The 115343-nt window shown below is 54.1% G+C and carries 96 protein-coding genes, 2 tRNA genes and 1 pseudogene (2 of these 99 cut by a window edge); 62 read left to right on the forward strand and 37 right to left on the reverse strand.

What is annotated here, in order from left to right; all coding sequences use genetic code 11:
- A protein-coding gene (gene mltD, locus AAIE02_RS00280) for a murein transglycosylase D (RefSeq protein ID WP_498531770.1) crosses the window boundary here: on the reverse strand, nt 1-1229 show its 5' portion. It extends 142 nt beyond the left edge of the window; 1229 of the gene's 1371 nt are visible here — the first part of the coding sequence; the start codon lies at nt 1227-1229; its stop codon lies beyond the left edge, outside the window.
- Between the two features lie 70 nt (nt 1230-1299).
- Complete coding sequence (gloB, locus tag AAIE02_RS00285; protein ID WP_498531771.1) at nt 1300-2055, reverse strand: hydroxyacylglutathione hydrolase; 756 nt, start codon at nt 2053-2055, stop codon at nt 1300-1302.
- 35 nt (nt 2056-2090) lie between these two features.
- Between gloB and AAIE02_RS00290 the strand changes: the two genes are divergently transcribed.
- Nucleotides 2091-2855 (forward strand): class I SAM-dependent methyltransferase, encoded by a 765-nt coding sequence (locus AAIE02_RS00290; RefSeq protein ID WP_336818457.1) that lies wholly within the window; start codon nt 2091-2093, stop codon nt 2853-2855.
- Here the strand turns inward: AAIE02_RS00290 and rnhA are convergent.
- Nucleotides 2809-3285, reverse strand: coding sequence for a ribonuclease HI (rnhA, locus tag AAIE02_RS00295; protein WP_039290486.1), 477 nt, complete (start codon nt 3283-3285; stop codon nt 2809-2811). The genes AAIE02_RS00290 and rnhA overlap by 47 nt on opposite strands.
- 66 nt (nt 3286-3351) lie before the next feature.
- Here rnhA and dnaQ point away from each other — a divergent pair, with 66 nt between their 5' ends.
- Together dnaQ and AAIE02_RS00305 are read left to right on the forward strand one after the other, a co-directional pair.
- Nucleotides 3352-4083, forward strand: a complete 732-nt coding sequence (dnaQ, locus tag AAIE02_RS00300; RefSeq protein ID WP_008457272.1) for a DNA polymerase III subunit epsilon — start codon at nt 3352-3354, stop codon at nt 4081-4083.
- Nucleotides 4084-4217: 134 nt separating this feature from the next.
- Nucleotides 4218-4294: transfer RNA gene (locus tag AAIE02_RS00305), tRNA-Asp, on the forward strand.
- Between the two features lie 112 nt (nt 4295-4406).
- On the opposite strand, the gene AAIE02_RS00310 is transcribed toward AAIE02_RS00305, so the two are convergent.
- Both AAIE02_RS00310 and AAIE02_RS00315 read right to left on the reverse strand, forming a co-directional pair.
- Entirely contained in the window at nt 4407-5330 is a 924-nt protein-coding gene (locus tag AAIE02_RS00310; protein WP_008457273.1) for a DMT family transporter, read from the reverse strand.
- 146 nt (nt 5331-5476) lie between these two features.
- Complete coding sequence (locus tag AAIE02_RS00315; protein ID WP_336983794.1) at nt 5477-6970, reverse strand: NCS1 family nucleobase:cation symporter-1; 1494 nt, start codon at nt 6968-6970, stop codon at nt 5477-5479.
- Nucleotides 6971-7113: 143 nt separating this feature from the next.
- Here AAIE02_RS00315 and AAIE02_RS00320 point away from each other — a divergent pair, with 143 nt between their 5' ends.
- Genes AAIE02_RS00320 through puuE form a run of 3 tightly spaced genes read left to right on the forward strand, consistent with a single transcriptional unit; the run spans nt 7114 to nt 9542 of the window.
- On the forward strand, nt 7114-7827 hold the full coding sequence (locus AAIE02_RS00320; RefSeq protein WP_008457275.1) for a GntR family transcriptional regulator: 714 nt from the start codon (nt 7114-7116) through the stop codon (nt 7825-7827).
- A gap of 2 nt (nt 7828-7829) precedes the next feature.
- Nucleotides 7830-8567, forward strand: a complete 738-nt coding sequence (hpxA, locus tag AAIE02_RS00325) for an allantoin racemase (RefSeq protein WP_498531772.1) — start codon at nt 7830-7832, stop codon at nt 8565-8567.
- 18 nt (nt 8568-8585) lie between these two features.
- On the forward strand, nt 8586-9542 hold the full coding sequence (gene puuE, locus AAIE02_RS00330; protein ID WP_498531773.1) for an allantoinase PuuE: 957 nt from the start codon (nt 8586-8588) through the stop codon (nt 9540-9542).
- Nucleotides 9543-10002: 460 nt separating this feature from the next.
- On the opposite strand, the gene hpxZ is transcribed toward puuE, so the two are convergent.
- The 4 genes from hpxZ to AAIE02_RS00350 are packed head-to-tail and all read right to left on the reverse strand — an operon-like array spanning nt 10003 to nt 13543.
- Nucleotides 10003-10386, reverse strand: coding sequence for an oxalurate catabolism protein HpxZ (gene hpxZ, locus AAIE02_RS00335; RefSeq protein WP_498531774.1), 384 nt, complete (start codon nt 10384-10386; stop codon nt 10003-10005).
- Nucleotides 10387-11763, reverse strand: a complete 1377-nt coding sequence (locus tag AAIE02_RS00340; RefSeq protein ID WP_498531775.1) for an AtzE family amidohydrolase — start codon at nt 11761-11763, stop codon at nt 10387-10389.
- Complete coding sequence (gene hpxX, locus AAIE02_RS00345; RefSeq protein WP_008457287.1) at nt 11760-11948, reverse strand: oxalurate catabolism protein HpxX; 189 nt, start codon at nt 11946-11948, stop codon at nt 11760-11762. Before hpxX ends, AAIE02_RS00340 begins: the two co-directional genes overlap by 4 nt.
- An 11-nt stretch (nt 11949-11959) precedes the next feature.
- On the reverse strand, nt 11960-13543 hold the full coding sequence (locus AAIE02_RS00350) for a gamma-glutamyltransferase (RefSeq protein WP_166994255.1): 1584 nt from the start codon (nt 13541-13543) through the stop codon (nt 11960-11962).
- A 122-nt stretch (nt 13544-13665) separates the two neighbouring features.
- On the opposite strand from AAIE02_RS00350, the gene AAIE02_RS00355 reads away from it, so the two are divergent.
- From AAIE02_RS00355 to hpxK, 3 genes are all read left to right on the forward strand, one after another.
- Nucleotides 13666-14505 (forward strand): MurR/RpiR family transcriptional regulator, encoded by an 840-nt coding sequence (locus AAIE02_RS00355; protein ID WP_008457289.1) that lies wholly within the window; start codon nt 13666-13668, stop codon nt 14503-14505.
- 186 nt (nt 14506-14691) lie between these two features.
- Nucleotides 14692-15933, forward strand: a complete 1242-nt coding sequence (locus AAIE02_RS00360) for an aminotransferase class V-fold PLP-dependent enzyme (RefSeq protein WP_166994259.1) — start codon at nt 14692-14694, stop codon at nt 15931-15933.
- Nucleotides 15933-17192 carry an allantoate amidohydrolase gene (gene hpxK, locus AAIE02_RS00365; protein WP_336983801.1) on the forward strand — a complete coding sequence of 420 codons (1260 nt, stop codon included), beginning with the start codon at nt 15933-15935 and terminating at the stop codon, nt 17190-17192. Before AAIE02_RS00360 ends, hpxK begins: the two co-directional genes overlap by 1 nt.
- A 42-nt stretch (nt 17193-17234) precedes the next feature.
- On the opposite strand, the gene AAIE02_RS00370 is transcribed toward hpxK, so the two are convergent.
- Nucleotides 17235-18002 (reverse strand): amidohydrolase, encoded by a 768-nt coding sequence (locus AAIE02_RS00370; protein WP_008457303.1) that lies wholly within the window; start codon nt 18000-18002, stop codon nt 17235-17237.
- Nucleotides 18003-18098: 96 nt separating this feature from the next.
- A complete protein-coding gene (gene fadE / locus AAIE02_RS00375) occupies nt 18099-20543 on the reverse strand; it encodes an acyl-CoA dehydrogenase FadE (protein WP_008457305.1) in 2445 nt (814 codons plus the stop codon).
- 229 nt (nt 20544-20772) lie between these two features.
- Here fadE and lpcA point away from each other — a divergent pair, with 229 nt between their 5' ends.
- Nucleotides 20773-21354 carry a D-sedoheptulose 7-phosphate isomerase gene (gene lpcA / locus AAIE02_RS00380; RefSeq protein ID WP_008457307.1) on the forward strand — a complete coding sequence of 194 codons (582 nt, stop codon included), beginning with the start codon at nt 20773-20775 and terminating at the stop codon, nt 21352-21354.
- Between the two features lie 55 nt (nt 21355-21409).
- Nucleotides 21410-22177, forward strand: coding sequence for a class II glutamine amidotransferase (locus tag AAIE02_RS00385; protein ID WP_498531776.1), 768 nt, complete (start codon nt 21410-21412; stop codon nt 22175-22177).
- Here the strand turns inward: AAIE02_RS00385 and dpaA are convergent.
- Nucleotides 22148-22888, reverse strand: coding sequence for a peptidoglycan meso-diaminopimelic acid protein amidase (gene dpaA, locus AAIE02_RS00390; RefSeq protein WP_039300629.1), 741 nt, complete (start codon nt 22886-22888; stop codon nt 22148-22150). The two genes, AAIE02_RS00385 and dpaA, sit on opposite strands and share 30 nt — an antisense overlap.
- A 292-nt stretch (nt 22889-23180) precedes the next feature.
- Here dpaA and dinB point away from each other — a divergent pair, with 292 nt between their 5' ends.
- Nucleotides 23181-24236 carry a DNA polymerase IV gene (gene dinB / locus AAIE02_RS00395; RefSeq protein WP_498531777.1) on the forward strand — a complete coding sequence of 352 codons (1056 nt, stop codon included), beginning with the start codon at nt 23181-23183 and terminating at the stop codon, nt 24234-24236.
- A 126-nt stretch (nt 24237-24362) separates the two neighbouring features.
- Here dinB and pepD read toward each other — a convergent pair whose 3' ends face one another.
- Nucleotides 24363-25820 (reverse strand): beta-Ala-His dipeptidase, encoded by a 1458-nt coding sequence (pepD, locus tag AAIE02_RS00400; RefSeq protein WP_498531778.1) that lies wholly within the window; start codon nt 25818-25820, stop codon nt 24363-24365.
- Between the two features lie 255 nt (nt 25821-26075).
- On the opposite strand from pepD, the gene gpt reads away from it, so the two are divergent.
- The 3 genes and pseudogenes from gpt (at nt 26076) to crl (ending at nt 28369) form a co-directional block, all read left to right on the forward strand.
- Nucleotides 26076-26534, forward strand: coding sequence for a xanthine phosphoribosyltransferase (gpt, locus tag AAIE02_RS00405; protein WP_008457349.1), 459 nt, complete (start codon nt 26076-26078; stop codon nt 26532-26534).
- A gap of 121 nt (nt 26535-26655) precedes the next feature.
- Nucleotides 26656-27903: an esterase FrsA gene (gene frsA, locus AAIE02_RS00410; RefSeq protein WP_166994267.1), complete on the forward strand. Its 1248-nt coding sequence runs from the start codon at nt 26656-26658 to the stop codon at nt 27901-27903.
- A gap of 57 nt (nt 27904-27960) precedes the next feature.
- Nucleotides 27961-28369, forward strand: a pseudogene (crl, locus tag AAIE02_RS00415) (sigma factor-binding protein Crl).
- A gap of 55 nt (nt 28370-28424) precedes the next feature.
- Here the strand turns inward: crl and ompC are convergent.
- Entirely contained in the window at nt 28425-29534 is a 1110-nt protein-coding gene (ompC, locus tag AAIE02_RS00420) for a porin OmpC (protein ID WP_008457352.1), read from the reverse strand.
- 298 nt (nt 29535-29832) lie between these two features.
- Here ompC and proB point away from each other — a divergent pair, with 298 nt between their 5' ends.
- From proB to AAIE02_RS00435, 3 genes are all read left to right on the forward strand, one after another.
- Nucleotides 29833-30936, forward strand: coding sequence for a glutamate 5-kinase (proB, locus tag AAIE02_RS00425; RefSeq protein WP_008457354.1), 1104 nt, complete (start codon nt 29833-29835; stop codon nt 30934-30936).
- Nucleotides 30937-30947: 11 nt separating this feature from the next.
- Entirely contained in the window at nt 30948-32201 is a 1254-nt protein-coding gene (proA, locus tag AAIE02_RS00430) for a glutamate-5-semialdehyde dehydrogenase (RefSeq protein WP_008457356.1), read from the forward strand.
- 111 nt (nt 32202-32312) lie between these two features.
- Nucleotides 32313-32388, forward strand: a tRNA-Thr gene (locus AAIE02_RS00435).
- A 433-nt stretch (nt 32389-32821) separates the two neighbouring features.
- Here AAIE02_RS00435 and AAIE02_RS00440 read toward each other — a convergent pair.
- Nucleotides 32822-33151 carry a winged helix-turn-helix transcriptional regulator gene (locus AAIE02_RS00440; protein ID WP_498531779.1) on the reverse strand — a complete coding sequence of 110 codons (330 nt, stop codon included), beginning with the start codon at nt 33149-33151 and terminating at the stop codon, nt 32822-32824.
- A 115-nt stretch (nt 33152-33266) separates the two neighbouring features.
- Here AAIE02_RS00440 and AAIE02_RS00445 point away from each other — a divergent pair, with 115 nt between their 5' ends.
- The 4 genes from AAIE02_RS00445 (at nt 33267) to AAIE02_RS00460 (ending at nt 37754) form a co-directional block, all read left to right on the forward strand.
- Nucleotides 33267-34214: an NADP-dependent oxidoreductase gene (locus AAIE02_RS00445; RefSeq protein ID WP_008457361.1), complete on the forward strand. Its 948-nt coding sequence runs from the start codon at nt 33267-33269 to the stop codon at nt 34212-34214.
- 335 nt (nt 34215-34549) lie between these two features.
- Nucleotides 34550-35026, forward strand: a complete 477-nt coding sequence (locus tag AAIE02_RS00450) for a WbuC family cupin fold metalloprotein (protein ID WP_008454311.1) — start codon at nt 34550-34552, stop codon at nt 35024-35026.
- A gap of 232 nt (nt 35027-35258) precedes the next feature.
- Nucleotides 35259-36029, forward strand: a complete 771-nt coding sequence (locus AAIE02_RS00455; RefSeq protein WP_498531780.1) for an AraC family transcriptional regulator — start codon at nt 35259-35261, stop codon at nt 36027-36029.
- Nucleotides 36030-36143: 114 nt separating this feature from the next.
- Complete coding sequence (locus AAIE02_RS00460) at nt 36144-37754, forward strand: MOSC domain-containing protein (protein WP_336983060.1); 1611 nt, start codon at nt 36144-36146, stop codon at nt 37752-37754.
- Between the two features lie 231 nt (nt 37755-37985).
- On the opposite strand, the gene AAIE02_RS00465 is transcribed toward AAIE02_RS00460, so the two are convergent.
- From AAIE02_RS00465 to AAIE02_RS00475, 3 genes are all read right to left on the reverse strand, one after another.
- Nucleotides 37986-38513 (reverse strand): hypothetical protein, encoded by a 528-nt coding sequence (locus AAIE02_RS00465; protein WP_336983059.1) that lies wholly within the window; start codon nt 38511-38513, stop codon nt 37986-37988.
- A gap of 173 nt (nt 38514-38686) precedes the next feature.
- Complete coding sequence (locus tag AAIE02_RS00470; RefSeq protein ID WP_498531781.1) at nt 38687-39241, reverse strand: fimbrial protein; 555 nt, start codon at nt 39239-39241, stop codon at nt 38687-38689.
- 694 nt (nt 39242-39935) lie between these two features.
- Complete coding sequence (locus AAIE02_RS00475) at nt 39936-40829, reverse strand: AraC family transcriptional regulator (RefSeq protein WP_498531782.1); 894 nt, start codon at nt 40827-40829, stop codon at nt 39936-39938.
- Nucleotides 40830-41414: 585 nt separating this feature from the next.
- On the opposite strand from AAIE02_RS00475, the gene AAIE02_RS00480 reads away from it, so the two are divergent.
- From AAIE02_RS00480 to AAIE02_RS00505, 6 genes are all read left to right on the forward strand, one after another.
- Nucleotides 41415-41966: a fimbrial protein gene (locus tag AAIE02_RS00480; RefSeq protein ID WP_336983056.1), complete on the forward strand. Its 552-nt coding sequence runs from the start codon at nt 41415-41417 to the stop codon at nt 41964-41966.
- Nucleotides 41967-42062: 96 nt separating this feature from the next.
- Nucleotides 42063-42773, forward strand: coding sequence for a fimbrial biogenesis chaperone (locus tag AAIE02_RS00485; RefSeq protein WP_336983055.1), 711 nt, complete (start codon nt 42063-42065; stop codon nt 42771-42773).
- Nucleotides 42774-42789: 16 nt separating this feature from the next.
- Nucleotides 42790-45312 carry a fimbria/pilus outer membrane usher protein gene (locus AAIE02_RS00490; RefSeq protein WP_498531783.1) on the forward strand — a complete coding sequence of 841 codons (2523 nt, stop codon included), beginning with the start codon at nt 42790-42792 and terminating at the stop codon, nt 45310-45312.
- 23 nt (nt 45313-45335) lie between these two features.
- Nucleotides 45336-46421, forward strand: coding sequence for a fimbrial protein (locus AAIE02_RS00495; RefSeq protein WP_336983053.1), 1086 nt, complete (start codon nt 45336-45338; stop codon nt 46419-46421).
- 96 nt (nt 46422-46517) lie between these two features.
- On the forward strand, nt 46518-47285 hold the full coding sequence (locus AAIE02_RS00500) for an EAL domain-containing protein (protein ID WP_336983052.1): 768 nt from the start codon (nt 46518-46520) through the stop codon (nt 47283-47285).
- 95 nt (nt 47286-47380) lie between these two features.
- Nucleotides 47381-47926 carry a helix-turn-helix transcriptional regulator gene (locus tag AAIE02_RS00505; protein WP_498531784.1) on the forward strand — a complete coding sequence of 182 codons (546 nt, stop codon included), beginning with the start codon at nt 47381-47383 and terminating at the stop codon, nt 47924-47926.
- Between the two features lie 284 nt (nt 47927-48210).
- Here the strand turns inward: AAIE02_RS00505 and AAIE02_RS00510 are convergent, their stop codons facing one another.
- Nucleotides 48211-49716 (reverse strand): EAL domain-containing protein, encoded by a 1506-nt coding sequence (locus AAIE02_RS00510; protein ID WP_498531785.1) that lies wholly within the window; start codon nt 49714-49716, stop codon nt 48211-48213.
- Nucleotides 49717-50409: 693 nt separating this feature from the next.
- On the opposite strand from AAIE02_RS00510, the gene fimA reads away from it, so the two are divergent.
- The 8 genes from fimA (at nt 50410) to AAIE02_RS00550 (ending at nt 58463) form a co-directional block, all read left to right on the forward strand.
- The gene (gene fimA, locus AAIE02_RS00515) at nt 50410-50949 is read left to right on the forward strand and encodes a type 1 fimbrial major subunit FimA (protein WP_008454320.1); all 540 of its coding nucleotides are present in this window, start codon (nt 50410-50412) and stop codon (nt 50947-50949) included.
- Between the two features lie 71 nt (nt 50950-51020).
- Nucleotides 51021-51560, forward strand: coding sequence for a type 1 fimbrial minor subunit FimI (gene fimI, locus AAIE02_RS00520; protein WP_166994572.1), 540 nt, complete (start codon nt 51021-51023; stop codon nt 51558-51560).
- Between the two features lie 55 nt (nt 51561-51615).
- Nucleotides 51616-52320 carry a fimbria/pilus periplasmic chaperone gene (locus tag AAIE02_RS00525; RefSeq protein ID WP_498531786.1) on the forward strand — a complete coding sequence of 235 codons (705 nt, stop codon included), beginning with the start codon at nt 51616-51618 and terminating at the stop codon, nt 52318-52320.
- 72 nt (nt 52321-52392) lie between these two features.
- Nucleotides 52393-55026, forward strand: a complete 2634-nt coding sequence (locus AAIE02_RS00530; protein WP_498531787.1) for a fimbrial biogenesis usher protein — start codon at nt 52393-52395, stop codon at nt 55024-55026.
- A gap of 9 nt (nt 55027-55035) precedes the next feature.
- On the forward strand, nt 55036-55563 hold the full coding sequence (gene fimF / locus AAIE02_RS00535; protein WP_166866583.1) for a type 1 fimbrial adaptor subunit FimF: 528 nt from the start codon (nt 55036-55038) through the stop codon (nt 55561-55563).
- A 12-nt stretch (nt 55564-55575) separates the two neighbouring features.
- Complete coding sequence (gene fimG / locus AAIE02_RS00540; protein WP_498531788.1) at nt 55576-56079, forward strand: type 1 fimbrial minor subunit FimG; 504 nt, start codon at nt 55576-55578, stop codon at nt 56077-56079.
- A 16-nt stretch (nt 56080-56095) separates the two neighbouring features.
- Complete coding sequence (locus AAIE02_RS00545; protein ID WP_008454332.1) at nt 56096-57001, forward strand: fimbrial protein; 906 nt, start codon at nt 56096-56098, stop codon at nt 56999-57001.
- 28 nt (nt 57002-57029) lie between these two features.
- The gene (locus AAIE02_RS00550; RefSeq protein ID WP_498531789.1) at nt 57030-58463 is read left to right on the forward strand and encodes an EAL domain-containing protein; all 1434 of its coding nucleotides are present in this window, start codon (nt 57030-57032) and stop codon (nt 58461-58463) included.
- 153 nt (nt 58464-58616) lie between these two features.
- Here AAIE02_RS00550 and AAIE02_RS00555 read toward each other — a convergent pair whose 3' ends face one another.
- The 4 genes from AAIE02_RS00555 to AAIE02_RS00570 all read right to left on the reverse strand — a co-directional run bounded on the left by AAIE02_RS00555 (nt 58617) and on the right by AAIE02_RS00570 (nt 62667).
- Nucleotides 58617-58835 carry an acyl carrier protein gene (locus AAIE02_RS00555; protein ID WP_008454337.1) on the reverse strand — a complete coding sequence of 73 codons (219 nt, stop codon included), beginning with the start codon at nt 58833-58835 and terminating at the stop codon, nt 58617-58619.
- Nucleotides 58836-58852: 17 nt separating this feature from the next.
- A complete protein-coding gene (locus AAIE02_RS00560) occupies nt 58853-60286 on the reverse strand; it encodes an AMP-binding protein (RefSeq protein WP_166994295.1) in 1434 nt (477 codons plus the stop codon).
- Nucleotides 60283-61401 carry a membrane-bound O-acyltransferase family protein gene (locus AAIE02_RS00565; RefSeq protein WP_166876646.1) on the reverse strand — a complete coding sequence of 373 codons (1119 nt, stop codon included), beginning with the start codon at nt 61399-61401 and terminating at the stop codon, nt 60283-60285. The genes AAIE02_RS00560 and AAIE02_RS00565 overlap by 4 nt, the downstream gene beginning before the upstream one ends.
- A 126-nt stretch (nt 61402-61527) precedes the next feature.
- Complete coding sequence (locus AAIE02_RS00570; RefSeq protein WP_498531790.1) at nt 61528-62667, reverse strand: D-alanyl-lipoteichoic acid biosynthesis protein DltD; 1140 nt, start codon at nt 62665-62667, stop codon at nt 61528-61530.
- Nucleotides 62668-63168: 501 nt separating this feature from the next.
- Here AAIE02_RS00570 and AAIE02_RS00575 point away from each other — a divergent pair.
- Complete coding sequence (locus AAIE02_RS00575; protein WP_498531791.1) at nt 63169-63855, forward strand: glycosyltransferase family 25 protein; 687 nt, start codon at nt 63169-63171, stop codon at nt 63853-63855.
- A gap of 66 nt (nt 63856-63921) precedes the next feature.
- On the opposite strand, the gene AAIE02_RS00580 is transcribed toward AAIE02_RS00575, so the two are convergent.
- The 7 genes from AAIE02_RS00580 to tssF are packed head-to-tail and all read right to left on the reverse strand — an operon-like array spanning nt 63922 to nt 72643.
- A complete protein-coding gene (locus tag AAIE02_RS00580; RefSeq protein WP_008454347.1) occupies nt 63922-64413 on the reverse strand; it encodes a DcrB-related protein in 492 nt (163 codons plus the stop codon).
- A gap of 11 nt (nt 64414-64424) precedes the next feature.
- The gene (locus AAIE02_RS00585) at nt 64425-66251 is read right to left on the reverse strand and encodes an OmpA family protein (RefSeq protein ID WP_498531792.1); all 1827 of its coding nucleotides are present in this window, start codon (nt 66249-66251) and stop codon (nt 64425-64427) included.
- Complete coding sequence (locus AAIE02_RS00590; protein ID WP_498531793.1) at nt 66245-67591, reverse strand: GlcNAc-transferase family protein; 1347 nt, start codon at nt 67589-67591, stop codon at nt 66245-66247. Before AAIE02_RS00590 ends, AAIE02_RS00585 begins: the two co-directional genes overlap by 7 nt.
- Before the next feature lie 18 nt (nt 67592-67609).
- Nucleotides 67610-68605, reverse strand: coding sequence for a fimbrial protein (locus AAIE02_RS00595; RefSeq protein WP_498531794.1), 996 nt, complete (start codon nt 68603-68605; stop codon nt 67610-67612).
- A gap of 3 nt (nt 68606-68608) precedes the next feature.
- On the reverse strand, nt 68609-69691 hold the full coding sequence (locus tag AAIE02_RS00600) for a type VI secretion system protein TssA (protein WP_498531795.1): 1083 nt from the start codon (nt 69689-69691) through the stop codon (nt 68609-68611).
- Between the two features lie 46 nt (nt 69692-69737).
- Nucleotides 69738-70766 carry a type VI secretion system baseplate subunit TssG gene (tssG, locus tag AAIE02_RS00605; RefSeq protein WP_008454357.1) on the reverse strand — a complete coding sequence of 343 codons (1029 nt, stop codon included), beginning with the start codon at nt 70764-70766 and terminating at the stop codon, nt 69738-69740.
- Nucleotides 70763-72643 carry a type VI secretion system baseplate subunit TssF gene (gene tssF, locus AAIE02_RS00610; RefSeq protein ID WP_498531796.1) on the reverse strand — a complete coding sequence of 627 codons (1881 nt, stop codon included), beginning with the start codon at nt 72641-72643 and terminating at the stop codon, nt 70763-70765. Before tssF ends, tssG begins: the two co-directional genes overlap by 4 nt.
- Nucleotides 72644-73011: 368 nt before the next feature.
- Here tssF and tssH point away from each other — a divergent pair, with 368 nt between their 5' ends.
- The 22 genes from tssH to AAIE02_RS00720 all read left to right on the forward strand — a co-directional run bounded on the left by tssH (nt 73012) and on the right by AAIE02_RS00720 (nt 101617).
- Nucleotides 73012-75708 (forward strand): type VI secretion system ATPase TssH, encoded by a 2697-nt coding sequence (gene tssH / locus AAIE02_RS00615; protein ID WP_498531797.1) that lies wholly within the window; start codon nt 73012-73014, stop codon nt 75706-75708.
- 77 nt (nt 75709-75785) lie between these two features.
- The gene (locus AAIE02_RS00620; RefSeq protein WP_008454360.1) at nt 75786-76319 is read left to right on the forward strand and encodes a fimbrial protein; all 534 of its coding nucleotides are present in this window, start codon (nt 75786-75788) and stop codon (nt 76317-76319) included.
- Nucleotides 76320-76434: 115 nt separating this feature from the next.
- Nucleotides 76435-77190 carry a fimbria/pilus periplasmic chaperone gene (locus AAIE02_RS00625; protein ID WP_498532638.1) on the forward strand — a complete coding sequence of 252 codons (756 nt, stop codon included), beginning with the start codon at nt 76435-76437 and terminating at the stop codon, nt 77188-77190.
- Between the two features lie 83 nt (nt 77191-77273).
- Complete coding sequence (locus AAIE02_RS00630; protein ID WP_008454364.1) at nt 77274-79910, forward strand: fimbria/pilus outer membrane usher protein; 2637 nt, start codon at nt 77274-77276, stop codon at nt 79908-79910.
- Entirely contained in the window at nt 79901-80488 is a 588-nt protein-coding gene (locus tag AAIE02_RS00635) for a fimbrial protein (RefSeq protein ID WP_498531798.1), read from the forward strand. Before AAIE02_RS00630 ends, AAIE02_RS00635 begins: the two co-directional genes overlap by 10 nt.
- 86 nt (nt 80489-80574) lie before the next feature.
- Nucleotides 80575-81099, forward strand: a complete 525-nt coding sequence (tssB, locus tag AAIE02_RS00640; protein ID WP_008454368.1) for a type VI secretion system contractile sheath small subunit — start codon at nt 80575-80577, stop codon at nt 81097-81099.
- 15 nt (nt 81100-81114) lie between these two features.
- Nucleotides 81115-82614, forward strand: coding sequence for a type VI secretion system contractile sheath large subunit (gene tssC, locus AAIE02_RS00645; RefSeq protein WP_336983038.1), 1500 nt, complete (start codon nt 81115-81117; stop codon nt 82612-82614).
- Nucleotides 82615-82823: 209 nt separating this feature from the next.
- Nucleotides 82824-83309: an Hcp family type VI secretion system effector gene (locus AAIE02_RS00650; protein ID WP_008454370.1), complete on the forward strand. Its 486-nt coding sequence runs from the start codon at nt 82824-82826 to the stop codon at nt 83307-83309.
- A gap of 140 nt (nt 83310-83449) precedes the next feature.
- On the forward strand, nt 83450-83986 hold the full coding sequence (gene tssJ, locus AAIE02_RS00655; RefSeq protein ID WP_166994309.1) for a type VI secretion system lipoprotein TssJ: 537 nt from the start codon (nt 83450-83452) through the stop codon (nt 83984-83986).
- Nucleotides 83987-83989: 3 nt separating this feature from the next.
- Nucleotides 83990-85336, forward strand: coding sequence for a type VI secretion system baseplate subunit TssK (tssK, locus tag AAIE02_RS00660; protein ID WP_166866556.1), 1347 nt, complete (start codon nt 83990-83992; stop codon nt 85334-85336).
- The gene (gene tssL / locus AAIE02_RS00665) at nt 85336-86703 is read left to right on the forward strand and encodes a type VI secretion system protein TssL, long form (protein ID WP_166994311.1); all 1368 of its coding nucleotides are present in this window, start codon (nt 85336-85338) and stop codon (nt 86701-86703) included. Before tssK ends, tssL begins: the two co-directional genes overlap by 1 nt.
- 11 nt (nt 86704-86714) lie before the next feature.
- A complete protein-coding gene (gene tssM, locus AAIE02_RS00670; RefSeq protein ID WP_498531799.1) occupies nt 86715-90548 on the forward strand; it encodes a type VI secretion system membrane subunit TssM in 3834 nt (1277 codons plus the stop codon).
- A gap of 28 nt (nt 90549-90576) precedes the next feature.
- A complete protein-coding gene (locus tag AAIE02_RS00675) occupies nt 90577-91269 on the forward strand; it encodes a hypothetical protein (RefSeq protein WP_008454376.1) in 693 nt (230 codons plus the stop codon).
- A 60-nt stretch (nt 91270-91329) separates the two neighbouring features.
- Nucleotides 91330-93795 carry a type VI secretion system Vgr family protein gene (locus tag AAIE02_RS00680; RefSeq protein WP_498532639.1) on the forward strand — a complete coding sequence of 822 codons (2466 nt, stop codon included), beginning with the start codon at nt 91330-91332 and terminating at the stop codon, nt 93793-93795.
- 67 nt (nt 93796-93862) lie between these two features.
- Complete coding sequence (locus AAIE02_RS00685; protein WP_008454379.1) at nt 93863-94126, forward strand: PAAR domain-containing protein; 264 nt, start codon at nt 93863-93865, stop codon at nt 94124-94126.
- Between the two features lie 3 nt (nt 94127-94129).
- On the forward strand, nt 94130-94972 hold the full coding sequence (locus AAIE02_RS00690) for a TagK domain-containing protein (RefSeq protein WP_498531800.1): 843 nt from the start codon (nt 94130-94132) through the stop codon (nt 94970-94972).
- A 14-nt stretch (nt 94973-94986) separates the two neighbouring features.
- Entirely contained in the window at nt 94987-95787 is an 801-nt protein-coding gene (locus AAIE02_RS00695) for a type VI secretion system accessory protein TagJ (RefSeq protein ID WP_498531801.1), read from the forward strand.
- A complete protein-coding gene (locus AAIE02_RS00700; RefSeq protein WP_498531802.1) occupies nt 95774-96277 on the forward strand; it encodes a type VI secretion system baseplate subunit TssE in 504 nt (167 codons plus the stop codon). Before AAIE02_RS00695 ends, AAIE02_RS00700 begins: the two co-directional genes overlap by 14 nt.
- A 627-nt stretch (nt 96278-96904) precedes the next feature.
- Complete coding sequence (locus tag AAIE02_RS00705) at nt 96905-97513, forward strand: helix-turn-helix transcriptional regulator (RefSeq protein WP_008454387.1); 609 nt, start codon at nt 96905-96907, stop codon at nt 97511-97513.
- Between the two features lie 29 nt (nt 97514-97542).
- On the forward strand, nt 97543-100434 hold the full coding sequence (locus AAIE02_RS00710) for an autotransporter outer membrane beta-barrel domain-containing protein (protein WP_498531803.1): 2892 nt from the start codon (nt 97543-97545) through the stop codon (nt 100432-100434).
- 65 nt (nt 100435-100499) lie between these two features.
- Nucleotides 100500-101060: a helix-turn-helix domain-containing protein gene (locus tag AAIE02_RS00715; RefSeq protein ID WP_008454391.1), complete on the forward strand. Its 561-nt coding sequence runs from the start codon at nt 100500-100502 to the stop codon at nt 101058-101060.
- Nucleotides 101061-101110: 50 nt separating this feature from the next.
- Nucleotides 101111-101617 (forward strand): GNAT family N-acetyltransferase, encoded by a 507-nt coding sequence (locus AAIE02_RS00720; protein WP_286180278.1) that lies wholly within the window; start codon nt 101111-101113, stop codon nt 101615-101617.
- Between the two features lie 166 nt (nt 101618-101783).
- Here the strand turns inward: AAIE02_RS00720 and AAIE02_RS00725 are convergent, their stop codons facing one another.
- Nucleotides 101784-103445 carry an SgrR family transcriptional regulator gene (locus AAIE02_RS00725; protein WP_498531804.1) on the reverse strand — a complete coding sequence of 554 codons (1662 nt, stop codon included), beginning with the start codon at nt 103443-103445 and terminating at the stop codon, nt 101784-101786.
- Nucleotides 103446-103553: 108 nt separating this feature from the next.
- On the opposite strand from AAIE02_RS00725, the gene AAIE02_RS00730 reads away from it, so the two are divergent.
- Nucleotides 103554-104747 carry an MFS transporter gene (locus AAIE02_RS00730; RefSeq protein ID WP_498531805.1) on the forward strand — a complete coding sequence of 398 codons (1194 nt, stop codon included), beginning with the start codon at nt 103554-103556 and terminating at the stop codon, nt 104745-104747.
- Nucleotides 104748-104809: 62 nt separating this feature from the next.
- The gene (gene zinT, locus AAIE02_RS00735; protein ID WP_166994334.1) at nt 104810-105454 is read left to right on the forward strand and encodes a metal-binding protein ZinT; all 645 of its coding nucleotides are present in this window, start codon (nt 104810-104812) and stop codon (nt 105452-105454) included.
- A gap of 35 nt (nt 105455-105489) precedes the next feature.
- Here the strand turns inward: zinT and AAIE02_RS00740 are convergent, their stop codons facing one another.
- From AAIE02_RS00740 to AAIE02_RS00765, 6 genes are all read right to left on the reverse strand, one after another.
- The gene (locus AAIE02_RS00740; protein WP_336708916.1) at nt 105490-106173 is read right to left on the reverse strand and encodes an outer membrane protein; all 684 of its coding nucleotides are present in this window, start codon (nt 106171-106173) and stop codon (nt 105490-105492) included.
- A gap of 18 nt (nt 106174-106191) precedes the next feature.
- Nucleotides 106192-106689 (reverse strand): GlcG/HbpS family heme-binding protein, encoded by a 498-nt coding sequence (locus tag AAIE02_RS00745; protein ID WP_498531806.1) that lies wholly within the window; start codon nt 106687-106689, stop codon nt 106192-106194.
- A 92-nt stretch (nt 106690-106781) separates the two neighbouring features.
- Nucleotides 106782-107399: a response regulator transcription factor gene (locus AAIE02_RS00750; protein ID WP_498531807.1), complete on the reverse strand. Its 618-nt coding sequence runs from the start codon at nt 107397-107399 to the stop codon at nt 106782-106784.
- On the reverse strand, nt 107399-108706 hold the full coding sequence (locus AAIE02_RS00755) for a sensor histidine kinase (protein WP_498531808.1): 1308 nt from the start codon (nt 108704-108706) through the stop codon (nt 107399-107401). Before AAIE02_RS00755 ends, AAIE02_RS00750 begins: the two co-directional genes overlap by 1 nt.
- A gap of 111 nt (nt 108707-108817) precedes the next feature.
- Entirely contained in the window at nt 108818-110467 is a 1650-nt protein-coding gene (gene fumA, locus AAIE02_RS00760; RefSeq protein ID WP_008454408.1) for a class I fumarate hydratase FumA, read from the reverse strand.
- Between the two features lie 55 nt (nt 110468-110522).
- Nucleotides 110523-112034 (reverse strand): anion permease, encoded by a 1512-nt coding sequence (locus AAIE02_RS00765; RefSeq protein WP_008454410.1) that lies wholly within the window; start codon nt 112032-112034, stop codon nt 110523-110525.
- A 619-nt stretch (nt 112035-112653) separates the two neighbouring features.
- Here AAIE02_RS00765 and AAIE02_RS00770 point away from each other — a divergent pair.
- Nucleotides 112654-115343, forward strand: the 5' portion of a protein-coding gene (locus tag AAIE02_RS00770; protein WP_498531809.1) for a flavocytochrome c. Its footprint extends 91 nt past the window's final position; 2690 of the gene's 2781 nt are visible here — the first part of the coding sequence; its start codon is at nt 112654-112656; the stop codon falls past the right edge of the window.

Raw genomic sequence — 115343 nt, forward strand, 5'->3', positions numbered from 1 at the left:
TTGCGCACCTGATAAGTGATGCTGCTGTTATCAGCCAGCTGCGTGGCGCCACCTTTCACGCTGAGCGTCTGCCCAACTTTGAGGTGCGAACCGCGCAGGTTATTCCAGCTCTGCAAATCCTTAGTATTCACACCCAAGCGTGAAGCAATGCTGGACAGAGTATCCCCTGAACGCACTTTATAGGATTTGTTGCCACCCGCGTTGAGACGGTTATCCGCCACCAACGTTGGCTGTAAAGCATCGATTTCCCCTGAAGCCAGAGAGGCTTTCAACTGCTCGGCATGCTTTTTCGGCACCATCACATAGCGCTGATTTTTTCCAACGGTGGTGCTTTTCACGCCGGCGTTGAAGGTCTTCAGGTTGGTGAGCGACATGCCTGCCATTTCGGCGACCTGCGTTAACTCAACCGGACTGCTTACTTCAACACGCGCCAGCGCGCGGCTTTCATCCGTTGTCGGCAGACGTACGCCGTACTTCTGACTGTTTTTGAGTATGTCACTCAACGCCAGCATTTTCGGTACGTAGCTCTTTGTTTCACGTGGCAAAGCCAGCGACCAGAAATCGGTAGGTTTACCCCGCGATTTGTTCGCTTTAATAGCATTCAGCACGCGGCCTTCACCGCTGTTGTACGCCGCCACGGTCAACAACCAGTCGCCGTCAAACATCTTGTTCAAACGCTGCATCATATCCAGTGCGGCAGTGGTGGAAGCCACTACATCACGGCGTGCATCGTACGCTTTGGTCTGCTTCAGACCGTAATTGCGCCCCGTACTTGGGATAATCTGCCAAATGCCTGCGGCATTTGCACCAGACGTCGCGTGGGGGTCAAAAGCGCTCTCCACTATGGGTAGTAGTACTAGTTCCATTGGCATGTTGCGTTTCTTAACTTGCCCGGCAATCCAGTACATATACGGCTCTGCCCGTAATGTTACATCGTGGAGATAGCTCTTATTACTCAGGTACTTCTGTTTCTGTTCGCGGATACGGATGTTTTCCGGTATCCCCATCTTTAGCTCGTTGCCGATGAAGTTCCACAGGTTTTGATCTTGCGCGAGGAAGGTTCCATCATCCATCCATCGCGCGGAGGTCGCTCGACCCGTGTACTTTCCTGCTTCACCTTGACCAGCTGCAGACAGACTCTGTGCGTGCTGTTGAATGTTGGCATCATGCTTTGACGCCTGGCACCCGACAAGCAAGACAGAGGCGAGTAGTATCGCTTTTGCCTTCATGTGTGTGTCAATGGTTGCTTAAAAGACGAGCGATGATACCGTCGCCTTTTCGACAACACAACCAGAATATTCAGAAGCTGTCCTTCTTTGTCCTTAACCAGGCGAATATCTCATGGGGTTGTTGCAAGTTTGTTTCTTTTTTTATTTCTTCTTTTAAAACAACATCTTCAGTGCGTAAAAAAATATTTATTTCACGTTCAGTTTGCAGGGAAGACGGCAATGTTGAATGATTTTTTGCGCGTAACTCCTTAACTTTTCGATAGTATCCCGTTAAATGCTCATCATGGGGTAGAATACTTAAGGCAAACTTTATGTTCGATTCCGTGTACTCATGTGCGCAACAAATCAGTGTATCGGCGGGGAGTTCATTAAGCTTTTGAAATGAATTAAACATCTGATATGCCGTGCCTTCAAAAAGCCTTCCACAGCCGCCTGAAAACATTGTGTCGCCGCAAAATAGATAAGGAAAACTAAAAAAGGAGATATGTCCTAAAGTGTGACCAGGTGTTGCTATCACGCGAAATTCACGCCCAAGCAGACTAAACTTATCCCCTTCGCCCACGATCTGAGTGGCGCCTTTCTGTCGGGTTTCCTCCGGGCCGTAGACCTTAATCTTCGGAAACTTGTCCTTTAATTGCTGAACGCCACCCACATGATCGGCATGATGATGGGTCAGCAGAATGGCCTCTGGCTGCCAGCCGTTTTCCTCTATTCCCCTCAATACCGGTGCGGCGTCGCCAGGGTCAACGATCACACATTTTCCCTGCTCGTTATTAAGCACCCAGATGTAGTTATCCTGGAAGGCACGAATACTGTTAAGATTCATAGTTCAACCTCTCTATGGCCATTAAGAAGGTAGTGATGAAACCGGCAAGGATACCTGAGATTATCACTTCCCCCCATCATTGGGCGCAGCTGCGGTGGGGAGAACACTATCGGGATGCGCTCGAAGAGCAGCTCCGCCCGTGGCTGGCGAAAATGTTCGGCTTTCACTTATTGAAAATTGGCAACCTGAGTGCGGAAGTGAACACCGAAGCGTGTGCGATTTCGCATCAGGTTAATGTGGCCCTGCAGGGTGAACACCTACAGGTTAATGCCGATCCTCTGCACTTGCCTTTTGCGGCGAAGTCGGTGGATGCTTGCCTGTTGGCCCACACGTTACCCTGGTGCCCTGATCCCCACCGCCTGCTGCGGGAAGTGGATCGTGTCCTGATCGACGACGGTTGGATCGTGCTCAGCAGTTTTAATCCCATTAGCTTGCTGGGGCTGGGGAAAATGGTCCCGTTCCTGCGTAAGCGTGTGCCTTATAATAGCCGAATGTTTACCCCCATGAGGCAACAAGACTGGCTGTCGTTACTGAATTTTGAAGTGATGTACCGGCGCAGTTTTCAGGTCCTGCCCTGGCATAAGCAAGGTGGGCGTTTGCTGAGTACGCATCTGCCGGCGCTGGGCTGTATGCACGTTATCGTGGCGCGAAAACGCACGCTGCCGCTGACGCTGAACCCAATGAAAAGCCGCAAAGCGAAAAATCAGATTCGCTCGGCGGTAGGGGCCACGCGGCAGTACCGCGAAGCCGTTGCTAAGGTGCCGCCGCGTCCGGCTGATAACCCACATCCTCATGAGTAGGGCGGGAGGCTGCGTTGCGCGCCAGTTCGTCGCAGCGTTCGTTCTCCGGGTGTCCCGCATGCCCTTTGACCCATTCCCACTTAATCTGGTGATGGCTCAGGGCGGCGTCCAGGCGCTTCCATAAATCGACGTTTTTCACCGGCTTTTTATCTGCCGTCTTCCAGCCGCGTTTTTTCCAGTTGTGGATCCACTGGGTAATGCCCTGGCGGACGTACTGGCTGTCGGTGCTGAGGACCACATCGCAGGGTTCGATCAGCGCCTCAAGCGCGACGATAGCGGCCATCATTTCCATGCGGTTATTGGTGGTGAGACGAAACCCTTCGCTGAAGATTTTCTCGTGCTGCTTGTACCGCAAAATTGCCCCGAAGCCGCCCGGCCCTGGATTCCCCAGGCAGGAGCCATCGGTGAAAACTTCTACCTGTTTACGCATCTCTGGTAGACTTCCTGTGATGAAAACGTCAAGTCTGACACAAACGAGCGCGATGAGCACAGCTATATGATTTCTACCCCCACCAGACAAATAGTCCTCGATACCGAAACCACCGGTATGAACCAGATCGGTGCTCATTACGAAGGGCATCGCATTATCGAGATCGGTGCGGTTGAAGTGATCAACCGTCGCCTGACGGGCAACAACTTCCACGTCTACCTCAAGCCCGACCGGCTGGTGGATCCGGAAGCCTTTGGCGTTCACGGTATTGCGGACGAGTTCCTGGCGGATAAGCCGACCTTCGATCAGGTTGCAGACTCGTTCCTCGACTACATTCGCGGCGCCGAGCTGGTCATTCATAACGCCTCGTTTGATATCGGCTTTATGGACTACGAGTTCAGCAAGCTGCGGCGCGACATTCCTAAAACGGATACCTTCTGTAAGGTAACCGACAGCCTGGCAATGGCCCGTAAGATGTTCCCGGGCAAGCGGAACAGCCTCGATGCGCTCTGCTCTCGCTATGAAATAGACAACAGCAAACGTACGCTGCACGGCGCATTGCTCGATGCCCAAATCCTGGCCGACGTTTATCTGATGATGACCGGCGGGCAAACGTCACTCAAATTTTCTATGGAAGGTGATGTGCAGCAGCAGCAGGGCAGCGGCGGCATTCAGCGCGTGGTACGTCGTGCAACAGGTATGCGGGTGATCCACGCCAGTGATGAAGAGCTGGTGGCCCATGAATCGCGCCTTGATTTGGTGCAGAAGAAGGGCGGCAGCTGCCTCTGGCGCAGCTAAAAATAGCCAAAACGAGTTAAAAATCACCACTCAGGTGATTTTTGCGGCAAACGGTTAATTTTATGATAAAAAGCGTTGACGGTTATCGGGGCAATCCGTAATATCCGCTTCGTTCCCGACGGGGAACAAAACGCGGAGCGGTAGTTCAGTCGGTTAGAATACCTGCCTGTCACGCAGGGGGTCGCGGGTTCGAGTCCCGTCCGTTCCGCCACAATTCAGAAGGCCTGAGTCAGCAATGACTCAGGCCTTCGTCGTTTCTGTCTTTCTTAAAAATTCACCTAACCCCCGCACCGCAATCGCGCGAGGGCTGGCTGAAACCACCTCTAGTGCCTGCTGGCCAACGCCACACCTACCAAAATAGTCGCAATCCCGATGATATGGAAAAGATGCAGCGTTTCGCCGAGAAACACCAGCGACAGCACTACGCCAAAGACTGGGATCAGGTGAATGCTAAGCCCGGCACGCGCGGCACCGACGGCTTCCACGCAGCGTCCGTACAGCAGATAGGAAACAAAAGAGGGGAATGCACCGAGGAACACGACCGCTGAAATCGTCATGGTATTCCAGTGTGGCACAGCCCCGGTGCTCATTTCATGCAGCCACAGCGGCAGCGTCACCACCAGCGCGATAGCCACCTGAACGCCCAGCAGCCCCATGCGGCTAATATCGGAAGGGATTTTTCGGATCCACAGCGTATACAGCGCAAAACAAGCCATGGCCGCCAGCAGCATCAGGTCACCCGATGAAAACGCCATTTGCAGCAGCCCGTGGATATCGCCCTTAAAGATAATAAACAGCACGCCGCAGCAGGAAATTGCCAGGCCGACCACCTGCTTAACGCTGAGCTTGTGCCCAAAGAATAGCGCACCAAACAGCATAATCAGCACCGGTATACAGGAGTTAAGCAACAGCGCGTTGGTGCTCGAAGTGTGGTGCAGGCCGATATAGACCAGCAGGCTAAAGCAGACGATCCCCGTCACCGACACGGCGACAATCCAGCCCAGATACTCCCGGTAGCGACGAAAGTCTCTTTTTATATAAGGCAGCGCAAACGGCAGAATCACTATGAGCGCCACCAGCCAGCGCATAAAGGTGAGCCCCACCGGGGGAATATCATTGCGAACGGCTTTGCCGACGATGTAATTGCACGCCCAAAGCAGCGGCGGAATGGTGAACAGGAGCAAAACATACCAGGCCGACGGCTTATGGGGGGCAGCCTCAGTGGCCGACTTCTTACTGCTGAGCAAGGGACTCTCCTTTGAAACGAGATTTTGCTGGAAAGGGCGAAGGGAGAATATATCACTCGTGCTGGGCCAGCCGTCGTCTCAGAGAAGAAAAAGAGTATGTCTGGAAATGAAAAAGCCTGAACCCCTTCGGGCCCAGGCCTCAATGTTTACTCTTTGGAGGTGGCGACGCGGCCAGCAAAACCGGCAGCAACGCTGACTTTTTCGCTACGGGCCAGCCAGCGGTAGCAGCTCAGGCCGAGGAACACGCCGATAAACCAGCTGAAGTTGGCGACTTCATGCAGCGAAGGAATAAAGCTGATGGTCAGGCAAACGGCAACCGAAGGCACCAGGGCGATAATCGCTTTCGGGTTAAAGCCTCGGCTGTACCAGTAGCGGCCTTTCGGCGTGTCGTTAAACAGATCGTCGACGTGAATTTTACCGCCTTTCACCAGGTAGAAGTCCGCCAGCAGGATGCCGAACAGCGGCCCAATGAACGAGCCCAGCACATCCAGCGTGTAGTGGATAAGTTCCGGGGACTGGAACAGGTTCCACGGCGTCAGCAGCACAGAACCCACCGCGGCGATCATCCCACCCGCACGGAAGCTGATCTTCTGCGGAGAGCAGTTAGAGAAGTCGAACGCCGGAGAAACAAAGTTCGCCACGATATTGATCCCGATAGTCGCGGTGATCATCGTCAGCAGGCCTATCGCCATTGCGAGGCTGTTGCCGATATGGCTCACGGTTTCGATCGGGTCGGTGATCATTTTGCCGAACAGCGACTGAGTACCGGACACAATCACCACGGTGACAATAGAGAACAGCAGGAAGTTAAACGGCAGGCCCCAGCGGTTGCCGCGGCGGATCTCATTCATGCTTTTACCGTAGCGAGAGAAGTCGCCGAAGTTCAGCAGCGGGCCGGAGAAGTACGACACCACCAGCGCGGTGGCGGTGATCATCTGCCACACCTGCTCGCCGGAGCTAAGCTGTTTGCTGGCTAAGGTAAAGGAGATGCCATCGAAGCCAGTCTGATACAGGATCCAGCCTGCCAGCGCCATCATCACGATGTATACCGCAGGGCCCGCGATATCAATAAAGCGCTTAATCGCATTCATCCCGTGCCAGAACACCATCGCCTGCAGCACCCACATAATGCCGAAGCAGATCCAGCCGAGCTGAGACAGGCCGAGGAAGCTCACGCCCGTCATCGGCGCAAGCGTTGGCCAGAACTTCAAGAGCACCAGCATTAAGGCGTTAGCGGCCAGGTAAGTTTGTATCCCGTACCAGGCGAAGGCGATAAGCCCGCGGATCACCGCCGGAATATTCGCGCCGAAGACGCCGAAAGCCTGGCGGCAAATCACCGCGTAAGGCACGCCCGCCATCTGGCTGGGTTTGGCGACCAGGTTGGCACAAAACTGCACGATGCAAATCCCTGCCAGCAGGCAAATCAGTACCTGCCAGCTGGCCAGCCCGAGCGTAAAGAAGCTGGCTGCCACCACGTAGCCGCCCATGCTGTGTACATCCGACATCCAAAACGAAAAAATATTATACCAGGACCAAGTCTGGTGGCGGGTTGGGGCCAGGTCATCGTTGCACAGGCGCGGGCTGTAGCCGGCGTTGGCACTCTCTTTCATGGCTGTTGCGTTGTTCTCTATACCTGGCATGGGATCTGCTCCTATAAAAACAGAAGATGGATTACGTCTGCCATAGGTATTGCAGGAACCAGGCCAGGTTTGCATTTCTTGTATTCAATTATCAGTGATATTGTATACAAATAAAAAGTGCCTGGTGCTAACAGGAGAGGTGAATGAAGCGTGATTTCGGGGTGACAGCCCCAGCAGAACTGCATGATAAAGAAGCCGTTATCTGGCAATCGCTGATGACGGCGATGGTCGAACACCAGCTACCGCCAGGCAGCAAACTGCCGGAAGAAGCGCTGGCGGACGTTTTTGGCATTAGCCGAACCGGGATCCGTAAAGTCTTAACGCGCCTCGCAACGGTGCAAATGATCACCCTGCTGCCCGGGCGTGGTGCATTTGTGGCGATGCCGGACGTCGAAGAATCAAAAGCGATCTTCCAGACACGCTCCGTCCTCGAATGCGCCAACCTGCCTCATGTCCTCGAGCATCTTCAGGCGCCGCACCTGGCCGCGCTGCGTAAAATCATCCAGCAGGAAGAAAAAGCGCACCGCGACGGAGACGGGCCGGCGGCCATCCGCCTTTCAGCGGCGTTTCATATTCAGCTGCAGGCTATCTCCGGCAATGCCGTGCTGACGGAAATGGTCACCAGTTTGACGCACCGCTCCTCGCTGGTGATCGCTGCCTGGGGCGCGCCGTGGCAGCGGGGCTGCCGCTGTGACGATCATGAACACCTTATCGATCTGCTGCGTAAAAAAGACATTGAGCCGCTGACCCTGGCGATGAAGCACCACTTCGATCACATTGTTTCCAGCCTGCATTTTGAGCGCAGCGGTGAAACCACCCCAGACTTCGCCCGCCTCTTTGGCACCCGACAGGAATAACCATGCCACAGCCTATTATTCAAGTGATCAACCCCAACACCAGCCTGGCGATGACGCACACCATTGCAGAAGCCGCGCGTAGCGTTGCCGCCCCCGGTACGCAAATCCTCGCGACCTGTCCGGAGCAGGGCGTGGAGTCAATAGAAGGGCACTTTGACGAAGCCATTGCGGCCATCGGTGTGCTGGAACAAATTCAGCAGGGCAAAGCGCAGGGCGCGAGCGGGCACGTCATCGCCTGCTTTGGCGACCCAGGGCTGCTGGCTGCGCGTGAGATAGCCAGCGGGCCGGTGATTGGCATTGCCGAAGCGGCCATGCATATGGCCACGATGGTCGCCACCCGCTTCTCTATTGTCACCACGCTGCCACGTACGGTGATCATCGCCCGCCATTTGCTGCAGCAATACGGCTTCGAGCATCACTGCGCGGCGCTGCATGCCATCGATCTGCCCGTGCTGGCGCTGGAAGACGGCACCGGGCTGGCCCAGCGCATGGTGCGTGAGCGCTGTATTCAGGCCAAAAAAGAAGACAACAGTGGGGCGATCGTGCTGGGCTGTGGCGGCATGGCAAACCTGGCGAAAGAGCTGACCGAAGAGATCGGTATCCCGGTTATCGACGGCGTCACCGCGGCGGTGAAGCTGGTGGAGTCGCTGGCTGCGCTGGGGATCGGCACCAGCAAATTTGGCGATCTCGCTTATCCGAATAAAAAGCCGCTTTCCGGCTCTTTTGCTCGTCTGGGTTAAGGTTAAAAGAGGCCAACTATGACGGAAGAACAAAAGCGTAATCGCTACCCTTTTACCGAAAACTACCCGCGCGATCTCGCTGGTTATGCCGGCAACCCTCCCCATGCGCAGTGGCCGAACGGCGCGCGTATTGCGGTTCAGTTTGTCCTGAACTTTGAAGAAGGGGCGGAAAACAACGTGCTGCACGGCGACAGCGGCTCGGAACAATTTCTCTCCGACATCATCGGGGCGGCCAGTTTCCCGGACCGCCATATGTCGATGGACTCCCTGTACGAATACGGCTCCCGGGCAGGGTTCTGGCGTATCCATAATGAATTCCAGAAGCGCGGTCTGCCTCTGACGGTGTTTGGCGTCGCCATGGCGCTGGCCCGCAACCCGGAGATCGTGGCCGCGATCAAAGCCGCTGACTACGACGTGGTCAGCCACGGCTGGCGCTGGATCCATTATCAGAGTATGGACGTTGCCACCGAGCGCCAGCACCTGCATCAGGCGATGGAAGTCCTGGAAGATCTGTTTGGCTCCCGCCCGCTCGGTTGGTACACCGGGCGCGACAGCCCTAATACCCGCAGGCTGGTGGTTGAGCAAGGCGGTATCCTGTACGACAGCGATTACTACGGCGACGATCTGCCTTTCTGGAGCAAAGTGGCCTGCGAAGACGGCAGCACCAAACCTCACCTGATCGTGCCGTACACGCTGGATACCAATGACATGCGCTTCGCCACCGCGCAGGGGTTCAATACCGCCGAGCAGTTTTACACCTACCTGAAAGACAGTTTTGACGTGCTGTATGAAGAAGGCGACACGGCACCGAAGATGATGTCTATCGGCATGCATTGCCGCCTGTTAGGGCGACCGGGCCGTTTCCGGGCCTTGCAGCGTTTTCTGGATTACGTGCAGCAACATGAAGGGGTGTGGATTTGCAGAAGGCAGGACATTGCCGAGCATTGGGTGAAGACGCACCCGTTTGTTGAATGATGTTATTGGCCTTCCCATTCTTTTGTGGATGCCATTTTTATACAGATATGTCTTTGAGGCTCGTTTCTGAGATATTTGTTACTTTGTTGCTGTTCCGTTCACCCGTATCTCTGCTTCCCCTGCACGTTCAGAGCACGGTGAACCTGTCAGGGAGATAACGCCATCTCCCTGACAACCCTGGCCGCCCGGCTAGCTCAACCCCGCCTGAGTTGGGTCATAGCCGGAGGCTGAGAGCGTCGGGAACGCATCTCAGCCGACCGAGGACTGGGAGATAAAACGGAGGTCTGCCGATTCAGCGGTCGATTTATTTCGCCGGGAGTCCGGGTTCTTAGGGGAGTGACGGTGACTCCCCTAAGACGTTCACCTGTATGGTGGCAACATATGAAGCGGTATTTAAGGTGAACGGAACACGACATGGGCTTTCATAAACAGAAGATTTTTATGGTGAAGAAACAGACTATCACCCCATTAAACTCACATGCGCCGCCACAATCTTCCAGCCTGAGGCAAACCGGACCCAGGTCTGCATCTGGCGGCCAATCTTATCGCTGCCTTCTCGGGTAAACTCAGTGCTCGCCACCGCGAGGTCGTCGCTGAAGGTGGTGATAACGGTATTTCTCAACTGGCGATCCAGCCCCTTCGGCGAACGCCCGTTGCGGAAAGCGCGGATCTGCTCAATGCCATAAAGGTTTTCCGTTGCGCCAAAACGCACGGTGCGAGCATCCTCCCAAAACAGCTCATCCAGAACGGCGACATCATTGCTAATCAGCGCCTGCTCGTAGCGATAAAATGCCGCAGTGACTTCATTTAAAACGGCCGGGCGGTCGATATTATCTCGCATCATTTAACTTACCTTCGTCTGTAAAATACCCTGAGATTCCAGGCGGCGAGCGGCCTGCAAACACACGTCTTCCCGCCACGGTGCGGCAATTAATTGCACGCCAATCGGTAAACCGCTGGCCGCGACCAGCGGGGCGCTGACAACCGGTAATCCCAGGAAAGAGATTGGCTGCGTCAGGATGCCCATGCTGGCTTTGACCGGGATATCTTGCCCGTTGATATGCATGGTTTGCTGCCCGATAAGCGTGGCGCAGCATGGCGTGGCGGGGGCAACAAGCAGATCAAAATGGTCAAACAGCGGCTGCGTGCGATCGCGGAACCAGGCCCGGAAACGCTGAGCCTGGGTGTACCAGGCTGACGGCGTCATGGCCCCCGCCAGCAGGCGTTCGCGCGAGTTAGGTTCGAAGCGCTCAGGGCTGGTTCGCAGTGCGGGCAGGTACTGATTTCCCCCTTCGGCGGCGGTCAGCAAAAAAGCCGCCGAACGGGCGAGTTCGGCTTCCGGCATAGAAACTTTTTCCGTAGCCTGGAGCGCTTTGGCTACCCGGCTAACGGCTTCTTTGGCATCTGCGTCACACCAGCTTTCAAAGAAACCCTCCAGCACCGCCACGCGAAGCGGCGTATCACGCTCAAGCGCTGCGCAAACCGGCTCAATGGCGCGCGAAGTCTGAAAAGGATCGCTACTGTCGTACCCTTGCAGCACATCGTAAACCGCCGCGACATCCTCCACGCTCCGAGCCAGCGGGCCGATATGGTCGAGGCTGGCGACAAAAGGATGGCTGCCGCCGCGCGACAGGCGACCAAAAGTCGGCTTCAGGCCCACGAGCCCGCAAAGTGAAGACGGGACGCGAATGGAGCCGTTGGTGTCGGTGCCAAGGGTGAAGTTCACCATGCCCGCAGCTACAGCTGCCGCTGAGCCGCCGGACGAGCCGCCCGCAATACGTGACAGATCGTGCGGGTTTTTGGTGGCTCCGTAATAACTGTTTTCCGTGGTGAAGCCGTAGGCATAGGCATCCATATTCAACGCCCCGCTTAGCATTCCCCCCGCTTTTTGCAGCCGTGTAATAGCGAAGGCATCTTCAGAGGCCGCGGGTTGCCCGGCAAACAACTCCGCACCTGCAAGGGTTGTTACCCCTTTAATGTCGAAAAGATTTTTTATCGCGTAAGGCACGCCCGCGAGCGCTGGCAAAGGGCTGCCGCGACCGATCAGTTGGTCTACCGAGGCCGCCTCCTCCAGAAGACGATCCTGGGTGATTTCCGTAAAGGCATTAAGCTGCGGGTTTCGCTGCTCAATCTTTGCCAGCGTTTGCCGGGCCAGTTCGGTAGCTGAAAAATCTTTGTCCCGCAGTCCCTGCTGGATCTGTCGGATAGAAAGGGCGGTCATAGCGTATAAACTCCGGCAGTTTCCTGGCGATCGGCAAGCGGGAAGGCCATCAGCGGTCCAGCCATGGCCGCAATACGTGTCAGCTGCAACTCCAGCTCTTTGCGGCGCTCGTCGGTCAGCGGCACGGCGAGCAGTTGCTCCATCAGGACAATGTAGTGCTGCCAGTCAAAAGAAGATTGGTTCATTGGTATTTTCCTCAAAAGCCTGCGGCGCTGCCGTTGCTGCGCGGATCCCACGCACCTTCGAGCATGCCATTGGTATGTCTGACGATGGCGCCGGCGTGGCCGACGATCTCGCTGAAGGCGGGGACTGTTTCTACCTCGTGTCCGAGGGCTTCAAGCGCGTTGACGGTGTCCTGGCTAAAGCGGCTCTCAAGCTTGAGGCTGTCGGAAACTTGCCCCCAGGTGCGGCCCAGCAGCCAGCGCGGCGCGCAAATGGCCTCCTGTAAACCGATGCCCTGAAGTACATAGCGGGTAAAGATTGTCGCCTGCGTCTGCGGCTGGCCGTCGCCGCCCATCGAGCCGTAAACCAGCGTTCTGCCGTCGGCGAGCCTGGCTGCTGCCGGGTTCAGGGTGTGGAACGGTTTTTTGCCCGGCGCCAGCGCCAGCAGATGCTCTGCATCGAGGCTGAAAGATGCCCCGCGGTTTTGCCACAGCACGCCGCTTTGGGGTAGCACAACCCCGCTGCCGAATTCGTGATAAATACTTTGAATAAACGACACGGCCAGGCCATTCCCGTCAATGACGCCCATCCAGACCGTGTCGCCGGGGCCTTTACCTTTGCCCCACGGGGCGGCGCTTTGGTCATCAATTTTTGCGGCCAGCAGATCCAGCGCCTCGGGATCTAACAGGTTTTGTATTGAGGTCGCGATCAGGCGCGGGTCGGTGATGTGCTTGTCGCGCAGCGCAAAGGCTTTTTTAGTGGCTTCCACGATGCGGTGTACGGTTTGAACTTCACTGGCGTTTGCCATCGACAGGCGGTCGGTAATGCCGAGGATCGCCAGCGAGACCAGCCCTTGCGTAGGCGGGGCGAGGTTAAAAACTTCCCCGGCCTGGTGCTCAAGGCGAAGCGGTTTGCTGCGGGTTGCCCGATGTGCGGCGAGGTCAGCCGCGGTGATTGGCAGTCCCAGTTCAGCCAGCTCTTCGGCAATGATTGAAGCCAGCGGGCCGCGATAGAAACTGTCCAGGCCTTCTACGGTCATTCGCGTCAGGGTCCTGGCCAGCCGGGGCTGCGTGAAACGACTCCCGGTCGCGGGCACTTCACCGCGCTGCAGGAACGTGTCGGCAAAACCTGGAATATCAACCAGCTCTGCGTATTTGCTTTGTGTCGCGTTCGCCTGAGAGGCGGTGACCGGGATCCCGTCCGCCGCATAGCGAATAGCATCGGCCATCAGACGGGAAAGCGGCATCTGCCCGCCGCCAAGCTCCGATGACACTTTCAGTGCTTCTGCCCAGCCGCTCAGCGTGCCGGGCACGGTCAACGCAGCACGGGTGCCGCGGTGGGGAATAGCGCGTTCTCCCCGGTAGAAATCCAGTGACGCCAGCGATCCGGCGGCCCCGCTGGCGTCGATGGCCACAGGTTCCCCCTCAGGCGGAACAATCAGCCAGAATCCATCCCCGCCTATACCGTTCATATGGGGATAAACCACCGCGATAGTGGCGGCTGCGGCGACCATCGCTTCAACGGCATCACCGCCCTGACGCAGCACAGACAGCGCACTTTCAGAAGCCAGATGATGGGGCGTCACCGCCATGCCTCCGGGGGCCATATTGCTTTGCATATTTTTCTTCTCTTGCAGGAAATCCGCTCGGGTAGGGGAGTCAGAAGCAAGAGATGTTCCAGGTTGACGAGGATCGTTTCACTGTGTCAGGCTTTGATGAAACAAAAGTTGCAGGAGTCGGCATGAAACAGTTAGACGAGCGGTTGCGGGCGTCATGGGCGCTCTTTTCCCCGCAGGAGCAGCGCGTGGCCTCGTTCATCGTTGACCACTTTGATGACTTGATCAGCTACAACAGCGCCGAGTTGGCGCGGCTTTCAGGCGTGTCCAAGGCCACCGTGAGCCGCCTGTTTAAGCGCTTAGGTTACGAGCGCTACAAAGATATGCGCGAAGAGCTGCGGACCCTGCGCCAGAGCGGGATGCCGCTGACGGAAAACCGCGATGCCGTGCAGGGCAACACGCTGCTGGCGCGTCATTACAAGCAGGAAATGGCGAACCTTACTCAACTGGTGAATCAGCTGGAAGCGGGCCCGTTTGCCGAAGTGGTCAAGGCCCTTGTGACCGGAAAACGGCTGTTTATCATTGGGATGCGAAACTCCTGGCCGGTGGCGATGCACTTGCGCCAGCAGCTTTTGCAGGTGCGCAGCGGCGTACATCTGCTCCCGCAGCCGGGGCAGACGCTGGCGGAAGAGCTGGTGGATATCGGCCCGGAAGATTGCGTCGTCACCGTGGCGTTTCGCCGCAGGCCGCGCATTATTAAGCCACTGCTCACCAGTTTACAGCAGCGCGGTATACCGCTGGTGATGCTGAGCGAACCGGGTTCGGCGGTGCTGGCAAGTTATCCTGGCTGGCATTTGAGCGCGCCGCTCGACAGCGTTTCGGCGTTTGACAGCTACAGCAGCGCCATGAGCCTGGTGAATTTACTGGCTAACGCGGTGCTGCATGAATCATTGACCAGTGGGCGTCAGCGTATCCATAATATCGCTGAATTGTATACAGAGCTGGACGAACTCGAACAGCGTTGATGCTCCTCGACGGTGCAACTGCACAGTTCGGGTGAGCCAAAAGAGTTCATCGTTTTTACCCAAACCTGTTTTTCCGCGCTGGCTTAAGTCTGTCAGCCGGAAAAAATTTTGCCTGCGGCTGGCACATTAGTTGCAAAAGATGATTATAAGAATCTTTTGTTTCAATCTCAGACTCAAGGAATCGCCATGTTTGATATTCAGCAGTTTTCCCAGATCAACCCGCCGCACCGTTTGCTGATGGGGCCAGGCCCGATCAATGCCGATCCGCGCGTGCTGCGTGCCATGGCGAGCCAGCTTATCGGCCAGTATGACCCGGTGATGACGGGATATATGAATGAGGTGATGGTGCTGTACCGCGAGCTCTTCCGCACCGAAAACAAATGGACGATGCTGGTGGACGGCACTTCCCGCGCCGGGATCGAGGCCATTTTGCTGTCGGCTATTCGCCCTGGCGATAAAGTGCTTGTGCCAGTGTTTGGCCGTTTTGGTCACCTGCTGTGTGAGATTGCCCGCCGCTGCCGCGCCGAAGTGCACACCATTGAAGTGCCGTGGGGCGAAGTATTCAGCCCGCAGCAAATCGAAGACGCCATCAAAGCGGTAAAACCTCGCCTGCTACTGACCGTGCAGGGCGATACTTCCACCACGATGCTGCAGCCGCTGGCAGAACTGGGGGAGATCTGCCGCCGCCACGGCGTGCTGTTCTACACCGATGCTACAGCATCGTTTGGCGGGAACGAACTGCTCACCGATGCCTGGGGACTGGATGCCGTTTCCGCCGGATTGCAGAAGTGCCTGGGCGGCCCGTCAGGCAGCTCACCGGTCACCCTTAGTCCGAAAATGGAAGAGGCCATTCGCCGCCGTAAATGCGTGGAAGAAGGCATTCGCACTGCCGCCCATCAGGACGGGGACGAAGAGATGATCTACTCCAACTACTTCGATCTGGGCATGATCATGGACTACTGGGGGCCGGAACGTCTTAATCACCACACCGAAGCGACGAGCATGCTGTTTGCTGCCCGTGAGTGCGCCCGCGTGATCCTGGAAGAAGGTCTGGACGTCGGTATTGCCCGTCATGAGCTGCACGGCAGGGCGATGGTGGCGGGGATCCAGGGCATGGGGCTGGAAACTTTCGGCGATCTTGACCACAAGATGAACAACGTCCTCGGCGTGGCTATCCCGGCGCAGGTTCACGGCGAAGAGGTTCGTAAGCTGCTGCTGGAAGATTTCCATATCGAGATCGGCACCTCCTTCGGCCCGCTACAGGGCAAAATCTGGCGCATCGGCACCATGGGCTACAACGCACGCAAAGACTGCGTGCTGCAAACGCTCACCGCGCTGGAAGCGGTGCTTAACCGTCTCGGCTTTAAAAGCGTGCAGGGTGAAGCGATGCAGGCAGCGTGGAACGTTTACGCGCAGGGTGCCCGCTAATGGGCGCGCCGCTTATGGATGCTAACTATGCCGCGGTTGCCGCCCAGCGCGTCATGGACAGGGCTGACCAGCTAGCTGCTATCAGCGAAAGCGCGGGCCAGCTGACACGGGTTTACCTTTCGGTGCAACATTTGCGGGCGAATCAGCTGGTCGCTGGCTGGATGGAGCAGCTCGGCATGACGACCTGGCAGGACGCTGTCGGCAATATTTGTGGGCGTTACGAAGGCAGGCAAGAAGGCGCGCAGGCGATTTTGCTGGGATCCCATCTTGATACGGTGCGCAATGCGGGCCGCTACGATGGGATGCTCGGCGTGCTGTGTGCCCTGGAAGTGGTCGCGTACCTTTATCAAAACAATATCCAGCTCGAGCAGGCCATCGAAATTGTCGGTTTTGGCGATGAAGAAGGCACCCGCTTTGGGGTTACCCTGCTGGGGAGCCGAGGCATCACCGGCAGTTGGCCGGCGCATTGGCTGAGCTGTGAAGATGCCAGCGGCGTCAGCGTGGCGCAGGCCATGACGATTGCCGGTCTGGATCCGACGCGTATTGCCAGCGCGGAGCGGCCAAAAAGCGATTTCAGCGCTTACCTTGAGCTGCATATCGAGCAGGGACCGGTGCTGGAAGAGCAGGGCCTTGCGCTGGGCGTGGTCACGGCCATTAACGGCGCCCGTCGCCTGAACTGCAGCTTTACCGGCCATGCGGGCCATGCGGGGACGGTGCCAATGGCGCTGCGCAAAGATGCGCTGGCCGCCGCTGCCGAATGGATGACATTTATTGAATCCGCCACGCGCCGCCACGGCCCCGACGAAGTTGCCACGGTGGGAACGTTAAGCTGCGCGCCAGGCGCGGTGAACGTCATCCCTGGCGACGTTCAGCTTACGCTGGACATTCGCAGCCCGCGTGACGAAAGCCTGGCGAGTTTGTTAGGCCAGCTTCTTGCCGAAGGGGAAGCGATTGCCGCCCGTCGCGGTATGCAGTTTACCGCAGAAGCCTACTACGCTATTCCAGCCACGCCGTGTGATGCGGCATTGCAGGCAACGCTAACGCAGGCGGTGAGCGAAGTTCAGGGGCGGAGCCTGTCGTTGCCAAGCGGCGCAGGGCACGACGCCATTGCCATCGCCGAGCGTTGGCCGAGCGCTATGCTGTTTGTTCGCTGCGAGAAGGGTATCAGCCATCATCCGGCAGAATCCGTTATTGAAAGCGACGTGGCCCTTGCCGTCCAGGCTTTCACTCGCGCCGTGACTGTGCTGGCGGAACAATAAAAAAACCGGCCTGAATAGGCCGGTTTCTGCATACTTTCATTCTTAAAGGCTGAAAGGATCGGCATCCTGCCAGGCCGGGAATTTCTCCCGGTACTCCCGCAGCGCAATCAGCGAAAGATCGGCATCAAGTCGTGCCGCCTGGTGAGGTTCAACGCTCGCCAGGATCTCGCCCTGCGGGCTGATGATCCGGCTGTCGCCCCGGTAATGGTGGCCGTTGCCGTCGGTGCCCACGCGATTGCAGCCTGCCACATAAGCCTGGTTCTCAATGGCGCGCGCCTGCAGCAGGCTTTGCCAGTGCAGAGAGCGCGGCGCGGGCCAGTTGGCGACGTACAGCGCCAGATCGTAGTCGTTGCGATTGCGGGACCACACCGGGAAGCGCAGGTCGTAGCAAACCAGCGGTAAAATACGCCAGCCCTTCCACTCAATAATCACGCGTTCTTCCCCGGCCTGATAATGATGATGCTCATCGGCCATGCGGAACAGGTGGCGCTTATCGTAGAAATGCACTTTGCCGTCCGGCTGAACCAGCAGGAAGCGGTTCACCGGCCCGCGTTCGGTTTGCAGAGCGGCGCTGCCGGCGATCATCGCCTGCGTTTGCTGGGCTTTGAACTGCATCCAGTCAATCACTTCCTGTTCCGGCATTGACTGCACGGCGGCTTCCATCGCGAAGCCGGTGGTGAACATTTCCGGCAGAATAATCAGGTCACGTCCGCGCACGCCCTCCAGCAGCACATCAAAATGACGCAGGTTCGCGGCACCGTCCATCCAGACGAGCGGTTGTTGCAGAACGGAAACTTTCAGACCAGACACCATCGGCAGCCTCTTAGCAGAATATTTCATCCACTGTAGCACGAGAAAAAGTGCTTTTGTTGGCAATAAAAAACCCCTCATAAGAGGGGTTAATGGTCAGGCGGCTTCAACCTTTCTGTGCTTTTCCGGCACCTTCACCGGCTGTGTCGCCAGCGCCTCCGGATCAAACTCATCCACGTTGATGCTGCGCAGGCGGCTGGCTTCCGCTTTGGTCAGAATCGCCGCTTCATCGGCGGTGATCTTGCCTTCACCCAGCAGCTGCTTCGCCAGTTCATCCAGGCGAGTGAACGGCAGATTGCGCTTCAGCTCTTTGCATACGCGCTGGTGGATTGGCTCGGCGGCCATAATATCCAGCAGAGCGGCTTCCAGCAGGCCAGCAGGGTTATGCTCGCTTGGCGTCAGGTACTGACCGCGGCCAATACGCGACCGGGTTGCGGACGGCACCTGCAGGATTTTCGCCAGCTTGTGGTCCAGCACATCGGACGGCGCATCGTAGCGGCGACCCAGCGGGAAGATAACCAGCCGCAGCGTACCGGCCACAAAGCGGTTCGGGAAGTTGCGCAGCAGGTCATCAATCGCCTGTTCGGCCTGGAACAGCGCATCCTGCACGCCCCAGTGAACCAGCGGCAGATCGGCTTCGTTACGCCCTTCATCTTCGTAGCGTTTCAGCACCGCCGTCGCCAGATAAAGCTGGCTCAGCACATCACCCAGGCGGGCAGAGATACGCTCTCTGCGCTTCAGGCTACCGCCCAGCACGGCCATGGAGACATCCGACAGCAGCGCCAGGTTGGCGCTCAGGCGGTTGATGTACTGGTAGTAGCGTTTAGTTGCATCGCGGGTCGGCGTGCTGCTGCCGAGGCCGTTGGTCAGGCCCAGCCACAGGCTGCGCATTTTGTTGCTGCCCACGTGGCCGATGTGCTTGAACAGCAGCTTATCGAAGGCATTCACGTCGTTATTCTGCGCCGCGGCCATCTCTTCCAGCACGTACGGATGGCAGCGAATTGCGCCCTGGCCGAAGATGATCATGCTGCGGGTCAGAATGTTAGCGCCTTCAACGGTGATGGCGATCGGCGCGCCCTGGTAAGCACGGGCCACGAAGTTAGCGTCGCCGAGCATGATGCCTTTCCCGCCGACGATATCCATCGCATCAAGAATGGCGCGCTGACCACGGTGGGTACAGTGGTACTTAACAATCGCAGACAGTACGGCGGGTTTCTCACCGAGCACGATGCCGTAGGTAATTAAAGAAGCTGCGGCATCCATGACATACGCGTTACCGGCGATGCGTGCCAGCGGCTCTTCAATCCCTTCCATTTTACCGATAGAGATTTTGAACTGACGGCGAATATGCGCGTAAGCACCCGTTGCCATCGCCACGGATTTCAGGCCGCCGGTAGCGTTCGACGGCAGGGTAATGCCGCGACCTACGGACAGGCACTCAACCAGCATACGCCAGCCCTGACCGGCCATTTTTGGACCACCGATAATAAAGTCGATAGGCACAAAGATGTCGTTCCCACGGGTTGGGCCGTTCTGGAACGGCACGTTCAGCGGGAAGTGACGTTTGCCGATTTCCACGCCAGGCGTGTGGGTTGGGATCAGCGCACAGGTAATGCCGAGGTCTTCTTCGCCGCCGAGCAGGCGTTTCGGGTCAGACAGTTTGAACGCCAGGCCCAGTACGGTGGCGATAGGGGCGAGCGTGATATAGCGTTTGTTCCAGGTCAGGCGCATACCGAGCACCTGTTCACCCTGCCATTCCCCCATGCAAACCACGCCGCTGTCCGGGATTGCGCCGGCATCGGAACCGGCTTCCGGGCTGGTCAGCGCGAAGCAAGGGATTTCCAGGCCGCGTGCCAGGCGAGGCAGGTAGTGATCTTTTTGCTCTTCGGTGCCGTAGTGCTGCAGCAGTTCGCCCGGGCCTAAGGAGTTAGGCACGCCGACGGTAATCGCCAGGATCCCGGAAACGCCGGACAGTTTTTGCAGCACGCGAGCCTGAGCATAGGCTGAGAACTCGAGGCCGCCGTACTCTTTCTTGATGATCATCGCGAAGAAGCGATGCTCTTTCAGGTAAGCCCACAGCTCAGGGGGCAGGTCGGCCAGCTCATGGGTGATCTGGAAATCGTTCGCCATGCGGCAGGCTTCTTCCACCGGGCCATCAAGGAACGCCTGTTCCTCTTCGGTCAGCTTTGGCTGAGGGTAGTTATGCAGTTTTTGCCAGTCCGGCTTGCCGCGGAACAGATCGCCTTCCCACCAGGTCGTCCCGGCGTCGATGGCTTCTTTTTCGGTGCGGGACATCGGCGGCATGACTTTGCGGAAGCCACGGAAAATCGGTGCGGAGATCAGCGATTTACGCAGCGGCGTGACCAGCAGCGGCACCAGAATTACCGCCAGCGGAACCAGCACCCAGAAAGACCAGATGCCAGCGAAGCCCAGCGCGGCGGTCCACGCGAGCAGAAGCACGCTGCTAAGCAGCAGATTTGCCTGGTGATAGAACAACACACCCAGCAGAACAACGGTAAGGACAATGCTTAAAATCAACATAAAGAAAGCTCCCTTGCTTGTAGGAGGTCTGACCACTTGTGATGTATTGGTTGTAGTGGATGTTGCTTTCTTTAGCAATGTGTTTACAAAATAATTACAACCTCGCTCACATTGTTGCCGCACTTCCAGGGAAAACCCCGGCTTTACACGCGGGGTTACGCTTCTCGCTTTCGGCGCTATCCGGTACACTGCGGGATGTGAAATTCACTCAAACCTCAAGGACCTCCTCATGTACCAGGATCTTATTCGTAGTGAGCTAAATGAAGCGGCGGAAACGCTGACTAACTTCCTTAAGGATGAAGCCAACATTCATGCCATCCAGCGCGCAGCGGTGCTGCTGGCAGACAGTTTCAAAGCGGGCGGCAAAGTACTGTCCTGCGGGAACGGTGGCTCACACTGCGATGCTATGCACTTTGCGGAAGAGTTAACGGGCCGCTATCGTGAGAACCGCCCGGGCTATCCGGCGATCGCGATTTCTGACGTGAGCCACATCTCCTGCGTCAGCAACGATTTTGGCTACGACTATGTCTTCTCTCGCTACGTTGAAGCCGTTGGCCGCGAAGGCGACGTGCTGCTGGGGATCTCCACGTCCGGCAACTCCGGCAACGTCATCAAAGCGATTGAAGCTGCCCGCGCGAAAGGCATGAAAGTCATTACCCTGACCGGCAAAGACGGCGGCAAAATGGCCGGTACGGCTGACATCGAAATCCGCGTGCCGCACTTCGGCTATGCGGACCGCATTCAGGAAATTCACATCAAAGTGATCCACATCCTGATTCAGTTAATCGAAAAAGAAATGGTTAAAGCTTAGCCCGTAATGTCCCTGCTCCTCCCGGAGCAGGGGTATTCGTTGTGGGAGAGAAGAGATGTGCGAATTGCTCGGGATGAGTGCCAACGTACCGACGGATATCTGTTTTAGTTTTACCGGACTGGTGCAGCGCGGAGGCGGAACAGGCCCTCATAAAGACGGCTGGGGTATAACCTTCTACGAAGGAAAAGGCTGCCGCACGTTTAAAGATCCGCAGCCGAGCTTTAACTCGCCCATCGCCCGCCTCGTCCAGGATTACCCAATTAAATCCTGCTCGGTTATTGCGCATATTCGCCAGGCAAACCGCGGCAAGGTTGCGCTGGAAAACACCCATCCGTTCACCCGCGAACTGTGGGGCCGCAACTGGACCTATGCCCATAACGGGCAACTCAAGGGCTATCGCACGCTGGAGACGGGGACGTTCCGCCCGATTGGCGAAACGGACAGCGAGCAGGCGTTCTGCTGGCTGCTGCACAAACTCACGCAGCGTTACCCGCGCACGCCGGGCAATATGGAAGCGGTATTCCGCTACATCACTGAACTGGGCGCAGAGCTTAGAGAAAAGGGCGTGTTTAACATGCTGCTGTCGGACGGGCGCTACGTGATGGCGTTTTGCTCGACGAACCTGTTCTGGATCACCCGCAGAGCGCCATTCGGTGTCGCTAAGCTGCTGGATCAGGACGTGGAAATTGATTTTCAGGAAGAGACCACACCGAACGATGTGGTCACGGTCATCGCAACTCAGCCGCTGACCGCCAACGAAATCTGGCACAAAATTGAGCCAGGCAAGTCGGCGTTATTTTGCCTCGGTGAGCTTATAGTTTGAAGCCAGCTGCGGTTGAACTGGCGTCATCACGGCAGGTTTGCTGATGACGTAGTTCCCGCTGACCACGGCCACGCCCGGTGGTTGATGGTTAGCCGCGAAGTAGTCATAGCCCGGTTTCAGCTCTTTCCAGAAGTTGATGTAGGTGGAGTACTTGTGGCGTTCCATATTGGCGTCGGTCATGCGGAACGGGAAGATACTCACCTGTACGCGCGGCTGGCCAAACACCAAAGCCCCGGTCACAAACTGGAAGATTTCGTCGATGCCGGAGTCGGTCATGGCATAGCAGCCAATCGACACGCAGGCGCCGTGAATCATCAGGTATTTCCCTTCATAGCCGTGAGCGCGGTCAAATTCATTCGGGAAGCCAATATTAATGGCTTTATAGAAGCGGCTGTCCGGTTTTAACTGACTGCGATCAACGCTATAAAACCCTTCCGGGCTTTTAAAATCGCCCTGACGCTGTTTTGGCCCCAGGCCGCCGGAATAGTTACAGATGCGGTAACTGTTGAGGAGCTGGTACTGCTCGCCCATCTTCACCCACAGTTCCAGGGTGCGCTCTTCTTTAAAGATTTGAATATAAACCGGGGAGCCCATTAACTGCTGTCTGCTATCTTTGCCGACAGGGGCGGCGACACCGCTGCTGTTAAGCAGGCTGGCGAAAGAGAAAAACGGCATAGAGAGCATCGCAATAATCAGTGCGATCTTACGCATACTGCTTGATTCCTTGATAAACCTGAAACTAACAGCCAGGACGGCTAAAGGGACCCGAAATCAGAAAATTCTGTACAGGATTGCGCTCACATTAGCATCGTGGCTAATTTTCGCAAGCGCCAGACGCGGGCGTTTACACATTTTATTGGAATCAATTGGAGTTTTTGCGGTGTGTCACTTTATGCCCGAGGTGATGCCACTTGCAGGAAAAGATTTGGTGGCCTGCGACAATTTCCTCATTTTGAAAATTAGCTGTATACTTATCCAGTGTTATTTTTCTGGTTGAGTGGATATGCGCAAAATCATTCATGTCGATATGGACTGCTTTTTTGCCGCCGTTGAGATGCGTGATAACCCGGCCCTGCGCGATATTCCCCTCGCTATTGGCGGCAGCGCCCAACGGCGAGGCGTGATCAGCACGGCGAACTATCCCGCCAGAAAATACGGCGTGCGCAGCGCGATGTCGACCGCGATGGCGCTAAAACTCTGTCCGCATCTCACGCTATTGCCGGGCCGGTTCGACGCCTATAAAGAAGCCTCCAGCCATATTCGTGAAATCTTCTCCCGCTATACCCCGCTGATCGAACCCTTGTCGCTGGATGAAGCTTATCTGGATGTTACGGACAGCGAACACTGCCAGGGCTCGGCCACGTTGATAGCCCGCGAAATTCGTCAGGCCATTGCCGACGAACTGAACCTGACCGCCTCAGCTGGCATTGCGCCGATAAAGTTTCTGGCAAAGATTGCCTCCGACCTCAATAAACCCAACGGCCAGTATGTCATTACGCCCGAACAGGTACCGGACTTTTTAGCGACGCTACCGCTCGGGAAAATTCCCGGCGTGGGCAAAGTCACGGTGGCAAAGCTGGAAACGCTCGGTCTGCGAACCTGCGCTGACGTGCAAAATGCTGACCTGGCCATGTTGTTAAAACGCTTTGGGAAATTTGGCCGGGTGCTGTGGGAGCGCAGCCAGGGCATTGATGAGCGTGAGATCAGTAACGATCGTCAGAGAAAGTCGGTGGGGGTAGAGCGGACGCTCGCGGAAGACATTCATGAATGGCCAGAATGCGAAGAGATTATTGAACGCCTGTACCCGGAGCTTGAGAGGCGACTTGCCAAAGAGCGGGCCGACCTGCGTATCGCCCGGCAAGGCATCAAGCTGAAGTTTAATGACTTTCAGCTGACGACCCAGGAGCACGTCTGGCCGAAGCTGAACAAAGAAGACCTGATTGCCACCGCCCGTAAAACATGGGAAGAACGACGGGGAGGGCGCGGCGTCCGGCTGGTGGGGCTGCATGTGACGCTGCTCGACCCGCAACTGGAGAGGCAACTGCTGCTGGGGTTGTGAATTAGACCCTCATCCCGGCCTTCTCTCTGGAAGGGAGAAGGGGAAAAACACGTTTTCGCTGAAAATGAGGCAGACAAAGAAAATCCCCTCTCCCTTATAGGGAGAGGGTTAGGGTGAGGGTAAAACTTATTTCGCCGGAATCGCCTTCAGCAGCTCGGTCAGCAGCGTCCAGTACTGGCCAACGCTCTCAATATGTACCTGCTCGTCCGGGGAATGTGGGCCGGTAATGGTTGGCCCGATGGAAACCATATCCATCTCCGGATACGGCTTTTTGAACAGACCACATTCCAGGCCCGCGTGGATAACCATGATGTTCGGCGTCTGGTTGAACAGCTTCTGGTAAGTCTCGCGTACCAGGGCCATCACCGGAGACTTAGCGTCCGGCTGCCAGCCAGGATAGCTGCCTTTCGCCACGGTTTTCGCCCCGGCCAGTTCACCCAGGGACTCCAGCACGCTAACCACGTAGTCTTTACCGGAATCGATCAGGGAACGAATCAGGCAGATAATTTCTGCACTGTCGTCGCTCATGGTCACAACGCCCGCGTTCAGGGAAGTCTCAACCACGCCCTTCACTTCGTCTGAGTTACGAATCACGCCGTTTGGCGTTGCGTTCAGCAGATGCAGGAAGGTATCGCGAGTTTTAGCGGTCAGCGCCTGTTTGTCAGACGTTGTGGCTTCCACCAGCACGGTAATGTTCTTCTCGACCGCAGACAGTTCATTTTTCAGAACGGCCAGGTAAGCGTTAGCCGCAGACTTCAGCTCGGCCGCTTTCGCCGCAGGCACGGCCAGCATGGCGAAGGCTTCGCGCGGAATGGCGTTACGCAGGGTGCCGCCGTTCAGGTCGAGCAGACGTGCGTCCAGTTCCGCGGCATGAGCCAGCAGGAAGCGAGCCAGCAGCTTGTTGGCGTTCCCCAGGCCCAGATGGATATCTGCGCCGGAGTGGCCGCCTTTCAGCCCTTTGATGGTCAGCTTGAAGGTGTCAAACCCAGCCGGAACGGCTTCACGCTGCAGCGGCAGCGTAGTGATAAAGTCGATCCCGCCCGCGCAGCCCATGTAGATCTCACCTTCCGTTTCGGAGTCGGTGTTGATCAGGATATCTGCCTGCATCCAGCCCGCCTGCAGGCCAAATGCGCCGTCCATCCCGGCTTCTTCGGTCATGGTCAGCAGCACTTCCAGCGGGCCGTGCGCCACGCTGTCGTCAGCCAGCACCGCCAGCGCGGACGCCATACCGATGCCGTTGTCTGCGCCCAGCGTGGTGCCGCGCGCTTTTACCCACTCGCCGTCGATGTACGGCTGGATAGGATCTTTAGCGAAGTCGTGAACGGTGTCGTTGTTTTTTTGCGGCACCATGTCGAGGTGCGCCTGAAGCGCCACAGGTTTGCGGTTTTCCATGCCCGGCGTAGCAGGCTTGCGAATCAGGATATTCCCCACCTGGTCACGTTCGACGTGCAGGCCTTTTTCTTTTGCCCAGGACAGGATGTGTTCCGCCAGCGCTTCTTCATGATAGGACGGATGCGGAATAGAACAGATTTTGGCAAAAATATCCCACAGCGGCTGTGGCGATAATTGAGACAATTCAGACACGTTGAGTCTCCCTGGAGTCGTTTTTTTGGCTGACCGGTTACGTTTTTAGCCGGGTTCAGATACACCACAAGCACGGCTTGCGCGATGTTCTGAGAATACCACTTTCTTTTGTTGCGTGAAGGCTGAATACGAGCAAAATCCGCTGCCAGTGGCCTGCGGCACTGGTTTTTAGTGCGCCAGATCTCTATAATCTCGCGCAACCAAAACTCCTTCGAATACTTTTTAAGCCGTTATTTACAGGCCGGGACACTTCACATGAGCGAAAAATACGTCGTCACCTGGGACATGTTGCAGATTCACGCCCGCAAACTGGCTCAGCGTCTGCTGCCAGCCGAACAGTGGAAAGGCATTATTGCCGTTAGCCGTGGTGGCCTGGTGCCGGGCGCGCTGCTGGCTCGTGAACTGGGTATTCGCCATGTTGATACCGTTTGTATCTCCAGCTACGACCACGACAACCAGCGTGAGCTGACCGTGCTGAAGCGTGCGGAAGGCGACGGCGAAGGTTTTATCGTGATCGATGACCTGGTCGACACCGGCGGTACCGCGGTAGCCATTCGCGAAATGTATCCGAAAGCTCACTTCGTCACTATCTTCGCTAAACCAGCCGGTCAGCCGCTGGTGGACGATTACGTGATTGATATCCCGCAGGACACCTGGATTGAGCAGCCGTGGGATATGGGCGTGGTGTTTGTGCCGCCGTTGGCTGGCCGTTAATCCCTCCATGATTTGAGCTTTGTCATTTATTTGGCGCCCGGCATAGCCGGGCGTTTGTGTTATTTGGACCGTATCAGGCTACAATAGCGACGTTTCTCGTATTCATGGAGGCAGTGAAACGATGTCGCAGGCCAACCTCAGCGAAACCCTCTTTAAGCCAAGATTCAAACACCCGGAAACGTCCACGCTTGTTCGTCGCGCACGGCATACCGCCACGCCCGCGATCCAGTCCGCGCTGGACGGCAAAAACGTGCCCCACTGGTACCGCATGATCAACCGCCTGATGTGGATCTGGCGCGGGGTCGATCCACGTGAAATCCTCGAAGTCCAGGCCCGGATTGCCTGCACCGAGGCTGAACGTACCAACGACGACCTGTTTGATACCGTGATGGGCTATCGCGGGGGGAACTGGATCTACGAATGGTCGAAGCAGGCGATGCTCTGGCAGCAGCGTGCCGGCCAGGAAACGGACGAAGAGAAAATCGGCAAATGCTGGCTGCAGGCGGCTAATCTCTACAGCATTGCGGCGTACCCGCACCTGAAAGGGGACGCGTTGGCGGAGCAGGCCCAGGTGTTGGCTAATCGGGCTTACGAAGAGGCGGCTCCCCGGTTGTCCGGCGGGCTGCGCGAGCTTGAATTCCCGATGACCGGTGGCGGCACCATCAGCGGCTTCCTGCACATGCCTAAAGGGGTAGAAGGGCCATTCCCGACCGTGCTGATGTGCGGCGGCCTCGATGCCCTACAGAGCGATTATTACAGCCTGTTTGAGAAATATTTTGCCCCACAGGGCATCGCGATGTTGACCATCGACATGCCGTCAGTCGGTTTTTCCTCTAAGTGGAAACTGACCCAGGATTCCAGCGTGCTGCACCAGCACGTGCTCAAAGCATTGCCCAACATTCCTTGGGTTGACCACACGCGCGTCGCAGCATTTGGCTTCCGCTTTGGCGCCAACGTTGCCGTGCGCCTGGCCTACCTCGAAGCGCCGCGCCTGAAAGCCGTTGCCTGCCTTGGGCCGGTGGTTCACGCCCTGCTGAGCGACCCGCAGCGCCAGGCCAACGTGCCGGAAATGTACATTGACGTGCTTGCGAGCCGCCTGGGCATGACCAGCATCTCCGACAGCGCGCTGAGCGTGGAGCTGAACCGCTACTCCCTGAAAACGCAGGGGCTGCTGGGCCGCCGCTGCCCAACGCCGATGCTATCCGGCTTTTGGGAGAACGATCCTTTCAGCCCGGAAGAAGAATCCCGTTTAATCACTTCGTCATCTGCCGACGGCAAATTACTCCAGATCCCGTTTAAGCCGGTGTATCAAAATTTTGACAAAGCGCTGCAGGAAGTTACCGGCTGGATGAAACAAAGATTACGTTAAATATTTGCTAAATTATGGCGGTTTGCTAAAACAGTTGCTTCACAACAGGAGATCGTAATGACGTTACCGAGTGGACACCCGAAAAGTAGACTGATCAGAAAGTTCGCCTCGCTTGGCCCGTATATCCGGGAAGAGCAGTGTGAAGACAACCGTTTCTTCTTCGATTGCCTGGCGGTGTGCGTTAACGTAAAGCCCGCGCCGGAGAAACGCGAATTTTGGGGATGGTGGATGGTGGATGGTGCTGGAAGCCCAGGAAAAGCAGTTTACCTACACCTGGCAGTTCGGCCTGTTTGATAAAGACGGCAAATGGACGGCGACCCCGGCAAAAGATAAAGAAGTGGATGAAAAGCTGGAGCAGACGCTGCGCGGTTTCCACGGACGCCTGAAAGATTTACTCGCCACCCTTGAGCTTGGGCTGGTGCCTGCCGAGAACTTTGCGGAAAAGTCGCTTAAACTCTCTGCCTGAAAATAAAAAATCCCCGTCAAGCTGACGGGGATTTTTTTATCCGCAGTATCGCGAATTAGAACTGGTACACCATACCTACCGCAACAACGTCGTCGTTGTTCAGCTTCAGCTTGTTGTTGTCGCTCAGCTGGTTGATTTTGTAATCAACAAACGCAGACATGTTTTTGTTGAAGTAATAGGTGGCGGCCACGTCGATGTATTTCACCAGATCCGCATCACCAATGCCTTCGATGTCTTTCGCTTTAGACTGCACGTAGCCCAGGGATGGACGCAGACCGAAGTCGAACTGGTACTGAGCGATGGCTTCGAACGCCTGGTTTTTGTTAGCAAAACCAGACACGCTGCTGCTGGTGCCCGCCAGGGAGCCCGGAACGCTGATTGGGTTCATGTTACGGGTTTCAGCGTAGATGGTTGCCAGGTACACGTTGTTTTTGTCGTACTTGATGCCGGTGGTCCAGGCTTCAGCTTTATCGCCTTTACCGTAAACGGACGCTTTCTGCGCGTTGGTACGGTTAGAGTTGGCGTATGCTGCGCCCACGCTCAGGCCGGTGTCAGCGATGTCGTAGGACAGGCTGGTACCGAAGCCGTCGCCGTTCTGGCGAGAAGTATCGGAACGGGTGTTCGCGCTGTCAGCCCCGTTCTTGCCCTGGTATTGCAGAGCCAGCTTCAGGCCGTCAACCAGACCGAAGAAATTGTTGTTGCGGTAAGTCGCCACGCCGGTCGCACGGCCGGTCATGAAGGTGTCGGTTCTGACGAAAGAGTCATCGCCGAACTCTGGCATCATATCGGTGTAAGAGGCGATGTTGTACAGCACGCCGTAGTTACGACCGTAATCAAATGAGCCGTAGTCACCGGCTTTCAGGCCCGCAAACGCCAGGCGAGTTTTGGTGCCGGTAGAGTCGTTCTCTGCTTTGTTACCCGCAATCTGGTATTCCCACTGGCCGTAACCGGTCAGCTGGCTGTTAATCTGAGTTTCACCTTTAAAGCCCAGGCGAGCGTAAGTCTGGTCGCCATCGGAACCGGTGTTGTCGCTGAAGTAGTGTTCAGCTTTAACGCGGCCATAGATGTCAACCTTGTTGCCGTTTTTGTTATAAACTTCGGCTGCCTGAGAAGCAGAAGCAGCCACGATACCCATTACCACTAATGCCAGTGTGCTCTTTTTCATTTGTTATCCCAAGAATGATGAACGCTTGCAAAATTGATCCAGGAGTCGGGCTCCTGCTAAAAACAGGAAGGGTTTTATCGTTCTCAGATTAAAGATTTATGACAATTTAGGAGAAAGATTAAATAAACGTAATAAAGTTTATATGTCATAAAAATGTAAAATATATCCGCTATCCTCAGCGATCCTTTCTGGCTTATTAGCCCTTTTCCCACGCCGCCTGTTGGCAAGCCGCGCGACTCCTGTTACAACGTCATCTGGCTTTTTAATTTCCCCTTATTTGTAGAAACGGCAGAGAATCATGAGTGACAGCCAGACGCTGGTCGTAAAACTAGGCACCAGCGTATTAACCGGTGGCTCCCGCCGCCTGAACCGCGCCCATATTGTTGAACTGGTTCGCCAGTGTGCCCAGCTGCACGCGGCGGGGCATCGTATTGTGATTGTGACTTCTGGGGCGATTGCCGCCGGGCGTGAACACCTCGGCTACCCCGAACTCCCCGCCACCATCGCGTCCAAGCAGCTGCTGGCCGCGGTAGGGCAAAGTCGCCTGATTCAGCTCTGGGAACAGCTGTTCTCTATTTACGGCATTCACGTCGGGCAGATGCTGCTGACCCGCGCCGATATGGAAGATCGCGAACGCTTCCTTAATGCCCGCGACACGCTCAGAGCGCTGTTAGATAACAACATTGTGCCGGTCATTAATGAAAACGACGCCGTGGCGACGGCTGAGATCAAAGTCGGCGACAACGACAACCTTTCCGCGCTGGCCGCGATTCTGGCCGGGGCCGACAAGCTGCTGCTGCTCACCGACCAGCAGGGCCTTTACACCGCCGACCCGCGTAACAACCCGGCAGCGGAACTGATTAAAGAAGTGCACGGCATCGACGATGCGCTGCGCGCCATTGCGGGCGACAGCGTTTCCGGCCTCGGCACGGGCGGCATGGGCACCAAGCTCCAGGCGGCCGACGTCGCCTGCCGCGCGGGTATCGACGTCATCATCGCCGCAGGCAGCAAGCCGGGCGTTATCGGCGACGTCATGGCCGGCAACCCTGTAGGAACGCGCTTCCACGCGCAGCAGTCGCCGCTGGAGAACCGCAAACGCTGGATCTTTGGCGCTCCGCCTGCCGGCGAAATCACCGTGGATGACGGCGCGCTGTCCGCTATTCTGGAGCGTGGCAGCTCGCTACTGCCTAAAGGCATCAAAAGCGTGAGCGGCAACTTCTCCCGCGGCGAGGTGATCCGCATTCGCAGCCTGGAAGGGCGCGACATCGCCCACGGTGTTTGCCGCTACAACAGCGACGCGCTGCGCCGCATTGCCGGGCATCACTCCCAGCAAATCGACGACATCCTCGGCTATGAATACGGCCCGGTGGCCGTGCATCGCGACGACATGATTGTTAATTAAGGAGCAGACTAATGCTTGAACAAATGGGCAAAGCGGCAAAAGAGGCCTCTTACCAGCTGGCACTGCTCTCCGGCCGCGAAAAGAACCGCGTGCTGGAAAAAATTGCCGACTACCTTGAAGCGCGTTCGGAGCAGATCCTGACCGCCAACCAGCAGGACGTGGACGAAGCGCGTAAAAACGGCCTCAGCGAAGCCATGCTCGATCGCCTGCAGCTCACCCCGGCTCGCCTGAAAGGCATCGCCGACGATGTGCGCCAGGTATGCAGCCTCGCTGACCCGGTAGGGCAGGTGATCGACGGCGGGCTGCTGGACAGCGGGCTGCGCATCGAGCGCCGCCGCGTACCGCTCGGCGTGGTGGGCGTAATCTATGAAGCTCGCCCGAACGTGACCGTGGACGTCGCCTCCCTGTGCCTGAAAACCGGCAACGCCGCTATTCTGCGCGGCGGGAAAGAAACCTGGCGCACCAACAACGCCACGGTGGCGGTGATCCAGCAGGCGCTGGAAGAGTGCGGCCTGCCGAAAGCGGCGGTTCAGGCGATTGAAAACCCGGACCGCGCGTTGGTCACCGAAATGCTACGCCTCGATCGCTACATCGACATGCTGATCCCTCGCGGTGGCGCGGGCCTGCATAAACTCTGCCGTGAGCAGTCGACGATCCCAGTGATCACCGGCGGCATCGGCGTGTGCCACATCGTGGTGGACGACACCGCCGAGATTGAACCGGCGCTGAAAATCATCGTGAACGCCAAAACCCAGCGCCCGAGCACCTGCAACACGGTGGAAACGCTGCTGGTGCACCAGGCGATTGCCGACCGCTTCCTGCCTGCGCTGAGCAAGCAGATGGCGGAGTCCGGCGTGACGCTGCATGCTGACGAGAAATCGCTGCCTGTACTGCAAACCGGCCCGGCGGCGGTGGAAGCGGTGAAAGAGGCGGATTACAACGACGAATGGCTGTCGCTGCACCTGAATGTGAAAGTGGTGGCGGATCTCGATGATGCCATCGCCCATATTCGCGAGCACGGTACCCAGCATTCGGACGCTATCCTGACCCGCACGCTGCGCAACGCGAATCGCTTTATTAACGAAGTGGATTCCTCTGCCGTGTACGTCAATGCCTCAACCCGCTTCACCGACGGCGGCCAGTTCGGCCTGGGCGCGGAAGTGGCGGTCAGTACCCAGAAGCTGCACGCCCGCGGCCCGATGGGGCTTGAAGCCTTAACCACCTATAAGTGGATCGGTTTCGGCGACGACACTATTCGTGCGTAATTGAAGACAGGGTGATGCAAAAACCAGCGGTCAGTTTGATAAGTGGTTGACGCATCACCCAATCTTCCTTAACCTTTTACACCGCAGCCACGCTCGTGGCGCGTCCGGAAAGCCGATATAGCTCAGTTGGTAGAGCAGCGCATTCGTAATGCGAAGGTCGTAGGTTCGACTCCTATTATCGGCACCATTTCAAATTCTTCTCAAGCCTATATGTAAGTACTCCCCCTTTTTGCACCACACATTTTTGAAACTTTCGGGTTTTGAGCTATCAGACGGTACTCTTCCTGTGTAAGGGGCAGCAAACCATTTTCACTGACCGCTATACAAGCGTTTTAAATATCATTGATGAAATAAAAGCGATAATCTGAGCGTATTACGATTTATCATGTAAAAATGATGCGGCTCAGCTATTTTTCGAAAAGTCATTGCATTGATATAATAAGTGAAAATAGTTCGGGACTAAATATAATTTCTGGGGATGTAAGATAGATATTCTGCTGCGATGTCAATTTAAATGGCCAGGCAGTAATTTTTATAATATCAAAAATCACTGCGAAGATTGATGCTGTAATTAAACACATTCTTATGAATGTGTTTTCATTTTAAAGACCAGATGAATGCTAATTATTAAGTATTTCAGCATGTTGTGCACCCCAGTCACGCATTTCTTTTAAAATATTCTCCAAAGTACTGCCATATTTTGTTAATGAATACTCAACGTGAGGTGGTGAACTTTCTATAACAACTCTGATAATAATTCCATCTTCGACAAGTTCCTTCAACTGTGAAGTTAACATTCTCTGTGTGATACCATCAATCATTCTTCTCAGTTCATTAAAACGACATACCCCGTTTTCCATTAAATGGAACAGGATCACGGGCTTCCAACGGCCGCCGATAACTTTCAAAGTCGTTGTCACTGAACATCCATACGGTGCATTGTAGTCCACTATTTATTCCTCAAGGTATACTTTATAATACTTGGTATCATAAAACTGCGTTCTTACAAACTTAAAATCTGTTATGTATGATGCACCTTTTCGCGTTAATAAAAAAGGGGAAAAGATGCAAGCAATTATCATTAGAGAATTTGGCCCGGCAAAAAATATGGAGTATGTAACACTACCGACACCAGAAGTTAGTGCTGACGAACTTCTGATAAAAGTAGTCGCTACGTCCGTTAATCCTGTAGATATTCAAACAAGGCGCGGTGATTATTCTGCTGATATTAACCTTCCAGCTTGTTTAGGTGTGGATATATCTGGTGTCGTAGAGAAGGTCGGTTCAGATGTGACCAATTTTAAAATTGGTGATGAAGTTTATTATGTACCAAGGCTTCTTGCCAACGAGGGAAGCTACGCTACACACCATGTTGAAAAATCATCTATTGTTGCACTTAAACCTAAAAACTTATCTCACCAGGATGCCGCTGCACTGCCGTTAGCCGCAGGAACTGCCTGGGAATGTTTGGTGGAACGAGGACGATTAGTAAAAGGAAATAAGGTGTTGATTCATGGAGGTTCTGGAGGTGTTGGCGTCTATGCCCTTCAAATCGCAAAACTTTTTGGAGCTCATGTCGTGACAACTTGTTCTCCTGGTAATTTCGAGTTTGTCCGTTCCCTGGGAGCACAGAGTTGCTACAATTACAAAGATTGTGACTTGTATTGTAAAATAGCTGAAGATCATCTTGATGGATTCGATATTATACTCGACACGGTAGGCGGGAATACAATTCAAAATAGCTTAGGGTTGCTTTCGAATAAAGGAAGAATCGTCTCTATTGTTGATCAATCTATTCCTCAGAATTTATTAGGAGGTTGGGCTGTAAATGGAGAGGTTCACTTTGTCTTCAATACTCAGTCGGCAGAAAGATTAAAAGAAATTGCAAGTGCAGTTGAAAAAAAATTAATTGTTCCTGTTGTTGAGAAAGTCATGCATATTGATGAAATTATTAAGGCCCATACTATTATGGAGTCCGGTGGTAGAAAAGGGAAAATCGTAATATTAACCTGATTTATTGGGTGGCAATAATTAACAATTTAATAATTAAATGGTTTCGTTGATAAAAGGTATAAGGCAGGAAGTGTTAAGGTCCCGCCTCATTATCATGGCCCATGAAAAGCGTTTTACTGACAGCCAGCGCCATGCGGAAGCAAACCTCGGCCGGAACGCCGGCGGCATTGTAAATAGACCCGTTCCGGGGCTATGGGACTTTAGCCCCAGCGTCTATAATCCGGGCAGAGATTTGTGCCGCGAATGCCGTGGCTAATCGTCCGTTGAGATAGCATACAACCTTGCGGCATCCGGGCTCCCGGTGCCGCGAGCGACCTACATTCACAAAGGTTAATATGAAACAAATTACGTTCAGCGATCTACAAAAACAAAGCGAGCAGGCTGCAAACTCCCCTCGCTTACGTGCCAATCGTAATCTCCATCCTGAATTGAGCGATCCTGTTCAGCGCCTGGCTATTGCTATGGAACCGGGGACCTATGTTCGCCCTCACCGCCATCCGCACACGTTTGAGCTGCTGACACCCCTTAGCGGGCGCTTTTTGGTATTGCATTTTGATGAGAATGGCAACGTGACCCAGCGCGCAGTGTTAGGTGAAGACTGCAAGGTGCTGGAGACGGATGCCGGGACCTGGCATGCGGTGTTATCGCTGGATAAAGGTGGGGTTATTTTTGAGGTAAAACAGGGGGCGTACCAGCCCGTAGCTGAACAAGATATGGCCCCATGGGCACCCGCTGAAAACGAGCCGGGAGCGGCTGAGCTGATGAAATGGTATGCCGTAGCGCAAGTGGGTGACGGCGGTTTTTCCCTGTAATATTCCCGCACTCTCTCGACCTCTTTCCTGACCTCACGAAATAAACGTAAAGCCGTCTACCACGGCTTTAGCCCGTTACTTTGGTGTTTGCGGTGCGTGTGGCCCTGTTGCTCAAGGTGGGGACAGGGCACGTCATCGAGTTTATTGATAAAAAAATGATAACCAGAGTACCAGGTGGGCCGGTAACAACGGGTAAGATCTCTGCGAACTGGATTTAATGGGCGCCTGAAATATGAATGATATGGATTATTTTGACCCTGACTCGTCCGGGGCGCCGATCGATGTCCTGTTTCTCACCGCACCAGATTTAGCATTCGACGTGCCGCTGCACTCTCATCGGCGCGGCCAGCTGGTTATGCCGGTGACAGGGTCAATGACCTGCGAAGTGGAGGATGAAATATGGATGGTGCCCAGCGAGTCTGCCATGTGGATCCCCGCCGGTCTGCCGCACAGGAATACCCCGGCTGCTTCAGCCACGTTCTGCTTTGTGTTTATTGAAACGTCGCGGGCCGCCATGCCGGAAAAAAGCTGCACGCTCGCGGTCAGTCCCCTGATACGGGAAATGATCCTTCATTTAGCCAGGATATCACCGGCAGAGGCGGGGCAGGAGCAGACGCTTCAACTGATTAATCTGCTGTTTTCCATGATGGCGCAAATGCCAGCCGAGCGGCTGAACTTTCCGCTGTCCAAAGACGCCAGGCTCAGGCAAGTGGCGAGCATGCTGCTGGTCGACCCCGCGGACAGAAGAACCGCCAGGGAATGGGCCGCTTTTCTTGCCCTGAGTGAAAGAACGTTCACCCGGCTGGTGGTGAAAGAAACCGGGTTGACATTTGGCCTGTGGCGGCGGCAGCTGCATATCGTTGTGTCGCTTCAGCGTTTGCTGGCGGGGGGCAGCGTGCAGTCCGTCTCAGAGCAGCTGGGCTATGAATCCGTGAGCGCGTTTATCACCATGTTCAAAAAGGCGCTGGGGAAGTCTCCGAAGCGCTATATCGGCCAGGCTTGACGACCGCCCTCTGATTTCATTTGACCGTTTTTAGCAATTATTAGTCAGTTGTTCTAAATTTTTACGGCGCCTGAGTCAGTACACTGGGGGAATTAATTCGGCAACATTAAAGGCATGTCCGTGTACCCTGGCACAATCATTGATGAATTACGGCAAGGTGAAGTCAAAGAGTTATTCTCGGTCAAGACCGGGATTGATAAGCACCCGACGAACAGTGTTCAGGTCACCCTGACCGGTTTTAGCGGCGACCAACAGGCCGAAACCTTCCATGGCGGGGAAGAGCGGGCAATTCTGCACTATGACTCTGCGCATTATGCTTCTCTGGCCAGCCGATTCCCGGGTTCCGGTTCGTTGTTTGTTCCGGGCGGATTTGGTGAAAATCTGGTCACCAGCGGAATGAATGAAAGCAATATGTGCGTCGGGGATATTGTTCGGGCCGGGACGGCAATCCTCCAGGTCACTCAGCCAAGGCAGCCCTGCTTTAAACTTAATCACCGCTTTAAACAACCTACGCTCTCCCGATTTGTGCAGGATAACGGCAAAACAGGCTGGTTTTACCGCGTCCTGAAAGAAGGGACGATTCATGCCGGCGATCCCATCGAGGTGATCGTGCGTGCCTGGCCGCAGTGGAGCATCGCGCAAATACTGCACTACCTCTATACCGAAACTGACAACCTGGCGGTAACCGGGCAGCTGGCGAAGCTGGAGCCGCTGGGAAACGAAGTCAAAAGCGTCTTTCAGCGCCGCATTGAAAATAATGACGTTGAGGATTGGGGAGGAAGGCTGTCGGGCCGCAGCGGCGGGTTTGAAATGCGCATCATCAACATTGTGGATGAGTTTAAAGGGATTAAGCGTTTTATTCTGAGCCGCGTTGACGATGGGGCTTTACCTGAATATTCGGCGGGGGCGCATATTATTCTCCAGCTCCCCAACGGCCTGTCGAGAGCCTATTCCCTGTGTGAATCATGGGCTGAAAACGAATACCATATTGCGGTCAATCACGCCCCGAATAGCCGCGGCGGCTCTCAGTATTTACATCAAACCGCCAGGCCAGGGGATATTTTAACGGTCTCTGAGCCCGCGAACTATTTCAGCATGGCCCGGGATAAACATCATATTTTTATTGCCGCCGGGATTGGTATCACGCCATTTATTCCGATGATAGAGGAAGCCCTGGCCCGGGAAGAAACCTTTGAGCTTCACTATTGCGTGAGTGATGTGGGCAGCTTTGCCTTCAGGCCGCAGCTGGAAAAATATGTAGAACATGTTCTGATTTACTCGCTCGATAACCCGCTGGACATCAACCAGCTGCTGGACACTCACGCGAGAGGGACGCACGTTTATACCTGCGGAAGCCCCGATTTTGTGCAGCGAGTGAGAGAGAGTGCCAGCCACTGGCATGCTGACTATGTCCATTTTGAAAACTTCGCCGCCGAAGAGCAAAGCGGGGAGAGCGCTTTTGTCGTCACCGTCAGAGAAACGGGGCAAAAAATTCAGGTGGAGCCGCAGGAAACTATGCTCCATGCGCTCAGAAATCACGGCATTCAGCTGGAATCGGCCTGTGAAACCGGCGTCTGCGGCAAGTGCAGGGTAGATTATGACGGCGAAGTCGATCACCGGGATTCGGTGTTAAGCCAAAGCGAGCGAAAAAGCTGTATGACACCCTGTGTTTCCAGGGCGAAGCAGGCTGAGCTGACTATCTCGTTGCCTAAGGTGAATCCATAGCATCTTACCCTGAATACACGCTGTCTTACGGCTGTAAGACAGTGTTGGAAAATGCATAAATATCAGCCAGCGCTTGTTTAAAGCTTTGTATGCGCTGTGTCTGACTGTGGGATTAGAAGTATACAGACAGGCAAGGGGTTAGACATGGCCGGGTCTGGGAAGATAGAGACAAAGGGGAATACCCTGGATCACGTTGTACTCATCCTGGTTGACCGCATGCGTAAGCGCGAATCATGATTTCCTGTTAATGAAAAAAATAGCGAAAAGTAAAACTAAAGCTGTGGCAGCGGTAATCCCGATGAAGACAGTATCTGAAATCACGTTCTCATTAGTCACATTGCCGATAACAGTTATGATTAGCGTGCAGGCATAGCCACATAAACACCATTTGGCTATCTCATATGCCTTTTCAGCACATTTCAATTTAAGGTCTTTCTGCGTCTGTAAGTTATCTGTAAGACAGGGCTGTCTTACAGTGGGCGTTGTATCAGCTTTGTTATTCAGCCCATCTGTTAATTCAATCGTGCTGAGTAGTAGGGGGCCGTTTAGATGATTATATGCCGGCGTTGAAATGTCTACGATATGCTTAACCGCGGGCTGCGTTTCAACCAAGACTGCCTGAGCTGGGTTATCCAGTTTGTGTCGTACCGCGCTTATGAGCCAGGCTGTTTTCTCTTCGCCGGATTGATTAATTGCTTCCGTAAAAGGCTCAACCAGTTCTGCAGGGACACGAAAAGTAACCGATAATGATTTTGTCATGATAATCACCGGGCGCTGTGTTAGTTTTTAGTGTGTAAGTCGCTGTAATACAGCGTAAGACAAAGGTGTTATGCATTGTTTTTGTAGAAAAATGATGCACGAACCCTCAGGTTAAAACGAAAAAAATAGAGCCCGAAAAACGGGCTCTTAAGTATTACAATGACATCTTATTATTATTTGTAAATGATGGAGTAGGTTACTGAGGATGTTACCGTCCCCGCACCTGCTGTGCCCGTAGAATAATATCGAACCGCATACGGGAGTGTTATGGATGCCCCCGCGATGTTGGCAAAACCAGCGTTATTCTGGTTGATATTACCGATATAAATCGGGGTATAGTTTTGCAAGCCATCCAATAGCTCAAGCTGAACGTCCGAGGCGGCTGAAGTTGTGGCGGTATTATTTAGTCTGCCACTGCCTGAATCCACCGCGGCACCTTGTTCAAAATATGCCCGCACTGTACCCTGCGCGGCACATCCACTAATACTGAGCGTGAAAGTGGTTTCCCCGGTATTAGAGCCGGGTGAACTCAGGCTGGAGGCCTGCACTACCGGTAGCGTAATAGTGGCATTACTGCTCCCGCTATTGGTGCCCCCGTAGTTTATCGTGGCATTACAGGTTGAAGAGCTTATTTTACCCGAGAAGTTAACGCTCCCTGAGCCGGCTGCGTTTAGCGTAAAAGGGACAATCAATATCGTTGAAAGTAATATTGTTTTATTATTCACCATTAACTCCTGATGACAAAGCGTTGTGTTGTGGCATTTATTAATTAAAAATCAGAGATTAAGTGTTGCTGACGACGACTGGCCAGCGGGGCTGATATTCTGAATACATAATCAGTCTCACCTTTTTAAATATAGAATTTTTGCCGGTCTCGTTTTAGCCGTACATGTTGAGAGTAACGGCTTTCATTTTTATTCCCGAATAGTAACCCTGGTGTTGTGCGCCTTCGCGGTGGATATGCTCCTCCCGCAGAAGATAGGGTTATTATCGCTAAGAATAAAAAAAGGTCAATACACAGGTTAGCCAGCCAAGATAGAGCCAAGAGCCAGGTTATGCATTAACAAGTGTTTTTTTTATTTATAAATCTCCTGAAATTTCATTGTTTATTTAATATTGATAATTTGGTGCTAAAAAAAAAGAGGTGATTTTTAATGGGCGGAACGAAATGAATAATTTTTGCATAAAAATTCACTGTGGCAGAGTGAAATATTTTTTTTGCTCATGGTTTATAAAAGAGCGGCACTATAGATCAATACGTGGCTCTTAAATAGAGGGAGTTATTCTGAGGGGGATTTAATTCAGAGGGGGATCATAAGTGAGCAAAGCATTTATAAGCGTATACTGCGATTTTGATCAGTGTTGCAGGAAGCTAAACGCTTCCTGCTTTTTATATGTTTGCTTCTACCTGGTGACTGGCTTTCAATGCGTTAAATTTTTAAGGAGCTGGGTGGGCGTTTGCATAGTGACTTTTCTGAACGCCTTATAAAAACCGGTGAGGGAGTCATACCCAACTTGCTGACTCGCCTCGGTCATACTTATCCCTCTTCTAAGCAGGTTCACGGCAATGTTAATTCTTAAACGCATCACCAGCTCGTTAGGGTTGTAGCTGCAGGTCTCCTGAATTCTCCTGATAAAGGTGGAACGGCTCATATGCATACTTGCGGCCATGCACTCAATAGACCATTTTTCGGATGGGTGATGGGTTATCTTCAACATCAGGGATGTCAGCCTCTCGCACTGAGAGGCTTTGAGTATGTTGATATCGACCAGGTGCTCATCAAGAATCTCCTCCACTACATAGGCTAACAGCAGGTCTGTGAGTCTGGAGATGGTCAACTCGCACTCATTTTCCGCCTGCCAGCACTCGATTTTTAACAGCTCAAAAAGCGTATGCAGCCGCTGGCTGATCTTTCCATCCCGTTTGATGAGTAAAAACTCGGGCATTAACGCGAACAGCAGCTTACTTTCATGCCTTACCGGCTGAATGAAGCCGCAAAGCAGGGCCGTGTCCTCTGGTTGTGCCTGATTTAAAGGCTTCATTGTGCTCAGCGGCAGCTCATTTATGGGCGCGTCCGCGGAAGAGACTAAATAAAAAGGGCGGTTAGTGAAAAAGAACGCAATGTCACCCTCGTGCAGTTTTGTTCTCTCTCTACCTTCTTCCAGCGCCAGCCAGCACTCACCTTCTAACACCACGTGAAAGCTTGAGTTTCCCGTTGCATGGGTCGATGCTTTCCACGGCCCACAGTAACGCCCCATATGAAAAACAGAGGTTGCAGCATTTGACTGCTGCGATAGCCAGGCCTTGATATCCATACATATTCCTTAATGGTGCATCTGTATTACATGCTTTAAGCGTATACCCATTTATGTCAACGCACAGGGAGTTTTACATCTAGCAACCAATGATCCGTTTGGCAATTTAGTTTTAGCGCAGCGGCGTTGAAATGGTGATAGGGATCAATGTTTACTTTTTAATTTTCTACTTTATAGGATTTATAGAGGTAAAATTCTTAATTATTTTAACCGTGTTGCGCAAATTATTTTTAAGATAATAATACCAGGCTAAATTATTATTTCAAATCCTGGCGAGGTGGTTATATTTTTTTTGCTCCCGATTGAGGTGTTTCTAAATGTAAAAGTTATAACTAAAAATGGTTAGGGGTCTAACTGTGCCCTTGAGTTTCTTTTGGCGTTATAGATTGGAATTTTGGCGTATTGATGTGGCTGGTGTGTATGGTATTTATGCGTGAGGCTATTTTTTAAATAAGTGAAAGTATTATCCTGCGGAAAATGAGATTGTTTTTTTATTAACCCCAAGCATAATAAGCCCAGCTTCTTATCAGAGAATTCCAATTCCAAAGAAGCCAGGCAAACATTAAATCTCTCAGGAATAAAAATATGAAAAAGATCGCAATCATCGCCGCGATTACATCCGCTTTTACAGTGGCAGGTGCTCAGGCTGCGGGTAACGGGACAATTAATTTTACCGGCACGGTAAACTCCCAAACTTGTAATGCAACCATTGGCTCCACCGCGAGCGGGACCGCCGCGACGGTAACCCTGCCTGCAGCTCAGGCTAACGTTTTGGCCACATCAGGTAATACCGCGGGGCAAACATCTTTTAATATCTCAGTCACCGGGTGTGCAACCACATCCCCACAGGGTGCAGGTAACGTTAAAGCGCTCTTTGAAAAAAATGCGAACGTTGACAGCCAAGGCCGCTTAACCAACACCGCAACCGGCGGGGCGACAAACGTTGCTCTGCAGTTAATCGATGGTGTCACAAATACCCCAATTATTGTTGGTGACGCGAGTCAGAGTTCGAATGGTTACACCAATATTACTTCTGGTTCGGCGACGTTACCTTATGCTGTTCGTTACTTTGCGACCGGCACAGCAACTGCCGGGAGTGTAACCGCTTCAGTGACTTACACTCTTATTTATAATTGATCGCGTAGGTGGGGAGGGACCCTCACCTATACAGTAATTATTCGTATTCATCTTTAGTCACGGAACTCTCTAATAAACTCATTTCTGGTTTTCATCATGTCTATTACTCGTCTTACTACCCTGCTGTGTACAGCTCTTTTCTCTATTAACTTTGCCATTGCCAGCGTGCAAATATCCAGTACGCGTATTATTTACGACGGTAAAGAGAAAGATGTCAGTATTCAGGTTAATAATTCAGGTTCATACCCGGTGTTATTACAAAGCTGGGTGGATGATGGCAATCCTGACGCTAAACCAGAGAATGTTCGCGTGCCTTTCTTTCTCACTCCGCCTTTGACGCGGGTGAATTCCCACGCCGGGCAAACCTTGCGCCTGACGTTTGTGGGTCCGAATCTCCCTCAAGACCGGGAGAGCGTTTATTGGTTGAATATTCTGGAGATCCCTCCGGTCACCAACAAGCAAGAAAACCAGATTCAGGTGGCGTTTCGCTCGCGTATTAAAATATTTTACCGCCCGGAAGCGCTAAATGCGCAGGCGGCGAATGAGGCTGGGGCTGAAGTTCGCTGGAGCCAGCAGGGGAGCAATATTATATTGTCCAACCCTACCCCTTATTATATTTCCGCGGTCTCAATTGGCGTTGAGCAGAACGGGAAGAAATTCATGATTCCTGCCGATATGCTGGCGCCTAAAGGCAGTGCTAAATTCACCCTCCCACAGTCCGTTAAGCTTGATGCCTCTTCGGCGGTGAGCATTGAGTTTATTAATGACTATGGGGCCGTAGTAAAAAAGCGTTTGCAAAATAATTAGACCGTGGGCTTTCATCATGATGAGTAAAAAATTATGTAAAGCGGCGCCAGATGCTTTGGGGTCTATAGGGCTCTGTTTCTTTTTTGCCGCCGCGGTGGTAACCGCGCCCTGGCATGCCTATGCTGCGGAAAAAACGCTTACCGATAATGTGGAATTCAATACCTCTTTTTTGGATACCGGCTACACCGGGAAGGTTGACCTGAGCCAGTTTGGCACAGGCAACGGTATGCTGCCGGGTAAGTACCTGGTGGAGGTTTATCTCAACGATGATCTAAAGGCCACCGAAAAGGTGACTTTCGCGAAGCAAGCCACTGGCAAAGTAACCCCCTGTCTCTCTCCGGGGTTATTGGCGCGGTTGCACATCATGTCAACCGCGGTGCAGAACACCGATAAGTTATCCCAAAGCGGCTGTACCGCCGTGGAAGAGATCATTCCCTCTGCGCGGGTCACGTTTGATTCGGGTCTCCAGGCGCTGACCATTCATGTTCCGCAGCAGGATATCCAGAAAACGGCGCGGGGCACCGTGGCCCCGGCTTTGTGGCAAAGCGGCAGCACGGCCGCCTTTGCGTCTTACAACGCCAACGCCTATCAGTCGGAAACCAACGGCAAAGCCTATCGCTCGCAGTATCTGAGCCTGAATACGGGGCTGAACCTGGGGGGATGGTATTTCCGGCATAACGGGTCATTAAGCCAGCAAACCGGCAGCGCCGATCGCTATCAGAGCGTGAACAGCTATGTCCAGCATGATATCTCGGCCATCAGCGGGCGGGTGCAGGTTGGCCAGGCCAACACCTCCGGGCGCCTGTTTGACACCCTGTCTTACACCGGGGTTTCTCTTTTTAGCGACGACCAAATGCTGCCTGAGTCTCAGCGCGGCTACGCCCCGGAGATTAGGGGGATAGCGCACAGCACTTCCCGCGTTACCGTCCGCCAGGCCGGGAATGTCATCTATGAAACAACGGTGCCGGCAGGGGCTTTTGTGATTAACGACCTCTACCCGACGGGCTACGGCGGCGATCTTAACGTAACCGTGCGGGAGTCAAACGGCGCGGAGAGTACATTCCTTGTTCCTTATGCTTCGGTGGCAGATTTGCTCCGCCCAGGCGCTTCTCGCTATGAAGCGGTAGCGGGGAAATACCGTTCAGCCTTTGGTAAAGATGGCCAGGCCTTTTACCAGGCAACCTGGCAGCAGGGGGTGACTAACAGTCTGTCCGTCTATGGCGGGAGCCAGCTCAGCAACGACTATCAGGCCTGGCAGGCCGGCAGCGCCCTCTCATTGCCGGTGGGCGCCCTCTCGATGGATGTGACTCACGCCAGGACCAAAACGACCCGCCGCAAGCTGGAAGGGCAAAGTTATAAAATTACCTATAACAAGCTGATCTCGGACACGAAGAGCAATATCTCGCTGGCGGCCTATCGTTTCTCCACGCGAAACTACCTCGATTTTAGCCAGGCTATTCAGTACCAAAATTATGAGCAGGGCGATGCGGTCTTCTCAGGCTTGCTCTACCGGACCAAGAACCGCTTTAGCCTGACCTACAGCCAGGGGCTGGCGGACGGCTGGGGCTCGCTTTACGGCAGCGGAATTTCTCAGGACTACTGGAACCGCAGCGGCAGCGATATGCAGTACCAGCTGGGCTACTCTAACAGTTTCGGGAGCCTTGCCTATACCATCACGGCGAGCCGTAGCCGGGTGATGGATGGGGCGATGGAAACCAGCTGGCTGCTGTCGTTCAGCCTGCCGCTGGGTGAAACCCGGCCCGTTTCGTTCTCGGCGGCATTGAGCCGAGATGCTAACGGGCGGTTCGGGGAGCAGGCTTCAGTGACTGGCACTGCCGGTGAAAAGCAGCAGGTTACCTGGGGCCTGGCCGGCACCAACGATAAAATCTCCGGCAGCGCAGGCAGCGTCAGCGGGCAATATCTTTCCCCGTGGACCTCCGTCAGCGCTTCCGCCTCGGCCGGCCGGGACACGCGTACAATTTCTGCCGGAATGGTCGGGTCAGTCATCGCTCATCCCCACGGCGTAACGCTGAGCCCTTACACCGGGAACACATGGGTGGTGATTCACGCCCCGGGTGCCGCCAATGCTGAGGTAGTCAATAGTCCAGGGGTAACGCTTGACGCCTGGGGCAATGCGGCCGTGCCGGCCTCGATGCCGTATCAGACCAATACCATTGGCATTGACCCCAAGCATCTCTCCAGTGATGTGGAGCTGGAAAGCACGACGCAAAGCGTGATCCCGCGTTCAGGGGCGGTTGTGCTGGCCGAGTTTGGCGTCAGGGAGGGCAAGGCCTTGCTGTTCACGCCTGCGGATGGAAAATCAGGTTTGCCGTTTGGCACCAACGTGACGGATAGCCAGGGCAACAGCGTCGGCACGACCGGGCAGGGGGGCATGGTTTATGCCCGCGTGAATGCGCTCTCAGGCAAGCTATTTGCGACCTTTAACAAAAAGGATAAAGCCGAAACCTGCATTATTGCCTATCAAGCGGCTGAGCAGGGCGGCGCTATGCAGAAAATGACCTATGTCTGCGGCCAGTAAAGATTGAATCAGGATATATAGCAATGACAAAGACAATGATTAGACTGGCAGCATTGGCGGCTTTTATTTTTGTGAATATATTTATTCCGCGTATGGCGTGGGCAACATGCACGGTTAGTAATCCATACTCGGGCACAACCGTTTTGCGAGGGAGCTATATAAGCGCCGGAGACGATATGCCCGTCGGAACCGCCATATTCCGGCAGCTAGTGCCCGGCTATGCTAATGTGAACTATACCTGTACCGGGAGTAACCCTGTGTTAACGGTGTCAGTTCCAGGGGGAACGCTGGCCCCTGGTTCGGCGGATACTTTTTTATCGGGGATAGCCGGGGTCGGGATTAAATTCTATGCGGGTACTAATGAAAGCGCCGCTGTATTAACTCCGACATCAAGCTATACGATGGCCTTGCCTGCCGCATCGGGAACGCTGTCTACCGCCACTCTGTCATTTTTCCTGACTGCATATAAAATAGGCCCTATTACGCCAGGCCAGGCTGGGGCGGTTTATTTTCCTCCGATTAAAATGGATTTAACTGATTCTGATTCATCTACGCCGGTGAGAGCAGCTTATACCAATTTTATTTCGGGGGGATTTGTAGTAAATAAGCCCAGTTGCACCACGCCTGATTTCACTTTTAATTTGGGTAACTCATTCCCGCCGGCGACCAATAACAACAGCGGCTGGGTGAGCACTCCTGTGACATTGACCAGTTGCTCGGCATTCAATGGCAACTCGTCAGACTTTCAAAGTTATCAAATTGTGAAACAAGGCAGTAGTTATTATGGATCGATATCACAGTCAGGAACATTCGCCAAAAATACAGTGACTATGACCCTAAACCCGCAGATTCCTCCCTTTGATGCCTCCACGGGGCTACTGGCGAACCAGACGGGAAGCGGGTACGCCACCGGCGTTGCGGTTCAAATTGCGACGCAGTCGGGCAGCACATATACGCCCATTAATTTGGACAATAATATAGTCTTTAACCCCGCGTTAGGCACTTCTAACGTGAGTTTCCCCCTGGCTGCGCGCATGGTTCGTACCTCAAATACGGTCACTGCCGGGGCGGTATCTACCTCGATCACGTATACGATTACCTATCAATAACCATGCATCAATTTCTTATTGATAGAGCTGAAATATTGTTCGGGTTATTAACTGGTTTACCTGTAAAGGTTGAGATAAAAGGGCAGGGGAATAAAGGTGTTTAGTCGACAGGATTTAATTTATTCGCTGGAGCGCCAGTACATTATTCCCTATTTTCAGCCCGTCCATGACAGCGCTTCAGGGCGCTGTATTGGGGCTGAAGTGTTAGCCCGGCTTTATCATCCGGAATACGGGATTGTTCCCCCCGCTGATTTTCTTGCCTACCTGCAGGATATGGACGGCCTGGCGGCCCTGACCCAAACCCTGATGATAAAAGTCGGGCACTGGCTGGGGGAGAATCCTGTTTCAGATGGCTTTATTCTGACGTTCAATATTCCGCCCAATATGGCCGGGCAAACGTGGCTATTGTGTGCCAGCCAGGCGCTGCGAAGCCTTTCCGCTCACCGGGTGGTCGTCGTGCTTGAACTGACCGAGCAGCTGCCGTTGACGGATATTAGCGCCCGGTTTCAGCGGCGGCTCAGGCGCTTAAGGTATGCAGGGGTAAAAATTGCCCTGGATGATTTTGGGACAGGGTATGCCGGATTCTCGCTGATGCAGCAGGTGGCAGGGGACATGCTCAAGATCCCCAGGGAATTTGTTTCCCAGGCAATGACCTGTTATATCACCGCCAGCATCATCGATAATATTATCTCTTTGACTCGCCATTTAGGCATGAAGGTCATTGCCGAAGGTGTGGAGTCGAAAGAACAGGTGGATCTTCTGGCAAAAAAAGGAATTGTCCTGATGCAGGGGTTTTATTTCAGTCCACCCTTGAATGCAGCTGATTTCGAAACGTACATGACGATGGAGAAACTATGTGACTAGAATTTCACTTTCACATGAAAGTTGGTATTTTGGCACATAGTTAATCACCGTTACTAACTACATAATGAGCCTGTGTTAGCATTTTGAGGTGAATTGTGTACCTGGTAATAACAAAAGATATTTATTTTTTACATGCTCTGAGGTTTATCCTAAAAGGATTTCGGGTGCAACACGTTAAGTCTGACAGAGACATTCGTGAGGATCTTCATAATAAGTGCTATATCATTATCGATACCTATGAAAATAATTTATTCCATAGCGACTTTGAAATCAGAATTAGACGATTAAATCCCCGGCGCGTTTATATCCTGGGGCCTTTTTTGGTGAACAGGCTCTGGCCTGAGTTGCCGGTGGTTTTTTTGAAAAGAACCACGGCGGTGATGGATTTTTTTATGCTGATTCATGGCAGAGCCATCGGCGTTTGTCCGCCTGATATCCTATTAACCAGAAAACAACATTTGGTATTGACCTATTTGATACAGGAAATGAGCCCGGTTGAAATATCAACCAGGATGGGGGTGTCTATTAAAGCATTTTATGCGCACCAGTTTAATATTATGGAATTATTCAAAGCAAAAAAGGTCGGCTGTTTAATTGTCTCCGGGATTTCAAAGTACCTGATCAAATCTCCGCTGTCATAACCGGCAAGGCCAGGTTTGAATTTAACGATTTCAGGCAAGGGGCCTCCTCGCCCCTTATCTAACGCCACTCATGAGATCCATTCGAGACGTGGCGTAGTTAATCTGAATAGCTCTATGGCAATGAATGAGTACTCCGCATTGCTTATTTATTCATAATATGTGCATACGGCAGAGGTTTGTTAATCCTCAGTCTGCCAAAAAATAAGGGACCTGAAACAGAATGTTCTATTCCTGTCCGCAAATAATGCGAATAATAGAATCATTTTTATAAATCGAATGACATTTTATGTCTGGGGTTGTTGAAGTCCGCGGAAAACTAACGCATCTAACTCCTCGCGGAGCACCGGCTTCGAAATATAATACCCTTGAAATAAACTGACGCCCATTTGCTTTAGCATAAGGAATTTTTGCGGGTTGTCGACACCTTCCGCCACGCACTGCCTGCCTGTTACGCTCGCATAATAGATTAAGCCATCAATGAGGTGTTTATCATCGAGATTACTCGTAAAGTTTTCAACGATATAGCGGTCCAGCTTATAGCTATTAAATTTTAGCTGCCTGACTGGAAACGTGACGCTATTTTTAGCGAAGCAATCATCCAGCGCAAGCTTTATGCCCAGCCCGGTAAGCTGATTTAATACCGTGACCGTTTTAGACTCGTAGCTTAAATCCACATTTTCGTTAATATCCAGCACCAGGCGGCTTATCCAGGTCGGATCAAGCAGCTGAGCTTTGGCCGTCTCAACTATTTTAAACAGGGCAGCACTCTCGGTGAGAATCCGTGGAATATTGACCGAAAATTCCAATTTCCCCGCATAGTTATTTATATTCACCACGGCTTCTCTGATGATGTAGGCCGTGAGCATGATCCACGTTTCTCGCGTCCTGATCTCATGGAAAAAGTCTTTCGGCAACAATACGTTGCCGTTAGTGTACCAGCGGCAAAATATCTCAAAACCCGCTATCTGCATCTCGCCGTCTACAATGGGCTGGAAAACGGGGAAGATCAGGCCATGCTGCAGGGCATGGGTAATTTTCCTCTCCTCGCTGCTGAGCATTCTGGTCGTTAATCCCCTGGGCTTCGACTGGCGCTGTGCTTTGCGATGCCGGCCCGGCAGCAGTCTGGACATCATCGGGTGAATGGCCGCCAGCTTTTTTAACCCACTTGAACGCAGGTTATAGAGCGTTTTAGTACTGAAGCTTTTTATTGCCGCGGTATCTTCATGGCCGGACGGGCTAAAAAGCTCCAGCAGCGTATTGACCTCATGGATAGTGAGGCCTTCGTGGCGCAAACTGCCGTTGCGTTCTTCCTGTCTGGCAAGCGAGACAAGCGTGGGAATGTTTTTAAGGTCTTTATGCAGCGTATTTCTGAGTTTAACCACGCTGGTAAAAATGCTGACTACTCTGATGGTACTGAGATTCGATTTTCGCGGCATCACATTTTTAAAATAACTAAACAGCCAGGACGACGATAGCCCACTTATGATCAGGATATTTATCTTATGGTGATGCATTTGTAATAGCGATATCAGGCTCTTCAGCGTCATCAGCATCTGAAAGGGATCTTCAGGAATAAAAACTATCAGATGGTTAAATTCATCGTTTTCATTATTTTTAGAAATAAGTTGGCTGCTTTTCTCGGGGCTAATCAGTTTTGTATTCATTCCCTTTTCATGAAGCAACTCAGAAAGACCCGTTGCGGAAAAATGACAGGCAGAAAGTATATGATAAACAAACTCAACGTGGGAATGTTGAGGTGGCACAGGCAATAACGGTGAGGTTATATTCATATCAATTGTCCATTAGTCATTATTTTCTATACCCGATGCAATAGGTTTTATTGCGTGGTATATCCTCGCCAGAGGTTTTTTTGATATGTGAAAGCCCGGCCGACGCAGCATGAAAGATGTTTGCGTCAGGTATTACTTTTTAAATGTGCAAACTAAGATTTGCGGCTGATGCCAGATTAACGCTGCATATTAAGTTCCTTTTAATAAATTCTGGATAATTATTCGTCTGTAATATTAATGATAAATTCAATGCAATGAATGTTTTATAATTATTTTAAGCGAAATTATCCCTGTTGTTTTTTATGTGTAGTCTTTTTTTTGAATTTTTAGTCAACATTCCTGTTTCTTCTCTAGTTTCTTTACAACGTGTGGAATGTCAATAGAAATTAATTCCAAAAGCGCTATTGAGAATAAGTTTAGGGAAAAATCCTAATAGGATGAAATATAAAAAACATTTAAAATCAATGCAATGTGATGATATTGATGTTTTGTTAAATATAATTTCAAAGACGATTCGGGATACTTTATTAATATTTCACCCCGGCTCCCACCAATATTGAGAGGGTAGCTCTCTTAGGGGCGAGCTTATGTGAATAGGCGATCGTTTCGTGAAGCTGAAACATAGGTCTTATGGAAGGCATAGCGACTGCCGGTTCTGATTCGTTTTAGTGAAATTGTTTAAAGGAATAAATTATGAAAATCAAAAATCTGGCTCTCGTTGCACTGTCAGCCCTCTCTTTGAGCTCGGGTGCGGCTTATGCCGTGACGGTTAACGGTGGCACCGTTCATTTCAAAGGTGAAATTGTTAACGCAGCCTGTGCCGTTGATGCGGGATCGGTGGACCAGACTGTTCAACTGGGCCAGGTTCGTTCTGCCCGACTGGCTGCGGCAGGTAGCACCAGTTCTGCAGTAGGTTTCAACATCCAACTGAACGATTGCGATACCACTGTTTCCACCAAAGCCTCCGTTGCGTTCTCTGGCGTTGCCGTCACCGGCAAGACCGACACGCTGGCAATTCAGGGCCCTGCGGCGGGCAGTGCGACTAATGTGGGGATTCAAATTCTCGACAACACCAGCACACCGCTGGCACTGGATGGGGCAACCTTCAGCGCCAAAACCACGTTGAACGATGGCACCAATATTATTCCTCTGCAGGCCCGTTACATCGCGCTGGGTGCGGCTACGGCCGGTACCGCTAACGCGGACGCGACCTTTAAAGTTCAGTACGAGTAATCAGTCATACAGGGAAATCACTCGGGGCCAGGGACGGCCCGTCATCTACTACGGATTTGAAGGTGATAATGATGAGAGGAATCAAGCTGATTCTATTGAGCGTTCTCCTGCCATCCCTGGCGCTGGCCGGTAACCGAACGCATGTGATGCTGCCGGGCGGCAATATGCGCTTCCAGGGCACGATCGTTGCCGAATCCTGCCGCGTGGAAGCGGGCGACCGCCAAATGACGGTCGAAATGGGCAGGATCAGCAGCAATCGCTTCCACGCGCCAGGCGAAGACAGCGACCCGGTGCCTTTCGCGCTCCACCTTCAGGACTGTAATACCAATGTTAGCCGGCACGTTGGCGTGGCGTTTATGGGCGTGGCCGACGGTAAAAATCCGGCGGTACTTTCGGTGGGCGAGGGACCGGGCATAGCTGAAGGCGTGGGCGTTGCCCTTTTTGATGCCGAGGAGCGCCAAATCCCATTGAATGCCCCTGCAAAGGCCCGGACCCGGATATACGCCGGGCCAAACACTCTCCATTTTATCGCCAAATATCGCGCCACCGGGCATCAGGTTACCGGCGGGCTGGCTAATGCCCAGGCCTGGTTTTCTTTGACCTACCTGTAGCCTGAATGCGGGCGTAGTGGACACAAACAACAACGACAAGGACAAAGGTGCGAGCGTGACAAAAAGCTTACTAAGAGGTCGCGGTTTACTGGCGGCGATGATGATAGCTGCGGCAATCGGCTTTATGGCTCCTGCAGAGGCGGGGGTTGCGTTAGGCGCGACTCGCGTTATTTATCCTGAAGGGCAAAAGCAGGTTCAGCTGGCGGTAACCAGCAACGATGAAAAAAGTACTTACCTTATTCAGTCGTGGGTAGAAAACGCTAATGGCGATAAAGACAGCCGGTTCGTGATTACCCCGCCGCTGTTTGCCATCAAAGGGAAAAAAGAAACCACGTTACGCATTTTAGATGCGACCAATAACCAGCTGCCGAAGGATCGGGAGAGCCTGTTCTGGCTGAACGTGAAAGCCATTCCATCCATGGAAAAATCAAAGCTGAATGAGAACACGCTCCAGCTGGCGATCATCAGCCGAATTAAACTTTATTACCGCCCGGATAACCTGGCGCTGGCCCCGGAGAAAGCGGCAGAAAAGCTGACCTTTAGCCGCAGCAACGGCCAGCTGACAGTAAACAATCCCACCCCGTATTACCTGACGGTGACGGATATAAATGCCGGCACCCGCGTGCTGGACAATGCGCTTGTCCCGCCGATGGGAAAAACCTCCGTGAAGCTACCGGCCAATGCCGGGACCAACATCACTTACCAGACCATTAACGACTACGGGGCGCTAACGCCACGGATGCAGGGCGTTATGCAGTAATTCAGGACAGGCCGTCCTGCGTTAAATAACAACGAAGAACTGACTGCCGGGCGAATGCTGACCGGAGGGACAATGTCACATCTAAAATATGGATTAGCGCGTTTCGGCTTCCGTCGTCCGCGGCGCAAATTAGCTTCTTTTTTTACTCTGGTACAAACGCCGCTGGCGCTTTTCATTGCTATGCAAGCCTGTTCCGCCCATGCGGATCTCTATTTTAACCCGCGCTTTTTAGCCGACGATCCCTCCGCGGTGGCTGATTTGTCCAGCTTCGAAAGTGGGCAGGAAGCGCCGCCGGGGACCTATCGCGTCGATATTTATCTCAACGAGGGATTTGTCGCCACGCGGGACGTTAAATTTGATGCGGCAAAGAGCAGCGGCGGCCTTGCTCCCTGCCTGACGCGTGAGCAATGGGCCGGAATGGGCGTCGATGTAGCGGCCATTGCCGGCATGAATGCCCTGGCGTCGGACGCCTGCGTCCCGATGACTGAACTTATTCCTGAGGCGACCGCCGGGTTTGATGTTGGTCTCCAAAGGCTCAACCTGACGGTGCCGCAGGCGTTTATGGGCAACCGGGCCAGAGGCTATATCCCGCCTGAACGCTGGGATAACGGCATTAACGCCGGTCTGCTGAATTACAACTTTACCGGCAATAGCGTGCAAAACGATCGCGGTGGTAACAGCAATTATGCCTGGCTGAACCTTCAGAGCGGGATCAATCTCGGGGCATGGCGACTGCGTGACAACACCACCTGGAGCTACAACAGCGGCGGCGGAAGCTCAGCGAACGAAAACAAATGGCAGCACGTCAACACCTGGCTTGAGCGCGATATTATTTCCCTGCGCTCCCGGTTAACGCTGGGCGACAGCTATACCGACAGCGATATTTTTGACGGGATCAATTTCCGGGGGGCTCAATTAGCCTCCGACGATAATATGCTGCCCGACAGCATGAAAGGCTTTGCGCCGGTGATTCGCGGTATTGCCCGGGGCACGGCGCACGTCATCGTCAAACAAAATGGCTATGAAATCTATCAGGGCACCGTTCCGCCAGGCCCGTTCACTATTAACGATCTCTACGCTGCCACTAGCGGCGGCGATCTGCAGGTCACTATCAAAGAAACCGACGGCAGCAGCCAGATCTTCAGCGTGCCGTGGTCATCCGTGCCTGTTTTACAGCGCGAAGGGCGCACGCGTTTTTCACTGACGGCCGGGGAATATCGCAGCGGCAACCGCCAGCAGGAAGAGCCTAAGTTCTTCCAGGGCACGGTGCTGCATGGTTTGCCCGATGGCTGGACGCTTTATGGCGGCAGCCAGCTGGCTGACCGTTACCGCAGCTTCAACCTGGGCGTAGGGAAAAACATGGGGGCGCTGGGGGCGCTGTCGATGGACGTCACTCAGGCCAACGCCAGGCTCGCCGATGACAGCGAACACCAGGGGCAATCGCTGCGCTTCCTCTATAACAAATCGCTGAATGAACTGGGCACCAACATCCAACTGGTGGGCTACCGGTATTCAACCAGCGGCTATTTTACCCTCGCCGACAGTGCCTACAGCCGGATGAGCGGTTACCGCGTGGAAACGCAGGACGGCGTCATTCAGGTTAAACCTAAGTTTACCGACTACTACAACCTCGTCTACAACAAGCGCGGCAGGGTGCAGCTGAGCCTGACCCAACAGTTGGGCAGAACAACAACGCTTTATCTCAGCGGCAGCCACCAGACTTACTGGAACAGCAGCAGCGCCGACGAACAGATGCAGGTGGGGTTAAACACCGCCGTGGATGACATCAACTGGACGGTCAGCTACAGCCTGACGAAAAACGCCTGGCAGGAAGGGCGTGACCAGATGCTGGCGGTAAACGTCAATATCCCGTTCAGCCACTGGCTGCGTTCCGACAGCAAATCCGTCTGGCGTAATGCCAACGCCAGCTACAGCGCCTCACACGATCTTAATGGCCGGATGACCAACCTGGCCGGGCTGTACGGCACGCTGCTGGAGGACAATAACCTGAGCTATAGCGTGCAGACCGGCTATGCGGGCGGCGGGCACGGGAATAGCAGCAGTACAGGTTATGCCGCACTGAACTACCGCGGCGGATACGGCAACGCCAACGTGGGCTACAGCCGCAGCGACGGCATGAAACAGGTTTACTACGGCGCGAGCGGTGGCGTACTGGCGCATGCGGATGGTGTGACCTTCAGCCAGCCGCTGAACAGCACGGTCGTGCTGGTGAAAGCCCCCGGAGCCGGGGACGTCAAAGTCGAAAACCAAACCGGGGTTCGTACTGACTGGCGCGGTTATGCCGTGCTCCCGTATGCCAGCGATTACCGCGAAAACAGGATCGCGCTGGACACCAACACGCTGGCTGACAACGTAGACCTTCAGGATGCGGTCGCCAACGTGGTGCCCACCCACGGCGCCGTGGTGCGCGCGGAATTCAAGCCACAGGTTGGGGTGAAAATGCTCATGAGGCTGACCCACAACGGCAAGCCTGTGCCTTTCGGAGCGGTTGTGACCGCCGAAGGCCTGCAGGTGAGCAGTATTGTGGCCGACAGCGGGCAGGTGTACCTGAGCGGAATGCCGCTGGTGGGCAAGGTGCTGGCCAAATGGGGAGACGGGCCGGGTGCCAGCTGCGTGGCGGACTACCGTCTGGGTGAAGAGAGCCAGAAGCAGATGCTGAGCTCGCTTTCGGCGCTGTGTCGCTAAGGAATAAGCATGACTAAATCTCTTTATATCGTCGGCATCGCCCTGTCACTGTTCGCCGCCGCTGCGGATGCGGCAGACAGCACCATTACGATTAGTGGCAATGTTCGGGACAACGCCTGCGCGGTTGCGGCGGAGTCGAAAGATTTCACCGTCGACCTGATGAATAACCCGGCCAAACAGTTTTCTGCGGTGGGAGCCACCACCGCGCTGGTGCCTTTTCGCATCGTGCTTTCCCCGTGTGGCGGCCTGGCTACCGCGGTGAAAGTGGGCTTTACCGGCGTGGCGGATAGCGTCAACACCAGTTTATTAAAGCTGGATAGCGGCGCGGCGGCAGCTGCAGGCATGGGGATACAAATCCTGAACAGCGCCCGGACGCCGATGCCGATCAACGCGGGATCGTCGGCAATTCAATGGACCACGCTGGTGCCCGGCCAGACCAACGTGTTGGGTTTTTATGCGCGCCTGATGGCAACGCAGCTGCCGGTCACCGCCGGGCACGTAAATGCGACCGCAATATTCACACTTGAATTTCAGTAACCGGAGGCGGACATGAAATGGATTCTACCCGGGAAGGTGCTTGCCGGAGTGCTGCTGGTGCTCTCTGCCACGGCAAAGGCGGATGACGTCACCATGACCGTGAACGGCAGGGTAGTGGCGAAGCCCTGCACGATCTCGACCCCAACGGCCACGGTCGATCTGGGCGATCTCTATACCTTTAGCCTGGTGCAGGCCGGTGCTTCATCCGCCTGGCATGATGTTGTCCTGAGCTTGACCAACTGCCCGGTCGGGACCTCTAAAGTGACCGCAACGTTCAGCGGCACGGCGGATGCGACGGGGTATTACGCCAACCAGGGTACGGCGCGCAACCTCCAGCTCCAGCTGCGGGACAACGGCGGGGCAACGCTGAATAACGGTGCCAATAAAACCGTGCCGGTGGATGCCGGCAGTCAGGCGACGAGTTTTCCTCTGCAGGTCAGAGCGATAACGGTCAACGGCGGGACTACCCAGGGAACCATTCAGGCGGTGATCAATGTCACTTACACCTGGTCCTGATCGCAAGGAGGATGGAATGAAAAAAATCATCGCGTTATTGGCCACTCTGGCCGGGCTGGGATGGTCAACCGCAGGTCAGGCCTTTACCTGCCAGTCGCTGGGGACATCCATCAGCGGCTCCGGCACCGTGAACGTCAATGTTAATCTTGTGCCGTCCATTTCGGCAGGGCAAAACTTAGTGGTCGATCTTTCCCAGTCGATTCAGTGCAAAAACGATGCCCCAAGCCAATATACCGATCCGGTAAGGATCCGGTCCGGCTCGGCGTATCAGGGCGTGCTCTCTGCTTTCAGAGGATCATTAGGTTACTTCGGGGTGCAATATCCTTTCCCGACCACAACGGAAACCGCCTGGGTGAACCATACCTGGGGGGATTATCGTGGCTGGCAGGCGGTGCTGTATTTAACGCCTATCAGCACCGCCAGCGGCGTAGTGGTTAAAGCCAACACCATGATTGCCCAGCTTATTCTGGAAAAAGAGGATTCCATTAACGGGAATCGCCAGATCATCAACTGGAATATCTACGCGAACAACGATGTTGTGGTGCCAACCGGGGGCTGTGACGTGTCCGCCCGTAACGTGACGGTGAATCTGCCTGATTACCCGGGCACGGCGCCTGCGCCCGTCACCGTGCGCTGCGCGCAGAATCAGAGAATCGGTTACTTTTTGTCTGGCAACACGCTGGGCAGCGATAACTCCATTTTCACCAATACGTCTTCCAGCTCGCCTGCTCAGGGAATTGGCGTTCAGCTTTTGCGAAATGGTGCCGCTTTGGGGGCCGGCAGCGCTAACACCGTTTCGCTGGGAACGGTAGGGACGACCCCCGTTAGTCTGGGGCTGACTGCGACCTACGCGAGAACGACCGGGCAGGTTACGGCCGGTAATGTGCAGTCGATCGTTGGGGTGACGTTTGTTTACCAGTAGCGGCACACCTGGAAAAGTGAGCGAGCGTGTGACCTACGTTCTCTCGCCCTGCAACATGATGGCGTGTGGGCTTGAGAATCTGTTAGCCGCAGGTCAAACCCGGGCGGTATTTTTCCCTGGCTCAGGGGAAGAAAGATTGCAGGAAGAGAGCGGGGCGCGGTTTGTAGTCTATCTGCCCGATCAACCTTACTGGCTGCTTGTCGTCTTGCGGCAGGTAGCGCAGCTGCTCGATCGCCATGATGGCCAGCTCCCCATGCTCATTTTGAGCCGAAGCTCAGCCTCATGGATCTGGCGTTCGCTGCAGAAATTAGTGAAAAAAGACGGTTATCTTGGCGGCGTGCGGGTGGTGCCGTCCGATCTGCCCTGCGCCAGCCTGGCCGCGCTGCTGCACGGGGACTGGGATAACAGCGTCAGCCTCAAAAAACACGCCCTTGAAGAGGAGCTGGTGAGCCAGATCCGGCCCGAAGGTTTGACCCGAAAAGAGCTGGATGTGCTGGTGGACTCTCTCGCCGGGCAGACGATTCAGGAGCAGGCGAAACAGCGCGGCGTCAGCCATAAGACGCTGTATGTGCAGCGAATATCCGGGTTAAAAAAAATGGTTCATCCGCTGCTGCATGAGAAGGCGCCGATGGCGAGTAATCAGCAGAAAAAAGGAGACTCAGCGGGGATGCTGGCCGCCCTTTCACCGTTTGAAAGGGAGCTGGTTTATGCCATTCACAACCGCCAGATTTACCCGGTATTCCAGCCTATTGTGAACGGTGGGCTGCAGCTCAAAGGGCTGGAAATCCTGGCCCGCTGGCATCGAAATGGGCAAACCCTACAGCCCGCAGAGTTTCTGCCGCAGATCCGCTCCAGCTATACGTGGCGGCTGTTAACGGCCTTTATGCTGCAAGAGGCGGTGGGCGGCATTAATCAGTACAAGGGGGAGTACTATTTCGCGGTGAATATTCCGGCCGCGGTTTCAAACAGTGAAAGTCTGTTCGGCATTATTAAACAGCTGAGTACCCGACTGATAAATCCATTCTGGACGGACAGGCTGGTGCTGGAAATCTCAGAAGATCTGAATTTGAATCAGCATCAGGAGAGTCGATTCTTTATTACCCAGCTTCAGCACCAGGGATACCGGGTGATGCTTGATGACTGCTTTTCGCAGAGCAGCGTTTATTTCCCGGTGCGGGAGGTGCGGTTCAACGATTACAAACTGGATCGCAAAGTCGTGGCCGACGCGCAGTATGAACCTCACGCGCTGGCGCTGATCAAAAGCCTGGCGTACTACTGTGAATTAACGGGAAGTTACTGCGTTGCCGAGGGGATTGATAGCCGCGAGAAATTAAGGTTGCTGCTGGCATCCGGGGTGCATCTCTTTCAGGGGTTCAGTATCTCTCAGCCCGTTTTTAAGTTTGAACTGCGGCAAATGATCGCGGCTTTGAAAAAAAGAGAGACGGTGCAGCCTATAGCCTGAATCAGCGCTATTACCCTAACCCTCTCCCTGGAAGGGAGAGGAGATAAATCACGTTCCCTGCCTGGCCTTTCCCCCTCTCCCCTTGGGGGAGAGGGCCGGGGTGAGGGGTTGAACTGTTCCCGTATGTTTGAGTGAGACCGCTAATAACCGTGACTAGCGATTCTCTTCAATATAACGCGCCAGATCCGCCGGGGTTTTCAGCACGGTGGCGACTTCCGTCGGCGGGATCATGCAGCCGTACACATCCTGCACTTCCAGCACCAAATCAACGGCCAGAATAGAGTCGAGAATGTCGGACTCGATCAGTTCATCGTTAAAACCGACCTTACGGGATAACACTTTTTCAAACAGGGCGAGAATTTCTTGTTCCATCTTATTTTCCTGGGTCATTAATTCGTGCGAGCCTGGGTATCCAGCAGCTTGCGGTCGATTTTGCCGTTAGGGTTCAGCGGCAAAGCGTCTTTAATAATGATTTGTGAAGGCACCATATAAGGCGGGATCACCTTCGCGAGCGAAGTCTTGATCGCCTCCGGGGCAAGGCCAGTGACGCAGAACGCTGCAATGCGCAGCACGCCGCCGCCGGACTTCATCAGCGGCAGTACCACGGCTTCGCTAATACCGGACATCGCCAGCAGGCGGTTTTCAATTTCGTTGATTTCAATGCGGTAGCCGTTCAGCTTGATCTGGCTGTCGTTACGGCCCTGGCAATACAGCAGCCCGTCTTCGTAGCCGAGATCGCCTGTGCGGTAGCCGCGGTATTGCTCGCTTTCGCGGTGCAGCAACTTAGCGGCGTTTTCCTGCGGCAGGCCGAGATAACCGCGCATGACGTTTTTCCCCCAGATAATCAGCTCACCTTCGGAGGTAATCTCCATGTGGGATTCCGGCATCATGGTGCCCACCGGCAGCACGTCGTTTTCGCTGTGCAGGATCTCGTCGGTGATTTCAATCACCGTGGTGGCGATGGTGGCTTCCGTTGGGCCATAGGAGTTCAGGATTTTGGCCTGCGGGAAACGGCGGCGCAGTTGCCTGACCAGCGCTTTGTTCAGCACTTCACCAATAAACACAAACACGCTCAGCGCGGGCAAATACTCGGCGCTGAACTGCGGGGAAAGCAGCTTCTGGTAGGCAAAAGAGGGCGTGGAAACCCAGGCCGAAACTTCGTTGGTTTTCAGGCGATCGAGCCAGTTTTCAGCGGCAATATCTTCCTTGGCGTTCAGCACGATGTGCCCGCCGGTGGCGAGATTCGCCAGCAAAGGAATAAGAGACAGGTCGAAGCTGAACACCGCGTGGTTCATTAATACCGGCACGTCCGGCAGCGCAAAGTCATTGCGCACCCACTTCATGAAGTGCCATAGGCTCTCGCGGCCAATCTGCACGCCTTTCGGTTTCCCGGTGCTGCCTGAGGTAAACATGATGTAAGCCAGATCGGGCTCGGCCAGCACGCTGCCGGTTTCGCCGGTCGCCACAAACTGCTTCGCCACGACGTCGTAGTAATAAGGGGCGCTGGCTAGCTGGCAGATCTCTTTCAGCCGCTCCTGCGGGTAGATGCAGTCCACCGGAATATACGGGATGTTGTGCAGCAGGCAGCTGTAAATTGCCACGGCAAATTCGGCCTGCTGATGCCCGTATAAAACCACCGGCGTGCCGGCGGGTTGTTCGCACTGCGCGTAGCGCTGCGCCCAGTCGGTTGCGGCGACGGAAAGCTGTTGCCAGGTCAGGGCGGTATCGCTGCCGCTGATGGCTAACTGGCTGGGGCGCGCGGGGTCGAGTAATGCCGCACGCAGAAAATCCTGCAGTTCCTGAAGCTCTGGATGAAGGTTCATAGAGGTGACATTCCACTAAAGATGTAGAGGGAGACCGCGGCGCTAGCCAGCGTCAGAATTCGTCCAAAAAACGCGATAACCGGATGGCGTAAGCCGTTACTCAAGGCCGGGCTGCGTTTGGCTGACCAAAGCAGCATGTTATGGGCAACGGAAATGGCGCCGAACAGCGCGCCGCTGATGACGTAGTGTCGTTCAAGCCCGTTCCAGGCCCCCATGCAAAAGAGCGTGCAGAAGATGCCCACGTTCTGTGCTAGGGTTTTGTTTTGACGGAAGAAATCGAGCTTCATCAGATTCATGTAAATCGGCATAAAGACCACGTCGCGCAGCCACTCAGACAGGCTGATGTGGAACCGGCGCCAGAAGTCCTGCGGGTTTTTGGCCAGAATCGGCATATTGAAGTTGGCCGGAATATTCAGGCCAAACAGCCGCCCGGCGCCGATAGCCATGTTGCTATAACCCGCAAAATCAAAGTAGAGATAGGCGCTGTAGGCGACCGACATCACCACGCCGACGGTGAGCGTGAACGGCCGGTGGCTCCAGGATTCAATCACCAGATTGTCGATAAGCATCGCAAACAAAAATTTCTGCACGACGCCGGTGACGATTTGCTCCACGGCCAGTAAAAACTGTTCGCGGGTCAGCCTGAATACCGGCTTATTAATATCGCCGACCCAGGTTCTCCAGCGGTACATCGGGCCGGCGAGAATAATAAACGGCATAAACAGATAGCAGAAATAATGCAAAAAGTTCTGGCCATCTTTTTTGCTGCGGTAAAGCAGCACGTCAATGGCGCGGAAGGTCATAAACGACAGGCCAATCATGCCCCAGTGATTATTCAGGTGTAGCTTCACCAGCAATAGCGGGAGCAGCGTGAGAGTGACCGCCTGCCAGGTTTTTAACCAGCCTTTCTCTTTCAGGGTGACAAGAAGATAAAACGCAAAGAATACCGCCACCGGAACCAGGTAATCGCCCTGGAAAATATATCCCCATGCCAGCGCCGCCAGCACGGAGAATGCTGCTAAATAGGTCAGCCGGTAATGCAGTACGCGGTTAACCAGCGCAAATAGCAGCGCCGATGAAAACAGAAAGAAAAAAAATGCCCCGGAGCTATACATCATTCATCCTTCAGAATTTTTGATATTCAAAATGCACTTTGATACTCATGCTGTCGTCCACGGAAGACCATGCGATCACCGTGATGGCCAGCAAGAGGTAAAGCACAAACAGGCGAACGGCAGTTTTCATCGTGTAAAGCTCTCGGCAATAAAGCGGTCCATAGCAACCCACGCCAGCTCGGTGGGATGCAGGCGATCCCAGTTCCAGCCGTTTTGATAAGGCTGGGCGTACATATCGAAATAGCGCACCTGGTTTTGCTCGAGATACGCCCTGACCTGGCGGTCAACGGGCTGGAATTTTTGCGTGTTTTTCAGCGCCCACGGGTTAAGCGGATCGACGATCACCACGAACTGGGCATGGCGAGATTTGAGCAGATCGATGGTGGCCTTGAAGGCTTCCATCTGGCGGTTTACCACCGGCGTTTCATACCACTCTTCCGCCGTTTTTCCGTCTTCATAAACGCTTTTGTCCATCCACAAGGTGGCGGCACTTTGCTGGCGAACCTGATTCAATACGCGGGCATGGGCCAGCTGTTCGTTCCAGTCTGGCGCGACGTACTTATCAGCGGGAGCGGGCCATGGGCGGTGAGGTTCAGGCGTAATGCGCAGCCACGCCAGCCAATGGTTTTTTACCAGGGTGCAGAAGTTAGCAAACTCATAATTAATAGACTGCCAAATTACTTTTGGCCGCCAGCCGTATATTTTCATTTCGCCCAGGGTTAAATGGCTGATGTCCTCTTCATCAATATGGTGTAAGTAATTGACCAGGAAAGGACGGGCTTTTTCATCCGCCATCAGTGGGTTAAAAATAGCGGCCGGGAAATGATCGGCAAAAATAGCCGGAGGAATAGTGTCAAAATAAAAACTGTCCGGGGCAAACAGCAGAACAATTTTACTGTTGGCATTTATATCGTTTTTAAAACGTGAGAGCAGCAGGAATTGTGTGATGTTATCGACATAACTATCCCCGTAAGCCACCACCGGCTGATGTAATTGCTTATTAAAGTAATTATATACAGCGTAATGTTCATCTTCCGATGTCGACACCTCAGAAGCGCCGAGGAAAAATAATGCATTACCTTGTAATGCATGGGAAATTGTCGCTATTTTCTCTGATTGCTCTTTCGCTGTACCGTCCATGCTTTTAATCAGCGGCTGGAATGTTAGCGGCGTGAACAAGCCCGTCACCAGGGCCGGAACGCATAAGACCAGAACGGCAAGCAGCGCCATCAGGATATGTAGGCAGAGAGTATTCTTGATTTTCATTATTAATATGAGGTTACATGACTACCATTTGTTTAAAATTTGTTATTTTTTATCAACACAACAAATCATCCCTGTGCATCGCTGCACTATATACCAGCCTTTCCCCGATGATGAGCGTTGCTGTGTAACGGTATGTACAACGAAGTACGTATTGTAATAATTCCCGCTACGCTTTGATGACGGGGGAAGTTGTATGGCCAGGCCGCGAAGGCTTATGGACTTACGTCAGGTATTTTTCTGTCAACATCCCGCCACGTTTGGGAATTTCCTCTGCCTTTCGTTAAAAGTAGCGGATGACTCAGTACGCTCTTGATGAAAATAATCTCGCGCTCCTGAGTGAGCGCAGAATTTGAACTGAATATAAAAACTTCCCCCGGCAGGGCTATCGGCAAGAAAGATTCAATGACAGTATCTTGAAAGAAAAATAAAGCCATAATCCTAAAATAGACCTGTTGCCCGTAAGGGCATGGAGTTTGCGATAAAATACAAGCTGGCAATTATTTGGAATGGCTGAATATGTGCGTAATAAACTGGGGTTTTATTGATAAAATTGTCTATATCAATCTGGCGAAGCGTCAGGATAGAAAGGCTGAAATTATCGCGGAGTTAAAGAAGGTTCAGGCTCCGGAAGAAAAAATTATCCATTTTCAGGCCATTGAGGAAGAAGAGGGCGCGCTGGGCTGCGCAAAGTCCCACCTGAATGTCCTGATCATGGCGCAAATAAATGGCTGGAACAACGTCCTGATTCTTGAAGATGATATGGTGTTCGATGAGGATCCCCAATCTATTGAAAGAGCTAATATTTTTCTGGGTGAGTTAGCGCGCACTGACTGGGATGTGGGGTTTCTTTCGGCCAGCTATTACATCATTAAAAAGGTGAGTTCCGCTTTTTATAAAGTCGAGTTCGCTTTTCTGGCAAACAGTTATCTGGTGAACAGGCCTTATTATCGAACGCTGATGCACAATTATTCTCGGGCCATTTATCGAATGGAGCAGGGCGAAGCGCGCAATAAAGCTGGACTGGATACCAACTGGTTAAAACTGATGGCTCAGGGAAACTGGTACGGTGTATATCCCTGCATCGGGCATCAGTGGCCCGGGCTCAGTGATATAGAAAATACGGTCATGGACAGACGAGAGTATTTTAAACGGCCAATTGAAGACATTAAACGCTACGGCTCATTTTAAGCCTGGCGAAGAATGAAGGGGCTGAAGCATCAGCCCCCGAAAAGAAGGGATGCTTCAGCGGGAGGGTTATTCGCTTTCGCCGAGGGGCGCTTCCAGAGGAACAAAGCTGTTAATAATCCGGACATAATGTTTACGCTGTGCTTCGGTGAAATCATTATTTACGGCCAGGGTAAACACCAGCAGCTTACGTTTATTCGGGTTCAGCACCGGGTGCCCCGGAAGCGTAATGATAGACGAGACCTGGCGGATCCAGGTGCCGTCCTCGAGAAACTTATTCGCGGTTTGCAGGACCGGCAGTTTGGCAGGCCCGATCTCATGCCTGAGGTTCTTCCCTTCGACCTCGAATCCCGGGACGAAGCGTTTCATTTTATCCCACTGTTTTTCACAGAACTGATCAACGGTCTGCTCTTCTTCAAGAGTGGTGCGGTTGATCAAGATGTTATAGGGATTGTGATCCTCATCCATGTAGCGAAGGATATTGATCGACTGATCCTCCTGCGGATTCAACGTCACGAAACTGCCCTCATTGAGGGGGTAGGTCACAGGTTTGTTACTCATAAGCGACTCTCTCAATCCTTGTAGTCTTGCATAGATAACGGAATGATTTCGACGCGGCGGTTTTGCGCGCGTCCTTCCTGGGTGGCGTTACTGGCTATCGGGCGAGAGTTGCCCGCGCCTTCAACGATAAACTGGCTGGCGGCCAGGCCCGAGTGTTCCACCAGCCAGTCGCGGATAACGCGAGCGCGCTCTGTGGACAGGGCCATGTTGACAGTGGCAGAGCCGGTGTTGTCAGAATGGCCGATGATCAGATACATCTGCAGCGGATTGCGCGCCATCTCAGGCACCAGCTGCGTCAGAATGTGCTGGCTTTCCGGCATCAGGTTACTGCTGCCGTTCTCAAATAAAGGCGCGTTGTTCACGAGCTGCAGGAATGCCGATGCATCGGGTTTGTCATTTATTCCCAGTAGCCTTTGGATCGGCTTTATCTGGCTAATCTGGCCGCGAATTTCCACCGCATCCTGCTGTATGGCGTAGCCAATGCCGCCCGCGAGGCACAGCAGCAGCAGGGCGGCGAGTGCTTTAGGCCAGCGTCGGCGGCGTGGGATCTCCACCGGCACTGGAATCGGCGCAGGAGAGGGGGTAGGAGGCGGTTCTTCAACCGGCGGCAGGGGAATCTCCGGCAGCGGAGGCAGGGCGATAGAAGCCGACAGGCCTGGCAAAATACCGTATCGCTCTGAAAGCCACAGGGACCAGGCCCCATGCCGGGTGAATCCCTGGCCGTGATCGGCGAGAGTGATGCCGGCAAAGTCGAGCTGGGTGCTGTCAAACAGGGTTTGTAACACGTTCATGATACGGCTTTCAGCCAGCCAGGAAAGCAGCGTGCTGGCTACCGCGTGGCGCTGAATGGCGTAGAGATCTTTCCCGTCGTCATTAGCTTCCAGCTCGGCCAGCAGGCTCGCCCACTGATGCTCAAGCTTGAGGTGGCCGTAAGGCGGCTCGGCAAGCCCGCCGGTCCAGATAGCCCGATCCGGATCGTGGGCGGAGCGCTGCTGGCTGAGCCGGGTGTAGAGCCCCAGCATGCAGGGTAAAGGCTCAGAAAGGCGGATGGATGAAAAGGCGTATTGCCAGGCGGTAATTTGCTCGATCATGATGCTACTGCTTTCAAAGCCGTCGGCAAGCAGCGGGAAATAAGCCATCGTAGCAAGGGCGATGTTATTTTTCTTTAAATACGCCATCCGTTTGGCCAGGCCGTTGGCGTTCTCCTCAATCACCCACAGGATCCCATGCTCGCTGCCGGATGACAGGTTTGACTGGCTGAACCATTTTCCAGCAAACGGCCCGATGACGAAGATCATTAAGCGCGGGGATCCTGCCGCCCCGGGCCGTGGGCTCACCCAGGATGCCGTTGCGTGTTCCGAAGGAGGCGTCTCTGCCCGGGCGCGTGAAAAATAGCGGGCACGTTTAGCCGCCCGCAGCGAGACCAGGGCATCGGTACTGCCTTCAATTTGCATCACCAGCGTCAGCAGCTTCCAGGCGTAGCGAAAAATGATCTCGCTGTCGGCGTTGAGCAGGGCATCCAGCCGTGCGGAAAGGGGGAGCGCTTCCTCGCTGTCAACAAAGCCATAGAAATACTGCACCAGCGAGTAGCGTTGCCAGGACAGAGAGTTGTTTTGGGCATTGCTGCTCAAGCGCTTATCAAAATAATCACACAGCGCCCGGCACAGCGCCTCGCTTTCTTCAGGCGCCTGGTTTTCCACCAGCAGCGCCTTGTTGAACTGCTCAATCAGCGAGATCAGCCTGAGCTGAAAGTCCGGCGCAGAGGGAATAATGCCGTCAAAAGAAAACAGGGTATCCACGCTGACTAATCGACAAAAAAGGGCTTCACTTTTCACCATGTCTTCTCCGTGACGGTGCCCCAGCCCAGGCTGTCTGACCAGGTGCACAGCCTGATCGAGCCTGGTTTACTTAGGCTGGTGGTTTTAAATTCCACCGGAAGCGAGATCTCTTCCGAGGACGTTTTTTGGCGTAGTTCATGCAGTTCGCTGCGGGTGAGCGTTTGCCTGTGGAACAACTCGTTCTGTTGGGTATAGACGCTGATATGCAGTGCGCTTACGTCGCCGTTGTCTGCTTCATAATCAGTCTTGCTCAGCGTAAGGGTCTTCTTATGCCAGGCATATTGCCGACGTAGCCATTCGGCATGGTCGGCGGGCGGATCGGGGAAGAAATTCACTTTATTCTTGGCCATGACTTCCGGTAAAACTGTGCCGTTTTTCAGGCAAATACCGGCCTGATATTCAAACTGTGCCAGCGTTCTGATCTTTCCCAGCCCATAGGGGGCCAGGCCGCCTTCAGGCTCACTCTCCAGACCCAGCACGGTTCTGACTCGCTTTTTCGACGCGGCATCGCGCTCCCACCAGGCCTTCTCAACGGAGCCCTGTTCTTTGGCCTGATTCGTGTGGTCGCCCCAGACTTTGCTGTGCTCTTTGCGCTGATAGTAGTGCCATAGCAGAGGCTTATGGGGATGGTAGATATCGTAGCCGTGGCTAAACGCGCGCACGGCCATAGCTATTTCCTCACCGGCGAAGAAAATCTGTGGGTCGTTGGGGATCTCTTTTACGAAGTCCCCGCGGGTAAAAATAAATCCTCCGGCCAGGTAGCTGCCCCTGACGGGCTCGGGAGATTCAAAAGGCGTGGAGCTGAACATCGGGAGCCCCTGCGGGTTGAACTCCCGGAAGATTAAGCGGCTCACATAACGTTTTTTACTGGCTTCTTCGTCTTCTCCGGGAACAAACGCAGGCGGGTAGGAGGAGAGCACTGGCCGGGGAGATGTCGCCGCTAGCTGGCGCAGCGTGGTTATCATTTCGTTATCCCAGCCGGGGATAAACCGGCAGTGGGAATCAATTTGCAGAAAATAGTCTGCTGCCTCAAATAGCGATTCCGCGAGGCTCCGCGCCCAGCAGGCCCCCTGGCTGGCATAGTAGTGCACGCTGATGAGTTCGATTCGGGCCTGCTGGAAACTGAAAATAAACGCCTCGTGTCCGGCAACATGCCGGCTGCCCATGGGGACGAAGCCGTGTCGCGTAAAGAGGCTGAGATCCTCATCGTCCTGCCAGCACACGGCAATGTGCAGCCTTTCAGGCTGGCTGGCGTGGCGCAGCATATCCTGAAGCGTCGGGATCAGCTGCGGATCCCGATAGCTGGCAATGCTGATAAAAATTGTTGCGGGGTTGCCCATATTTCCTTATTCCCTGGCTTACTGAATACTAAAAATAATTTCTGCTTTTGCCGTGAACAGGCCACCGGCAGGTGCCGTACCGTTGCCCTGGAGCAGCGTCGCTTTCCAGGCAAATTCAGCCGGACCCTGGCTGGTGATAACCCGTGAGGATTCAGAGGTGGATCCATCGACTTTCATGGTTTTGTTGTCGCCGTCGGTGATGCGGATTTTCAAGCGATCCATATTGCCGTCAGAGTCTTTGATACGAATAAAACCGCCGTCTGCCGTAGGGGTATCGGTAATCATCGACGCGGAGGCCGAGTAGGATCCATAGTCACTCTTACAGACGATGGCGAAGTCCAGGCTGCGGGTAACCCCGGCTTTTAGCAGCGTGGGCGTCACGTCGTTAAAGTCGATAGTTTTAGCGTTATCCGCAGTGCAGGCCGGGGTACTGATAATTTTCATTTCCCCGATAGAGAGGCTATGGGTGAACGACGCGGGGTTATCTGACAGGATATAGTTGTAGCCAATTTGTCCGGCGGGCAGGATGGTATCCCCCGTCGCGGCATTGGCCAGGCGCAGGTTATTGCTGAGTTTATAAAACTCAATTCGATAAAAAGACTGCGGTGGAATATCGAGTGAACCAACCGAGCTGCCATTTGAGAAAGTCAGATAACTGGTCGACGGGAAATTACCAAACGCCGAGCCGTTGCTCGCCAGCATTTTGATGCCAATGCCCGGAATGTTGGTCGCATAAATTTTTGTGGATGTATCCTGCCCGGACAGCGACACGGCGCGTTTGCCGTACTCTGTTCCCTTAATACAGTCGTCATAACCTACGCCAGCGCCGCCCACCGTCGGGCTGTCATATTGGGCTATTGGCGTAGAAGTACTCACCGGCGCATCAGCGGAAATAATGATTGTTTTAGCGTCAATGCTGAGCGGCGTGGGGGTCCCGCGCGCCAGCGTACAAACGGCCCATGCGCCAGGCGACATCAGCAGCCCGGAAATCAGAAGGGTGAGTATCCTTAGCATTGTTTATTCCTTTTCCTGGTTCAGCATTGCGATAACTTCTGGGGGATACATTTTTTGCAGCTCGGCGAAGCTCTTGCCTATGCTTTCCTCCGCGTATTTCAGCACCGGCACCAGCGGGCTGCTTGGCTCTGCCACGGCAAACCAACTGCGGATTTCCTGCAGGCGCTGGAGCGCTTGCGCGCGCGTATTAACCCCTTTTTGCGGTTCATGCCGCGCAGGACGAGGCACCGGGACTGGAGGCTGCCAGGCCGCTTCGTCAGCCGGGACGGCTACCTGACCAGGGAGCTGCGTGGGCACAGGCTCCGGCACGCTTTCGGGGGCTTTTTCCAAAGGGAGATCTCTGGCGGGCATTTCGCTGCCAAACTCGCGGCTAAACATGCCAAGAATGCCGGACAACAGCGGCAGCTCAGGTGCCTCGTGTCCCAGCGTCTCCGCCAGGATCTGTTTTATCTGCTGCACAAAGTAATGGGCCTGCGTTAGCGGGCGAATCTCTTCTCGTGCGCTGGTGTGCCATTCGCGAATGATGGCGGCGACGGCCTCGTCCGACAGCGCACCTTCTTCTCTCGGCAGCTGATGGGCTTTTTCAAATTCTTTAACGGTAATTTGCAGCCCGGAAGCTTTGGGCAGCGGTTGGTTGCGCAGATCCGTCAGCAGACCACCAATATCCTCCAGCTCGGCGAAGGCGTTTGCCCGCAGCATTGGCTCGAACTCCCCTTCGTCAAGCAGCTGTGGATGAAGGTCGTCCGGCCAGCTTTGCAGCAGGGCAAGCAGCGCCTCCGCGCCTTCGGCCAGCGCAGACAGCCCGCGCTTACGCAGGCGGCAGCGCATCAAAATAACCACCAGGCGAACATCTTTGCTTTTTTGCAGCAGGGCCTTGCAGTCGCGTTCGGTTTCCGTCCAGTTCACCGGCTCAGCGGCTTCAACGAAGTCGCCGTATTCGGCCCCAAGCTTTGGCTGCAGGCGCGACTGCAGCATGATAAAAGCAGGATCGTAATCGAGCGCTTCGCCGCAGGGCGAGTCGCCCTGAAAGGGCTGCATCAATGACTGGTAATAGTCCGAGCAGGTCAGGCTTTCGTATTGATTCATGTGCGTGTCTTTTCATCCATGGTTACGTTCTCTTCCAGGCGAAGGGCTACCGGCGGTACATCTCGGGCTCAAAGCTCATCCCGAAAACGGGGGTTTCGCTGGCCTCTCTTTCCAGCCAGCTCGCATAACCCAACTGGTGGCTGCCGTCTAACGTGGCCCGGGGCACCTGATCGGCGGCAAGCACCAGCTGCACATCCCAGGCATACTCAAAGCCGATAAAACTTCGAACCAGCTCGCGCAGCACCGCCATATCGCTGCCCCAGGGGCTGAACAGCATGTACTGAGCCAGCGTGAGCGGGCCCATCATCAGCTTGAATTTATGCTGCCGGTCGAGGACGGTATTCCCGAGGATGGCCCCGTCGCCCAGCAGCGCGGCGTAGCGGTCGTCGCCCAAAGCGGTTTGATCTTTTCCCTCAAGGAAAATCCACTGCAGCTCAAACTCTTCCATCTGCACCGGCACCTGGAAGTAGTACTCCATGGCGCCTAGCAGGCCATCAGGGTTACGTGCTTCTCGAATCAGGTGTGCGGATGACGCCAGGCGGGCGTGAATCGGCAGCGGGGCGGGATCGAGCTCGGAGGGATCTAGCCCCACCAGGCTGCCCACGTAAAATGAAAAACGCTCGTCTTCTTTACGATCGAGCGAGGCGGTGTCCTGCGATAAGAACCAGGCCCGATAAAACTGGCTCAGCGCCCGGTGGTGGAAGATATCCACGAAATCAATCAGCGTCGGGTCGTGCTGTTCGTAGCGGGAATAAGCCAGCTCAGAGAGGTGCAGCGGCATTGCCCCCTGAGCGCCCCAGATCCCCAGCCCAAAAAGCTGCAGTTTGATTTTGTCGTCCTGCTGATGGATGGCCGCTATCTCTCGAGGGGAGAAGGCCATGCTGGAGATCTGGCCGAGCCTGAACCGCTCCTGAGAGGGGAGAGCGGCCTTACCCGGCGGCGGCAGGGACGGCGTGCGGGCGGCAATAGCCCGCATAATGCTGATAAATCCCGCATCCCAGGGGGCGCTGGGATCGAACCAGTTTTCCAGCCCTGGCGGTAATGACGAGGCCTGTGGCAACTTCGGGAGGGTCATAGCGCGCCTCGCCTGCCCGGGCGCGCTTTCCAGCGGGCGACCAGGCCTCGCTGCATGGAGTGCAGCTCAGTTTCGGTAAAAATATTGATGGCGGCATGCCGCGACAAATAGTTCTCCATAATCAGCCCAAACAGATAAGGGCTGACCCCGGAGAACCCTTCTTCGTCAACCGTCAGGCTACAGTTCACGCCGCGCCCGTAAACCAGCAAGCCCTCATCCGAGAGGCGGCGAACCACCGGGCGGGTCTGGCAGCCCACGAGACTGTTAATTTGCGCCATGGACTCCAGATCGGAGGCGGTAGTGAACAGCCGCAGCATATTACGCAGCGCCTCGCCCCCTTGAGCATGGTCCATATCCGACAGCGGCAGATAGTTGAAGCTCAGCTGACGAATCAGGCGCCATGCCGTTTCACCGAGAGCAAACGGTGAGCGGGGCGCGCTGGGCGTACTGACAAAGCGCGCGCCGTGAATGGGAACCGAGTCCGACATTGTCAAATCGAGGCTGCCGCTGCTGGTCAGCAGGCGGGGCAAATCACGATTGGTGACCATCGCATCGACCAGCAGATAGCGAATATGCTCGCCGTAAGGTGCTTCTTGCTGATCAACCAGCGAGATAAAGATTTCAGTCCCGCTGTAGGGCGTGCGGGTATCGTATTTTCGGCTGCTGGACTCTTTGGTTCTCACCGTGCGGTTGACGGAAAAATAGCGGCCAAAGTTGCCGGTATCGCTATGGCGGGTCTGATAGAGCGGGTTAAAGGTCAGCTCTTCGCTGGTTTCGGCCTGCAGACCAAACACTTTATTGACCGAGAACACCTCATAGTCGAGAGGACGGCTGCGGTCCGGCACGATATGAAAGTTATTGAGCGCCCGGTTGACCTCAATTCTGTCGACACGTTTAGGGAAAAGGTTAATGACGGGCGTGCAGAACAGCAGAAAGCGCGATGCGTCCAGGTGGGCGACTAAATCCTGCGGTAACTTATTTAACAGGATAATTATCTCTACTTCATTGGTGTTATTATCCGCGAAGGATTCAGCCAGCTGCGTGAGTGAGAAAAAATAAAATCTTTCACGGCAGGAAATATATTCCTGAATCAGCGTATGGCCATGAAACATATTCCACTGTAGCGGCAATAAGCTCTGATCTGGCGCCATGCCTTCAAATTTCAGCGGCTGTTCATTGATGACATGATAACGGTTTTTTTCCCGTTCTCCGCTGCGCACCACCATCGCAACGTGACTGCCGTGAAGCAGTTCGAACGTATGAGAGACGATACGCTCATCGCCCTGGATATATATCGGCAGTTCATTTAGCCCCTTCAGTTCAGAAAAGACCAGCTCTCCCTGCAACTTTAGTTTAATTCTCAAAGCACCTTTTAATTGATGATGCTTAATGCGGTAATGTTCAAGGTTAGGGATATCCGGGGGGATTGAGGTCAGGCGTACCTCGGCAATTTCCAGCGGCCAAAGCGTCACATCCTGGTTATTTCTGAACTCGCAGCGGGTCATCTCACCGGGCAAAATGCGGCTATAAAAGGCGCTTTGTTTTGGGATCCTGTAGCCCTGGGTGAGATCGCCTTCGCTGAGGTTAGGCTCCAGCTGCACCACCCCCATCGAGGGGGTTGGGGAATTATAGTTCGGATAGACAATGTCCAGCAGGCGCTGGGTAAATTTGGGAAACTCAGCGTCCAGCTTTATCTGCGTTCTGGCGGATAAGAAGCAAAACGCCTCGATTAAACGCTCAACGTAAGGATCGGCAATCTCAATGCCGTTCATCCCCAGGCGCCCGGCAATCTTGGGATGACGTTCGGCGAACTCTTGCGCCATTTCTCTGACGAAAGTTAGCTCCCGGTTGTAGTAATCCAGAAAGTTGTGTTCCACTTGTCACCCTGTCAATTATTACAGCAAATATGTTTTTGCCATGCTGGAGATAAATATTTGAAGACAGAAAAAATCTTTTTTGTCGGAGGCGTTCTTCTGTTTATGAACCCGATTCTAAAAGTAAACGTTAAATTTTCGTATGCCTGCATCATGCGTTTTAGAGAATTTAAGAATGACTTCCGGGCGTAATTCTTAAAACCCTTGATGTTGGCCAGTAAGGGTTTTTATTTCAATTTTTGTTAATTACTATGCCCTCCAGGTAACGTTCCGTGATGCGCTTAATGCGTTGTTTCGGCTCTCTGATCCACGTGGATAAGTGGATGAATAAAACAATCGAATAATCGAATTAAAACAGGGCGAGTTTTATCGTGGCGATAACCAGAAAAAACCTATTCGGTAAGCTAAATACCATCTTGTTTAAAGGCGTAGAGAGCGCCACAACGCTGTGTAAATTACGCGGTAACCCTTATGTTGAACTGGTGCACTGGTTAAATCAGATATATCAGCAGCAGGATAGCGATATTCGACACATCATTCGGCACTTCGAGCTTGATGCGGAAATGCTGGAGCGTGATTTTTCTCAGGCGCTGACTCGCCTGCCTGCCGGGGCCAGCGCTATCTCTGATTTCTCCTATCACATTGAGCTGGCCATTGAGCGCTCGTGGGTATTTGCCAGCCTGGAATGCCATAACACTTGCATCCGCAGCGGCCATTTGCTGATTGCCCTGCTGACGACGATGGAGCTGCGCCGCGCGCTGTTCGCTATCTCTCCGGCGTTTGAAAAAATTCCTCTCGAACATTTAAGTAAGGATCTCGGGTACATCACCCGTGAGTCGGCGGAACAAAATGATTTAGCCGGTGGCGCAGCGGTATCCGACGAGGCCGGGGTGCCTGGCGAAGCCAGCCACGCAATGGGCAGCGCTCAGGGCGGTGGGCTGGCGCAGTATTCTACCGATCTGACGGCGCTGGCGCGGGAAGGAAAAATTGATCCTGTGCTGGGGCGCGATAAAGAGATCAACACCATGGTCGATATCCTGCTGCGCCGTCGCCAGAATAACCCGCTGCTCACCGGTGAGGCCGGGGTAGGTAAAACGGCGGTTGTGGAGGGGCTTGCTCTGGCGATTGCGGCCGGGGATGTGCCGCCTTCCCTGCAAAAAGTTCGCCTGCTTACGCTGGATGTGGTTGCCCTTTCAGCAGGCGCCAGCATGAAAGGTGAGTTTGAAGCTCGCCTGAAAGCGGTGCTGGAAGAAGCGGTCAATTCGGCTGAGCCCGTCATCCTGTTTATTGACGAAGTTCATACGCTGGTGGGGGCTGGCGGTAACGCCGGAACCGGCGACGCCGCGAACCTGATGAAGCCGATGCTGGCCCGTGGTCAGCTGCGCACTATTGGCGCGACGACCTGGAGCGAATTCAAGCGTCATATTGAGAAAGATCCTGCGCTGACGCGCCGCTTCCAGGTTCTGCAGGTTGAAGAACCGTCAGAAGCGCTGGCGATTGCGATGGTGCGAGGCCTGCTGCCGGTGCTGGAGAAGCATCACGGCGTGTGGATCATGGATGAAGCTATTCGCGCCGCCGTCAGGCTCTCACACCGGTATATTCCGGCCCGCCAGCTGCCAGATAAAGCGATTAGCCTGCTGGATACCGCCTGTGCCAGGGTTGCCGTGGCCCAGCACGCGCCGCCGGCCGAGCTGCAGATGCTGAAGTTCCACAGCGAGTCGGCCCAGGCCGAGCTGTCGCTGCTGGAAAAAGCCATCGGCTTTGGCAAAGAGGACGATAAGCGCAGAGAGCCTATCCAGAACGCGATTTCTGAACATGCCGAAAACGCTAAGGTTCTGGACAGCCGCTGGAGCCAGGAATGCGAGTTAGTCTCCAGCATTATCGACACGCGTCAGCAGCTTCTTGCGGCCACGGTTGAAGATACCGAAGTATCAGAAACGGAAAAGGTGGCCTATCTGCAGCAGCGTTTAGGAGAGCTTGAAACCACGCTGAGCGAAATTCGCGGCGAGCAGCCGCTGGTGCAGGCCGAAGTGAATGCCGACGTGGTGGCTTCGATTGTGGCGAACTGGACGGGGATCCCGGTCGGGCAGGTGCTTAAAGATGATGTCAGCGCGGTGATGGAGCTGCCGCAGCGTTTGGCCGAGCGCGTTATCGGGCAGCAGTACGCGCTGGACTGCCTGAGCCAGAGCATTCAGACCGCTCGCGCAGGACTGGCGGATCCGAAAAAACCGTTTGGCGTCTTTATGCTGGTGGGGCCTTCCGGGGTGGGGAAAACCGAAACGGCTTTGGCCATTGCCAGCCAGCTGTATGGCGGTGAGCAAAACCTTATCACCATTAACATGAGCGAATACCAGGAAGCCCACACCGTCTCTTCCCTGAAGGGCTCACCTCCGGGCTACGTGGGCTACGGCGAGGGGGGCGTATTAACCGAGGCCGTCAGGCGTAAACCCTACAGCGTCATTCTGCTGGATGAAGTGGAAAAGGCGCACTCAGACGTGCACGAATTGTTTTTCCAGGTCTTTGATAAAGGATCGATGGAAGACGGTGAAGGGCGGCAAATCGACTTCCGTAATACCATTATATTGCTAACAAGTAATACGGGGAGCGACATTATTAGCAGCGCTTGTGCGGATCCTGAAACCCTGCCGGGCGAAGAAAGTTTGCTGAAGGTTATTCAGCCTGCTTTGCTGAAAGTCTTCCCGGCAGCATTTTTAGGTCGAGTTACCGTAATACCTTATTTACCGCTGGCAACGTCTTCACTCCAGCGCATTGTTAATATTCATCTTAATCGTATTGCCGAACGTGCTAAGGCGAATTATGACCTTGAATTAAGCTTCAGCGAAGAACTGGTGCAGCACGTTGTGGAGCAGTGCCCGGTGGCGGAAACCGGGGCAAGGATGCTAATCCGCTTTATTGAGAAAAACATTTTGCCGAAAGTTGGCGTAGCTATCTTAAATTCGACTGGCGCAGCTGCTACACAAAATAAAAATGTGGCCATGCGTGTGGCTTATTCACATGAGAAAGGCATTGAACTTATCCATCAAACGGAGGAATTGCCGACGACGTAATTTAAGAAAGTTGCACCAGGAATTATGTATCTACTGTTTATAAAGTTTTTACTTACTGAAATATAGGGAATTATATCATGCGCAATTTTAAAATGACGCTGTGCGCCATGGCTTTGGCTGCGGTATCAACTTCTGCCCTGGCGGCGGATGAAACGCAGGGCACCGTCACCTTCAACGGTCAACTGATTGCCGAAACTTGCACCATCGCCAGCGATTCTGTCGATCGCCAGGTTCAGCTGCCAAAGGTGTCTATCCAGACCCTGAATGCCTCCGGCACAACCGCGGGTTCTAAAGGTTTTGATCTGAACGTTGAAAACTGCCCTACCGGCATCACTCAGGTGGCTGCGCACTTCGAAGCCGTCGGCAGCAGCGGCGTAAACAGCCAGACCGGTAACCTGACCAACAGCGCGACCACCGGTGCCGCAACCAAAGTTGAAGTTCGTCTGTACAACTCCGACGAGCAGCAGCTGAAACTGGGCGAAACCGGTGCTCCGGCCCCTGTAACTGGCGGTAAAGCGACTATGCGTTACTACGGTGGTTACTATGCGACCGATGCCACTACCGCAGGTTTGGTTCAGGCGAAAGCTAGCTACACCCTGGCATACCCATAACAGGTTTGCTTCTAAATGAAGTGCGGGGCGAGCAATCGCCCCATTCTTAAAACCTGCTTTCATTATCAGGTAGATGTTATACGCGCAGGGCCGTGCTATGAAATATCAATATGCAATATTCTCAAAACTGACAGCTTTATTTATTCTCCTGCTGGCCGTCTCCCAGTCGGCGTTTTCTGGGATGACGATATCCGGTACCCGGATTATATTTCCCAGCGGTGAAAGAGAGCAGACGGTGCGTACGACAAATAAAGGCCCGTCGCCTTTGCTGGTACAGGTTTGGGTCGATGATGGTGGTAAAAATGACGACATTAATAAGATAAAAGTTCCTTTTACCACTACGCCGCCCGTGTATCGTGTTGATCCGGGCAAAGGGCAAAGTATCCGTCTGATATACAATGGCATGAATCTGCCTCAGGATCGAGAATCTGTATTTTGGTTCAATATGTTAGAGATCCCACCAATGAAAGAGGGGGCCAAAGAAACGGACCATCTGGAGCTGGCCTTCCGCACCCGAATTAAAATATTTTACCGTCCGTCGGTCTTGAAGAGCAGCAGCTCTCAGGAGATTGGTAAATTGACCTGGGAAAATCTGGGGGCAGGAAAAGGCATAAAAGTGAACAATCCTACGCCTTACCATTTCTCTTTTGATAGCGCATCGCTGATGTCCGGGACGGTAAAGCAGCCATTGGCAGTGGATATGATCGCGCCCTTTAGCAGCAAAGTGTTTTTACCAGAAAATAAAGGTTCTGTATCGGGTGCTATTAGCGGTGCAGTCGTTCGTGTCATTAATGATTATGGCAGCGTAATTGAATATCGCTTAATTCCCGCCTCGGGAAATACCTTAACAATAGAAAGAAAGTTGCAATAAATTTCATCGGTTTTTCAACTGAGCCAGAAATGCTTTTTATTTAAGGCCGGATAGCCACGCTTTGTGGTCAGGGAGTCAGGGACGTGAGACTAAAAGAAAGCAAGAAATATGCACGACGAGTCACGCGCGAATCGAAAGTCGCGTTTGCTGTTCGCCATATCCTTATGGCTTCTTTAGGAGCTAGCTTTTCCGTACTGGCTCAGGGAAATACCGCCAGCCTGCCGACCAGAAATGAACAGAGTTCTCGCCCGGAAAGCGTGAAATTTAACAGCGCCTTTATCCATGGGCAGAGCGTTGATGTCTCTCGGTATTTTGAAGGAAACCCTGCTCCAGCCGGAGAATACAGCGTACAGGTTGCGGTCAATGGAGAAGGGCGGGGCCAGTACAAGGTTCTGTTCAAGGACGTAAACGGCAGCGTCGGGGCTGTGCCCTGTTTTAGCCAGGAGCAGCTGGGTCGAATGGGCATTAAAGTGTCACATAACCCGCTCGACGGCGCGGCGCATACCGCCGGAGATGACGGAGACAAACAGTGCGCCACGCTTGACCGCTGGGTTGACGGAGCCAGCGCCAGCTATCAGCCCGGCGACTTCTATCTCGATTTGACGGTTCCTCAGGCCTCCACGGTTCAGTACCCAAGGGGCTATACCGACCCCAATACGTGGGATTCTGGCGTACCCATTGGATTGTTGGATTACAACTCCAACGTCTATGTGCAGCAGACTAACAATCGGTTTGACAGCAAAGACGGGCATTCCGTAAGCGGTAATCTTGGCATGCTGGCGGGACTTAACTTTTTCGACTGGCGGCTGCGTAAACGGTTCAATACCAGCTGGAGCAACGATCAATCGTCCCACAGCCAGTCCCTGTTTACGTATCTTCAGCGCGATATCCCTGTGTTAAAAAGCCAGCTCACGCTGGGCGACAGCACAACCAGCGGCGATCTGTTTGACAGCATGACGGTGAGAGGCGTCCAGCTCCAGTCCGACGATCGTATGCTGCCGGATGGGCTTCGCTATTACACCCCGCTGGTGCGTGGCTTTGCGGAGACCAACGCCAAAGTTCAGGTCAGGCAGCGAGGGCAGGTCCTGTATGAAACGACCGTGCCACCTGGCGCGTTTGAACTGAGCGATATCGGGGCTATGGGCTATGGCGGCGATCTGCAGGTTACCGTGACCGAGGCTGACGGGCGCCAGAGAACCCAGCTCGTACCGTTTTCCTCACCGCCGATGCTGCTTCACGATGGCGTATCACGCTTCGACGTCACCGTGGGCAAATTGAAGGATGACTCGCTGAAAGAAGAGCCGGGGCTGGCGCAGGGATTTTACCAGTACGGCATCGGCAACATGTACACGTTATACGGCGGCGGGCAGCTGGCCGATAACTACAGCGCGCTGGGGATTGGTCATGCCTTCAACACGCCGCTGGGCGGGGTTTCAATGGATATTACCCGCGCACGCAGTGAGCTTGGTAATGGCAGAGTCTCCACCGGGAATAGCTATAACGTTGGCTTCAGTAAATATCTGGATACGACGTCTACCGACGTTACGCTTGCGGCTTACCGCTACTCTTCGAAAGGGTTCTATAGCCTGAGGGACGCGGCGTTAGATCGCTATGGGGCCAAAAGCGATAATTTTATCGTCGATTACCGGACCAAAGAGCGCTTTACCGTGAACGTCGGGCAGCCGCTGTGGAATGGCGCCAGGCTGAATTTGTCCGGCAACTTCTATAGCTACTGGGACGACAGGTCTTCCACCAGCCAGTACATGCTGTCGTACAACAAATCCGAGCGCTATTTCTCCTGGGCGGTGTCTGCGTCCCGGGCCTATAACAGCGACGGGGAGAATATCGATAGCGTGATGCTGTCCGTCAGCGTGCCGCTGGGCCGAGCGAGCATGACCAGCAAACCGCTGTTTAACTCACTTTATTCCTCGGTCAGCCACGATAACCAGGGCGGCAGTGCGGTACAGATGAACGCCATTGGCAGTCAGGGCGAGCAAAACGAACTGAGCTACGGCGTCGGGACTTCCGTTAACAAAGCGAGAAACGCGGGGACGCGCAGCGCGTTCAACGGCAACGTGAACTACAACTCGCCGTTTGGCCAGTTCGGATCAACGGCCTCCGTCGGGAATAAATCGAACCAGCTCTCGTTCTCGGCCAACGGCAGCCTGGTGGCTCATCAGGGCGGGATCACTGCCGGACCTCGCCTGGGCGACTATCCGTTTGCCCTCGTTGAGGCGGAAGGCGCCAAAGGCGCGAGAATGCTGAATGGCTATGGGTCGCAAATTGATGGCAATGGGTTTGCCATTGTGCCTTCGCTGACGCCTTACCGGGAAAATATTGTGGCGGTGAATACCCGCGGCCTGCCGGACACGGTAGACGTCCTGGAAAGCGAGAGCACGGTCATCCCGCGCATGGGTGCGGCGGTAAAAGTGAATGTGAAAACGCTCGTCGGTGAGCCGGTCGTATTGATTGTGAAAGATAGCAAGGGTGAGCCGCTGCCAATCGGGATGGATGTTTACGATGAGCGTGACGCCAGCCTCGGTATTATTGGTCAGGGAGGCATGGCCTTTATTCGTGGCTGGCAGGCTGAGAAAAATAATCTGTATTTAAAAAGTGCTTCCGGTCAGCGACTTTGCACTATTTATTCCGATAGCAATATTGCAAATAAAATGAAGGGCGCGCGTGGCTCTATTACTCAGGTAGAGGTCTTATGTCATTGATGAATACTCTTGCCGGCGGGCGAGGCACTTGCCGTGGCCTGTGTTATGCGGCCCTGGTGGGCGCTCAGTTTTTCGCCGCGGCGAACGCCTGCTCAACGAATTGTTCGATAGATGTTTTCTTTACCGGTAATTACACCGATGAAACCTGCAGTGTGGCGATCAATAACGCCAGCAGCAATGAAATTGTGACGCTCCCACGTGTCGCCGTGGCCTCGCTTAGCCGCGACGGCAATGAGGCCGGCAGCGTTCCGTTCGATATTACGCTCAAGGATTGCCCGGCCAGCAGAACGATAACGGTATTTTTTAATAGCACCATTTCTGCAGCTGATACCGAAACGGGAAACTTAGTGAATAGCAGCGGAACGGACTTAAGCCGCGGCGTTCAAATTAGATTGCGTAAAGAAAATAGTTCGCAGGTCATTATTGATAGTGCTGATTCAGGGCAGGATTACGTTATTTCCGCCACGGCCGAACCATTGAGCCACAGATTTACAGCGAGCTATTACGCAAAAGGGAACTCGACCGTCACCGCGGGCCAGGTTCACGCCGTGGCGGGGGTCGAGCTTGTTTATAAATAACAGGGAGGCTTGCTGATTATTTGAACGTTGACCATCCGACAAGCGACGGTTTATCCATAAACGGTTATTAAAGAGTATTGACTACTATGAGCAAAAGCAACTCGCAAAAATTCATCGCACGAAACCGTGCTCCGCGCGTACAGATTGAGTACGACGTGGAAATTTATGGCAGTGAAAAGAAGATTGAACTGCCGTTTGTTATGGGCGTTCTGGCGGACTTGTCCGGCAAGCCACTTGAGCCGCTTCCCCCGGTCGCCGACAGAAAGTTCCTCAGCATCGACATCGATAACTTTGACGAGCGTATGAAGGCTATGCGCCCTCGCGTGGCGTTTGCAGTCCCGAATACCCTGACGGGCGAAGGGCAGCTGATGGTTGATATGACCTTTGACAGCATGGACGATTTTGCCCCCGACGCCATTGCACGCAAAGTCGATTCGTTATCCCAGCTGCTGGAAGCCAGAACCCAGCTTGCCAACCTGCAAACCTATATGGACGGTAAAGCCGGGGCGGAAAGCCTGGTCATGAAAGTGTTGAACGATAAGTCGCTGCTGAACACGCTGGCTTCGTCGCCAAAGCCAAAACAGGCTGATGAAGCCGCGTCCCAAAAGTGATGAAGAGAGATAATAATGGCTACTCAAGCAGAAACAAATAAACAGGCAGCCCCGCAGGCCGCCACCCAAAGCGACTTTAACGCTTTGCTGACCCGTGAATTTAAGCCAAAGTCCGATCAGGCGAAAACCGCGGTCGAAATTGCCGTAAAAACCCTGGCTGAGCAGGCGCTAAGCACCTCGATCACCATGGCCGATGACGCCTATAAAAACATTGCCGCGATCATCGCCGAGATCGACATGAAACTCTCCGAGCAGATCAACCTGATCCTGCATCACGAAGAGTTTCAGCGCCTCGAAAGCGCATGGCGCGGTTTGCATTATCTCGTCTACAACACGGAGACGGATGAAAAGCTGAAGCTGCGCTTTATGGACATCTCTAAAAACGATCTGCGCCGCAACATGAAGCGTTACAAAGGGATTGCCTGGGATCAGAGCCCGCTGTTCAAGCAAATTTACGAAGAAGAGTATGGCCAGCTTGGCGGCGAGCCCTACGGCTGCCTGGTGGCGGATTACCATTTCGACCACAGCGCGCCGGACGTAGATCTGCTCTCGTCCATCGGTAAAGTGGCGGCTTCCGCCCATATGCCATTTATTACCGGCGCGGCGCCGTCCGTTATGCAGATGGATTCCTGGCAGGAACTGGCTAACCCGCGCGATCTGACGAAAATCTTCACCCAAAACCTGGAATATGCGGCCTGGAACTCGCTGCGCCAGTCGGAAGATTCTCGTTACATTGGCCTGGCGATGCCGCGCTTCCTGGCGCGTTTGCCTTACGGCATCAATACCAATCCGGTGGATGATTTTAACTTCGAAGAAACCACCGACGGGGCCGATCACAGCAAATATGTGTGGTCTAACGCCGCTTATGCGATGGCGGTGAACATCAACCGTTCATTCAAACATTACGGCTGGTGCACCATGATCCGCGGCGTAGAAAGCGGCGGCGTGGTGGAGGATCTTCCGTGCCACACCTTCCCGACCGATGATGGCGGCGTGGACATGAAGTGCCCAACCGAAATTGCTATCTCTGACCGTCGTGAGGCCGAGCTGGCCAAAAACGGTTTTATTCCGCTGGTGCATCGCAAAAATACTGACTATGCGGCCTTTATTGGCGCCCAGTCGCTGCAGAAACCTTCCGAATATTACGATCCGGACGCAACGGCGAACGCCAATTTGTCCGCACGTCTGCCTTACCTGTTCGCCTGCTCGCGTTTTGCGCATTACCTGAAGTGTATCGTGCGCGACAAGATCGGCTCCTTCAAAGAGCGTGAAGATATGCAGCGCTGGTTGAACAACTGGGTAATGAACTATGTGGACGGTGACCCGGCAAACTCTTCTCAGGAAACGAAAGCTCGCCGCCCTCTGGCCGCGGCCGAAGTGGTGGTTGAGGATGTTGAAGGCAACCCGGGTTATTACCAGGCGAAGTTCTTCCTCCGTCCACACTTCCAGCTGGAAGGTTTGACGGTGTCACTGCGTATGGTAGCCAAATTACCTTCGCTGAAAGACGTTGCCTGATAAGGCAATTTAAAAATGGTTGTCTGATTCAGGCAATTTAAATAAAGAATAATCACTTCATTATTCTTTAAAGGTGCGGCCGCGCCGGGGATTCTTGCGCGCCGAAAATGTTGTAGAGAATTTTCATCATAATGAAATTGCTTCTACGACTTAATTTTAACGTTGCACACTGTGTGACACTCTTAAATGAGAGCTGAAAAGGAAATATTATGGCTCAGGATATGTTTATTAAAATTGATGGCATCGAAGGCGAGTCTCTGGATGCTACCCATAAAAATGAAATTGAAGTGCTCGCATGGCGTTGGGCCAGCTCACAGCACTCAAATATGCACAGCGGCTCCGGCGGCGGTTCCGGTAAAGCTACGGTGGACGATTTCTGCTTCGAGCACTATGTCGACAAGGCCAGCACCAACCTGCTGAGCTACTGCCTGTCCGGTAAGCACATCAAAGACATTCAGTTTGTTATTCGTAAAGCCGGTGGCGATCCGCTGGAATACCTGACGCTGAAATTCACCGATGTGATTATTACTCACGTTGAAACTGCGGGCTCCAGCGAAGACGAAACGCGTCCACGTGAGAAGGTGACCTTCGCCTTCACCAAACTCACTCAGGACTACGTGATGCAGAATGCAGAAGGCGCTAAATCCGGCGTTATTTCTACCAGCTACGACGTTAAAGCTAACCTGCGCAGCTAATACTGCCGGGTTATCAAGGGTTTTGCCGCTTCGGCGGCAAAACTTTCTCCAGGCGGGGGAGCGGGATATGTCGCTCCCTGCGCGGGTCGCGCGTTAATTCGATACACATCGTTCAGGAAATAAAGTGCGTGGATAGGGATATGTTTTGCAAAACAGAAAGAAAGAATTGCCGGGTAGCGCTTGTGAAGTGTCTGCTGATTATTGGGCTGGGGACTTTGTTATTTTCCTGCAGCAGCAGTAACGATAAGCAGCCTGCTGGCAGTGAAATAAAAATTAATCTGATTGCAGACAAAGATATTAATCCTAACGATGGCGGCCATCCGGCACCGCTCAACATATTTATTTATAACGTCAAAGAGCGGGATGTTTTCACCAATGCCGATTTTTTTGAAATTGTAGAAGGAAATAATAAAACCCTGCAAACCGCTATATCAAAAGAGTACGAGGCCATCCTTCAGCCGGGTGAGTCGCGTAGCGTCACAATTAAGCCCGATGGTGACGGCAGAACCCTGGGGTTTATTGGTGCTTATCGTGACCTAAATAATGCTATCTGGCTGGCGACATGGACGCGACCGGAAAAGGAAACATCGTGGTGGCGGAACATGTTCAGCGACGACTCGCTGACCCTGCAGGCACATTTCCAAAAAACAGCAATTACAATTAAAAAAATGGATTAAACCATGAGAACAAATAAAGTCGTCTGGAGTGAAGGGCTGTTTTTGCGCCCGCAGCTTTTTCAACAGCAAGAACGCTACTTTGAATATTTTGCCCACAAAAGAGCGTCGACGCTCAGCCCTTTCTTTTGGGGGTTTTCGCAGTACGAAATCGATCGTGAGGCTTTGTCATACGGCAAACTGGTGCTGCGCGCCGCGCGCGGCGTCCTGCCCGACGGCACGCCGTTCGATGTCCCCGATCATGCCGATTTGCCTGAGCCGCTGACGATCCTGCCTGAACATCTGGGCAAAATGATCTATCTGGCGGTGCCGCTGCGTCTGGATAACAGCGATGAAACGATCTTCAGCCAGCATGACGCCAGCTCGCTGGCGCGTTTCCGCGCTCAGGAAGCCGAACTCTGCGATACCAACGCCATTCGCCAGGGGCCAAAACCCGTACAGATTGCCCAACTGAGGCTCAAGCTGGTCTCTGAAACTGAAATGACCGAATCCTGGATTGGTCTTCCGCTGACGCGGGTGAAAGCGATTCAGCCAGACGGGAGCGTGCTGCTTCACACGGATGACTACATCCCGCCGGTGACCGGCTATGCGGCGAATCCTTTGCTGGGTGAATGGCTGACGCACCTTAATGGTCTGGTAAAAATGCGTGCCGGCATGCTGGCTAATCGCCTCTCCTCCTCTGACGGCAAAGCCAGCGCCAGCGCCGAAATTGTTGATTACCTGCTGCTGCAGATCTTCAACAAGTACGAGCCGATTCTCGACCATTTACGCCACATACCCGAGCTACCGCCCATTGTGCTTTACGAAGAGCTGGCCAAGCTGGCAGGGGAGCTTTCGACCTTTGTTCGAACCAAAACGCGTCGGCCAAAACCTGCGCCGGGATACGATCATGCGCGGCTTTATCCTTCGATCCGTCCTCTGGTCGATGATGTACACGATTTGCTGAACCAGATTCTGGTTCGTGCGGGCCAGCTCATTGACCTGCAGGCGAAAGGCAACGGCGTGTGGGCGGCTTCCGTGCTGCCGAACGAGCTGCGCTCCTTCTCTAACCTGGTGCTGGCCGTTCACGCGCAGCTGCCGATGGATGTGCTGCATCAGCAGTTCCAGGCCCAGGCCAAAATCAGCGCGCCACAGCAGCTGCACGAGCTGGTGCGCTCCCACCTGCCGGGGCTGGTTCTGCAGGGGCTGCCGGTACCGCCGCGGCAGATTCCCTACAGCACCGGGTACGTGTATTTCGAGTTGCTTAAAAACGGACCTTTCTGGGAAAAAATCTCGGCAACCGGCGCGCTGGCGCTGCACGTTGCCGGTGAGTTCCCTGGCCTGAAAATGGAACTTTGGGGAATCCGGACCTGATGAAAGACGAGATTAATCAGCACGCTACGCCAACGCCGGGGGGCATGCAGGATGACGATACCTCTCCTCAGGCGCTGGGCCGTTTTCTTCTTGATGAGCAGGGGGACTGGATCCAGGAGCCGGAAGCCACGCCGACGGCTCAGGGCCGCGCCGGGGAAAATAGCGAGACCAGGACAGGCGATGACCGGGCGTTAAGAAGCGAAAGCGTTCAGCAGCGCATGATCAAGGTCAGCGCCGCTGAGAATCCGCTGCTTGAAGCCGCTCAGCCGCTGCTGCGTGCGCTGAGCGATATGCCGGAGCAGATTGGCGATTTAACGCACGTTGAGATCCTGAAAAATACGCTTAAGAGCCAGATTAATCTCTTCGGCATCGTCTGCGATGAAGTGAACATCCCGTGGAAAAAAATGGCAATAGTTCGCTATTGCCTGTGCACCGCGCTGGATGAAGCGGCACACACCGCGCCGTGGGGGCTCGAGGCTGGCTGGTCTCAAAGCAACCTGCTCAACCACTTTGAAGGGGATAACGATGGCGGGAACAAGTTCTTCCTGCTCATCGGTCGCCTGTCGATGAACCCGACCGAGTTTGCTGACGTCCTTGAGGTCCTGCTGCGCATCCTTGGCCTCGGCTTCGAGGGCCGATACAGCATCATTGAGGACGGGGATCGCCAGCTCACCAAGATCCGCCAGCGCCTGTTGACCCTGGTACAAAGCACGCGCAACACCACGCCGCCTGCATTGTCACCGCACGGACTTCAGCCTCATGGCCCGGCCCGGCGGGAAAGGCTGATTGTACCTGTCCGGCTGACCGCGCTTTGCGCGGGCATTCTGGTGGCCTCGGCCTTTATCTGGTGTAAGTACTCGTTGCTGGTGAATAGTACGAGAATCATCAGCGATATCAATGCGATGAAGAATATTAAGGTCAGCGCGCCGCCGGTGAAAATGCGGCTCAGACTGAGCGTTTTGCTCCGCAATGAAATTCAACGGCAGCTGCTTAGCGTCGATGAAACGCAAAAGCAAAGCAAAGTCGTGTTGAAGGGCGATTCCCTGTTCTTATCCGGCTCAACCAAAGTCCAGCCTGAGATGATCAACGTGATTGAACGCGTGGCCCGTGAAGTCCGTCGCGTTAACGGCGATCTGGTGATTGTCGGCCACACCGACGCCACGCCGATCAGCCGGCCGGGCTTACCCAACAACGTAGTGCTTTCAGAAAAACGAGCCGCCGAAGTGGCCCGCTACTTTATTGAGGCGGGCGTGCCGGAGAGCAAAGTGAAAGTCGAAGGGGTGGGCAGCAGCCAGCCGGTGGCCTCTGATGCTACCGCTCAGGGACGGGCGAAGAATCGCCGCGTAGAGTTTTTTGTCACGTATTAACGAGAGCGACAATGTCTTATTTGAATAGAGTCTTCGCGGCGCGGTTTTTGAAGACGCTGCTGATTATGTGCTGTATCGGGCTATTGGTTGCCGCTATCTGGTTCCTGGGGCCGTTCTTTGGGTTTGGCGAGTCGCGCCCGCTGCTTAGCGTTGAGTCACGCATTATTTTTATCCTGCTGGCGGCATTTTGCCTCGCCGGGATCTGGCTACGCTGGCCGGTCTTCATCATGGTGATTGCGGCACTTTGCGTGGTGGTCTGGGTGCTGGGGCCGTTCCTCCTGGTGGGCGAAAAACATCCGCTGGAGCCGGTGAGCATCAGGCTGATGGTCATTGCAGTTATGCTGTTTTTGGCGCTGCTTTACGGCCTGTGGTTGCTGCTGCTGGCGCTGAAAGACAACCCAAAACTGCTGGATAAACTCACCCGCGGCAAGACGTCTACGGTTGAAAATGATACGTCAGAAGCGGCTGCCGCCATTGGCAACGCCGTCGACTATGTGAACAAAAATCGCAGTACGCTCTCTTTTTTCCAGCGTGTGATTTTAGCGCGTAAGCCGCTCGATCTGCTGCCGTGGTACATGGTGCTCGGCACTGATGATGCCGGGAAAACTTCGGCGATTCTGGCTTCCGGACAGAACTTCCCGGTGCCGGAGCAGCTTAATCAAGTGGGCAAATCCGCCGTGCAGACGCGTAACTGCAAATGCTGGTTCGCCAATGACGCCATCTATGTGGATACCGCAGGCAAGTACGTTAGTGATCCTGAGCAAAGCCTTAGTGAGTGGCGGGCCATACTCAAAGCGTTAAAAAAACACAGGCCGGTCAAAGCGCTGAATGGCGCCGTCGTCACTTTTTCCGCCGCCGATCTCCTGGGGCGAAGCACCGCCGAACTTTTTGAGCTGGCGGCGAGCCTGCGTGCCCGAATTGAGGATCTGCGCCAGACGCTGGGCGTGCGTTTCCCGGTTTATGTCCTCGTCACCAAACTCGATCAGCTTCCCGGTTTTGCCGAGTATTTCAGGATCCTGACCGAGCAGGAACGTGAGCAGGTCTGGGGCGTGACTTTCCCTTACGGCGAGGCGCGCACCGAGCCTGTATCCGAGCTGAGCGGGCAAATCAGAGACGAGCTGGCCCTGCTGGAAGAGAGGATCGAGCGTGACATGATCGTTCGTCAGCAGGAAGAGTACGACAACCGCGATCGCAAAAAAATGTATGCCCTGCCGCAGGACTTCCATCTGCTCTCCGGCCTGGTGGCGGATGTGGTGCATAACATCTTCTTTGCCTCCCGCTACAACGAGTCGCAGAGCTATACCCTGCTGCGCGGGATCTATTTCTGTAGCAGCCATCAGCCGGTCGACTTTAGCCTGGTGAATAACCAAAGCATCATGCGCAAGTGGTTCAACTACGTGGAGCATAAAACGCCGCCGGTGATGGCCACCCTGATTGCGCAGCCAAAAGACAGGGACTTCCTGATAAGCGACGTTTCATACGGGCGTCAGTACTTCCTTAAGCAGTTGTTCAGTGACGTGATCGTCAAAGACAAAGACCTGGCGCGCCATAACCTGGCGAATGAATCGAAGTTCCGTTTACAGCGTTTACTGGGCCACACGCTTAGCGTTGTTATCGCCTTTATTCTGCTGAATGGCTTCTACAACAGCTACGGGAACAACAGCGAATACCTCGCCGAGGTGAAGAGCCGGGTTGCCGTTTTGGGCGGCGAGGTCAATCGATTCGTCAGTTCGGCAAACGATAATTTGCTGCCGCGTACCTTAATGCTGGCGCAGTCTTTGCCGGAGTATGGCTCTCTCGACGTCTTTAACCCGACCCTCGACTGGCGCTATGGCTTGTACACCGGCACGGATGTGGTTGAGGCCTCGGGTTCGCTGTACCAGTATTTCCTGCAGCGTCTACTGCTGCCGCAGATTGAACAGCAGGCCACGCTGGCGTTACAGGAAGCGGTCGATGGCGGAAAACCTGAACGTATCTATGACCAGCTGAAGCTGTATCTGCAGGTTTTTGGGCAGGGCAAATTCGATCGTCAGTCTCTGACGGAGAGCATCACTAACCTGTGGGAGGCTCGCGGCAAGCTTCAGCCTTACGAGGAGCGTCAGATCTTTGTTTCCCATCTGAGAAATCTGCTTTCTTCTCCAGAGTGGCGCCGCTATGGCCAGCCCGCTGACGACGGGCTGGTGAAATATGCGCGCGCCATACTGCAGCGTCAGGACCTGGCCAGTCGGCTGTATGAGCGTCTCAAAGACGCCGCCGCTCAGGATGCGCCTGCTGATTTAACGCTCAGTGACATGGCGAAGTCACGCAGCGGTGAGCTTTTCTCCGTGATTGATGAACACGCTGAAATCGCCATTCCCGGTCTATTTACCCGTTCGGGTTACTACGACGTGTTTAAAAAAAAAATGGATCCAGGCCTGATGTGGCTGGAGCGTGAGGATGCCTGGGTGTCCGGGAATGGGGAAGAGCAGGGCAGCCAGGAGGCAAAGCCGCAGGTAAAAATGGCCGGCAACGGCGTGCTGGTTAATCCCATACAGCAGCAGGTTCTGGCGCTCTATCTCGATGAGTACACGCGGCACTGGCAGGATTTTCTCAGCAATATTCGTATCAAAACGGACGTACTGCCGCTGGGCTACGGCAGCGCGGGAGTGGCGGCAGATATTTATATGCTGCGGGCGCTGAGCGCCTCTGATTCTCCGCTGGCAAGCCTGGTGACCCGGGCGGTGCGGGAAACGACGCTGGTCGGGAAAGAGGATAAATCGCTGCTCGATAACGTCCCGAATAAAGGACGGATCCTGAATGCCGCCGCTAAGGTCAGCCTGGCCTATGCCGCGATGGAAAAAAAGCTGCTGCGGGAGCGGGTGGATGACCACTTTTCTCCACTACGCGAGTTTGTGACCGGCAGCCGTGAACCGGCTGAAGGAGAGCGTAACGCGGGGCCGGGGGCGGAGCTGAGCAAGCTGCTTGGCGCGTTAAGCGAGCAGTACACGCTGTTCGTTATTTACGATGATGCGCTGAAGAACGGTAATGCCGTGGCGTTATCCGGCACGGCCAGAAAAATTGGCGCAGAGTCGCAAACCTGGCCCGATCCGTTACCGAATGTGATTGCCCCTCTGCTGGACGGGGCATGGACGCGGGCCAACCAGGAAGCCATCGCCAAAAGCAGCGAAGGGATAGATGAAAACCTGGGGCGCGTTTGCCGCGCAACTTTGCAGGGGCGTTACCCGTTTGCCTGGAGCCAGCGTGACGTAAAACCGTCTGATTTCGAACGCTTCTTTGCCGCGGGTGGCCTGGTGGATGAGTACTTCAAAAAGAACCTGGCGGACAAGGTGGATACCTCTTCGCATCCGTGGCGCTTTAAAGGTGACGTCGAGGGCAACGAAGACACTCTGGAGGTGTTTGAGCAGGCCGCTGAGATTCGCGACGCGTTCTTCCAGTCTGAAGGCGGGCGCAAACTTTCCCTCACCTTCGACATTACGGTGCCTTATTTGGATCCGGCCATTACGCAGCTGAACATGAATTTTGACGGCAAACAGGTGAGCTATGCCCACTGGCCGGTTGCCCCTGTTTCTCTCGTCTGGCCTGCCTCGCGCATGACGTCAAGGGTCAGCATCAATGCGACTCCGCGCGTGACGGCGGGCACCTCGTCCCTGAGCTTCAGCGGGCCGTGGGCATTGTTCCGCTGGATGGACAGCGCCGACGATATGGTGGCCAGCGAAGGTGATGACACGGTGCTGGTTTATAAGCTGGATTCGCGACGGGCAAATATTCAGGTTTCAGGCCTGACCTATAAAGACATCCCCGTCCGGGATCTCTTAAAAGCGTTTCGCTGCCCCGGAGACGCATAGCCGTCTCCACCATTCGCCAGAGGAAAATATGTTGCTACGCCTGTATTTACTTGTTGATGAGTCGCGGGCTGGCCTGTTTCGCAGAAGAGGGAAAAAGCAGCGAGAGGTGCGCTCCATTATTACCCAACAGATTCTGCCGGGCATTGGCTCCTCATTACCGGACGACTATTTACCTGAGCACTATCCGTGGTCGTTTGTTATTTCGTCACCTTCGTCGCGAGGGCACGACGCTTATTGCGGTGCTTTTATGCTGCGGCCTGGAAAAGGAGGCGTTCCCTCGCTGGTCATTATTTATGGCGAAGCGCCCTGGCCGTGGCTGAAGAAAAATTTGCAGGATGAATGTCCACTGCCCTTTTGGGCATCAAGGATTTTAAACAATGTGCCCGATAGCGACGTGGCCGGGCAAAACTGGCGCCCGCTGTGGCAGTGGGTTAAAGCGCTGAGGCGAGCGTATTCGCCGCTCTGGGAGAAGCTGGTGCTGACGCCAGCCTGGCAGTTCAAAAATCATTCTCAGGTGTTACTCAGGGAGGGGTCACAGGAAGATTATCGCATTCATAACCGTGATGGTGTTGAGGCTATGCCGTGGAAGAACTGGCCCGACTGTATTGAGCAGGAGGCGGGTATCTGGATTTGGCGGCAAAGCCGGCACAGAAAAATAGTGGATTCTCAGAGGATCCCTTTACGACGCGCTGAGGCTAAACCGCCCGACGCATCCTTCTAAGTTATTGACAACGCATCGGGTGATTACATGTCACGCACTATTAGATTAAGCAGCCCGGCGATGCCTGTGCTGCTTGGGGAACCCGCGCTGGTTATCTCGAAGCTGGAAGGGGAAGAGTCACTTTCCTCCCTCTACAGCTACGCGATTACCGCTAAAACGCCAGCCAATCCCCAAATACCCTGGCAGTCAGCTTCTAATGTCGACCTGAAGTCGCTGATTGGTAAAGAGATGACGGTTCATATTGAACTCGACGGGAATGGGTTGGGAGACGTTCACGGTGTCGGTCAGGAGATTCGTGAAATTTCCGGCATGGTTCAGCGTGCCCGCTATGTTGGCCGCGACGGCTATCAGGCGTTGTATGAAGTTATTATTCGCCCCTGGCTGCACCTCGCTGAGCTGACGGCTGACTTTAAAATTTTCCAGCAAAAATCGGTGGTGACCATTATCGATGAGGTGCTGGGCGACTATAACTTCCCGTTTGAGAAGCGCCTTGCAGGGAATTATCCGCTTCTCGATTTCCAGGTTCAGTATGGCGAAACGGATTTCAATTTTATTGAACGCCTGATGGAAGAGTGGGGGATCTATTGGTTCTTCGAGCATAGCGAGGGCAGTCATAAGCTGATCCTCGTGGATAACGTGGGCGCGCATAAGCGATTCTCCAGCGAGGCTTATCACGTTATTCAGTACGCTTCAGACCGTCCAAAAATGGATCAGGAATACGTCAGCCAGTTCCATTTCCAGGAGACCATTACTTCCGGGAAATGGGTAACGAATGACTACGACTTCACCAAATCACGCGCCGATATCATGGCGCTGGACAGCAAACCTCGGAAGACCAGCTTCAACCAGATGGAGATCTTCCACTGGCCGGGAGATTACGAACAGCCGAGCATCGGGGAGCAGCTTGCGCGCGTCCGCATGGAAGAGCGTGGCGCCTTAGGCTCCCGCTGTGAAGGTTCCGGTGAACTTCGTGGGATTGTCTGCGGCTGCGACTTTGAGCTTGTTAACTATCCCGTTGAAAAGGCCAACCGTGAGTACATGGTACTGCGTAGCCATTTGCTGGTTGAGGAAATCGATCAGCTCTCGTCGCACGATGAATTCCTTTATAGCTGTAACTTTACCGTTCAGCCGACGACCAAGATTTATCGTCACCCGATGACGGTGGCGAGGCCAAAAACCAGCGGTCCACAAACGGCTATCGTCGTTGGCCCTCCGGGGGAAGAGATCTGGACCGATGAATATGGCCGGGTAAAAGTCCGTTTTCTTTGGGATCGCTACGGCAAAAACCGTGAATCGGACTCCTGCTGGCTGCGAGTGAGCCAGGCCTGGGCCGGCAACAATTTCGGTGGGATTTACATTCCCCGCATTGGTCACGAAGTGATTGTTGATTTTATCAATGGCGATCCTGACAGGCCGCTTATCACCGGCAGCCTCTACAACAACGTCACCATGCCGCCCTGGGATCTCCCGGTTAACGCCACCCAGAGCGGGCTGGTTAGCCGGACCGTAGGCGGCGGTCGCAGCAACTTTAACGGGATCCGTTTTGAGGATAAGCCGGGGCTGGAGCAGTACTGGGAGCAGGCTGAACGCAACATGAGTCGCCTGACGAAACAGAACGAAGACCAGACCATAGGCATGAACTCTAACGTGAATGTTGGCCTGTCGCGCAACCTCTTTGTCGGGGCCAACTACATGTCTGACGTTATCGGGAACAGCAGCGCCATTATCGGTGCGGCGCTGGCAATCCAGGTGGGCGGCAGCCAAAGCGACAATGTTTTAGGGGCAAAAGGCATCAACGTCGGCGGCGCATTTATGACTGCCGTTGGGGGCTACCATTCGCTTTCCGTTGGGGGCGCACATCAGGTCAATGTAGGCGGTTACCATTCCCTGGCCGTTGGGGGCGCGAGCACCATGGTGGCCGGCGGGGCGATGACGCTTTCCGCGGGGGGCGAGCTGGTTATTTCCGCGAAGAAAATCAAAATCGTCGGCTCAGACCAGGTGATTATCCAGGGCGGCGAAGTGGATATTAACCCTGGCGACTGCGGTGACAACTGCGGAGGCGGCGGTGGCGGTGGCGGCGGTGGCGGTATGATTGGTTTGCCGGGGCTGCCGGCTATTACGGCTCTGTTTGGTGTGGTTATTCCTTTACCACCGCTGCCAACGCCAGAGCCGCCGCCGCCGCCGCCAACGATAACGCCAACTCAACCGCCGACGGAAACGCCGACGGAGACACCGACGGAAACGCCGACGGAAACCCCAACGGAAACCCCAACGGAAACACCGACGGAGACGCCAACGGAGACACCGACGGAAACGCCAACGGAAACGCCGACGGAAACGCCGACGGAAACGCCAACGGAAACACCGACGGAAACGCCAACGGAGACACCAACGGAGACACCGACGGAAACGCCGACGGAAACGCCGACGGAAACGCCAACGGAGACACCAACGGAGACACCAACGGAGACACCGACGGAAACGCCAACGGAGACGCCGACCGGAAGTGAAACAATAGAGCCTTAACATTCAAATGATTACGGCGGTGGTTCGTTTGCCTCCGCCCTGACTGTTTTATTAAGGAGTGCGAACGATGCAAAACGCAGGACGAGTAGGCGATGCGACCGCGCATGGCGGAGCATTATGCAGTGGATCGGGTGATGTTTATATCAACGGATTGCCGGCGGCAATGGCTGGTATGAGCGTCGCGCCTTGTGCTTTGGGGCACGGGGCAGCCCCCGTAGCGACAGGCTCCGGGTCGGTCTTTATCAACGGTTTACCGGCAGCGCGCCTGGGGGACGTGACCGGCTGCGGCGCGGTTGTCGCCACCGGTTCCGGCGATGTCTACATAGGCTAAGCCGTGAATATTCACTTTGAATGGCCTGCTTCACGCCCGCCTGTCGCGCTGCCCAGAAACCTGACGGCCGAGACGGCTGCCGTGTTTGATGTAGCCAGTGGCTGTTTCGGCATCCATAACGCCCATTCCGGGCAGGATGCCGTCATCTTCTACTGGCATCTGGCAAGACCGGTGATGTTAAGCCTTTGCTTGCACCATGTGTGCCTGCTTGATGGCTGCGAAGTGGCCTATGGGTGCAGCCAGCCGCTGAACGATAAAAGCCAGCTGCAGCTAGGCCACTTCAAACTGGGCTTTGTCAGCCAGGACAGCACTGACGTCGATGAGCAAACTTTCTATCGGCTGATTTACCCCGGTGGTGCATGGCAGTCTGCGGATAAGGTGCCTGAGGTTGAAGATATCCTGCCCAACGGCGGGCATTACATCAACGACTTACGCTATTTCAATGACGTTATCCTCGCGCAGGCCAGGGGCAATGATGTGCTGAAAACGCTTGAGGTTGAATACAAGCGTTTTCTCATCTGGCGCGAGCAGGATGGCGGCTATTCAGGTGGAATGGCTCAGCATGCCGATTACATCATCAAAACGGATCTGCGGTTTGATGATGTCAACGCGCAAATCAAAGGCAAGACGCTGACCGAATGTATTGTTGCTAAAGATTTTCTCATGGAGAAGGTGTGGCCAGAGCTGGAACGTGGCGAAGCGGCGGATGACATTTTTAGCGCGGAGGAAAAAACCGACTTGCTGCTTGCCCTGTCGCCCGAGCACATTGCGGCCAAAGGAAAAAATACGGTGCCTGAGCTGGTATTTCAGGACTTCAATAAAGTGGGTCTGGACTCTTATTACTAATTAAAGGAATTGTCATGATGCAGGATTTTACTTCACTTACCCAGGCGCTTAAAAACGCGTCATTGAATGCGCTGCTAGAGCAGGTGCTGGCGCAGGTTAAAACGAATCCACAGGATCTTAAAGCTCGTGAAGTGCTGTTTAAGCTCTACTGCGTCGAGGGGAGCTGGGACAAGGCGCTGTTGCAGCTGCAAACGCTGGCGCTGCTGGACGATGCCCTGCACAAGCAGACAGAGCTGTATAAAAATCTGGTCTTCAGCGAAATGCAGCGTTTGCAGGTTTTAACCGGTGAACGGCAGGCTGCGACGCTGCAGGGAGAAATGCCGTTATGGATGGAAAAGCTCCATCAGGCGAACGTCGAGCATTATCAGGGGCAGACCCGACTGGCGGCGCTTTCTCGCGATGAGGCTTTTGAGCTTGCGCCTGAAAGCGCAGGGCAAAGCGACACGCTGGCGGCATTCAAGTGGATAGCCGACAGCGATGGCCGCCTGGGGCCGGTCTGCGAATTTATTTGTGCAGGAGGCTATCGTTGGCTGCCGTTTGCCTCAATACAAACGCTCAGCGTTTCCACCCCTGGCGATTTGCTTGATCTGATTTGGGTGCCTGCAACCATCAAGGTTGCCGATGAGGTATACCACGGGTATATCCCTGCCCGTTACCCCGTAGAACCTCAGGACGATCAGCAAAAAAAACTGGGACTGAAAACAGAGTGGATAACGCTGTCTGAAGATCTTTCGGCGGGTACCGGGCGTAAAGTGCTGGTGACCGATATTAGCGATCGTTCAATAATGGAAGTTGGCGACATTGTTTTCGAATAATCCCTCAGAACGAAAGCAGCAATATCTTCCCACGCTGCTACAGCGCCTGCAGGACGATGAACCCAAAAGTCCTCACGATCGCGCGAGATTAATTGACATAAAGGGGATGCGGAGTCTGGTTCAAAAGGAGATTGTTGATCTTATTAATCATACCAATATAGAAGATAGACTAAATGAGCAGCAACATAAGCTAATTATGGCTTCTGTTCTCAATTATGGGGTGTCGGCCTTGATAGGCACCCAGGAAAATCACAAGAATTGGAGTGTTATAGAAAAAACGATTCGTAACACTATTTTACGCTTTGAGCCAAGAATTATTCCTGAGACGCTTATCGTCCGCTCACTGCAGGATAAGGAGGGTGTAGCCCGGCATGCCGTTATACCGTTCGAAATCCGCGGGCTCATATACTGGCAGCCCAGGCCGGTTGATTTATGCATGAGCGGGCGTTATGACTTTGAGTCTGAAAAAGTCGATTTGAAGTTGCTATAAGTGCATCACAGATTTACTCTTTGGGGTATGCCCATTTCTGGGTGTTCTTATCTTTAAGAAATGTGGTCGGGCTTTTTTCCTGGCTACTTATCTCAAAATATCCTCATTAGCTAAATCCCCATGCTTCCTGTGTAATAAATTGCTGCGCATTATATTAATGTGCGCGGCTGTTTTTATTGTTTGTAGTTTAAAGTACTATATTTTAGCCTATTATCTAGACGATAATTTTGAAAAAACGCATGTTAATGATATATTTGATCGTTTTATGGGTTGAGGGTAAACTTAAGTCCGACTTCCAACAAAGTCTTAATCTAAGAATAGGAGGGGCGTTTATCCTCCTGCACACAATTTTTGTGTCTCATTAAAATTAGTCTCTATCTCTGGTTGGTTTAATCACATAGGCTGTTTTTCTATCTTTAACAGTATGTTAGCTTAATCTTTCTCATCTTCGTATGGAGGAAAATATTTAAGGAAGGCATTACGTCAGGGGCCGGATAGGTTATGTCTGAATGGCTTAACTTACCATAAGTTGTTTCTATTCGCTCACTTTGTCTTTTCTGACAAGCATTTCGTATGCCCTGGAGTAGCTGCAACTTGGATGGGAATCGCAACACATGGGTGTGAAGTATGTTGAACATATTATTATTGGATTCTAACTATTACCAGACATCGGGACTGAGCCTCTTAATTACTAACCAACTTGCTGATGAAAGCCTCGGTGAGGTCTGTTTTTTATTACCGTCCGAAGAAATGAGTTATGACATCGCTAACATTATCTTTCAGGATGACAGAGTAACGATTCAAATTAATAACCAACGGAATAATGAAGTTTCGTTTGATGGCGGATACAAGGAGAATGAAAAAATAATTGTCCATGTTCCATTTTTAACCAGAAACCAAACGCTTAACGACATATCCATGAAGATCGGCAAGATACTTGCGATTGCGCGTTCGGATTATAACCTGCTCATCAACAAGGAAGAGGCCTACTGGAGCCTGGGGCTAAAGAAATATGCACAGCTCTCTGATACTGAAAATAATGTAATGATTCTGATTGGTCGGGGGTACAACAGCACCGATATTTCAAGGATCCTTAATCGCTCAAGAAAAACCATTAGCACGCATTATCGTAACGCCAGCCGAAAAATGGGGGCGGCAAATAGAGCCGAATTTTATCGGTTCGCATCATTTATTGCCCGCTGCGGACGCGATGAAAGAAACACCCTTTGCCTGTGAGGCAATGATCAACTTAAAAGGAATTGAAAATGAAGTATAAAATATACATCAAATGGAGATTAAACCCCTTACTGCCCCAACGGCTGTGTATTTTAAGCGTACTTGCGGCTGGCTGTTCGCCCGCGTGGGCGGCCAATAATGACACGATTATTATCAACGGCGGTAATAGCACCCTAAGCAACACGACGTTGAATAATGAGGTTACAGGCAATTTTATTGTCCAGGCGCGAAATAATGCGACCGTCTCCGCCTCTCAATTGGTTCTTAATAGTTCCGGAAAGAATGGGGGAGGCGCATGGATAGATAATAGCGAATTCAACGTGCAGGATTTGCAGGTCAACGTGACCGGCAAGGGCGGCAGCGGGGTTTACTTTGCCAATGACAGCCTTGGAACATTAGATAAATTTAACATTACCGGGCAGGACAACGCGCTGGGTCTGGTACTGGACGGTTACTGGACGGCAAACCAGGGAACGTCGGTGGTGCAGGCATCCAATGGGGCGATCGCCACACAGGGCGGCGATGCTATCAGGGTGATGGCCGGGGAGCTGACGCTGAATAACGTCTCTGCCAGTACTGAGGGCGATCACAGCTATGCGGTTAACGCCAATTTAGCCGCAAAAATTGCGATTGAAGGCGGCACTTTCACTACCGAAGGCGCATACAGCGATGCCGTCTGGGTGGCATCCAGGGACTCCTCCGTCGTAGTGAACAACGCGAAAATCACCACAAAAGGGGATAACGCTATTGCCGTTAATGCCCAGCGGGGTGAAGCCCGGATGACCCGCAGTACCATTGAAACGTTGGGGGATAATGCCCACGGTTTGTACAGCGAATACCTGATTACCGGCGATAACCTGTCTGTCACCACTTCGGGCAAAGGCAGCGTGGGCATGTTTACCGCACGCGGTGGGCAAGGCCGCTTAACAAATAGCCATATCTCGACGTCGGGCGAGCTTGCCCCGGGCCTGCTGGCCTACCCCAATGCGCAAATCAAAGCGGACCATGTGCAGATCGAAACCACGGGAAAAACAAGTTTTGGCCTCTGGAGCCAGGGGGGAGAGCTTGACGTCAGGCACAGCACGATTTCTACCACAGGAGAGGACGCGAGCGGCCTCTATGTGAATGGCAGCTCATCGTCAACGGCAATCAGTAACACCGTGACGCTGGAAAATGTGGGGCTGAATGCCGCCCAGGCTCGGGCCATTGACGTTACGGCGACCGAACTGCTGCTGAACGTCAAGGATTCCGACATCAGCGGTGGCAACGGCCAGCTGATGTCGGTGCAGCACTATGATGACGGGGCCAGCGGCGTCAACAACGTCTACAGCAAGGTGACATTTAATGCCGCCAGCAGCGCGCTGAAAGGTGACATTGTGGTGGACGATCCGGCCAATAGCGTGGCGGTAAATCTGACATCCGGCTCCGTGCTGACGGGAGCCGTGACCCATGCATCCTCGCTGATGCTCGACGAGAGCAGCCGCTGGAATATCAATAACCGCTCTGTCGTTGGGCAACTGACCAATAATGGCACGCTCGTTTTTACCGACGAGAACAATTTTGACTCGCTTACCGTAGCAGGCGATTACGCCGGTGATGGCGGGCAGATGGTGATGAACAGCGTGCTTGGCGACGATAATTCTCCGGCGAATAAGCTGATAGTTCAGGGCGACGTCTTGCCCGGCACAACGCACGTTAGCGTGAATAATTTGGGGGGACACGGGGCCAGTACCGTGGAAGGCATCGAACTGGTTGATGTGCAGGGAACGTCCCAAGGCAGCTTCGTTAAGGCGGGCCGTATTGTTGCGGGAGCCTACGACTACGATCTGGTTCGGAAAAACGACAGCTGGTATCTCACCAGCCAGCTTACCCCGGTGGATCCCGAACCTACACCCGAGCCAGATCCTGCACCTACACCCGAACCGAAAGTCGATCCTATCGTTCGACCTGAGGGCGGGAGCTATACGGCTAACCTCGCGGCAGCGAATAACCTGTTTATCATGACCCTGCATGACCGACTCGGAGAGACGCAATTTATTGATGCGTTAACCGGCCAACGGGAGGTGACCAGTCTTTGGCTACGCCAGGTTGGCGGCCACAATGTCTGGCGCGATGGCAGCGGGCAGCTAAAAACACAAAGTAACCGTTACCTGACGCAGATGGGCGGCGACGTGGCTCGCTGGAGCACGGACGGCACCGACCGCTGGCATGTTGGGGTTATGGCGGGTTACGGGAAAAACAGCAGCACGACGGAGAATAGATCCAGCGGCTATCGTTCGAAAGGCACGGTGGACGGCTACAGTATTGGCGGCTACGGCACCTGGTACGCTAACGAAGAGGATCGCACCGGCGCATGGCTGGACAGCTGGCTTCAGTACGGCTGGTTTAATAACGAAGTGAAGGGCGATAGCCTTGCGACGGAAGCCTATAAGTCGCATGGGATAACCGCCTCGCTGGAAGCAGGTTACGCCTGGAAACTGGGCCAGTTTTGGGGCAGCCAGGGTACCGTCAACGAATGGTTTGTGCAGCCACACGCCCAGGCGGTCTGGATGGGCGTTCGCGCAGACAAGCATCAGGAAGAGAACGGCACCCGCGTCCGTCAGGAGGGGGACGGCAATGTGCTGACCCGCTTAGGGGTTAAAACTTGGCTCAAAAGCCACCACGCACGCGATGGCCATAAGCAGCGTGAGTTCCAGCCCTTTGTTGAGCTGAACTGGCTGCACAACACGCGCAGTTTTGCAACAACCCTCGATGAGGTTCGCATCGGCCAGAATGGCGCGACCAATATTGCAGAAGCCAAAGTTGGGCTCGAGGGGCAGATCAGCGCCCGGGTGAATCTGTGGGGTAATGTCGGCGTGCAGATAGGGGATGCGGGCTACAGCGACGCTGCGGCGATGTTTGGTATGAAATACAATTTCTAAGCCCTTAAATTCGGGCAGGTTAGCGCCTGCCCGAATGCTTTTTATGGGTTGAGGTGATGACGGATATGAGAATCGTTGCAAAGGAATGTTTTTATCTGGACGGATTGTTAACGCTGTTAGAAAGAATGCATCTCGACTACACCGAATGGGGTATCTGGATCACCGGACAGCGTTTTATCCCGTTTTTTATTTTTACAGAAAATAACGCCTACGCGCTTTATAACAGCGCGTTTCGACACCGAATACCTTCGCCGTCGATCATATTTTGTTCCGACCGGGCGAAGACTTTCCTTCAGGATATTTGGTACAGGGAAGAAATCTATTTTATTTCGTTGAGCGATGATTGTTATACGATCGGCGGAAAAATCAACTCAGCCATTGCGAAAATACTGTACCCTAAAAGGCAGCGTATCGTGCCTTCCTGCCCGTACTGCCGTTTAGACTGCGATGAAATAAATGTTATTCGCTTTTTGTTAAAAGGCTATAGGCCCGCCATGATTGCAGACTCTCTCAACATAACGATTCGGCAGATCAGCCTCCATAAGCGTTCAGCAATGAGTAAGCTCCAGGTGAAAAGCTTCGCTGAGCTCTACTTTAAGGTTAAGTTATTAGACGCTATCGCTTAAATTCAAATTTTGATGGCAAAAATCTTCTTTGTTGGGGGAAAGGCATGAGTATGAAAATACGTAAAGCAAGGCTGGAAGATGTGCCGCTCTTAGCTGCGTTGGGGAGCGAAAGTTATCGCCATCACTTTGAGCGACACTGGGTTTCTGCTGAGGAGCTTCAGGCTTTTATTGAAGAGGAATACGCTCCGCAGACGCTGGCCGAGAGCCTGGCCTGCCCTGGGGTCAGCTGGTTTATTGCTGAGGTAGAAAAGCCGGTGGGATTTGCCAAAATCAGCTGGAACCTGCCGGTGCCGGAGCATTCGTTTTCCGGCGCCCTGCTTAATAAGCTCTACCTTGCCCCAGGTGAGACGGGGAAAAACTACGGCAAGCTGATTTTCGAAGAAATGCTTCGGCTGGCGCAGCGGCGAGAACAGCATTATCTGTGGCTACAGGTTCTGGAAGGGAACGAAGGCGCCCGGCGCTTTTATGAGGCCCAGGGCATGCGCCACTTAACAAACGAGACGTTTTCCAGCGCCACGCAGACCAGCACCTTATACATTCTCGGCAGAAGTATTTAGCCCGGTGGAATCAGGTTTTAAATCTATGGCCCAACGTCTGGATGATAGAGGCTGAGTTTCTAACCTGCTGTCTTCTATTTTTGCCCTTCATTCCTATAAGCCTGTATGTGAGCCTGTATAAAGTTCGGGGGATCGTTATTTTTATTTCTGCCCCACGCGTATCACATCAGGACACACTCAGTTCATTATTTTTAATCCAGATGCGGGCGAGGTCGACCCAGCCATAGCCTGCCAGCCCGGTGCCGTGCAGGCGATGGTTTGCCGTGTAGCCTACTCGCTCATGGGACAAAGGCAGCAAGATGCCTTCGGCAATCAGCCAGTCCGCCAGCGCTTTGCACTTTGCCTGTCTGGATTGCTCGTGGGGATCGGTTCTTATCTGCGCGAGCCTGTCATGCAGGCGTTCGTGCTCCGTGTTAGTCATGCCCGCGTTCAACAGCTTTGAGCTGTGGAGCCACTCGTAAATGTCGTAGGCACCGCGGTGGTAGAGGATTTCACTCCCCATGATCAGGTCGGCCTCACTGAGCCACTCTTCCGGGCGAAGAAAAGCCTCGCTTCCGAGGATGATATGTTCAGCTCTTATGCCTGCGGCGGTAAGAACCTGCTGCAGGCGGGCAAACAGCATAGTGAAGCACGGCAGATCGTAAGAGTAGATTTTTAGCGTGCCGGTGATGTCTGGCGGCGAATTTTGCCTCAAAGAACGTGGGCTTTCCCAGCCGGGGATAATGCTGAGGGCTGGCGTTCGTTCCGCGTTGTTTGCCGGTGGAAGCGCGTTGCTCAGTAACCCCAGTATCGCCTGGCGTTCTCCTACTGGGATGAGCTGACTGCGGGTGCTCACTATCAGATAGGTGCACCCGTTCTGAACATCGGTTTGCTGAGTTGCAGCCCCCGGATCAAAGGTAATGTCTGTTACGGGATCGGGGGATTCCGGCAGGGACCAAAGCTCAACTTTTTCAATTAAAGCGCGTGTGCCGTAGTAGCGATCGAAGGCCCGCAGCACAATGCGCTGCTTGCTCTGTTGCTCCATTTGGAATGGACCGCTGCCGATGGGCCGTCCGTGCCGGGACGAAGGAAGTGTGATAGAGGCGGTCGCCGTCGCCAGTTTGTGGGGCCACAGCCAGTCGGTGTGCGTGAGATGGCAAGTCAGTACCTCGCTGCTCAGAACTTCAACACGATCTAACGACTGAAAAAGGCCGGCATAGTGTCCCGGCGGCTCTTTCAGCCGCAGCAGGCTTTGCGCGACGATACTTGCGTCCAGGCGTTCTCCGGTGTGAAACGTGACGCCGGGCCTCAGCCAAAATGTCCAGGCCGTGGCCTGAGCATTTGTTTCGAAGTGGTGGGCAAGGGCGCCGGTGATTCGCTGGTTTATTTCATCGTAATCCACGAGCCTGTCGTAAATTTGCCGGACCAGATATGACTCAATCCTGTTTTTGATGCGCCGGGGATCCAGGGTAGCTGGCAGGGTTGGAATGGCGATTCTGACCTCTTTGCCCACCACGCCAAGATGGCTGCTCAGATCGGCAAGTAGCCGGTTTCTCTGCGGCGACGTCAGGTGCGCGAAGGCGGCTTCCAGCTGCCCTTTGGCGACCAGATCCCTGAGCCGTAACCATTCAATTTGCTCCGGGCTGGTCACCAGCCGTAGCGTCGAGCGTTTTCCTCGCCCGATACCGGGCTGCCAGTCAATCCAGCCCAGCTCGCGCATTTTAGTCAGCTGAATACGGGCATAGCGTTCGCTGCAATGCAGTAAGTCTGCCAGTTGCTCTAATCCCGGCTGGGCTGGTGCATCCCCGAAGCGTCGGTATAACACGTTGAATTTATCGATCAGCACCATGACTTTTCTCTAAAAAGAGGAATAAATTTCACCTTTATTCATCCATTTTTGTGTTCCTCTTTTTTATCTATAGTGAATTCCTCCTTAGCCGTCAACGGAATTAAAAAAATGTCAGGTCGGGTTTTAACCGTTTATTTTCTTCTGGCGTCCTCATTTTTATCCTCTATTTCCCGGGCGATGATTGCCCCTGTTTTAGTACTTACGCTCGGTAAGAATTTACATATTTCATTCGAGTCTGCGGGACTTCTGCTCGGCGGCGCGCTGCTGGTTTCTTCCGGGCTGGGCGTGTATGGCGGATACTGGCTGGACAGGCTGTCACGCTCGCTTATTTTAAGGCTTTGTGGTTTGGTGATGGCCGTTGGCTGGCTGCTGCTTGGCTGGATGGAAAGTCTGGCTGGCGTGCTGTTCGTATTGACCCTGAGCGAGGTCGCGAATACGTTTTATGCCATTGGCGTTAAGGCTTCCCTGAGCTATTTGGTTCCTCAGGGCGAAAGAACCAAAGTATTTTCTCTTCGCTATACCTTAATTAATGTCGCCTGGGCGACAGGCCCGTTATTGACCACGTTTGTATTATCCCCGAATGTTGAAAGTGTCTATTTGGCCGCGGGAGTCTGCTCGTTGCTGGGGGTGTTATTCCAGCCTCGTTTTAAGAATGCATTCACAGGCAACCGGCCTGAATCATTTTTAAAGACGCTGTCCGTGCTGGCAAGAGATCGTGTCTTAATCTGGTTTACCCTGAGTACCGTATTTGCGTGGGTGGTGATGGGGCGTTTTTCTGACTACCTGCCGCTCTGGTTCTTAACCAGCATGGGCAAGCCCGAAGCAATGCGCTTTGTTTCGGTGCTCATTAGCTGTAATTCTCTGACGGTGATACTGCTTCAATATCCTGTCAGCCTCTGGCTGCTGCATCGCAGGCCGTTAATTAAACTGATTGTGGTGGGCTTTGCCCTGCTGGCGGCCGCCATTACTGCGATGGGCGAGCTGGATACGCTGCCGGGGCTGTGTGTGGCGATGTTTGTTTTCAGCCTGGGTGAAATTATTCTGATCCCCAGTGAATACATCTACATCGACGACATCGCGCCTGAGGCGCTGAAGGCCAGCTATTATGGGGCACAAAATCTCTCCTCACTGGGCAGTAGCCTGGGGCCAATGGTGTTCTCTTTAGGGCTGATGGCCGGGCTGGACAGAGGGATATTTTTGCTGATGGGCGCGCTTTGCCTGGCCGGTATGCTGCTGGCGCTTTACAGCGAAAGAGTGCGTCTTCGGCAGGCGCCGGGCACGCTCACCGCAGGCTGTAGTTGATTTCGTGATTTGTTATGTTATAACGTTTTCTTTTTCGTGTAAGGAATACACAGGGGAACAGTATGATCATGAAAAAATCGGCGTTTATTCTGGGCATGGGCGTGTTACTGGCGAGCCATCAGGCGCTGGCGCACGGCCACCATCACGGCAAACCGCTCACGGAAGTGGAACAAAAGGCGAGCGAAGGGATCTTTGACGACGTTAACGTGAAAGATCGCGCGCTGTCCGACTGGGACGGGATCTGGCAGTCGGTCAATCCCCTGCTGCTCAGCGGCGACCTCGATCCGGTGCTGGAGAAAAAAGCCAAAAAGAGCGGCAAAAGCGTGGCGGAGTATCGGGCGTATTATCAAAAGGGCTATGCGACTGACGTGGAGATGATAGGGATTGAAAATAATGTCATCGAGTTTCACGTCGGCAAAGCGGTGCAAAGCTGTCATTACGACTACGCCGGGCATAAAATCCTGACCTATGCCTCGGGAAAGAAGGGCGTTCGCTACCTGTTTGAGTGCAAAGATGCGCAGTCCAAAGCGCCAAAGTTCGTGCAGTTTAGCGACCACATCATCGCCCCGCGCCAGTCGCAGCATTTCCATATCTTTATGGGGAGCGAATCACAAGATGCTTTGCTGAAAGAGATGGACAACTGGCCGACGTATTACCCGTACAACATGACCAAAGCGCAGGTTGTGGACGAGATGCTGCATCACTAACAATGTAAAAGGGCGGCCCGGTGGCCGCCTTATTGTTAGAACAGGTAGCGAGCACCCAGAGTGAACTCGCTGGAGGCCAGGCGAGCTTTCATCTGCTCATCCTTCAGGCCACGCACGTTCCCGAAGGTGTTATAGCCGCTTTCCACTTTCCCCATATCCACGTAGCGATAGCCCACGTCGAAACTCAGGCGAGCGATCGGTGAGTAGCTGATGCCCGCGCCCAACGAATAAGCGAGATTGTTTTGCGTGCTGTCGGCGTATTCACGGGCGGCGTTGCCCTGCCAGCCGCCGGCCTTCACTTTCGCAATACCTAAGCCAGCGGTGCCAAACAGCGACACGCCATAGCCAATGTCGTAATCGCGATAGACGTTCAGCATCAGCCGCTCGGTGTTCAGCTTCAGGTGGTTCAGGCTGGTCGGGAAGGCGGTTGAGCCGCTGGTAAATTCAGTTTTCTGGCGGAAAGTGTATTCTCCTTCGGTGCGCCAGCCGTTGCCGTACTGGTAGCCAGCCGCCAGTGACGCGCCGCCGAGCCTGTCTTTCTCTTTACCGCCAACAAACTGGCCGACGCCGGGACGGCTGCTGGTGTCCTGGTCACTGGCGCGCTGCTCGCTGTGTACATATTTCGCCGAAGCGTAGTAGCCTTCATCGCTGGTGGCTGCGGCGGCATGGCCTGCGCTCAGCAGAAGCGCCAGCGTTAGTAAGCTTTTCTTGTCATGCATGTCCTGCTCCTTGTGGTGTTATCCCGCGTTCAGTTCTTTCTCAATATTGTTTAAGCCTGCCAGGGCACAGGCCTGATCCAGATGGCCGCCCGGTGCGCCGCCGACGCCGACCGCGCCAATCACCTGTTCACCCGACTTCACCGGCACGCCGCCCGCCAGCAGCAGGAAGCCTGGAATATCACGCAGGTTGGCCGCGCCCGCATTGGACTGGGAACCCTTCATCACGTTGTCGGTTGGGTTTTTGGTGGTCAGCGAGGTGAAGGCCTTCATGCGGCTGGCTTCCATGGTATGCGGCCCGGCGTTGTCCATGCGCTTCATCACCAGCGGCGTGCCTGAACGATCGACCACGGTGACCGCCACGTTGTAGTTGTCTTTGGCACAGGCCTGAAGGACGTTTTGCGCCAGCTTATCGGCGAGGTCGAGGGAGATGTTTTTCTGGCTCAGTACGCCGGTGGCGGCGCTGGCCGTGGAGACAAGACCGCCCAGCAGCAGGGTACTTAACAGAAGACGTTTCATGATGTTGCTCCAGAGTTGTTGGCTATGGGGCAATACTATGCAACGCGGAGATAGCGGGAAATTGGCGCGAACACCTAACTTTCCAGGTAGTTTTACTTAGTCTCTCTGGTGATGTCGCCGTAGGTTTTCAGCAGTTTGGGCAGCGAGTTGACTTCCAGTTTGGAGAAAATATTGGCGCGGTGCGCTTCCACGGTGCGCGGCGACAGCGAACACAGCTGCGCGATCTCCTTACTGGAATAGCCCTGAATAAGCTGCTTCAGCATCTCTTTTTCCCGCGCGGTAAGCGTGGCCAGCTTTTCCTGTAGCGGCTGCCATTGCTGCCGGGCTTCAACTTTCGCTTTCTGTTGTTCCATTGCGGTACCCACGACCTCGAACAGCAGATCGGCATCAACCGGCTTGGTCAGGAACTCAAAGGCACCGTTCTTAAAGGCGCGCCGGCATAAATCGATGTTGCCGTGTCCGGTCATGATAATCACCGGCAGCGCCAGGCCCTGCTGCGTCCACTCCTCCAGCAGCGTCAGCCCGGTTTTCCCTGGCATGCGGATATCGAGCAGCATACAGCCGTCGAGCTGGCTTAAGTCACCGGCGTTTTGCTGAAACGCCTGGGCGCTGTCAAAAGCCTGGGTTTGCCAACCGACGGTGGCAAGCAGCAGACTCAGCGAGTCACGAATGGCGGCGTCATCGTCAATCAGCCAGATACATGGTGCCATTATTTCTCCTCATCCTTAAGCGGGAACGACAGGCGGAAGCAGGCTCCGCCCGCTGATGTGTTGCCGGCCTCAATGGTGCCGTTCAGGCGCTGTACCAGCGTGTCGGCGAGCGCCATCCCCAGCCCGACGCCCTGCGCTCGGGTGGTGAAGAACGGAATAAAGACCTGTTCCAGCGCCTCAGGAGAAAGCCCCGGCCCGCCGTCGGTTACCGTCAGCGCGATGCCGTTATTATCCGAGCTTGCCTCCAGGTGTACCCAGCCTGCGCCGTTGGTTTGTGCCTGAATCGCGTTGCTGGCGATGTTATGCAGGATTTGCTCAACCCACAGCGGCGGGGCGATGAGCGGCGGCAGGTCGTCGGCAAAATGGCTGGTGACGCGGATTTTGCTGTGGCTCAGTTCGTTATCCAACAGTTTGCACACGCGCTGCCAGAGCGACGGGAGATCGACCCGCTGGTGCTCGGCGCGTTCGCTGGTGAGCTTCTGGCGAAATTGGCTAAGCAGGCCGTCGATGCGCTTTATCTGCAGCACGGCGGCGTCCAGCAGTTCTGGTACCTGAGCCGGATTATCCTGTTTAATCAGCCGTACTGCTGCCTGGTTATAGCTCATGATGGCGCTCAGCGGCTGGTTCAGCTCGTGCACCATGCCGGCCGCCAATTCTCCCATGGTATTGAGACGCGTCAGTTCGGCGTAGCGGGCGCGCAGGTCGGCAATGTCCCGGCGGCGTTTGTTGGCCTGATATTGCGTCAGCAAGTAGATCGCCAGCGCCCAAAACAGCGCCGGGGATGCTATCAGCCACCAGGGCAGTTTCGCCCATGCCGGGCTGTCGCTGGCCGAAACTAAAAACGGCTGCGTCGGGCTGGCGACGGTTTTATCCCACTGCCAGTAACCCTTGTTGGCGGTGCCCTGTTCGCAAAGAAGAGTGTTATTCCAGCTGATGCTGAGGTGTTGAAACGTCTTTTTCTCGCCCAGCGTGTCGAGCAGCGTCGGGAGATCGATCAGCAGCGAGAGGTTAGGGCGGTTCAGCCAGTAGCGGCCATTGGCTTCTGGCACAATCGCCAGGCGAGGCTCCGGGTTGTCATGCCGTCGCCACTCGACGATCTGCGGCAGAATGTGCTGCACCTCAACGGCGTTTTGGCTGACGGGCAGCAGAGGAATGATGGCATCGTGCTGGGACAGCTTAACCGTGATTTCGCGGTAAAGAATGCGGAAGTCGGCGGATTTATCTTCGTACTGCTGCTGTAAAAACCAGGCGCCAAGTCCCGCACAGCTAAGCAGCGTGAGCAGTAGCCAGCTGATTATCCTTAACATGTGAAGTCCTTGCGTTGGCGTTGGCTGAAATGTGGCCTCAGTATGGGGTAACTTTGGGGCAAAAAAAAGCGGGCACCGTAGCGCCCGCCTTATTATCCGTATTCACTGAAATCAGTGCTTGTTACAGCCTGCGCACTGTTTGTTCTGGATCTGCTGGAAGAAGTCGTTGCCTTTGTCATCCACCAGGATAAACGCCGGGAAGTCTTCCACTTCGATTTTCCAGATAGCTTCCATACCCAGCTCAGGGTATTCCACCAGTTCAAGGCTCTTGATGCTGTTTTGCGCCAGCACCGCCGCCGGGCCACCGATGCTGCCGAGGTAGAAGCCGCCGTGTTTGTGGCAGGCGTCGGTCACTGGCTTGCTGCGGTTGCCTTTGGCCAGCATGATCATGCTGCCGCCGTTGGCCTGCAGCTGGTCCACGTAGGAGTCCATGCGGCCTGCCGTTGTTGGGCCCAGGGAACCGGAAGCGTAACCTTCCGGCGTTTTAGCCGGGCCAGCGTAGTAGATCGGGTGATCTTTCACGTACTGCGGCAACGCTTCGCCGTTATCGAGGCGTTCTTTCAGCTTCGCGTGGGCGATGTCGCGTGCCACGATGATGGTGCCGCTAAGCGACAGGCGAGTGGACACCGGGAAGTCGGACAGCTGCGCGAGGATCTCTTTCATCGGGCGGTTCAGGTTCACTTTCACCGCTTCGCCTTCTCCGGCCTGGCGCAGCTCTTCCGGGATGTATTTGCCCGGATTGCTTTCCAGCTTCTCAATCCAGATGCCGTCTTTGTTGATTTTCGCCTTGATGTTGCGGTCGGCGGAGCAGGAGACGCCCATGCCGATTGGGCAGGATGCGCCGTGGCGTGGCAGACGAACGACGCGGATATCGTGGGCGAAGTATTTGCCGCCGAACTGCGCGCCCAGGCCAAGCTCCTGCGCTTCTTTCAGCAGCTCTTGCTCAAGCTGCACGTCGCGGAACGCCTGGCCGTGCTCGTTACCTTCGGTTGGCAGGCCGTCGTAGTAGTGGGTCGACGCCAGCTTCACGGTTTTCAGCGTGGATTCTGCGGAGGTGCCGCCAATCACAAACGCGACGTGATACGGCGGACAGGCCGCGGTGCCCAGCGTGCGCATCTTCTCAACCAGGTAATTTTTAAGCTTCGCCGGGGTGATCAGTGCTTTAGTTTCCTGATACAGATAGGTTTTGTTGGCGGAACCGCCGCCTTTGGCGACGCACAGGAATTTGTATTCATCGCCGTCCACGCTGTAGAGGTCAATTTGTGCAGGCAGGTTGGTGCCGGTGTTCACCTCTTTGTACATATCCAGCGCGGCGTTCTGGGAGTAGCGCAGGTTATCTTCGATGTAGGTGTTGTACACGCCCTGAGACAGCGCCGCTTCATCGCCACCGCCGGTCCAGACGCGCTGGCCTTTTTTGCCCATGATGATGGCGGTGCCGGTATCCTGGCAGGTCGGCAGAATGCCCTTGGCCGAGATGTCTGAGTTACGCAGGAACTGCAGCGCGACGTACTTATCGTTTTCGCTGGCTTCTGGGTCGCTCAGGATATCCGCCACCTGCTGCTGGTGCGCCGGACGCAGCATAAACGCCGCATCATGAAACGCCTGCTGAGCGAGCAGGGTCAGCGCCTGTGGCTCAACTTTAAGGATGGACTGGCCTTCAAATTCGCTGACGGAAACGTGGTCGCGGGTTAACAGGTAATATTCGGTGTCGTCATGCGCCAGCGGGAAGGGATTTTGGTAAACAAAAGGTTTGTTCGACATAGCTCGTTACTCCATAAAAATAAACCGCCGGAGGTTGCCCTCCAGCGGCTTTAAATCAGAACATCAGGGACATCCACGGATAACCAATCACCAGCAGCGCGGCCAGGAACAGGCCACCGAAGATGGTGCCCAGGCGCCAGTAATCTTTAGTTGGCAGGTAGCCGCTACCGTAGTAGATAGGGCTTGGGCCGGTGCCGTATGGAGTGATGATGCCCATGATACCCAGCGAGGTCACCATCAGCAGACAGAACACTTCCATATTCATGCCCGGAATGGTGGAGGCGATGGTCAGCATCGCTGGCAGCAGCGCGGTGGTGTGCGCGGTGGTGCTCGCAAACAGGTAGTGCAGCAGGTAGAACGCCAGCAGCAGGACAATGGTCGCGGTGCCTGGGGCGATACCGGTCATCAGCGCGCCGCCTTCTTTACCCAGCCAGGAGATGAAGCCGGTAGAAGACAGGCCATCGGCCAGGGCAACCAGGGTGGCGAACCAGACGAAGGTGTTCCACGCCGCTTTGTTATTGGTGATGTCGTTCCAGTTCAGAACGCCGGTCCACAGCATCAGCACGATAACCAGCAGGGCCGCAAGCGCAGGTTCAATCCAGCTTGCCGCGAAGATCCACATCACCAGCGCGGAGCAGACGAACACCAGCAGCAGGATTTCGTTGCGGGACAGTTTGCCCAGTTTTTCCAGTTCACGGCTCGCCCATTTTGGCACTTCGTCGTTCACTTTCACTTCAGGCGGGTAGAGCCAGTAAGCCAGCAGCGGCATGGTCAGCAGTAACAGCAGGCCCAGCGGCAGGAAGGCGAGGAACCACATGCCCCAGGAGATGTTGATGCCAACGATGCTTTTCACCAAAGCCAGTGCCAGCAGGTTAGGGGCCAGCGCAGAGAGGAACATTGAGCTGGTGATACAGGCTGCGGTGATAGCCACCCACATCAGGTAAGAACCGATTTTACGCGCGCTTGGGTCGTTAGGTTTTGAGCCATACAGCGGCGGCAGGTTAGCGATAATCGGGTAGATGGTCCCGCCGCTGCGTGCGGTGTTGGACGGGGTAAACGGTGCCAGCAGCAGGTCGGCGAAAGCAATGGCGTAGCCCAGCGTCAGGCTGCGGCGGCCAAGGTATTTCACCAGAATCAGCGCCAGTCGGCGGCCAAACTGGGTCTTATCGTAACCGGCAGCAAACATAAATGCGCCGAAGATAAGCCAGACGGTGGAGTTCCCGAAGCCGCTGACCGCCCATTTAAAGGAGGCTCCCGCCAGCTTGAATTTCGGGTCGGCCATTTGCTCCGGGCTGAACAGCAGCCACTGACTGCCGAGCGAAATGACGACGATCCCGGTCAGGCCGATAACGGCGCCCGGCAGCGGTTCGAAGATAAGCCCGACGATAACGCCGACGAAGACAGCGAAGAAGTGCCAGGCGTACGGCGGCAGGCCGTCCGGGACCGGAACCAGCATCAGCAACAGCGCCACAATGATGGGCAGGGCCATCATCAGCCAACGTTTGTTGTTGCCTGCTTTTTTATTGCTCTCTTTGAGCGGCGGTAGATTGGTGGTTATTACACTCATAATGACACCGTTATAAGGAGTTAAGGATTCGTTTTATATTTCCGCTTACTTTAGTTTTTAAACTTACTTTATTAATTAAACGCTCTTGGTTAGCGGTTGCGGAAATAGGTATTCATCGCTTTTTATCGGCGGTGAATTAAATTTTATGGATAGTTATATATTGCGCTTTCGGGGTATATGACAATTGATCGAGATCAAAAAAACAGATTCTGGTTATTCTTTTCGTAAAAAATAATAGTTCGTGTTTTAGCAGGGTTATTTACGGCGAAAAGTTATCAGTTTGATCATTAAAAAAGCGGCGCTCAGGTCATTTTTGATGTTTTTTGCTGACTCGATTCCGCTTACCGCATGGTCTGGCGCGTGTTCACGGCGTGCATCTGGTAGGTAACTAAAATGTTATATTAATTTAATAAGCTGTTATCTTTTATATTTTAATTAATAACACGTTGTGGGTAATTGTGTTATTACGGTTCTTCAATAGTTTTTAAACTAACGTAAATAGTTTGGTAACTAAAAATAGTCTTATATTGTTGACATGCGAAATGGCCAATAACCAGAACGAAAATAGTGCCAGCAACCGAATTCTCAGTTTTAAATTTTAAAGTTTGGAGTCGACATTATGAGCACCGACAAAAACATGTTAAGCCCATTTACTTTACCTAACGGTACGGCGTTAAAAAATCGTCTGCTAATGGCACCGATGACTACCTGTACCGGGTATTTTGATGGCACCGTGACCGAAGAGCTGGTGGAGTACTACCGCGTCCGCGCCGGGAGCATCGGTACCATCGTGGTGGAATGCTGCTTTATTGACGATTTAGGCCTGGCCTTCCCTGGCGCTATCGGGATAGACACCGACGAAAAAATTGCTGGCCTGGCGAAAATCGCCGCCGCGATTAAAGCTGAAGGCTCCAGAGCCCTGCTGCAGATTTACCACGGCGGCCGCATGGTCGACCCTAAACTCATCGGTGGCCGCACGCCGGTTGGCCCAAGCGCGCTGGCCGCACCACGCGACGGTGCTGCAACACCGCGTGCCCTGACCACAGAAGAAGTGGCGGGCATGGTGACTAAATTTGGTGAGGCCGTTCGCCGCGCCATTCAGGCTGGTTTCGACGGTGTGGAAATCCACGGCGCGAACACCTATCTGATTCAACAGTTCTACTCCCCGAACTCAAACCAGCGTGATGACGAATGGGGCGGCAGCCGCGACAACCGCGCTAAGTTCCCGCTTGCCGTGCTGGATATCACCCATCAGATGGTGCGTCAGTTTGCTGACGATGCATTCATCATCGGCTACCGTTTCTCCCCGGAAGAGCTTGAAGTGCCTGGGATTCGTTTCGACGACACCATGTACCTGCTGGAAAAACTGGCCGAGCGAGGCCTGGACTACCTGCACTTCTCTCTGGGTTACTCGCTGCGTCCGTCCATTAACGACACCACCGACCCGACGCCGCTGATCAACAAATACTGTGCAATGCGCTCCGACGCGCTGGCGCAGATCCCGGTGATGGGCGTGGGCGGCATCGTGAATGCTTCCGACGTGGAAACCGCGCTGGAGCACGGGTATGACCTGGTGGCCGTAGGCCGCGCCTGCATTGCCTACCCGGACTGGACTGCCCGCATCGCCAACGGCGAAGTGCTGGATCTGTTTATCGACAGCACCAAACGCGAAGAATTGACCATCCCTGAGCCGCTGTGGCGCTTCTCGCTGGTCGAGGCGATGATCCGTGACATGAGCATGGGCGGAGCCTCTAAATTTAAACCGGGGATCTTCGAAGAAACCGTCAGCGATGACGTCAACCAACTGGTGATTAACGTCAGCCTCGACAGCGATCGCATCGCCGATATCGCGCTGGCCGCTGGCCCGCAGGACGACGTGGAGTTCACCACTAACTTCGAAGAAATTCGTACCCGTATCCTGACCGCCAACTCGCCGTTTGTGGATGCCATTTCCGGCGCGACTTCCCAGAGCGAAGCGGTGAAAAAAGCCGTTTCTAAAGCGATGGTGAAATCCAGCAAGCAGCAGGCGTTTGAAGAAAGCGGCGGCGTTAGCGCCCCGCAGAGCTACGACGTGGTTGTGGTCGGCAGCGGCGGTGCCGGTCTGGCGGCGGCGATTCAGGCCCACGACGAAGGTGCCAGCGTGCTGATCGTTGAGAAAATGCCGTCCATCGGCGGGAACACCGTTAAGGCATCTGCCGGGATGAACGCGGCGGAAACCCGCTTCCAGCGCGTCAAAGGTATCTTCGACAGCAAAGAGCTGTTCTATGCCGAAACCCTGAAAGGCGGCTACAACAAAAATAACCCAGAGCTGCTGCACCGCTTTGTGGAAAACGCCCCGCAGGCCATTGAGTGGCTGGCGGATCGCGGCATCATGCTGAACGACATCACCACCACCGGCGGGATGAGCATTGACCGCACCCACCGCCCACGTGACGGATCGGCGGTCGGCGGCTACCTGATCAGCGGCCTGCTGCGTAACATCAACAAACGCAGCATCGACGTGCTGATGGAAACGGCGGTAACGGAAATCCTGTTTGACCAGGGCGCAGTCAGCGGCGTGGCGCTGCTGACGGACGAAAACGAAGCGCTGACCATCCACGCGAAAAGCGTGATCGTGGCGACCGGCGGCTTCAGCGCCAACAGCTCGATGGTGGTGAAATATCGCCCGGATCTGGAAGGCTTTGTCACCACTAACCACAAAGGCGCCACGGGCGGCGGTATCGCGCTGCTGGAAAAACTGGGCGCAGGCACCGTGGATATGGGCGAAATACAGATTCACCCAACCGTGGAGCAAACCACCTCGTACCTGATTTCCGAGTCCATTCGCGGCGGCGGTGCCATCCTTGTGAACCAAAAAGGCAGCCGCTTCTTCAACGAAATGGAAACCCGCGATAAAGTGTCGGCGCAGATTATCGCGCTGCCGGAGAAATACGCTTACATCGTGTTCGACGAGAACGTTCGCACTAAAAACAAAGCGGCAGATGAGTACATCGCCAAAGGCTTTGTGGTCAGCGCCGAAGGGCCTCGCGAACTGGCGGAGAAACTGGGAATGGATTACCACACCTTCCTCGCCACGCTTGAGCGTTACAACGGCTTCGTGGAAAATCAGTACGACGAAGATTTTGGCCGTAAAACCGCGCTGCGCAACCCGATTAAAGATGGCCCGTTCCACGCCATCCGCATCGCCCCTGGGGTGCACCACACCATGGGCGGCGTGACCATCAACGCCGAAACCGAAGTGCTGGATAAACAGCATCAGGTTATCCCTGGCGCGTTCGCGGCGGGTGAAGTGGCCGGTGGTATTCACGG

It is taken from the genome of Cedecea sp. Ae19-4 (assembly GCF_059801165.1).

What these genes read in the sequence shown, in the direction of transcription:
- AAIE02_RS00675 (WP_008454376.1), top strand. Translation starts at nt 90,577, where the DNA reads ATGTTGCTACGCCTGTATTTACTTGTTGATGAGTCGCGGGCTGGCCTG.
- puuE (WP_498531773.1), top strand. Translation starts at nt 8,586, where the DNA reads ATGACGGAAGAACAAAAGCGTAATCGCTACCCTTTTACCGAAAACTAC.
- AAIE02_RS00635 (WP_498531798.1), top strand. Translation starts at nt 79,901, where the DNA reads ATGTCATTGATGAATACTCTTGCCGGCGGGCGAGGCACTTGCCGTGGC.
- AAIE02_RS00480 (WP_336983056.1), top strand. Translation starts at nt 41,415, where the DNA reads ATGAAAAAGATCGCAATCATCGCCGCGATTACATCCGCTTTTACAGTG.
- AAIE02_RS00475 (WP_498531782.1), bottom strand. Translation starts at nt 40,829, where the DNA reads ATGGATATCAAGGCCTGGCTATCGCAGCAGTCAAATGCTGCAACCTCT.
- AAIE02_RS00340 (WP_498531775.1), bottom strand. Translation starts at nt 11,763, where the DNA reads ATGACCGCCCTTTCTATCCGACAGATCCAGCAGGGACTGCGGGACAAA.
- zinT (WP_166994334.1), top strand. Translation starts at nt 104,810, where the DNA reads ATGATCATGAAAAAATCGGCGTTTATTCTGGGCATGGGCGTGTTACTG.
- AAIE02_RS00705 (WP_008454387.1), top strand. Translation starts at nt 96,905, where the DNA reads ATGTTGAACATATTATTATTGGATTCTAACTATTACCAGACATCGGGA.
- tssG (WP_008454357.1), bottom strand. Translation starts at nt 70,766, where the DNA reads ATGACCCTCCCGAAGTTGCCACAGGCCTCGTCATTACCGCCAGGGCTG.
- fadE (WP_008457305.1), bottom strand. Translation starts at nt 20,543, where the DNA reads ATGTTGATTTTAAGCATTGTCCTTACCGTTGTTCTGCTGGGTGTGTTG.
- dpaA (WP_039300629.1), bottom strand. Translation starts at nt 22,888, where the DNA reads ATGCGTAAGATCGCACTGATTATTGCGATGCTCTCTATGCCGTTTTTC.
- AAIE02_RS00490 (WP_498531783.1), top strand. Translation starts at nt 42,790, where the DNA reads ATGATGAGTAAAAAATTATGTAAAGCGGCGCCAGATGCTTTGGGGTCT.
- fimA (WP_008454320.1), top strand. Translation starts at nt 50,410, where the DNA reads ATGAAAATCAAAAATCTGGCTCTCGTTGCACTGTCAGCCCTCTCTTTG.
- hpxA (WP_498531772.1), top strand. Translation starts at nt 7,830, where the DNA reads ATGCCACAGCCTATTATTCAAGTGATCAACCCCAACACCAGCCTGGCG.
- fumA (WP_008454408.1), bottom strand. Translation starts at nt 110,467, where the DNA reads ATGTCGAACAAACCTTTTGTTTACCAAAATCCCTTCCCGCTGGCGCAT.
- AAIE02_RS00450 (WP_008454311.1), top strand. Translation starts at nt 34,550, where the DNA reads ATGAAACAAATTACGTTCAGCGATCTACAAAAACAAAGCGAGCAGGCT.
- proA (WP_008457356.1), top strand. Translation starts at nt 30,948, where the DNA reads ATGCTTGAACAAATGGGCAAAGCGGCAAAAGAGGCCTCTTACCAGCTG.
- AAIE02_RS00570 (WP_498531790.1), bottom strand. Translation starts at nt 62,667, where the DNA reads ATGAAAATCAAGAATACTCTCTGCCTACATATCCTGATGGCGCTGCTT.
- AAIE02_RS00545 (WP_008454332.1), top strand. Translation starts at nt 56,096, where the DNA reads ATGAAAAAAATCATCGCGTTATTGGCCACTCTGGCCGGGCTGGGATGG.
- AAIE02_RS00620 (WP_008454360.1), top strand. Translation starts at nt 75,786, where the DNA reads ATGCGCAATTTTAAAATGACGCTGTGCGCCATGGCTTTGGCTGCGGTA.
- AAIE02_RS00710 (WP_498531803.1), top strand. Translation starts at nt 97,543, where the DNA reads ATGAAGTATAAAATATACATCAAATGGAGATTAAACCCCTTACTGCCC.
- AAIE02_RS00590 (WP_498531793.1), bottom strand. Translation starts at nt 67,591, where the DNA reads ATGGGCAACCCCGCAACAATTTTTATCAGCATTGCCAGCTATCGGGAT.
- AAIE02_RS00470 (WP_498531781.1), bottom strand. Translation starts at nt 39,241, where the DNA reads ATGGTGAATAATAAAACAATATTACTTTCAACGATATTGATTGTCCCT.
- AAIE02_RS00460 (WP_336983060.1), top strand. Translation starts at nt 36,144, where the DNA reads ATGTCCGTGTACCCTGGCACAATCATTGATGAATTACGGCAAGGTGAA.
- gloB (WP_498531771.1), bottom strand. Translation starts at nt 2,055, where the DNA reads ATGAATCTTAACAGTATTCGTGCCTTCCAGGATAACTACATCTGGGTG.
- fimI (WP_166994572.1), top strand. Translation starts at nt 51,021, where the DNA reads ATGAGAGGAATCAAGCTGATTCTATTGAGCGTTCTCCTGCCATCCCTG.
- AAIE02_RS00465 (WP_336983059.1), bottom strand. Translation starts at nt 38,513, where the DNA reads ATGACAAAATCATTATCGGTTACTTTTCGTGTCCCTGCAGAACTGGTT.
- hpxZ (WP_498531774.1), bottom strand. Translation starts at nt 10,386, where the DNA reads ATGATGCGAGATAATATCGACCGCCCGGCCGTTTTAAATGAAGTCACT.
- AAIE02_RS00555 (WP_008454337.1), bottom strand. Translation starts at nt 58,835, where the DNA reads ATGGAACAAGAAATTCTCGCCCTGTTTGAAAAAGTGTTATCCCGTAAG.
- AAIE02_RS00720 (WP_286180278.1), top strand. Translation starts at nt 101,111, where the DNA reads ATGAAAATACGTAAAGCAAGGCTGGAAGATGTGCCGCTCTTAGCTGCG.
- AAIE02_RS00355 (WP_008457289.1), top strand. Translation starts at nt 13,666, where the DNA reads ATGAAACAGTTAGACGAGCGGTTGCGGGCGTCATGGGCGCTCTTTTCC.
- lpcA (WP_008457307.1), top strand. Translation starts at nt 20,773, where the DNA reads ATGTACCAGGATCTTATTCGTAGTGAGCTAAATGAAGCGGCGGAAACG.
- rnhA (WP_039290486.1), bottom strand. Translation starts at nt 3,285, where the DNA reads ATGCGTAAACAGGTAGAAGTTTTCACCGATGGCTCCTGCCTGGGGAAT.
- tssB (WP_008454368.1), top strand. Translation starts at nt 80,575, where the DNA reads ATGAGCAAAAGCAACTCGCAAAAATTCATCGCACGAAACCGTGCTCCG.
- AAIE02_RS00580 (WP_008454347.1), bottom strand. Translation starts at nt 64,413, where the DNA reads ATGAGTAACAAACCTGTGACCTACCCCCTCAATGAGGGCAGTTTCGTG.
- tssC (WP_336983038.1), top strand. Translation starts at nt 81,115, where the DNA reads ATGGCTACTCAAGCAGAAACAAATAAACAGGCAGCCCCGCAGGCCGCC.
- AAIE02_RS00650 (WP_008454370.1), top strand. Translation starts at nt 82,824, where the DNA reads ATGGCTCAGGATATGTTTATTAAAATTGATGGCATCGAAGGCGAGTCT.
- AAIE02_RS00445 (WP_008457361.1), top strand. Translation starts at nt 33,267, where the DNA reads ATGCAAGCAATTATCATTAGAGAATTTGGCCCGGCAAAAAATATGGAG.
- AAIE02_RS00745 (WP_498531806.1), bottom strand. Translation starts at nt 106,689, where the DNA reads ATGAAACGTCTTCTGTTAAGTACCCTGCTGCTGGGCGGTCTTGTCTCC.
- AAIE02_RS00360 (WP_166994259.1), top strand. Translation starts at nt 14,692, where the DNA reads ATGTTTGATATTCAGCAGTTTTCCCAGATCAACCCGCCGCACCGTTTG.
- AAIE02_RS00290 (WP_336818457.1), top strand. Translation starts at nt 2,091, where the DNA reads ATGAAACCGGCAAGGATACCTGAGATTATCACTTCCCCCCATCATTGG.
- gpt (WP_008457349.1), top strand. Translation starts at nt 26,076, where the DNA reads ATGAGCGAAAAATACGTCGTCACCTGGGACATGTTGCAGATTCACGCC.
- AAIE02_RS00725 (WP_498531804.1), bottom strand. Translation starts at nt 103,445, where the DNA reads ATGGTGCTGATCGATAAATTCAACGTGTTATACCGACGCTTCGGGGAT.
- AAIE02_RS00455 (WP_498531780.1), top strand. Translation starts at nt 35,259, where the DNA reads ATGAATGATATGGATTATTTTGACCCTGACTCGTCCGGGGCGCCGATC.
- tssL (WP_166994311.1), top strand. Translation starts at nt 85,336, where the DNA reads ATGAAAGACGAGATTAATCAGCACGCTACGCCAACGCCGGGGGGCATG.
- tssJ (WP_166994309.1), top strand. Translation starts at nt 83,450, where the DNA reads ATGTTTTGCAAAACAGAAAGAAAGAATTGCCGGGTAGCGCTTGTGAAG.
- AAIE02_RS00585 (WP_498531792.1), bottom strand. Translation starts at nt 66,251, where the DNA reads ATGGTGAAAAGTGAAGCCCTTTTTTGTCGATTAGTCAGCGTGGATACC.
- AAIE02_RS00765 (WP_008454410.1), bottom strand. Translation starts at nt 112,034, where the DNA reads ATGAGTGTAATAACCACCAATCTACCGCCGCTCAAAGAGAGCAATAAA.
- AAIE02_RS00495 (WP_336983053.1), top strand. Translation starts at nt 45,336, where the DNA reads ATGACAAAGACAATGATTAGACTGGCAGCATTGGCGGCTTTTATTTTT.
- AAIE02_RS00600 (WP_498531795.1), bottom strand. Translation starts at nt 69,691, where the DNA reads ATGAATCAATACGAAAGCCTGACCTGCTCGGACTATTACCAGTCATTG.
- AAIE02_RS00385 (WP_498531776.1), top strand. Translation starts at nt 21,410, where the DNA reads ATGTGCGAATTGCTCGGGATGAGTGCCAACGTACCGACGGATATCTGT.
- dinB (WP_498531777.1), top strand. Translation starts at nt 23,181, where the DNA reads ATGCGCAAAATCATTCATGTCGATATGGACTGCTTTTTTGCCGCCGTT.
- AAIE02_RS00685 (WP_008454379.1), top strand. Translation starts at nt 93,863, where the DNA reads ATGCAAAACGCAGGACGAGTAGGCGATGCGACCGCGCATGGCGGAGCA.
- AAIE02_RS00485 (WP_336983055.1), top strand. Translation starts at nt 42,063, where the DNA reads ATGTCTATTACTCGTCTTACTACCCTGCTGTGTACAGCTCTTTTCTCT.
- tssK (WP_166866556.1), top strand. Translation starts at nt 83,990, where the DNA reads ATGAGAACAAATAAAGTCGTCTGGAGTGAAGGGCTGTTTTTGCGCCCG.
- AAIE02_RS00695 (WP_498531801.1), top strand. Translation starts at nt 94,987, where the DNA reads ATGATGCAGGATTTTACTTCACTTACCCAGGCGCTTAAAAACGCGTCA.
- tssM (WP_498531799.1), top strand. Translation starts at nt 86,715, where the DNA reads ATGTCTTATTTGAATAGAGTCTTCGCGGCGCGGTTTTTGAAGACGCTG.
- dnaQ (WP_008457272.1), top strand. Translation starts at nt 3,352, where the DNA reads ATGATTTCTACCCCCACCAGACAAATAGTCCTCGATACCGAAACCACC.
- AAIE02_RS00730 (WP_498531805.1), top strand. Translation starts at nt 103,554, where the DNA reads ATGTCAGGTCGGGTTTTAACCGTTTATTTTCTTCTGGCGTCCTCATTT.
- fimG (WP_498531788.1), top strand. Translation starts at nt 55,576, where the DNA reads ATGAAATGGATTCTACCCGGGAAGGTGCTTGCCGGAGTGCTGCTGGTG.
- AAIE02_RS00680 (WP_498532639.1), top strand. Translation starts at nt 91,330, where the DNA reads ATGCCTGTGCTGCTTGGGGAACCCGCGCTGGTTATCTCGAAGCTGGAA.
- frsA (WP_166994267.1), top strand. Translation starts at nt 26,656, where the DNA reads ATGTCGCAGGCCAACCTCAGCGAAACCCTCTTTAAGCCAAGATTCAAA.
- AAIE02_RS00740 (WP_336708916.1), bottom strand. Translation starts at nt 106,173, where the DNA reads ATGCATGACAAGAAAAGCTTACTAACGCTGGCGCTTCTGCTGAGCGCA.
- AAIE02_RS00750 (WP_498531807.1), bottom strand. Translation starts at nt 107,399, where the DNA reads ATGGCACCATGTATCTGGCTGATTGACGATGACGCCGCCATTCGTGAC.
- AAIE02_RS00320 (WP_008457275.1), top strand. Translation starts at nt 7,114, where the DNA reads ATGAAGCGTGATTTCGGGGTGACAGCCCCAGCAGAACTGCATGATAAA.
- AAIE02_RS00565 (WP_166876646.1), bottom strand. Translation starts at nt 61,401, where the DNA reads ATGTATAGCTCCGGGGCATTTTTTTTCTTTCTGTTTTCATCGGCGCTG.
- AAIE02_RS00350 (WP_166994255.1), bottom strand. Translation starts at nt 13,543, where the DNA reads ATGCAAAGCAATATGGCCCCCGGAGGCATGGCGGTGACGCCCCATCAT.
- hpxK (WP_336983801.1), top strand. Translation starts at nt 15,933, where the DNA reads ATGGGCGCGCCGCTTATGGATGCTAACTATGCCGCGGTTGCCGCCCAG.
- AAIE02_RS00715 (WP_008454391.1), top strand. Translation starts at nt 100,500, where the DNA reads ATGAGAATCGTTGCAAAGGAATGTTTTTATCTGGACGGATTGTTAACG.
- AAIE02_RS00530 (WP_498531787.1), top strand. Translation starts at nt 52,393, where the DNA reads ATGTCACATCTAAAATATGGATTAGCGCGTTTCGGCTTCCGTCGTCCG.
- AAIE02_RS00560 (WP_166994295.1), bottom strand. Translation starts at nt 60,286, where the DNA reads ATGAACCTTCATCCAGAGCTTCAGGAACTGCAGGATTTTCTGCGTGCG.
- fimF (WP_166866583.1), top strand. Translation starts at nt 55,036, where the DNA reads ATGACTAAATCTCTTTATATCGTCGGCATCGCCCTGTCACTGTTCGCC.
- AAIE02_RS00315 (WP_336983794.1), bottom strand. Translation starts at nt 6,970, where the DNA reads ATGCCAGGTATAGAGAACAACGCAACAGCCATGAAAGAGAGTGCCAAC.
- hpxX (WP_008457287.1), bottom strand. Translation starts at nt 11,948, where the DNA reads ATGAACCAATCTTCTTTTGACTGGCAGCACTACATTGTCCTGATGGAG.
- AAIE02_RS00755 (WP_498531808.1), bottom strand. Translation starts at nt 108,706, where the DNA reads ATGTTAAGGATAATCAGCTGGCTACTGCTCACGCTGCTTAGCTGTGCG.
- AAIE02_RS00595 (WP_498531794.1), bottom strand. Translation starts at nt 68,605, where the DNA reads ATGCTAAGGATACTCACCCTTCTGATTTCCGGGCTGCTGATGTCGCCT.
- ompC (WP_008457352.1), bottom strand. Translation starts at nt 29,534, where the DNA reads ATGAAAAAGAGCACACTGGCATTAGTGGTAATGGGTATCGTGGCTGCT.
- AAIE02_RS00510 (WP_498531785.1), bottom strand. Translation starts at nt 49,716, where the DNA reads ATGAATATAACCTCACCGTTATTGCCTGTGCCACCTCAACATTCCCAC.
- proB (WP_008457354.1), top strand. Translation starts at nt 29,833, where the DNA reads ATGAGTGACAGCCAGACGCTGGTCGTAAAACTAGGCACCAGCGTATTA.